The organism is Bacillus sp. AFS055030 (assembly GCF_002574545.1).
Taxonomy (GTDB): Bacteria; Bacillota; Bacilli; order Bacillales; family Bacillaceae_G; genus Gottfriedia.
Window position 1 is genome coordinate 1 of record NZ_NUGT01000035.1, and the last position, 115,343, is coordinate 115,343.

The following is a 115,343-nucleotide window of genomic DNA, read 5'->3' on the forward strand; positions in this document are numbered from 1 at the left end:
TACTTCCTCATAACAGGTTTATAAGGAAGTAAACCAGCTAAAATTTGAAAGTTCCTTACTCACGACCAATTAGCGTAGTTGAGAAGCTCGTTTTTCAACATAATAAATAAAAGGCCGTCATATAGACAGCCTTTTAAGAAAATAAATTCCTACTTAAACAGATTTTTTTCGATCATTTGGCAGCATAAAAGCTACTAAACCTAATAGTGGTAAGAAGCTACATAAATTCATTACAAATTTTAGGCTAGTCGCATCAGCAATTACACCTAATAATACTGCTCCTAGAGCACCCATCCCAAATGCTAAACCAACTATTAATCCACTTACTAAACCAACTTTACCAGGAACGAGTTCTTGAGCGTAAACAACAATAACACTAAAAGAACTTGAACTAATGATTCCTATTAAAAATAATATTGGAATAACAGCCAGCAAAGAGATATGAGGTAATAATAAGGCTAATGGGAATGTACCGACTAGTGAAAATAAAATCATATTCCGTTTTCCGAAACGATCAGCTAGCGTTCCACCTATGAAAGTACCAATTACACCTGAAATCATAAAGATAAATAAATACAATTGTGTGCTTTTAATTGATAAGCCATAACTTTTAATTAAGTAAAACTGATAATAATTACCAATGCCTGCTGAGTACCACGAACGTGCAAATGTAATAAATACTAGGAGTATAATAGCAAATTTGACAGCTGATGTAATGTTGATGTTTTCAACTGAAGATTGACTTTTATTTTTTAATTTAAACGGGTTTTCTTTCAGTTTATTTCGATACCATGTGGATACGTAAATTAAAACACAAATCCCAATGGCAGCTAAGAGCGTAAACCATGCAGCACCTTTTTGTCCTAGTGGTACGAAAATTAATGCTGTAAAGATTGGCGCCAGTGAGTTCCCTGTATTCCCTCCTACTTGGTAGATAGCTTGTGAGAGTCCTCTTTTTGAGCCAGACGCTAAAAACGCTACTTTTGAGCCTTCTGGATGGAAGATGGCAGAACCAATCCCAATTAATAGAACTGACAATAATACAATAAATAAATTAGGTGCAAATGCTAAGCAAAGCATTCCTAATAAACTCGATGCCATTCCAATCGGTAAAAGAAATGGTGAAGGCTTTCGGTCTGAAAAAATCCCAAAAACGGGTTGCATTACAGAGGAAGTCATATTTAGCGCAAAGGCTATGAATCCAATTTCTGTATAAGTTAAATTCATTGTCTTTTCTAAAATTGGAAATATGGCTGGTACAACTGCTTGCATAGAGTCATTTAATAAATGACCTAAACTGATTGCAAATAAAATTTGATACATTGTTGATTGATTAATAACCTTTGTATTAACTGCTGGTTGCATAATATCCTCCTTTCCTATTGACTTATCTATCATAAACTAATCTTCGGAAAATTTACATAATTTTGCCTCATACACTTTTCATTAAACTTTATGCTCATTTATAATAGAAGAAATGATTAAAATAAACTTAACTAAGTAGTACTACTTAGTTAAACGTTAGGGAGTGAATAATGGACAACTATTCAACAGAGTTAATGAGATTTTTTAAAGAACACAAAAATAATGAAAATCGTCACGCTATGGAAGCGTATATGAAAAATAGATTTACCTTTCTAGGAATAAAAGCACCAGAACGAAATGCACTCTTGAGACAGTTTAGATTGAGTAATGGTGAACCACCAAATTTAGAATCAATAATCGATATTTGGAGCTTAGAAGAAAGAGAATTTCAATATATTGCATTAACATGTTTAGATCGTCAGTTAAAAAAAGCAGAGCTAGAACGGATTAAATTATATGAACAACTTGTAGTTGAAAAGTCTTGGTGGGATACCGTTGATACAATTGCTGGACGATTAATTAGTTATCATTTATTAATCTATCCAGAGTTGATTGATGAGTACGCAAATAAATGGATCTCTTCGGATAATATGTGGCTAAATCGAGTAGCGATATTATTTCAGATGAAATTTAAGGACAAAACTGACCAGGAGCGTTTATTTCATTACTGCCGTCTTCTCAAAGAAAGCAAAGAGTTTTTCATTCAAAAAGCAATAGGTTGGGCATTGAGAGAGTATTCCTATATCAATCCAAATGAGGTTGAATTGTTTATTATACAAACTAATTTATCACCTTTAAGCAAAAGGGAGGGATTAAAATATATTGATAAATTAAAGAAATAGATGTCGATTTTCCGGGAAATAACCGATCTAATTTAAGTAAAGACTATTGAAAAATAGGTTAGTTGAGACCTTATTCTTAAAAAGGTATAATAGGTGCATTATTGTTTTCAAACACTTCTCTATTATCAAGAGTGTTATTTAAATTTGAGTTATGTAACCTGTACAAAATAACTAAATGAAAAAAGTTCAAAGGAGATTTAGTGTTTATGAAATCGACTTTTAAAAATATGATTAAATTATGCCTTTGTTTTAGCTTAATTAGTGGCTTCTTTATTCAAAAAAATGTACATGCAGACGAAATAAACTTATTTAGTGATAAAGCAATTTCAATATTGGCCGATAGTGGGGAAGTAATTTATAGTAAGAACGCAAATAAAATTGATTTCCCTGCTAGTACAACTAAAATAATGACCGCAATGGTTATGATGGATCATTTAAAAGAGATTGATAAAATTCAAATGACAAAAAGAAGTATCCAAGAAGAAAAAAGTAATTCCCAAATTCTTTTTTCTGAAGGAGAAGTTTTAGATCGAAATACAGCTTTAAAGACAATGATGATTTTAAGTGCCAATGATTTAGCATATGCTATAGGTGAAAGAGTTGGCGGAAATATGGACCACTTTGTAAAAATGATGAATGAAAAAGCTAAAATGATTGGCGCAAATCAAACAAATTTCATGAATCCGAATGGGCTTCACAATGTAAATCATTATACAACTGCTCATGATTTAGCTTTAATTACAAAAGAAGCTCTAAAATATCCATTAATTATGAAAGCAATGGGTACAAAAGCTGCTCATATTAGTACATCTAAGCAAAAGAATGTATATATTTATAATCGTGGAAAAATGTTTAAAAATCCTTATTTTTATGCGGGGAAAACTGGTTATACTGATGCTGCTAGGAATACTTTAATTGAAATCGATAAAAAAGATGGCCAAATGATTATTAATATTTTATTACGCTCATCAAAACCGCAATATCTACAAGATATTAAGTTATTAGATGCCTATGCATTTTCAAGAATCCATCAAAAAACGCTTATAAAACAACGTGATTGGCAAAAGGAATTAAAAATAAGAAATGATTTAATTCAAACAAAAATACCTAGCGATTTATCCTTTTTGACTGCACTAGGCACGAATACAAATTACGATATTAAATTAAAACGGTTAAATGCAATAGATCAGTCATACAAGGAAAATGGAATATCCAAAAATCAGAAACTTGGACAAGTTGAAATATGGGCCAATAACGAAAAACTTTTCAGTACGGAGCTACTAGCTGCAAAATCATATGATCGACCGACAATACTCTCTCTGAATACTTTTATCATAGCAGGAACGGTAATTTTACTACTGCTGTTTATATTTTTTATTACAAAACCTAAAAGGAAAAGAGAATATATGTAATAAAAAGGCGAAACGTAAAAATACGATTCGCCTTTTTATCATTAAAGTAAGATTAGTTTTAAAATTTGATAGAAAATTGCAGCTACTGTTGCTGAAATTGGAATTGTAATAATCCATGTAATTACCATACGTTGAGCAGTGCCCCAGTTTACATCTTTAACACGTTGAGCAGAACCTACCCCCATAATAGAAGAAGAAATTACATGAGTAGTACTTACTGGTAAATGTAAAGCAGTAAATGTGAAAATAATAGCTGCAGAAGATAAGTCAGCTGCCGCACCATTAATTGGGCGAATTTTCATGATTTTTCCACCAACAGTTTTAATGATTTTCCATCCACCAACTGATGTACCAATAGCCATTGCCATAGCACAACCGATACGTACCCATAAAGGAACATCTGCGCCTGCTGGTTCAATTTTTGCAGCTATTAAAGCGATCATGATAATTCCCATAGCTTTTTGTGCATCATTTGTACCGTGAGTAAATGACTGTAAAGAAGCTGTGAAAATTTGGACTAATCTAAAGCCTTTATTCGTCTTAGAAAGATTAGCACGTCGGAAAATAGTTGCTAAAATTGTCATAACGATAAATCCAATTGTAATAGCAATAACAGGGGAAATTAATAAAGCTTCAATAATTTTAATAAAACCGTCCGCCTCTAAAACGCCAAATCCTTTTGCAGAGACAGCGGCACCTGCTATTGCACCAATGATTGCATGAGAAGAACTACTTGGAATACCAAAATACCAAGTTAATAAGTTCCAAAAGATACCGCCTAATAAAGCTGCAATTACGACAACTAGTCCATCTGAACCTTGAATTGTAATCGGATCAACGATACCATTTGTAATCGTTTTTGCAACACCTGTAAAAGTAATCGCACCAATGAAATTCATTATTGCAGCTAATAAAATAGCTGTACGTGGCTTTAATGCTTTTGTTGAAACTGACGTTGCAATTGCATTAGCAGTATCATGAAATCCATTAATAAAATCAAACAGGAATGCAAAAATCACGATTAAAATCGTAAGTAAATATAAATGCTCCATTTTATGACTCCTTACGCATTTCGCATGATAATTTGCTCAAGTGTGTTTGCTACATCCTGTGCACTATCAGCTACAGATTCTAGATTTTCGTAGATTTCTTTATACTGAATAATTTTAATTGGGTCTTTTTCATTCATAAATAATTGTTTAATTGATGTACGTAATAGCTCATCACATTGAGACTCGTAATCCTTAATTTTAATTGCATGAACACGGATCTCTAATAATTTTTTATTTGAAAGTAATTTAACTGCATGTAAAATTTCTTCAACAGCTTTTTGAAGAATATCAACGAATTTAACCATATATTCATCAGCAGACGTGATTGAATACATTTCAAATCGTGCTGAACAATGTTCGAATCCATCTAATACATCATCCATTTTCATTGCAAGTTGTAAAATATCTTCTCGCTCAATTGGAGTAATAAAAGTTTTGTTTAATTCAACGATCAAAGAGTGAATAAATTTATCACCTTTTGTTTCATATTCTTTCATTTCTTCTTGAAACTTCTTTAAGTCGCTTGCATTTTTTATTTTAAAATCAACGTAATACTTTGATGATACGTGCAAATTCTCTGCAATACCTAAAAGCTTTTCAAAGAATACATCCTTTTTTTGTCCAAAAAACATTATGATTCCTCCAACTAAAACATATAATTTATTATCACCTTCACATTTGTCAGTTAATTTTATAATGTCAGAAACTATGTAAAAAATGTCGAAAAAAGTAAAGGTCACGTTAATAATAATAATTGGTTTTTGAAATTAATCAATTAAAAACGTCTAATTAATTTACAAATTTACAATATCTTTACATTCCTTTAACAAAGTTAATATTTCGATTTCTACATTAGTTAATATAAGGAATAGTATTCACAGAATAATTGACTTTATGTGAGATTTTAATTTAGCATAGGATTATTCGTTTAAACTATTGGACTTAAAAAGGATGTGATGATGATTTTGGAAAGTACATATAAGGCATCTGAAATTAAACATTTAGTATCTATGCAAAAAGAATTTTTTCAGACTGGTTTTACAAAAACTTCAAATTTTCGAATAGAACAATTAAAAAAGTTATATAAATCGATCGTAGAGAACGAGGATGAAATAAAGAGCGCTTTAAAAAAGGATTTAAATAAGTCAGATTTTGAAGCCTATGTAACTGAAATAGGATTTACATTAAAAGAACTATCGGAAGCAATTAAACATCTTAAAAAATGGATGAAGCCTAAAAAAGTTAAAACTCCAATTACGCATATTGGAACAAAAGGATATATTTACAAAGAACCGTATGGAGTAACATTAATTATTTCACCATGGAATTATCCTTTTCAATTAACGATGGCTCCATTAATAGGTGCAATAATTGGCGGGAACACTGCAATTATAAAACCATCAGAATTAACACCAAATACATCAATCATTATTAATAAAATAATTAATGAGAATTTTGATAAACAATATATCGCTGTAGTTGATGGTGGAATTGAAGAAAGTACGATTTTATTACAACAAAAATTTCATTTTATCTTTTTTACAGGCAGTGTTCAAGTTGGAAAAATTGTGATGGAAGCAGCAAGTAAAAATTTAACGCCACTAATTCTTGAATTAGGTGGAAAAAGCCCAACAATTGTACATAACGACTCGAATATTCAATTAGCTGCGAAAAGAATTGCTTGGGGAAAATTTACAAATGCAGGGCAGACTTGTATTGCTCCAGATTATATTTATGTTCATAAATCAGTTAAAAAGGATTTTATTAAAGCATTAAAGAATGAAATAGTTCAGTTTTATAGTAATAAACCTTTACTTAATAATGATTATACAAAGATCATCAGTGATCGCCATTTTAATCGTTTGGTTAGCTTTTTAAATAATGGTGAAATTCTACATGGTGGGGAATTTGATCAATTATCTCATAAAATTGAACCGACTTTAATTTCTGATGTATCTTGGGATTCACCAATTATGTCTGAAGAAATATTTGGTCCAATTTTACCAATCCTTACTTATGAAAATATGGATGAAGTCATAAATGAAATTAATCAACACCCTAAGCCATTAGCACTATACGTCTTTACAGAAAATAAACAAATCGCTCAGAAAGTAATTGAAAGAGTTCCATTTGGTGGAGGATGTGTAAATGATACCCTTTATCACATGGCAAATCCTAATTTACCGTTTGGTGGTGTCGGGGAAAGTGGTTCAGGAAATTATCACGGGGAGTACAGTTTTGCTGCTTTTACACATGATAAAAGTGTCCTTTTACAAACGACTAAAATTGACTTGAAAATTAGATATCATACAACAAAAAACGCTTTACGGTTGATTCGTAAATTGTTAAAATAAAGGTTAAATATGACTATTTTTCTAGCTCCTTGACAAAAAGGGGCTTTTTATATGTTGAAAATAAATTATTCATTTCTACATAATAATAAAATATTACTAAAGATGGGACGGGAAAATGAAAAATATAATAGAAATTGAACAAGTAGAGAAAAACTTTAGTGAAAATAATGTGATTTCTCCCCTTTCATTAGAAATTTATTCAGGAGAGTTCTTAACAATTTTAGGACCAAGTGGTTGTGGGAAAACAACACTCTTAAGAATGATTGCTGGTTTTGAAGAACCATCGTCAGGTGTAATCAAATTAAACGGAGAGGCAATTAATAATTTACCTCCATATAAAAGGGATATGAACTTAGTGTTTCAACATTATGCATTATTCCCTCATATGAATGTTGAAAGAAATATTCAATTTGGATTAAAAATGAAAGGTATTTCGTTAGAAGAGCAAAAGGTCCGTGCTGAGGAAGCAATGAGATTAACTCAATTAACTGAATTTAGAAATCGTAAACCTAGTCAATTATCAGGTGGTCAACAGCAAAGGGTTGCAATCGCACGTGCAATAGTGAACAATCCAAAAGTCTTATTATTGGATGAACCATTAGGAGCACTTGATTTTAAGCTTCGCAAAGATCTACAAAGAGAACTTAAAAATCTTCAGCGTGAATTAGGAATTACTTTTATCTATGTAACACATGATCAAGAAGAAGCGATGAGCATGAGTGATCGAATCGTTGTTATGAATAAAGGGAAAATCGAACAAATCGGATCACCGAAAGAAATTTATCAAAACCCAGCAAGCAAATTTGTAGCTTCATTTATCGGTGAAAATAATTTCTTTGATAAAGGTGTGAAAGAAATTGCGGTTAGACCAGAAAATATTAAAGTTTCACATACTACAAATGAGAATAATCCTTATTCAGGCATAATAAGAGATGTAGAATTTGTAGGGACTTTAAATAAAATCTTTATCGATTTAAATAAACATAAACAAACGATTATTGTCTATCAAATGCCAGACCAAACAAGTTTTAATAGAAATGATCATGTTGAAATTAGTTGGAGGTCGGAAGATGAGGTGATTATGTATTGAAAAATGAAAAGTACATAATTGCACCTACGATTATCTGGCTATTAGTATTTTTTCTAGTGCCTTTATTATTAATTTTTGGTTTTGCATTTATGAAAAATGGAATGTATGGGGAAATTGAAAAAACATTTACTTTAGAAAATATTGTAAAAGTTTTTGACCCACTTTATTTAAAAGTTTTATGGACAACTTTTTGGATTGCTTTAGTAACGACAATAATTACTCTTTTGATTGGATATCCTTATGCATATACAGCTACAGTTGTAAATGAAAAATGGCAGAGAGTTTTACTATTATTAATCACAATCCCTTTTTGGATAAATTTCTTAGTTAGATCGTATGCATTAATTGTTATCCTTCGTTCAAAAGGAATTATTAACTCTTTATTAATCCAATTAGGGATTATAAAAGAACCTTTACAACTACTTTATAATACACCATCAGTCATAATGGGGATGGTCTATACATTATTACCATTTATGGTATTACCGATTTTTGTTGCCATTGAGCAGTTAGATAACCGAAAATTGGATGCTGCAAACGATTTAGGAGCTACGCCATTTCAAACCTTTATATATGTCACTCTTCCATTAACGATGAAAGGGATTTTTGCAGGTAGTATATTAGTTTTTGTAGCTTCATTTGGAATGTTTGTTGTTTCAGATGTAATGGGTGGATCAAAAGTTGCTTTAATCGGAAATGTTATTCAAAATCAATTCTTAGCAGCGAGAAACTGGCCATTTGGTTCTGCACTTTCAATATTCTTAGTCATTACGTCAATTGGTTTAATTGGACTTTATTATTTAGCTACAAAAAATATTGGTGCTGATAAAAGTAGAGGTGAGAAATAAATGAAAAAACCTATACTTATTGGATTTTCAACAATTATTTTGATTTGTTTATATTTACCAATCTTGATTTTAATCCTATTTTCATTTAATAAATCAAAGATTAATGCGCAGTGGACTGGTTTTACGTTTGACTGGTACTTAAATTTATTTCAAAACCCACAAGTTATTGATGCTTTTATGAATAGTTTATTTATTGCCATTGTCACGACAATCCTTTCAACAATTCTTGGTACTATTTGTGCACTTGCTTTACATAAGCATAAGTATAAATTTACTAATTTTATTAGTGGGCTAGTTTACTTACCAATTGTCGTTCCAGATATATTAATGGGACTTTCATTACTAATATTATTTACTAATTTTCATATTGAATTAGGAAGTATTACCATTATTATTGCTCACGTCACATTTTGTATTTCATATGTAATTATTCTCTTAGCAGCTCGACTTTCAGGAATGTCATCTGATTTAGAAGATGCTGCAAGTGATCTAGGTGCTACACCATGGCAGACATTTAGATTTGTAACTTTACCGGCGCTAATGCCTGGAATTATTGCTTCTGCACTATTATGTTTTACATTAAGTATTGATGATTTTGTCATAAGCTTTTTTGTTTCAGGACCTAGTTCAACTACATTGCCAATTTATATTTATGGAATGGTTAAAAAAGGTGTAACTCCTGAAATAAATGCAATTTCGACGATATTAATCGTTACAATTATATTCTTAATGGTAATTTCTGAGGTGTATCGTACAAAAGGTATTAACAATCAAGAAAAATCAGAGAAAAAATCCTATATTGTTTAAAATCGAATTTTGTAGAGTAGAGAATAAAAGGCATACTGGATTAATGTGCCAGATTATAAGGAGGTAGTCTGAACGAATTATGAGTATATTTAGAAAAACTGCAGCAATTTTAATTTCATTAGGCTTAGTAAGTTCGCTATTATCTGCTTGTTCAGTTGGAAAAAAAGAATTAAATATTTATAGCTGGGCAGATAATTTTGACGAGAAAGTTTTAGAGTCATTTGAGAAGAAATATGATGTTAAAATTAATTATCAAGTTTTTGCAAGTAATGAAGAATTGTATGCAAAACTAAAGGCTGGCGGTTCGAATTATGATGTAATCCAACCTTCAGATTATATGGTTAAACTAATGATTCATCAAAATATGTTGGCTAAATTAGATAAAAGTAAAATGCCAAATTTAAATAATATTTCTCCAGAATATACAAATCAAGAGTTTGATCCAAATGGGGACTATTCAGTTGTTTACACTGGTGGATTAACGGGGATTGCTTATAATCCAAAATATGTAAAAGAAAATATTGATAGCTGGAACGATCTATGGAACCCAAAATACAAAGGTCATGTAACGTTACTTGATGACAATAGAGAAGTATTTGGAATGGGATTAATTAAAAATGGTTATTCAAATAGTTCAACAAATGAAGACGAATTGTTAAAAGCTTATAGCAATTTAAAAACATTAACTCCTAACCTATTAGCATTTGACACGGATACAGTAAAACAAAAGTTTATTACTGAAGATGCATGGATTGGTCAAGTATGGTCCGGAGATGCTGCCTATATTCAAAAAGAGCTTAAAGATATTAAATGGGTTGTACCAAAAGAAGGATCTTCAAGATGGGCAGATACTTTGGCCATACCAAAAGATGCTAAACAAAAAGATTTAGCCCAGAAGTTTATTAATTATTTATATGACCCAAAAGTAAGTGCACAAAATTATGAGGCGATTGGCTATGCTGATCCAAATAGTAAATCAGAACCGTATCATTCGGCAGAGTATAAACAAAATCCGTTTATTAATGTAACAAAAGCACAAACGGATGCTACCAACTGGATTAAAGATGTCGGGGACCAAACAGAATTATATGATAAGTATTGGACAGAATTGAAAACTGGTAAATAAATAATTCAAATTAAAAAGGTTATCTTCTAGGAGATAACCTTTTTAGTTTGAGATTAATTTGTTTAATAAGAATCGAAATTGATCTCTTTCACTATGTGAAAGATTTTCGAATAAAGTTTGCCATAATTCTTGTCTGAAATTGAAGATTTCTTCAACCAACCGTTTTCCTTCATCAGTTAATTCAAGCCATGTAACTCTTCGATCTCGGCTATCTCTTTTTCGAGAAATTAAATGATTATCAACCAATTTATTAACAGCAGTTGTAATAGAACCTGAAGATAATCCAATTTGTCTTCCAAGTTCTGAAGCAGTAATTTTTTGATTTTTATAAATTAAATATAAAAGCAAATACTTTGGTGGAGTTAAGGAGTTTTTAACTTCCTCATCAGTTTTTTGCCAGTTTTTTCGAACTCGAATCATTAAACTTGTTAAATCATCTAGAAGAAGTTTGTCGTTATCGGTTAGCAAGGCAGAATCCACCTCCTAAATTATGATTAAAAGTTATTAATAAAGTTGGATTGTACGTATAGGTTACCAATTTTCTAAATTATTTTCAAGAATGCAAGGGATTTAGCTAAGTTTTTTAAATTTGTCAAGTTTTGTCTGTATAGTATCTATAGTGTTTTGTAAATAGTATGATAAAAGACATTGGTAGGGGTGAAGTTCAATGTTTAAGTATTTTAAGTTTAAAATAAATGATACTGTTCAATTTGTGAAGAATGATGGTCATTTCTATCGAGTGATCGGGTACAGGATCGAAAAAAGTATTTATTTAAATGATGAGTACAGTAGCATTATTTACGAACTCTTACGAGAATTTGATGGTCTTCAAGTTGACGCTGAAGAAGATGAATTAATAAGCGTATCGAACTTCGATGATTTCTACGGTTCAATGTTTGAGAAACTTGGCACATTTACAATTAAGTTTGCTAAAAAGCAGGAAGAAGGAAAGAAAACAAGCATCGGTAATGCCACATCTGTAGACGAGCTATTAGATAAATATAATGATTATCGAAGACTAGCAATACTTTTTAAAGATTGTCTTTACGATCTAGCTGCCGAAAATGTTTTAAATGAGCTCACCGATTTTTCAGAATCAAAAAAAGATTACATGCATTAAGCATGTAATCTTTTTTCATTCGTTTTAATTGTAACAGATTCTTTTTGAAATTTACTTTCATAGACCAATTCTGTTACTTTCGCACAGATTGCAACAGAAAGAATGGTATATCCTACTTCATTCCAAGAAAGGTAAGATAGTGAGCAAAGAAGTATTATAGCATCAAAAATAAAATATACTTTACCGATCGATATTTTTGATTTTTTGCTCATTATGATTGTGATTAAATCATCTCCACCAGTTGCACCACCACTTCTTAGAATTAACCCTAAACCAAGTCCAGCGAAAATTCCACCTAAAATAGCGGGTATCCAAAGATGACTTCCAAAATTAAATGTAAAATTAGAAGATGTTTTTTCTATTATAGAATAAAAAACAGAAAACGAAATTGCACCGATAGTCGTATTAATTAATAATTTTCTACCTAAATACAATCCAGCGATTAAGATAATTGGAATATCAAGTAGCAAGGTTGTAATTGAAGGTGATATATTTAGAGCGTTTTTTACTAATAAAGCAATACCAATAAATCCACCTTCAGCTAAATTATTTTGATAATGAAAATGATACAGTGTAGTGGCTAAAATAAATGAACCAACTAAAATCATTAAGGTCTCACCCAAACGATTGTTACTCATTGTTATTTCCTCTTTTCGTAGTTAGTAGTTAAAAGTAGCTTATAAACTAACTACGTACATATAGAGCTCGTAGTTAGTTTTTTGGCTTTCTAACTACATAGCTATATATCATTGAAGAAATAACATAATCGCCTGTCAACCATAGTTTCGCCTACCTTCAGTTTTATTTTAGAGTTCTTTTGGTTCTCTAAATTAAAACTGCTAAGTGTAGGATAAGTCTTTACGTTGCCAAATGCTCCTTCGAGCAATCATGGTTACACGTCCTTTATACCAGTTTTGTTAGAAAAATCTAACAGGTGAAAAATAAGTTCAATGAGAACTTATTCTTAATTTTATCATATGCGAAAATATTTGAAAAAAGAAAAGAATTAACAAAAATCTACAAAAAGTTAAAAGTAAGGAAAGAAAGGAAAATATACAAAATGTGAAATATTTCACAAATTAGACATAGCAATTTCAATCAAAAGGATATATATTATATTTGTAAATAGAATTGTGAAATATTTCACAATTATAAATCGGACATAATGAAGCTTCAATATGGTGATTACTGTCCGACATCAGAGGAGGAGAGCCAAATGGCTGTTCAAGAAAAAATTGTAAATGAAATTAGTAACGCTTCTGAAATGGTAAATGATTTAGTCGTAAAAGGACAAAAAGCATTAAAGGAATTTGAAAGCTTTAATCAACTTCAAATCGATGAAATTGTACATTCGATGGTTCTAGCAGGTTTAGATCAACATATGCCACTAGCAAAAATGGCAGTTGAGGAAACAAATCGTGGAATCTATGAGGATAAAATTATTAAAAATATATTTGCGACTGAATATATATGGAATTCAATTAAAGATAATAAAACAGTTGGGATTATAAGTGAAGATCAGCAAACAGGAATAACTGAAATTGCTGAACCTGTAGGGGTTATTGCAGGGGTCACACCAACAACTAACCCTACATCAACTACTTTATTTAAAGCAATCATTGCAATAAAAACAAGAAATCCAATTATTTTTGCTTTTCATCCTTCCGCACAAAAATGTAGTAGAGAAGCAGCGAGAATTGTTCGTGATGCAGCAGTTAAAGCTGGAGCACCAGAAAACTGTGTTCAATGGATTGAAGTCCCTTCAATAGAAGCAACAAAATGTTTAATGAATCATGAAGGAGTAGCACTTGTTTTAGCAACTGGTGGTGCTGGTATGGTTAAATCGGCTTATAGTACAGGAAAACCTGCTTTAGGGGTTGGACCTGGTAATGTACCATGCTATATTGAGAAATCTGCTGAAATAAAATCTGCAGTGAATGATCTAATTCTTTCAAAAACATTTGATAATGGCATGATTTGTGCTTCTGAACAAGCCGTTATTGTAGATAAAGAAGTTTATAATGAAGTGAAAGCAGAATTAAAAGCAAATAATTGTTATTATGCTACAAAAGAAGATAAAAAGAAATTAGAAAAGCTTGTCATAAATGAAGCTACATGTGCTGTAAATGGTGACATAGTTGGTAAATCTGCATATGAAATTGCTAAGCTTGCTGGCATTATTGTTCCTGAAGATACAAAAATTCTTATTGTTGAATGCACAAGTGTAGGTGCGAAGGAACCTTTAACAAGAGAAAAATTAAGCCCAGTTTTAGCAGCAATTAAAGTAAATGATAAAGAAGAAGGATTTAAACGTTGTGGAGAAATGTTAGAGCTTGGTGGATTAGGACATTCTGCCGTTATTCATAGCAATAATGAAGAAATTCAAAAAGAGTTTGGATTAAGAATGAAAGCATGTCGTGTCATAGCAAATGCTCCTTCAGCACATGGTGGAATTGGAGATTTATATAACGCCTTTATTCCTTCTCTTACATTAGGCTGTGGATCGCATGGTAAAAACTCAGTATCGTCTAATGTAACAACTGTACACTTATTAAATACTAAAAAATTGGGAAGAAGAAATATGAATATGCAATGGGTCAAACTACCACCAAAAATTTATTTTGAAAAATATTCAACACAGTATTTAGAAAAAATGCCTAATATTAAAAAAGCATTTATTGTAACAGACGAAGCAATGGTTAAACTAGGTTATGTTGATGTGATTAAATATTATTTAGAGAAAAGACAAGGAAATGTTCAGATTGAAATCTTTTCAGATGTAGAACCAGATCCTTCAGATGTTACTGTAATAAAGGGTGCAGATAGAATGATATCATTTGAACCGGACACGATTATTGCTTTCGGCGGTGGATCAGCAATGGACGCAGCTAAAGGGATGTGGATGTTCTTTGAATACCCAGAAACTACTTTAGACGGACCTAAACAAAAATTCTTAGATATTCGAAAAAGAGTTTATAAATACCCTAAATTAGGTCGTAAAGCGCAGTTTGTAGCAATACCAACTACTTCTGGTACTGGTTCAGAGGTTACACCTTTTGCTGTAATTACTGATAAAGCAAATAATATCAAATATCCTTTAGCTGATTATGAATTAACCCCTGATGTAGCAATTATTGACGCTCAATTTGTATCAACTGTTCCTAAAAGCATTACAGCAGATACAGGTATGGATGTATTAACACATGCAATTGAAGCTTATGTAAGTGTTTTAGCAAATGATTATACAGATGGATTAGCATTACAAGCTATTAAATTAGTATTTAAATATTTACCTAAAGCATATGAAAATGGGAACGATCTTGAAGCCCGTGAAAAAATGCATAATGCTTCAGCGATCGCAGGTATGGCGTTTGCAAATGCGTTCTTAGGAATTAACCACAGTTTGGCGCATAAAATTGGAGCGGAATTCCATATCCCACATGGCAGAGCAAATGCAATATTAATGCCGCATGTTATAAGATACAATGCAAAGAAACCAACTAAGTTTACAGCATTCCCTAAATATAAACATTTCATTGCTGATGAACGATATGCTGAAATTGCTCGTTTCCTAGGACTACCAGCAACAACAACTCAAGAAGGTGTTGAAAGTTTAATTGCAGCAGTTATTAATTTAGCTAAGGAATTAAATATCAATATGAGTATCGAAGCACAAGGAGTTACTGAAAAAGAATTTTTAGAAAAAGTTTCCTATTTAGCTGATCGTGCATTCGAAGATCAATGTACTACTGCAAACCCAAAACTACCTCTAGTAAAAGAATTAGAAGAAGTTTATCTGAATGCTTTCAAAGGATGTTAATGAATTTACATTTTCCATTAAGAAGCACTTAAACAGGTGCTTCTTTTTTTTGCTAATTATTTTGATATAATAGCCATATCGAAAGTGGTGATTAAAAAATGGAGTTAAAGAAACAAAATTCATGGTTTAAGGTAATAATAGGTGTTGAGCATAAAGATCAAACAGTTGAGTCCTATTTAAAAAATGTATGGCAGTTTCCAAAGAAATTGTTACATGAATTAAGGATGGCAAAAGGTTGTAGAATTAATGGAGAAATTAAACCTTGGAATACATTCCTTTTAAGTGGTGACCAAGTTGAAATTCAATTGTTCAAAGAGGAGGATTATGGTGTAATTCCGCAAGATCAATCGATTGAAATCTGTTTTGAAGACGAACATATACTTATTGCTAATAAACCTATTGGGGTCGACACACATCCTAATGAAAAAGGACAGTTAAATACATTAGCAAATGGGGTAGCATTTCATTTCCAACAAAATGGATTAAAAACAAAAGTACGTCATATACATCGCCTTGATAAAGACACGACCGGCGGAGTCGTATTTGCTAAACATGCATTGAGTAGTGCAATTTTAGATTCAATGTTAAGCCAACGTAAAATCAAACGTACTTATACAGCTATAGTTGAAGGGAACGTTAAATCAGCAAAAGGTACTATAGATGAAGCGATTGGAAGAGATCGACATCATCCTACTAGAAGAAGGGTTTCAAGAAATGGCGATAAAGCAATTACACAATATAAAAAAATAAGATATCTATCAATGATGAATGTAACAATATTAGAATGTCAGTTAGATACTGGTCGTACACATCAAATCCGAGTTCATTTAAGTTTTTTAGGTCATCCATTAATCGGAGACTTATTATATGGTGGGAAACAAAATTTATTGAATCGTCAAGGATTACACGCTAGTAATGTACAATTTGTGCATCCTTTTACGAAAGAAAATTTATCAATTCATATCCCATTTCCATCGGATATAAAACGAATACTTAACGAAAAGTGAGATGAATGAAATGTTATTAGAAGTTATTGCCACTAACGTAAAAGATGCATTAGATGCACAAAGGTTTGGGGCAAATCGAATCGAATTAGTTACTGGGATAAAAGAAGGGGGCTTAACACCAAGTTATGCGACAATTAAACAGGTTGTTCAAAATGTCTCGATTCCAGTACATGTCATGATTCGACCTCATAGTCGGTCTTTTTTATATGACCAGTATGATCAAGAAGTAATCCTAAGTGATATTAGTGTATGTAACGAGCTTGGAGCTGCTGGTATCGTTTTTGGTGCTTTGACAAAAGAGAATACAATTGATGAGGATCTGTTAAAAAAAGTAACGGCTCGAGTAAAAAATATGAACTTAACATTTCATAGAGCAATTGATGAATCAAATGATCTGTTAGCAGCGATTAATACATTAAAAAATTACCCTGAAATTACGCATGTATTAACATCTGGTGGTGTTGCTAGTGCTATTGATGGGAAAGAAATAATAAAAAATATGATTGAACTGACAAGTAAATCGCATATAAAAATTTTAGCAGGAAGCGGATTATCCATTGAAAATATAACAGACTTTATAGAATATACGAATGTAGAAGAAATACATTTTGGTTCCGGTGTCCGAAAAAATAACTCTGCAATTGAAGAAATAGATTCCTCATTAATGGAACGTTTACGAAGAAAGTTAATCCGAGGCTAAAGTCAAATAATGTTAGAATACATCAACGTTTTTTTCACATAATAAAAAAAGTAGTCCGGATAAACGGACTACTTTATATAAAACTTTACTGATTATTTACCGATGAATTGTTGAGTCCAAGCATTTGATCTTGAATCATAACCAACACCAATTTGATTTAAGTTAGGATTTAAGATATTTGCACGGTGACCAGCACTGTTCATCCAAGCAGTAACTACTTCTTCAGGAGTTCTTTGACCTTTAGCAATGTTTTCTGCTGCATAGTTATAAGAGATTCCGAATTGTTTCATCATATCAAATGGTGATCCATAAGTCGGTGAATTGTGATCAAAGTAATTTTTGTCAGTCATATCTTGTGATTTTAAACGTGCTGTTTTAGATAATGTTGCATTTACAGTAAATGGTTTTAAACCAGCTTTTGTACGTTCAGCATTTGTTAAATCAACTACTTTTGATTCGTAAGCTGATAATGATGCTGAATTTGATGGATTTGATGGTGTAGTTGGTGTTTCAGTTGACGGAGTTGTTGGTTTAGCTGGTGTAGTTGGTTCCGCCGGTTTTGTTGTAGGTGTCGCTGGTTTAGCTGGCGTTGTTGGAACTGTTGGTTTTGTAGTTCCAGGGTTAGCCGGCTTAGTCGTTGGAACTTGTCCAGATTGTTGCTTCATAGCATCTTGAAGTTCCTTCATATCAATACCATTAGAAGTAAATAATTTATTTAAATCGATTTTAATAGTACCATTTGTAGTTGATAAGTTTGGTAGTTTAAAATAATGGAATAAAGAATTATTTAAATTAATATGTTGTGTATATGATTTAGTTGTATCCTTAGTAATTGTTTCTGCGTTTACGGCACCTACAGGAGCACCTACTAATAGAGTAGCAGCCACAGTTGATAAAGTAATGATTTTTTTCATGTTCGTTCTCCTCCAATTGTTTGGTTATCGTCTCGCTGTACAAGTAATACTTTAGCATGAAAACGGATGACATAATTATGGGAAAAAATGGCGAGGAGAATTTGAGGATTTTTTTGGTAGTACTGTTTTAATACAGAAATAAAAAAGTCGTTGTTATAACTACTATTTTACTAGAATGTTATTAAAACATTATCTTAAATTTTTTCCTGAAATTTCCACTGAAAAAATTTAAACTTAAGAAATAATCATATTTCCACGTTATAATACAGGAAGAAAAATCCATTTTTGTTGTTATTCAGTTACGATTGTAATCTTTCTGTAATGAACGTATTGAAGGTGCATAATTTGAAATTATTTTTGACTTAGAGCTAAGTAAAAGAGGTTGTATCAAACCACTTAATTAAAAAACGTCAAATTAAAACGCAAGAATGCTGTTAAATCAACATTCTTGCGTTTTGTTTATAAATTTCAAGGCTAAAATCTACCTTTTGGGACTGTCTCTTGATTTTTTTCCTTCATATATATAGAAGCGAAATAACATAACTAGATTTACTTAATTAATACATGCTTTTCTGTTACTGCCTTATTCACTTTATAATAATCTGTAATAACAGGAAGTATATCTTTAAAGTCCGGACATTTGATACTTGTGTTTTGTAAATCAGTTAAAGTATTCATACAATCATATTCGGAATAACAATTAAAATAAGATATTACCTCTTTTTCAACTTTAAGTAAACGTCTAATGAAAGGAATGGAAAGGAGTGGATTAATTATTTTCATTGGAATAATTCCTACGGTAGTTTTGTTTAAGTAATAGGAAAGAAATTCTTTATATATATCTTGTACAAGGTAAGGAGAGGGATCTGTAATTTGATAAGTTTTGTTAACTCCGATTTTTGCATGACTCAAATAGTAAACAGCGTCAATTAAATAGTCGATTGGAATGAAATTGCAATATGCATTATCTTTACCTACTTGTGGTATAGGTAAATAGCGAAGTTTTGTGAAGAAGTTTAAAATGAAATATGGTCCATCAAATTTACTTGTCTCACCAGTTTCTGAATGACCAACTACAATTCCAGGCCTGATGATGGTGATTGGAAGTTGGGTTTTTAGCTTCTCAACTTCAATTTCGGCATAATACTTCGTTTCTTCATAATAGTTTTTAAATGTTTGTCCCATTTCTAATTCATGTTCATAAATTCTTCCTTCACGAGTTCCCGACACATAGCTAGTACTAAAATAGGTGTAACGCTTCAAAAATTTCAACTTAAGTGCGAAATCATTTACGTTTATTGTTCCTTTCACATTTACTTCATATGCAATCTTTTTAGGCACTGCAAGGTCGTATATTGCAGCCAAATGAAATAAGTCTGTTATATTATTAATAAGTTCATTTTGAGTTATTAAATTAAGTCCAAAGTTTTTCTTAGTGATATCACCAGTTAAAAGTTCTATTTTTAAAAGAGTATAATCTGGATATTTTTGATCTAATGTAAATAAAAAATCTCGGCATTGTTTTTCAGTATTAGGAAGAATGAGTAAATAAATTTTTTGAAAAGACATTTCATTATCAAGAATTTTAAGGAGTAAATGTTTTGAAATAAATCCGGGAAATCCAGTAATAAAGTACGTTCTTTCCATCTTAGTCACCTACTTTATGTAAATTAAACTTCTTTGTTTATTTTATTAAAGTGAAATTCATTTAATGTAATATTCTGTTCAATATTATTTTAAGAAATTGCCTAAAAAGTACCGCATGAACCGTTTAAGAGGAAGTGAAATTTTAAATAGTGTCTGAAGAACCCCTTAAAAGGAAGTATAATTCATGATTTAACTTAAAAAGTACCGCATGAACCGTTTAAGAGGAATTAAAATGCAAGGAATAGCATAAAAAGTACCGCATGAACCGTTTAAGAGGAAGTATAATTCATGAAATAGCTTAAAAAGTACCGCATGAACCGTTTAAGAGGAATTAAAATGCAAGGAATAGCATAAAAAGTACCGCATGAACCGATTAAGAGGAAGTATAATTCATGAAATAGCATAAATAGTACCGCATGAACCGTTTAAGAGGAAGTAAAATGCAAGAAATAGTCTAAATAGTACCGCATGAACCCTTTAAGAGGAAGTAAAATGCAAGAAATAGCATAAAAAGTACCGCATGAACCGTTTATGAGGAAGTATAATTCATGAAATAGCATAAAAAGTACCGTATGAACCGTTTAAGAGGAAGTAAAATGCAAGAATTAGATTAAATAGTATCTCAAGAACCCCTTAAAAGGAAGTATAATTCATGATTTAACTTAAAGAGTTTCACATGGCCCCGTATGGAAACTAAAGTTCAAGACTTAGCTCCCTAACTAATTGTGATTCCTTATGAGTTGCAAGAAAAAAGCTTGCCCATTCGGACAAGCCTTAAAATCAATTACAATTATTTTACTTGTTTTTTCAAGTCTTCAGCAACAAACTCTACGTTTGTACCAACTACTACTTGTACGTTTTTATCGTCTAATTTAATAACTCCACGAGCACCTGCTTTTTTAAGAAGTGCTTCATTTACTTTAGAAGCATCTTTTACTTGTAAGCGTAAACGAGTTGTACAGTTATCAATATTTGTTAAGTTTTCTTTTCCACCTAAAGCTTGTAGGTATAATGAATCACCAATTTCAGTTGTTACTTCATCAGTTTCAACTTCTTCGTCTTCACGACCTGGTGTTTTAATGTCAAATTTCTTAATTGCGAAGTAGAACACGATAAAGTAAATTGCACCAAAGATTAAACCAATTAGAAGTAACAGAATCGGTTTTGTTGCAATATTGTAGTTCAGGATGTAGTCCATGAAACCTGCTGAGAAAGTAAACCCATCTTTAATTCCTAAAGCATTTACGATACCCATTGATAAACCAGTTAAGATTGCATGGAATGTATATAGTACTGGAGCAATGAACATGAATGCAAATTCAATTGGTTCCGTAATACCTGTTAAGAAAGATGTTAATGCAAGTCCAATAAACATACCTGAAACAGTTTTACGTCTTTCTGGTTTCGCAGCAGCGATCATAGCAAATGCAGCGGCTGGAAGACCGAACATCATAATAGGGAAGAAACCAGTCATGAATGCACCAGCAGATTTGTCACCAGCGAAGAATCTGTTTAAGTCACCGTGAACTAATTTACCAGCAGCATCAGTAAAGTCACCTAAGTTGAACCAGAAAATTGTATTTAATACGTGATGTAATCCTAGTGGGATTAAAATACGGTTTAAGAAACCGAATACTGCGGCCCCGATTGGACCAATAGCAATAATCCAGTTACCAACTGAGTTAATTGCATCTTGAATTGTTGGCCATACATAACCAAATATACCTGCTAATACAAGCATCGTAGCTGATGTTATAATTGGAACGAATCGTCGTCCACTAAAGAAACCTAGCCATTCAGGTAATTTAATACCACTGAAACGGTTGTAAAGAAGACCAGCTATAACCCCTGTAATAATACCACCAAGAGCAGCCATATTAATATCTTTATTTATCGTAGTTGTTCCTGCAGTTAATACAAAGTAACCGATTGCACCTGCAAGACCGGCGGCTCCATTTCCATCCTTTGAAATACCGATTGCAACACCGATAGCAAAGATTAATGGAAGATTAGAGAAAATTGCATTACCAGCAGCCGCCATAAACGGAATGTCTAGTAAATCTGGTTGTCCAAAGCGCAGTAAAAGTCCTGCTGCTGGAAGCACAGCGATTGGTAGCATTAATGCTTTACCAATGCGTTGTAAAAAACTAAGCATAATGTTTTCCCTCCGAAAATTATTATAATGATTACGCTTTCAATATTAACTTAAAACGCTCAACTTGTCTATACAACTAGTTAAGATAAAAATTTCTATTTTCTTCCAATAAAAATAAAAATAAAAGGGGAAGAATTAAATCTTCCCCTATATTAAGCCATTTTATATAGTTTTATTTAAATCAAACACCCTTTAAATGACTTTGCGCTTGAGCAATTAAACGTTTAGTGATTTCGCCACCAACTGAACCATTTGAACGTGCAGTTGTATCAGATCCTAAATTTACTCCGAATTCATTAGCGATTTCATATTTAAATTGATCAAGTGCTTGCTCTACACCTGGTACTAATAATTTATTTGTTCTAGCCATGATAAATTCTCCCTTTCTGTAAGTAATAGCTTACAATTCTATTTTTTACATTTAGGGATTTCTCATGCTTGGTAAATACAGTCATATTAGGGTGATGTTAACTTTTTAACCAACGCTGAGCCTTCAACGACGAGTACATTTTCTTGATTATATACATTCGTTTGGAGCGTTAATAATTTTTTATCATCTCTTTTACGTATCACACTAACGATTACTTTAATTGTGTCATTAATTTTTACTGGTGCTTTGAAAAATACTTCTTGAGATAGGTAGATGGTGTTTTTACCGGGTAGTTTTGTACCTAATACTGAGGAAATAAAGCTGCAAATCAACATGCCATGTGCAATTCTTTCTTTAAAGATGCTTTCTTTTGCAAAATCATCTAATAAGTGAATTGGATTTACATCTGTTGAAATTGCAGCAAATTGTTCGATTAACTCGGCAGTAATTTTTACTTCAAGAGTAGCTTCATCACCAACTGATATGGAGTCAAAATGAACTTCCTGTACATGTCTTGCACTTTCGAAAACATTCATTTTGTTTCATCCTCTCCTTGATGAAATACCTAGCTAATCAAGAAAATTGTACAATTATTATAGTTTAGCGAATGAGAATTCTTGTAGGTTTTTTAACCAATCTTCTTGAGTTTTTTGGAACTGTTGATACATGTTCGTCCAAGCAGTGTAAGGTGAGTTAGTTAATGGTTGTTTAAAAAATTGTTGGAATAATTGTTGTTGTTGATTTGAAAATGTACTCATAGCTTGAAAAAACGGTTGATATGGGTTTTGATTCATATTCGTCCATAAAGATTGAAATGGAGCAAACTGATCAAATAATTTTTTCCAAGTTTTTTCATAAGTCTCTTGATTAATTGTAGGCTTAATTTCATTTAATAATTTAATCATTTCTTGGAATTGTTCGTATGACTCTTGTTGTTGTACTTGAACTTGATCGTTTAACGTTTTCCATTGTTTTGCTTGTTCTTGAAATAATGACTCTGTCCATTGTTGGATTTGTAATTGATTGTCTAATAAATATTGAAGCATTTTTTGAAAATTCTCAGCTGCAAGTTCAGTTTGTAATTCGATTGTTTTTTCAGTCATTAGTGTTTCCTCCAAAAAAATTTATTATTGAATGCATTGCTGCAATTTCAATCATCTTTAAAACTTTGATCAGAGTTGCTAAATGGAAAGAATGAATTTGTATAGATCGAAAAAAATGTTTGGAGCATCTGATTATATTGAGTAAATGAATTATGGCAAGTTTTTAAATATTCCTCTCCGGCATCTGTGATTGAGTAAATTCGTTTTGCCGGACCTTCATTTCCATATTCCCAACTAGATTTAATATAACTATCTTTTTCAAGTTGCCTTAGAATTCGATAGACATTACTTGAATCAAGCGTAGTAAAACCTAAATCAAATAATACTTGCATTAATTTATACCCATGCATATTCCATTGCTTAAGGCTAAGAAGTAGAAAGGGAACTAAGAAGTTTTTAGGCAATGTAATCGATTCAGAAGTTTCGAGTTTATTTTTTTTACTTGTTTCCTTTTCATTTGTTGTCATAAAGTACTGTTCCCCCCTATATCGTAGTAATGGAATCATTATCCCTTAGGTGTAATTTACACTTAGTTAAATTTATTGTCAATGTATTTTAAATATAATGAATATTAAAAAACAAATTTCGACAGAAGATGTAGAAATATCGCGAAAACATTGGATTGTTTTGTCGTTAACTTGTTTTCTATACTTAAAATAGTGAGGGGGATTAACATGTCAGAGCAAAATTATTCAGATCCATTAAAAATGTGGAAGCAAATGTATGATGTTAATGAAAAATACTTTGGAAAAATGATGAACGAATATGTTCAGAAGGAAGAATTTTCCGAGTGGATGGGTTCTGTAATAGATTTTAATCTATTCTGTAAAAAGATGTTGAATGATCAATCAAAAACGTTCTTAGAGGCTTCAAATATTGCTTCTAAAGAAGATATTGCAAATGTAGCTAGCTTAGTGATTAATTTAGAATCAAAAGTAGATACATTAGAAGATCAATTATTTTTAGATTCCCAACCCGAGTTAGATGTTCAAGCATTGAAAAAAGAGCTAGACATTGTGACAGTTAAACGAGATCTTACAAAATTAAAAGCTGAAACCAAATCAATTCATCAACAAATTAGTGAGTTAAAGTCTTCAATGGAAAGCGTTGAGCAACTAAAGTCTTCAATGGCTAACATTGAACAACTTTTACAACAATTAACGACTAAACAACCAACAAAACAATAACTAGTTAAAAAAGGAGAAATGACAATGGATTTAGTAAATCGTGTAGCGATCGTAACAGGTGGAGCAAAAGGAATCGGAAAAGGTATAGCATTTGCTTTAGCAGAAAAAGGTGCAAAAGTTGTAATCAATTATAATAATAGTGAAGCACACGCAAAAGCAGTTGTAGATGAACTTTTTGAAAATGGTTATGAAGCATTAGCAGTGCAAGCTAACGTTGCTGAATTAGATCAAGCGAAAGCATTAATTGATCGTACAGTTGAGCATTTTGGCCGATTAGACATTATTGTTAATAATGCTGGTATTACTAGAGATCGTAGTTTCAAGAAACTAAGTGCAGAAGATTGGCATGAGGTTATTGATGTGAATTTAAGCAGTGTTTATAACACATGTAATTCTGCTCTACCTCACCTACTTGAATCTGATAACGCTCGTATCATTAATATTTCATCAGTTATTGGTCAATCAGGAGGATTCGGCCAAACAAACTATTCTGCTGCAAAGGCTGGCATGATTGGATTTACTAAATCATTAGCACTTGAATTAGCAAAATCAAACGTTACGGTAAACTCTGTATGTCCTGGATTTATTGAAACTGACATGGTAAACGAAATTCCAGAAAATGTAAAAGAGCAAATTAAATCTAGAATACCAAAAAGAAGATTTGGTACTGTAGAAGAGATTGCTAAAGCTGTTATTTACTTATGTGAAGGTGGAGAGTACATTACTGGTCAACAGATTAATGTAAATGGCGGACTTTACGTTTAAGTCTTACTTATAGATGACATTTTTAAGATCTAAAGGGGGGAAAAGTGTGTTTAATTCACAAATGTTAGAAAAAGCTACACAATCGCTTCCGAGCGGATTAAAAGAATCATACAAAAGATTGAAGAAAACTGCAGATATTCTTATAAAAGAGGGAGAACCTTTAGTAGGTCAATCTCCTAAAGAAGTGATTTGGACTAAAAATAAAAGTAAATTATATCACTATATTCCAACTACAAAAAAAGTAAAAAAGACGCCAATCCTTCTTATTTATGCGCTAATTAATAAACCGTATATTCTTGATTTAACAAAGGGGAACTCTTTTGTTGAGTACCTTGTAAATGAAGGATTTGATGTTTATCTATTAGATTGGGGAACATTTGGTCATGAAGATCGTCATTTAAAATTTGACGATATTATTCACGACTATATTGCAAAAGCGGTAAATAGGGTTCTTCGTTTTTCAGGTGCAAAAGAATTATCCATGTTAGGATATTGCATGGGTGGTACTTTAACTAGTATTTATGCAGCACTATATGAAAATGCACCAATTAAAAACTTAATTTTTGTAACTAGTCCATTCGATTTTTCTGATACAGGATTATATGGTGCGTTTTTAAATGAAAAATACTTTGCACTTGATAAAGCTGTTGATACATTGGGGAATATTCCTCCTGAAATGATCGATTTTGGTAACAAAATGTTAAAACCAGTTACTAATTTTGTTGGACCTTATGTAACATTATTGGATCGTTCTGATAATACAAAATTTATTAAATCGTGGCAGTTAATGCAAAAATGGGTTACAGATGGTATTCCATTCCCAGGTGAAGCATATCGCCAATGGATTAGAGAGTTTTACCAGCAAAATAAATTATTAAGCGGTGACCTAGAAATTAGAGGAAGAAAAGTAGATGTTTCAAACATTAAAGCTAATGTTTTAAATATTTCTGCTACGAAAGACCATATTGCGATGCCTTGCCAAGTTGAAGCATTAAATGAGCATATTTCAAGCGTAGATAAGCAGTATGTTTCGATTCCATCGGGCCATGTATCAATCATGTTTGGACCTGTTTCATTAAAAACGACATATCCAACGATTGGTAAATGGTTGGCTGAAAGATCATAATTTCAGTAAGTTTCTAGAAATCCTTTGCATTAATAATGATCTATATTACGTTTAAAAAAAAATCTCACTTTTAAAAAAGTGGGATTTTTTTTATTCAACTGACAAAAACTACCTTAAATATGATTTTTGAAAGGAGAGTAGACGTTGAAAAGTATAAGTGGAGTCTTGTATTGGCCAACGACATACACTGATTCACATAGTGATCTCGAAAATATAAAGTCACTCGATGAAGATCAAGCGTGTGATTATGTAATAATTGGAGGCGGTGAATCAGGAAGTTTATGTGCTTATTTCTTAAGTCAAACGGGAGCTAAGGTCATATTACTAGATAAGCGTAAAAAACTTGTACAAGGAAGTACTAGTGCAAATACGGGGCTCTTACAATATTCAAATGATAAAACTTTAAATTCGTTTATCAATTCTTATGGAAAAGAAAAAGCTGTCCGTCATTATCAATTATGTGTAGAGGCAATTAAAGGTCTTGAAGAAATGTCAAAAACGTTCGATATTAATCCTGATTTTATAAAAAGAAAAAGTTTATATTTTGCTAGTAATTTAGATGGTAAAAAAATGATTGATCTGGAATATAAAGCATTAATAGAAAATGGTTTTAATGTTGAACGATATACAAAATCACAAATTGAAGAAAAGTTTAATTTTTCAAAAGAAGCTGCACTGTTCACAGGGGATGACGCTGAAGTAAATCCATATAAATGCGCACACGGTTTACTTTTATATGCCAAAAAACGTGGAGTGAAGTTATTTTCGGATACAGAGGTAATTCGGATCATTGGTACAGATGAAGGGGTAAAACTATTTACTAAAAATAAACATACGATTCGAGCAAATAAAGTTATTTTTGCTGGAGGTTATGAATCATTAGAGGTAAAAAGTGAGAAAAATGCAGTATTAACATCAACATTTGCAATTGCAACCCAACCTCTAATTGAGAAAAACAATGCATGGTATGAAAATTGTTTAATTTGGGAAACTGCAAGACCTTATTTATATCTTCGTACTACAGTTGATGGGAGAATAATTGTCGGAGGGCTTGATGAACCTACAATAATACCAGAAAAACGTGAATCTATGTTATTTCATAAAAAAGAAGTGCTTATCAAAAATTTAATAGAATTGTTTCCTATTTATAAAGATGCTAAACCAGAATTTTATTGGACTGGTACATTTGGAGGAACACATTCCGGCTTACCAATGATTAGGCAATATGATGAATATCCTAATTGCTTTTTTTTAATGGCCTATGGTGGAAATGGAACTGTTTATAGTTATATATTAGCTAAAATATTAAAAGATCTAGTTACTGTCGGATCTCATCCAGACGCATCTATTTATATGGATTATTAAAGTTTAATTAGAATGAAGTTCAATTACCAATTTCATGTATAAAAAGAGTAAAGTAGTAAGAAAATTTAATAGGTAATTAAAATTTTAGGAGTGTTATACATGAGTTATCATGAAATGTTTACTGAGTTGGTTTGTGGATATATAGCTCTTTTTATTGTTGTTAAAATTAATGGGAAAACTCAAATTACACAAATAACACCATTTGATTTGATTTCGTCGCTAGTGTTAGGAAATATACTAGGAGATGGAATATATGATAAAGAAGCAAATCTACCAAGAATTCTTTTTAGTATTTTTGTTTGGGGAGCATTAATCTTAGTAACAGAAATCTTGACACAAAAGTCAATATGGGCAAGAAAGTTCTTAGAAGGTGATGCTTCAGTTGTCATAAAGCACGGTGCAATACAATGGAAAGAATTGAAAAGAAATCGTTTGGACACTGACCAATTGATGCAATTACTCAGATCAAAAGATACTTTTTCAGTTAGTGAAGTTGCGTATGCTATTTTAGAAAATGACGGTACGATTAGTGTTTTGAAGAAATCAAATTTTGATACGCCTACTAAACAGGATTTAAAAATTCAAATGGAAAAAGAATTTTTACCGGTTGTCGTAATTAGTGATGGGAAAATAACTCAAAGAGCTCTTAACACGTTGAAAAAAGATGAAAAGTGGGTTCATAAAAAACTTTCTGAGTCAAATTTATCACTTAAACAAGTATGCTTTGCAGAATGGGATTCAAAACAATTACATTTACATACGTATTAATATAAAAATTTGAGGATGAGATAAATGAAATATTATATTTATTACTGTTTTGGTGGTACGCATTCTTCACCTCTGGCTGCTGCATATCATTTGAAGCAATTACCACTTGATCGGCAACCGACAACGGAAGAAGTAAAAAATACGTACTTATTTAATAAACTAAAACCAAAAGATGGTGGAAAACTTTTTTATCATGGTGAAGACGAAAATGGGGACCAAGTATATACTGTAGCAAAAAGATATACTAAAAATGTCCCGACAGCGATCGAAGGTTTAGGAAAAATCTTATTAAATGAAGAGGATAAAATAATCTTATCAAGTACATCGCCAACTGTACCATTAGCTATGACTTTAGGTGGTTTTACATCAAGATTTCTACATCTTGATTTTATTGGGGTACCATTACTTGTTTTAGGGGCTAAGCAAACTTATCTAAATTTGATAAAATTAGTTGAAAATACGAAGAGATATCATCACATTGCAGCTGAAAAGGTGACAGACTTATCGAATAAAAACTTCAACAAAGATTAAAAAATGGACGTTTGACTACGTCCATTTTTTAATACGGCATCTTTAAGACATCCATAGCTTTTTTAGCATCGTTCTCGATTAACTTATTAATATTAAATACGGAATATTGTCCTTGTTTTGATAAATAGTTAAAAATTTTTGTATGTAAATTGTTCACTGATACTAGATGCTTAATAAATAAATTATTTAAATCAAGGGTAGCTGTTTCAGTAAGTGCATGCGCATACATTTTGGTTAATACTTTTGTTGCTGATAATAAATCTTCTGCACTCATTTCACTTGCTAGTTTATTGCTTTGTGCATCTCTTTCTCCAATCTTAATATTGCTCATAAATTTAAGTAAATCCCGTAAATTATTTTCAAACAATGTAATGGAAGTTTTATATAATTCTTTTAATCCTGCATCTGTAATATTTTTTAAATTTGTTTTAAGCTTAAATAAGTAGTGAGTAGTTGTAGCAACAATTTCATGTAATTCTAAGGTTTCATGCCAAGCCAAAGTTCTCATAAATTAAAATCCCTCCTATATGGTACAAGTCTATTCAATAGGAAAGGGTTATATGACGGTTAAAAAATAGGTGGAGGTAAGCAGGGGAAGGAGGAATAGGGACAAGTTTGATTATTTAAGGATTGATTGAAGACACACTAGTTAAAGTTCTATCATTCTTTGTCCCGCTTTAATTATGTATATTGAGAATGTGTTTAATCAGTTGAGTTTATGTGTAAAGAGTGTTTTAGAAATGATTGATTCAATCAAAGAGGAGGATCTAAATTTTCGACCGGTTGAACATAAGAAATCGATCGGAGAATTAGTCCAGCATTTATGTGAACTGATTGGTGCTGATATGGAAATTATGAGCGGTGTAAGTCAAGAAAAGATGGTTAATTATTATAGGGTGGTTAAATGTAACTCACTAGTAGAAATGAGATATCTATTACAAAAAAATTTTGATGAGTTAAAGAAATACTATTTTAATATGAAGGAAAATGATTTAGTTGAGAAAACGACTTCCTATTGGGGACTTCAATATTCAAAATTCGAATGGTTATTAGAGATTTTAGTCCACTTCACACACCACAGAGCGCAGTTACATATGCTACTAGTCCAAAAAAAGGGCGATATCAATATCGCACTTTTTTAAAGAAAAATAAGGGGAGTCAAGAAATGATAAACCATTTTCGATCCCCTAAATCTTTGTGCTTGATCAGTCTCTCGTTTCGTGCTGTGGATGCATAAATTGTTTTGCTGGTTGTTCTCGCTTTTTTGATTCTAATAGGTCAGCGTTTTCAGGACTTGCCCAACCAATATCATTTGTTGGATGAACCCATTCGTCTCCTGCCATAACTGATGGATCAACATCTTCAGACCAATTATTTAATGGAGAGTTAGGAGAGCTATACTTACTGTCTCCAATGACTACACCTTTTGAATTTACAAAAGGTTCTTCCATTTTAATGTCTGTCCCTTTAAAAGATGGAAAGTTTGAAATATGGGGTAAAGTATCATCCAATACTGGTGAATCGATTTTGGTTTTCTTATTTTTTCTCTTCATTATATATCACCTCTGCTTACAAATTATTATTTACTATTTAGTGATTTCAATTCAAAAAGGACAATATCCAAAATTGAATATTGTCCTCTTTTACTCATACTTCAATTGTAAAAAATGAAGGCGATAATGTTTTAGGTGAGAAATAAACTAGCATTGCATAATTACCAGTTCTATATTCTCCAGTTTGTAAGAAATGTTCGATATCAAATGAAAGTGATTCAATCATTGTATGTTTAAAGATTTCTTTTTCGTTTAAATGAAGTGAAATAAATTCTGAACCTAAAAATTCAGGGTTATCAATAATTCGTTTATAAATTTCCTTCGTAAAATCATGGTTTGTTATTTCAGACCACCAAGGTTTACGTGGTTTATATTTATGATTTAAGTAATAATCAAATTTCATAATATCTTTAACGATGGTCTCGTTTTTAATTTGATAATGCGTTAAAAACTCATTTAGACGCTTAAATAAATCTTCAAGCTGATGACCGATTCTTGACCAACCACGTTCTTCCCAATATGCACCAAATAATTGGAAGAAATCAAAAGGACTTTCAAACTCATTTTCAACTAAATATTCAATCGTATTATTTGTTCGATGGTCATTCCAATATTTTTCAAGTACATCTTCAACTTGTTTAATTTTTACAATGTCGTCAAAGGATAGTACATTATTACTTAATATTTCATACGGAGCATAATCCATATACACATAATCATGTTCATTTGCTCTTAATCGTACACCAGTTCCTCTTAGCATTTTTAAGAAACCTAATTGTAGTTCTTCGGGTCTTAACGCAAAAACGTCATTGAATGTTTGACGGAATGAATCGTAATCCTCTTCTGGTAAACCAGCAATTAAATCTAAATGTTGATCTATTTTTTCTCCATCTCGTACAAGTGTGACAGTTCTGCATAGCTTTTCAAAGTTTTGTCTTCGCATAACTAACTCGTTTGTCGCATCATTTGTCGATTGAACGCCTATTTCAAATCGGAATAAGCCTTTAGGTGCATTTTGATTTAAAAATTCGATGACTTCAGGTCTCATAATATCACCAGTAATTTCAAACTGGAATACAGTTCCTTCCACATGTTCGTCAATTAAAAATTGGAACATATCCATTGCATAACTACGACTTATGTTAAAAGTTCTGTCTACGAATTTAAAAACTTTTGCTCCGTTTGCCATAAGATAACGAATATCATCTTTGATCACCTCTCGATTAAAGTATCGTACCCCAACTTCAATAGAAGATAAGCAAAACTGGCAATTAAATGGGCAACCTCGGCTTGTTTCGATATATTGAATTCTTTTACTTAGAAATGGCAAATCTTCTTTAAATCGATAAGGGGAAGGAATTGTTGTCAGATCAATTTTTTCGGTTTGTGGTTTAATGATATTTTTTCCTTCATCTCGATAACCAATGCCATTTATAGAAGTGAAATCATCCCCATTTTCAATCGCTTTAATTAATTTCTTAACAGTGATTTCTCCTTCACCAATCGTAACGATGTCAATTTCCTTTACACGATCTAACCAATAATTGACATCATAGCTTACTTCTGGACCGCCAACAAAAATAATAACTGAAGGATCAATCTTCTTATACATACGTATTACTTCAATCGTTTGTTCGATATTCCAAATATAGCAGCTAAAGCCAAGAATTTTTGGCTTACGTTTATATAAGTCTGTGATGATATTAAGACTTGGGTCTTTAATTGTATATTCAGCAAGCTCTATATCATATTCAGGCTGAGCATAGGCTTTAATGTATCGAATCCCCAAATTAGTATGGATATATTTTGCATTTAATGTAGCTAAAACAATGTTCATTTATATACCTCGTTCTAAATTATTATCGATTTATTTTATCATAAATTAATGAGATTACTAAATTTTGAAAAGCGAAATAGAAAATGAATGAAAATTATAAGATCAAAATAATTTTAGCGGGAAGTATTTTCAAGAAGTTTTGCACTAAAAACCCGTAAAAATACGAAGAATCTTGCCGAATTAATAGTAGATTTTCTTCACGTTTTTAATAAAAAAGACATATGATTTACTAAACACAAAAAAGTTTCCTTAGGGAAAGAAAGGGTCAAGAAAATGAGTAGGAAAGTTTTATTTTTCACGTATTTGTTTAATAAAATAGGAGTATTGTCAAATCAAGATGTAAAAAAAGTATTAAATCATTAATTACTATCAAAAATGGATAAAAGCTGTAGAAAATTGATGATTCTTCATTTACTTAGAACTATTGACAATGAAGACCGACACATGACATAATTTTATTAAATAGTATGAATAGTTTGAATTTTTAACGGTGTCCAAATAGATAGTTTAAATAAGTGGAGGTGTAAATATGAGTTTATTTTTAGAACAATGGAAGAAGCTTGCAAATATTAAATGTGATTTGGCGAAAAGAGATTGGTTTTATGGTACGAGTGGAAACTTGTCTATGAAAATTTCAGACGATCCATTATTATTTCTTGTAACAGCGGATGAGAAGGATAAGAGGGCACGCTGTGATGAAGAATTTATTGTTGTGAATAACCTTGGTGAACCAGTATTTGATACGGTATTAAAGCCATCACTTGAAACATTGATTCATGCAAATATTTACGAAAAAACAGCTGCTACTTGTGTGCTTCATGTACATACTGTAGATAATAATGTTATTTCTGAGTTATTTAGCAATGAAGGGCAAGTAGAACTTGAAAATAATGAGATGATTCATATCTTAACAAGTTCGTATTTTGAAAATAAAATAACAGTTCCAATCATTGAGAATGCTCAAGACATGGAAACGTTTAAACGCGCATACACTCCATTTTTAACAAAGGACTTTGGGGCTGTTCTTGTTAGAAATCATGGAATTACTGTTTGGGGAAGAACCCCTCTAGAAACGAAGAAATGGCTAGAAGGAATTGAATTTCTAATAAGTTATAAAGTAAAACTAATGATGATTAAAGGTCATAAAATAAAAGCAGGCAACTAAATAGTATTAAAAAAAGCTGAAATAGTAGTGGTAAATAAATTCCATTACATTTCAGCTTTTTTATTTTATAATAAAATTATACTATTTTTGAAAAGGAATCATTTTAAGCAGGATTTAATAAAAAGTCGTCTAATTTATTTAAGTAAGAACGATCGATAAAAGAGCTATTACATAAAAAAAAATAAACCTACTAGGTAAATTTGCTTAGTAGGTTTCATATTGTATCTATTTTAAATAATTTAGTTAAAATGAATAATAGAAACGAATTCGATTAAGTATGAAAAGGTTTGTTAAAAAACATCCTGTAGAAGGGAATCAGTCTAATGAATGAATATCAACTCAGCCGTTTATTATTATCTATTTCATTAAAAAGGGAAGAAATGGTATTTTTTGCGGAAACTAAAGGGTTAAACGAACATTTGACCTTAAAAGCCAGTCAAGAATTGGACGAGTTAATTATTTCATACCAAAAAAAATTACTAACTGAATTAAATAAGTCATTTTCATTGAAATAATCTTAAGATTGATTAATAAGTGTAAAATAGTAATATAGAATGAACGATGTAAAAGAAATTGAAGGGGTATTATTATGGAAGAGACAAATAGAAAAGATATAGAGCTTTCTTTAAAGCTATTTATTGTATTATCGCGAGCTCATAGAAAGATCAGTGATTCAGCAAACAAATCAATTGCTAGTTTTAATTTAAATCCAACTGAATTTGCAGTACTAGAGCTCTTGTATCATAAAGGAAATCAACCACTTCAACATATTGGAGAAAAAATATTAATCGCAAGTGGAAGTATTACTTATGTTGTAGATAAACTTGAGAAAAAGGGACTAGTTTATCGAAATCCTTGTAGTGCAGATCGTCGAGTAATTTATGCAGAAATAACGGACAGTGGAAAAAAATTGATGGATGAAATTTTTCCTATTCACGAAGAATTTTTACATGAACAAATAAGTGATCTATCGAATGAAGAAAAAAACTTCCTAATTCACTTATTGAAGAAAATTGGATACCATGGTTCTAACTAAAAAAGCTTGCATTTGATGGAGCTTTTTTTTATTTTTTTACAACCATCTTATAAATTATTTTGGATTAAACTACTAATTTTTTCTTGAAAAAACTAGTATCTCTGCATTTCTATTGTATGATCCTAAGTTGTTAATTTTTAAATTTTCAGAAATTTATTTAGATTTAGGTTTTTTTACAAGAAGATTTTTTATATAATAGCAATATCACAAAAAAATGGAGGGATTAACATGGGTTTTCAAGATTACAAGTATTGTAGACCGAATATTCAGAAGTTTGGGGAACAATTTAAACGTTCACTACAAAATTTTTATGATGCTTCAACGGTCTATGAACAAGAATTAGCAATGAATGAAATCAATGATTTAAGAAATGAATTTTCAACAATGGAAAATTTATGTGCAGTTCGCCATTCAGTTGATACAAACGATAAGTTTTATGAAGATGAGCAAGCTTTTTTTGATGAGAACACTCCAATTGTTCAATCTTATGGGCAACAATATTATAAAGCATTAATCGGTTCACCATTTAGAGAGCAACTTGAAGAGAAATATGGCCATCAATTATTTGCTTTAGCTGAATGTGAAGTGAAAATTTTAAATGAGGAAGTAATACCAGATTTACAGGAAGAAAATAAACTAACGACTGAATATGCTAAGTTAGTAGCTGCTGCTAAACTACCATTCTATGGTGAAGTGAAAACGTTAGCACAAATTTCAGCACATTTCGAGGATAAAGATCGAGAGGTTAGAAAGACAGCATATGATACATATTTTGGATACTTCTCGGAGAATCAGGATAAATTTGATGAGATTTACGATAAATTAGTAAAAATTAGAACTCGTATTGCAAATAAACTTGGATTCTCAAACTTTATTGAACTAGGATATGCTCGTATGATGAGGACAGATTATGATGCAAATGATGTGAAGAAGTTTAGAGAGCAAGTTCTTGAAACAATTGTTCCAATCGCCACAGAATTAAGAGAACGACAAGCTAATCGTATCGGTGTGGAACAACTTTATTATTATGACGATAAATTTGAATTTGTAACTGGTAATGCTACACCTAAAGGTAATCCTGAGTGGATTATTGAGAATGGTAAAAAAATGTATGATGAATTATCGAAAGAAACAAGTGAATTTTTCAATTTTATGTTAAAGGAAAATTTACTAGACTTAGTTGCTAAGGAAGGAAAACAAGGTGGGGGATATTGTACTTATATTCCAAACTATAAGGCTCCTTTTATTTTCTCGAATTTCAATGGTACATCAGGTGACATTGACGTACTTACACATGAAGCTGGTCATGCATTCCAAGTTTATGAAAGTCGCAAATTTGAAACACCAGAGTATAACTGGCCAACTTTTGAGGCGTGTGAGATTCATTCAATGAGTATGGAATTTTTCACATGGCCTTGGCAAGAAGAATTCTTTAAGGAAGATACTCAAAAATATTATTTTACACACTTAAGTAGTGCAATTACATTTATTAGTTATGGTGTAGCAGTAGATGAATTCCAACATGAAATCTACGCAAATCCCGATTTAACACCTGAAGAACGCCACGGGCTGTGGAAGAGAATCGAAGAAAAATATTTACCGCACCGAGCAAATGATGGAAATAGTTATTTAGAAAAGGGTGGTTTATGGCAAAGACAAGGTCATATTTACCAATCACCATTCTATTATATTGACTATACATTAGCTCAAATTTGTGCATTACAATTTTGGAATAAAATGCATGAAGACCGAGACTCAGCGTGGTCCGATTATGTTGGACTTTGCAGGTTAGGAGGAAGTAAATCATTTTTAGGTTTAGTTAAAGAGGCTAAACTCGAATCTCCATTTAATGATGGCTGTATTGAGAAAACACTAGAACCTGTTAGAAAATGGCTTGCAGGCGTTAATGATCAAGATTTATAAGAAAAAACTCCGACTTTTTAAAAGTCGGAGTTTTTTATATGGGTTAGAAAAGATGAAGAAACCTTTCTCTTAAATTTAATTATTAACGACTTTAGCAGTTTCCTCAGATTTAGAATGCTTTTTTGTTCTCTTAGAAAAGAACAGTTCATATACAACTGGAATAAATACTAGTGTTAATAAAGTCGATGAAGTTAAACCACCGATGACTGTAATAGCTAATCCTTTCGAAATAAGTGTACCACTAGACGTTGTTAATGCTAATGGTAGTAAAGCAGCGATTGTAGCAAATGCGGTCATTAATATAGGTCTTAGACGTGTTTTACCTCCCTCGATGATCGCTTGACGAAGAGGTAATCTTTTTTGTTCTATATTTTGACTAATGCGATCGACTAGTACGATTGCATTGGTTGTCACAATCCCAATTAACATTAGCGAACTAATATGAATTTTCAATCTTTTGAAGAAAAAAGATTGAAAATTCATTCTTATTACTTGTTCAATCCTTTTAAAAATAATTAACATAGATTTTCATTTTTTGTGAAATGATAAGATGGCAAGAAATTGATTAATTTTAAGGAGGTATAATAATGACAAAATCAAAAAGAGAAAAGGAACGATTTTGGAATGAAAGAAAGTCGAACCAACAGCCACATGGTAAAGTAAAATCGTTTAAAGAATTGGACAAAGAAACAAAATAGTCATCTCCTTTACTAAAGAATGATTGAAGTAGAATATCACTTATCACATTTTCATTGTAATCATAAAAAAAAGTCCCGTGATCTACACGGGACCTAAGACTGATTTGGTAAAGAATTCTTATATTTTTTATAGAATTGAAATCTATGTAGTTCGAACCTTTTTAAAATACGAATATAAGTAGAATCTATTATTTAAACTATTCTACAGTTGTTACTATTTTATAATTTTTATGATTTACGACTGTTAGCGGTTCCATTTCTAAATCTCTGAAATTTTCCATTATGGATATGTCAACAATGACAGAATTTTTATTAACCTTTTGTACTCTACCTTTCAACCCCTGTTTAAACTCAATGATATTTCCTGCTTCTGCAATTTTCATGAGCGTATCTCCTAACAAAGTTTTGACTTGACACCTTCTATAATGCATGAAAACGGTTTAAAGGTAAAGAGAAAATTCAAATTTTTTTACAATTTTGTCTTTTTTTATAAAAAATTATGTTTAAAAACCTTTTGTAAGGCAAAAATGGTTGTAGCACTTTTTTGGAGGTTAGTTTGTTGAAAGACTGGTTTGAAGAGTTTGAAGTAGAAATTTCAAATGAGATTGAAAATTTGGTTAGTCGTAATACGCTCATTGGTGATCCGATTTTATTTTTTGAAAACATTATTTTAGTACCATTTTTTGAAATGATTTTGGCGCTAGGGGAAGCTCATTCATCATATGAGTTTGCGAGTATTGGAACAGGAGTAGAAGTCATTCCTAAAGCATTCTTAGTTTTAAAAGATGGAAAGAGTGAAGTAATTTTAGTAAATAATAAAAATATGAATTTAGCTGTTACGGAAAAAATTCTAGATGTTACTATTTAGTTTCCATTAAGTTCATTCTTTGTTAATGTTAAGGTTAAAGTTTATTTCTTGTAGCGATCAAAGATAAATCAAAATAATGAAGGGTGATTAGATGGAACAAAATGAATTTATCAATTTGATTGATCAGCTAGTTAAAGGCGTGATTTCTGAAATTTACATTACAAAAGATGATTTTTTAACATTTAGACAAATAATCGTTAATCGAGAGGACTTTAAGCACTTTCGTGGGATTGCTCAGCATGGAGGCCATGTAATATATACTTACTTGGAAGAAGCTAGAAGTTAACTGTTTTGTTAATTTTAAAAGTCAAAATAATATTAATTTAATCGAGTACTCATTAATAGTTTGCGAAAAAAAAAGTTTTTTTTAGCTTTTTTTCTTATTTCGCAAGGTGTTAATGAGTATTTTTTTTGTGAAAATGTTATGACCTCATTTGACAAAAAAATCGTTTTACACTTTATTGCACTCTTCTCCATAATTTGTTAAATTTCATATATTGTTTAAATTAGAGACATATTGTCGAAATGTTTATTTTTTAAATCCAGTATCTATATATTGTGTTTGTTCTAAAAAGGTAATACAATATGTAGGTATATAATATAAGTATTTTCAATATTCTTACATATTAACGAGGGTGATAATATGGTGATAGTTTACAGTTCAATGACTGGCAATGTTAAGCGATTTGTCAATAAAGTTAGAATGCCGTCAATCCAAATAAAAGATGGACTAAAAATTGAAGAACCGTATATTCTCGTAACCTATACTACAGGATTTGGTAACGTACCTGAAAACGTAAGTACTTTTTTGAAGAGTAATTCGAAGTATTTAAAAGCAGTTAGTGCAAGTGGTAATAAAAACTGGGGAGATTCTTTTGCAGCAAGTGCAGATAAAATAGCATCAGACTATCAAGTTCCAGTGTTATCAAAGTTTGAACTGTCAGGGACAAGTCGAGATGTACAATATTTTATTGAGGGAGTGGAAAAGCTTGAGACATATAGAGCTAAATAATGAATTGACGATTAAAAAAGATGGTTTTTTTGATCTCGCAAAAGATAAAGAAGCGCTTCTTTGTTTCTTAAAAGAAGTAGAAGATAAAAAGATTCAATTCTCTTCTTTAAAAGAACGCTTAAACTATATGATTCAAGAAAACTACTATTATAATGTTGAGTTGGATTACTCCTTTGATGAAATAGAAAAATTATATGAGTTAGTATACAATGCCGAATTCACTTTTCAATCCTACATGGCCGCATCAAAATTCTTTAAAGATTACGCATTAAAAACAAATGATGGAAAGTATTATTTAGAAGGATATGAAGATCGCATTGCGATTGTTGCACTATATTTAGGAAGAGGCAATATTGAAAAAGCATTGAAATTAGCAAAAATGATGATTCAACAAAACTATCAGCCAGCTACACCAACTTTCTTAAATGCTGGACGAAGTAGAAGAGGCGAATTGGTGTCATGTTTCTTATTAGAAATGGACGATAGTTTAAATTCAATAGGATTTCAAATTAATACGGCAATGCAACTGTCAAAAATCGGCGGTGGTGTTGCACTAAATCTATCTAAACTTAGAGCCAGAGGAGAGCAAATTAAGGAAATTGATAACGCTGCAAGTGGTGTTGTTCCTGTTATGAAGCTATTAGAAGATTCATTTTCATACGCTAACCAGCTAGGACAACGTAAAGGTGCTGGTGCAACCTATTTAAATATTTTCCACTGGGACGTAGTTGAATTTCTTGATACAAAAAAAATCAATGCCGATGAGAAAAGCAGAATTCAATCACTATCAATCGGTTTAATTGTTCCAAATAAATTCTTTGAACTAGCAGAAAAAAATGAACCATTCTATGTATTCGCACCATATACAGTGTATAAAGAATATGGGATTCATTTAGATGATATTGATATAGATGAAAAATATGAAGAGTTAGTAAATAATGAACGAGTTAAAAAGAAAAAACTAGATTTAAGTGCACGTGATCTTTTAGTAAAAATTGCTGCGATTCAATTAGAATCGGGTTATCCATATTTAATGTATAAAAGTAATGCCAATCAACAGCATGCATTAAAGGATATTGGCGAAATTAAAATGTCTAATTTGTGCACAGAAATTTTTCAACTTCAAGAAACATCAGTCATCAATAATTATGGTGAAGAAGATCAGATTAAACGTGATGTGAATTGTAATTTAGGATCATTAAACATTGTAAATGTAATGGAAAATAAAGCGATCAGAGAATCTGTACATGTTGGAATTGAAGCATTAACAGCTGTAGCAGATATGACGGAAATAGAGAATGCACCTACTGTTAAAAAGGCAAATGAAGAACTTCATTCGGTTGGTCTTGGTGCAATGAATTTGCATGGATTTTTAGCGAAAAATAAAATCTCATATGAAAGTGCTGAGGCTAAAGATTTTGCGAATACATTCTTTATGATGGTAAACTTTTATTCGATCGAAAAAAGTATGCTAATCGCTAAAGAAACTGGTAAAACGTTTAAGGATTTTGAAAAGAGTGAATATGCTAAAGGCACTTATTTTGAAAAGTATACTTCAAAATCTTATGAACCTAAAACAGATAAGGTAAAAGAATTATTTAATGGAATTTATATCCCAAATGAATTTGACTGGGTTACATTAAGTAAGCAAGTACAAGCGTATGGATTATATAACAGCTATCGTTTAGCAATCGCTCCTACTCAATCGATTAGTTATATTCAAAATGCTACTTCATCAGTTATGCCGATTGTAAATGTTATTGAATCTAGAACTTACGCAAATTCAACAACTTATTATCCGATGCCATATTTATCAAAAAATAGTTTCTGGTATTATAAATCAGCTTATGATATTAACCAATTTAAGTTAATTGATTTAATTGCTGAAATTCAGCAGCATGTCGATCAAGGTATCAGTACAATCTTATATGTAAATAGTGATGTCTCAACGCGTGAGCTTGCTAGATACTATATTTATGCTAATAAAAAAGGATTAAAGAGTTTATATTACACACGTACTCGTAAGTTGAGTGTAGAAGAATGTATTAGTTGTTCAGTATAAAATAGGCCAAAATGAATCTAAATTAAACGACTTAATGATCTAAAATGAAATGCTCGAATATAGAATGCTATTTTGCATATTGTTCTATATCATCGAGCTTTCTTTATGATTAGGGGGAAAATAAATGAAAGCTGTTAACTGGAATAAAAAAGAAGATGATTTTAGTTTAGTGTTTTGGAAGCAAAATCTATCTCAGTTTTGGACGGAAGAAGAAATTGTCGTTTCATCTGATAAAAATACTTGGAATACATTATCAAAAGAGGAACAAACTGCATTTAAAAAGGTTTTAGGTGGTCTAACATTATTAGATACTAAGCAAGGCGGAGAAGGAATGCCTTTAATATTAGTTCATCTTAAAAATTTACAAGCTAAAAGTGTACTAGCATTCATGGGTGCAATGGAAGAAGTTCATGCCAAAAGCTATTCACATATTTTTACAACTCTTGCTACAGAAGATGAAATTGAAGATTTATTTAAATGGGTGGACGAGCATCCAATTTTAACTAAGAAATCGGAATTAATTTCTTCTTATTATTTAAATTTATTAAAGCGTGATGTAACTGATGAAGAGTTATTCATGGCAATGGTTGCAAGTGTATTTTTAGAAAGTTACTTATTTTATAGTGGATTCTTCTTTCCGTTATATTTAGCAGGACAAGGTAAAATGACTGCTAGTGGTGAGATTATTAATCTAATTTTACGAGATGAAAGTATTCACGGTGTATTTGTAGGACTATTAGCGCAACAAATTTATGACCAATTTACTGATGAACAAAAAACTCGACTTTACAATGATACCATGTCATTATTAGTTCAATTATATGAAATTGAGTTACAATATACTGAAGAAATTTATTCTTCAATTGGTTTAGTAGATGAAGTTAATAAGTTTATTCGATATAATGCAAACAAAGCGTTAATGAACTTAGGTTTTGAAACATATTTTGATGAAGAAGATATTAATCCTATTGTTTTAAATGGTTTAAAAACGGATACTAAAAATCATGATTTCTTCTCTGTTAAAGGGAATGGGTATGTAAAAGCAGTTACAGTGGAAAAATTAACAGATGAGGATTTTGTCTTTGAATTTTAAATGTAAGGAAGTATGTAAATGAAAGCACTTGTTTTTAGAGAATTTGGTCAATCAGACGTATTAACATACGAAGAGATAGCAACACCTAAAATTTCAAATGATGAAGTATTAGTTGAAATGAAGGCTGTGGGAGTTAACTTTGCAGATATTTATCGTCGTAAAGGAAATTATCATTTAGCAGGTGATCCTCCGTATATTTTAGGGTATGAAGGCTCTGGTATTATTGCAGAAGTCGGTTCAGATGTAACGGACTATAAAGTAGGAGATCGCGTAGCTTTTGCAGATGTTCCTTTTGCGAATGCAGAGTATGTTGCTGCAAAGGAATCTAATATTGTACCAATTCCAGATGAAATTAATTTTGAAATTGCTGCATCTATTATGCTACAAGGGTTAACTGCACATTATTTAATAAATGATAGTTATAAAATAAAAGCAGGTGATGTTGCACTTGTTCATGCAGTCGCAGGTGGTGTTGGTCAATTATTGACTCAAATGATTCGCTTAAAAGGTGGAGAGGTAATCGGATTGACCTCATCACAAGAAAAAAGAGAAAAAGCTTTATCAATCGGTGCGAAAGAGGTATTTTTATATACTGATAATTGGGTTTCAAAAATAAAAGAGTTTACAAAAGAAAAAAATGGTGTAGATGTTGTCTATGAATCAGTCGGATCTACAATAATGGATAGCTTTGAAGCAACAAAAGTTCACGGTACAGTTGTATTTTATGGAATGGCTGGGGGGGATCCAGTTCATATTGATCCAAGAATGTTAATGGATACCTCAAAAACACTAACCGGTGGCGACTTGTGGAATGTACTAATTTCGAAAGAAGAGAGACTACGAAGAAGTAGTGAGTTATTTAATTGGATTGCAACGAAACAATTAATCGTACAACAACCTACTGTGTTTCCTTTAAAAGATGGTAAGCTTGCTCATGACCTATTAGAAAGTAGAAAATCGACTGGAAAAATCATATTATCTGTTTAATAAGAAAGACCAAAACAAAAGTTTTGGTCTTTTTATTAAGCTATCTAATCGGTAGTGTTATTGTAAAAGTAGTACCATTATTACCACTAATTACGGATATGGTACCATTATGATTTTGAATCAATTTTTTTGTTAAAGATAAACCTAGTCCGGTCCCGTCATCTTTCGTTGAGAAGAACGGATCAAAAATATATGGTAAATCTGAAGGTGGAATTCCCGATCCATCGTCTTTTAATGCAATATAAATAAAATCTTTATCAATATAAGTTGCAATGCTAATTGTAAGCTGTCCTTCTTTTTTAGCATCTAGTGCATTATGAAATAAATTTAAAATTACTTGAACAAGTTGGTTTTTATCAAAGAAAATATGTGCTCCTATTAATTCCTCTGATAAGTAATAGTCAATTTTGACATTATTTAAAACGGTCTCGCTAAATAATAGTTGTTTAATGTGATTTGTTAAAAAATCATTTATATTGATTGGCTCTGGCTTATAGTTCGCATTCTTTGTAATCGATAAAAAGTCTGTAATAATTCCATTTGCCCGATCTAATTCTGGAATCAATAAATCATTAAACAATCGCTTATACCTAGATGGAGCTTCTTCTTGCAAGAATTGCAAATAACCTCTAACAGTTGTAAGTGGATTGCGGACTTCATGTGCTATACCTGCAGCGATTCTACCTGACATTGCTAGCTTTTCAGAATCTCTTGCCTCGTTTAAATTATGAAAAATACCAATAACTCTTGATATTTCACCATTTATATCACGGATAATCCGTGTATTGATAATGCCATAGTTAATATTTAAAATTTCCTTATTATAAAATTCTTCGCCCGAATAAAGTGTTTGCAATATATAAATGTCTTTATCGTCTATTTTTAATAACTCTCTAATATGTCGTCCGATAAATTCGTATTTAGTGATTCTAAAATCGATCGAAACTTGTTGATTGTATAGCGTAATTATTCCATCTTTATCGATAAATAATATGTGGTGTGGTAATGCATCATAGATTGATTGCAAAGTCCTTCTACTATTCGATAAAAAGTTAGTGAATTTAGTATGTAATGGAAGTATATCATTATTTGTATTAGATTTACTTGTATTTCTAGTTAAATGATCCGAATTAGATAATTCGAGTGTTTCGTTCGAAAATATAGATCCAGAAGTTATTGTATTTAAAATTATTTCATACGATTTTATCTTTTCTTCAAGTTCGTTAATTTTAGCTTTTAGTTCATGTACTGGCTCGTTTATCATTTACACTATACTCCAATTTCTACTAAAATAAAATTATACTATAGTCATTATAACAAACATATCCGTTTATTTTAATGAAAATTAGAAATAATTAATTAATAATGAAAGAACTAATAGGAGAGATGTATGGAAATAAAGATTGGAGTTACTGGGTGGGGCGATCATGATAGTTTATACCCTGATCGGATTCACTCTTCAAAAAAATTGAGACAATATTGTATGCATTTTCCAATTGTCGAAATTGATTCTTCCTATTATAGTATAATGCCACAATCAAACTATCAAAAATGGGTAAATCAAACGACAGCTGACTTTTCATTTATTGTTAAAGCATATGGCGGAATAACGGGCCATTCAAGGCAAAACTATTCTAAAGAGGAGCAGATTTTACTGTTAACGCCATTTTTGGAATCAATCCAGCCTTTAATTGAAGCGAATAAATTAAAAGGCATATTATTTCAGTTTCCACCTTGGTTTAATTGTAAAAAAGAAAATGTTGAATTATTAAGAATTTTGAAAAGTAAGCTCAAAGGACTTCCTGCAATTTTAGAATTTCGTAATCAGACTTGGTTTTATCCTAGTTTTTATGAGCAAACTTTGAAATTTATGGAGGATGAAGGGTGGATTCATTCGATCTGTGATGAGCCACAAGCTGGGACTGGTAGTATACCGATCGTACTACACCCTACAAATTCAAATTTAACTTTAATCCGTTTTCATGGACGAAATATTTATGGATGGAATCATAATGGACAAGATAACTGGCGTGAGGTACGTTATTTATACCGATATAATGAAGAAGAATTGTATGAATGGGTAGAAAGAATTGAGCAGTTATCAAAAAACACAAAAGAAATTTGTATACTGTTTAATAATAATTCTGGTGGAGATGCAGCGGATAATGCTAAACAATTAATGAAGCTGCTAGGCATTGAATTTGGACCATCCTCTACCGAGCAGCTTGAATTATTTTAGTTTGATTTTCGTAAAAGAACTATGCAGAAAATATTAATTAGTAGGAATGCAACAAATGCTAACATTGGAATGGTTATAAATCCAAACCAATTTAAATAATCTCCAGTACAAGGGACAGGTCCACATTGTGTAGCTGTTTCTTTAAGTGCAGGAACCTTTTGAATTAAAATATGATAAATTGAAATACACATACCTATTAAGGATAAAGGTAGTGCATAAACAACATCTTTTATATTATTTTTATAAAAAGCGATTCCGATAATAAAAACAATCGGGTACATAAAAATTCGCTGATACCAGCATAATGAACATGGTGTCCAATGATTAATTACTGAAAATGATAAACTACCTAGTGTTGCGATAATGCTTACAATCCAGGTGAGAAATAAAATTGATTGCTGTTTCTTCATACCTTACCATCCTTAAATTGAATTTCGATATTGCTATTGTACCTTTGATTGGATGTAAAGTGGTATAAAAACGTCGTTAGGTTGTTAAGTTTTTTAATTAATAAAAGCCTGAGATTATGTTCTCAGGCTTTTAAATAACTTAAGCGATTGCTGCATCTAGTGCGATGACAATCATATCATTAAAAGTAGTTTGTCTTTCTTGTGCAGATGTTTCTACGCCAGTGAAGATATGGTCGCTTACCGTTAAAACAGTAAGTGCGTCTACATTATGTTTTGCTGCGATTGTATATAATGCAGTTGTTTCCATCTCTACAGCAAGAACTCCGTAATTCGCTAATTTTTCGTACATGTCCATACTATCTCGGTAGAAAATATCAGAAGTTAAAATATTTCCTACTTTCACATTTAATCCTTTATTCACAGCACCTTCATACGCTTTCTTTAATAAATCAAAGCTAGCACAAGGAGAATAATCGAAACCAGGAAATGTTTGACGATTCATATTTGAATCTGTACAAGTCGTCATCGCAATAATGACATCACGAATTTTTACATCTTTTTGAAGCCCACCACAAGTGCCAACACGAATCAACGTTTTTACACCATAACTATTAATCAATTCATTTACATAAATCCCAATTGAAGGAATTCCCATTCCAGTACCTTGAACGGAAATTCTTTGACCTTTATAAGTACCAGTAAAACCAAGCATTCCGCGAACTTCATTATAACAAACTACATCTTCTAAAAACGTTTCTGCAATATATTTAGCTCTTAATGGATCACCAGGTAATAAAATTTTATCAGCAATTGCACCTTGTTCGGCACCAATATGTATACTCATTTAATGCTCCTCCTTCAAAACTGTTTGTATATAGCCCATCATTATCAGTATGTTAGTTTCTACATTTAAATAAAAAACATTCTTATTTGTAACACTACTTAAAGGAAAAAGTAAGATGGACGTAGTACATATTAAATATAGAAATAAAATATTCATAGACAATATTAACCAATACAGATAATTTATGGCGAATTTTAATTATTGCACAGGTGATAAAATATTGAAAGAGTTTACAATTAGAATTTTTAGCTTTCTTGAAATAACTAAAAATTATTAATTTTAACTTTTTAAGGGAGAATGATCTATGAAATTTCGTTTTATTGCTGCTCTATGTGTAGCTATCTTAATTATTCTACTAATTAGCAATCGTTTAGTTAATCATAGTATATTATCAAGTAGTAGCCATGTTAGCCAACTGAAAGTTCAAAAAGTAAAGTGGAATCTATCGACTAAAAAAACCTTACAAGAAGTAACGGTATCTTCTAGATCATTGAATGCATTGCAACGAGAAAAAATTAGAATATTTATTACGACAGATCAATTAAATTCCTATAAAGTCATTGAACCTGTCTATAATGGGAATAACCATTTTACATTTAAGTATTCCTTTAAGAAAGATATACCTTATTACGTTAGTATATTTATACATAATCAAACCCTTGATACAAAGATTTTCCAAAAGCAAAAGAACAAAAAAGGAGAAGTATTTCCGACTGCAATTTTAACGAAAAAAACTGATGATTACAGAGTTTCCCTACTTTATACTTCAATTCTTCCAAAAACTAAGAGTAAAATTACATTTAATTTTGATCAATTTAAAAAACGTTCCAAATTTACTGATCAGCAATTTTATATAATGAATGAAGAAGGAACATATTTTAGGCTAATTAGCAATCCTAATAATCAATCAAAAGTAAGCTATGAACTTGATTTACCTGAAGCAGGTATGTATAAAATATTTTATGAATTTAAATTAAATGACGATCGAAAATCATTTAATTTTATTTTAGACGTAAAAGACAAAGACAGCTAAGGAGTAGAAAATGCACAATTTATTAATGAATTCAAAAGTATTAGTTTTTGATTTAGATGGTACTTTGTATGATGGTACCGAGCACTACGATTACTATGCCAAATTACTTGCGAATGAGATAAGTCCAGAAAAGCGTGATTCTTTTTTAAAGGATTATCAAAAAATAAAAGATTATGACCATGCACTAACTATAGGCAAAATTTATGATTCGAAAAATGATTTAATTATATCGTTAGATCCAATTACATTAAATCCAATTCAAGTATTTACTTGGGAAGGGCAGCTGCTTTCTAAAAATGAACTTCCAGAAAATTATCTTGAAAAAATTAATTATGAATTACCATATATCCCAGTAGGTGATGGATGGTGGATTCCTTTAGTAGCAAGTTATCATTACGGTGCAAAAGATGTTTATCACTGTTATGATAAAACAAAGGAGTATATGGCAACAAAAGAGTTTAGTATTCCTTATATAAAAGGTTTAAAAGAAGCATTAGAAAAAGTTAAGGATTCAAAAAAGTTAGTATTGTTAACAAACTCTGATCGAGCAGATGTAACTAGATTACTGAAACTACTTAATTTAAATGATTTATTTCATTTAGAAATTACGGATGGTAAGAAACCATTAGAAACAGAAAAGCATTTTAAAAATATAATAAATCAGTTCAATGTTAAGCCACATGAAATTGTTTCAATTGGTGATAACTTCATTAATGAAATTTCTCCTGCTTTAAAATTGGGGATGCATGGGGTTTACATTACAAATCAAACAACGAGACAAGTAAGTGATTCCTTATTAGTTGTAAAAAAACTAGAGGAAGTATTTGAGTAATTTGGTAAAACTGTAAGCAAAAAATTGCTTACAGTTTTTTGTGATTTTTTATCATGATTAACTAATCTTTTACACATAATTTGAATTGGTATTTCACTTTGATGTATACTCAATTTCCATCTTTATTTTATGTGCTTCATACATACTTTGGAAATTGCTTAGAGAAAATAATGTTAGGAGGAAGTGTGAATGAACAAAAATCGAAGACGATACTCTCTCATATTTTCTATCTTTATTTTTTTGATGTAGGTCAAGGGGATAGCATGGTTATGATTTTACCAAATGGTAAGACGGTACTGATTGATGGAGGAGACGTGGAACATGGTGGAGTGGTTATAAAAAAACTTAGACGACTACATATAAATGAAATCGATCTCTTAGTCAGTACACATCCTGATATTGATCATATTGGTGGGTTATTAAAAGTAATGAATAGTGTTAAAATCACAAAAATCCTCGATAGTGGGAAAAAATATAATTCACATTCTTATTATTTATATAAGAAAGAAGCATATCAAAGGAATATTCCAATAAGTATTGCAAAGTTAAATGAAAAAATTATGCTTGACCCAAATGTCGATATCACGGTTTTAAATAGCGGGAAAAAATCGTATACAAATAATAATAGTTCAATTGTATTGAAGGTAAAATATGATGACATTTCAATTTTATTAACTGGAGATATTGAAAGAAAAGCCGAACAAAGGTTAATTAAAAATGAGGATATCAATGCTCAAGTACTAAAAATTCCGCATCATGGATCATCAACATCAACTTCAGAAGCGTTTTTATTTGCAGTAAATCCTACAGTCGCAATTCTTTCATATGATAAATTTAATTTATTTGGTCATCCTCATCGTTCAGTAATGAAGAGGTTAAATCACCTAGGAATTAAGCAATATACAACGGACCAATTCGGAGATATCGAATTATCAACAAATGGACATAAATTATATATTGAAAAAGAAGAAGTATTGGTAGATCCATGAAGGACAAAAACCTATACTTCTTTTTTTAGTCAAAAGTGATTTAATTTATTATTTTTGAATCAGTAGTATAGACAACTAGGAGTATATATCATAAAATAGTTATGAAGAAATCAAGCTACTTATATAAATGAATGTGAATGATGATTAAGTAAACACTACTTTCTATATTGGGGTATTGACGAAGACTTCTTAGACAAAGGAAAGAGGAGAGTAAATGAAATCAATCATTAATGTTAAAATTTACACAGGTAAAGAAGTAATTGAAAATGGCTATATTCGATACAATGAAAAAATTTCATCTCTTGGTCATATGAATGGTTATGAAAATGAAGGTGAAGAAATAATTGATGGAAAAGGGACAGTTATTATTCCTGGAATGATTGATGTCCATATTCATGGTGCATATGATGTCGATGCAATGGATGCTGATCCAAACTCAATGGTAAGGATGAGTAAAGAAATGATGAAGGAAGGGGTAACAACATTCTTCCCGACTACCATGACACAATCGAAAGAAAATATTAAAAATGCTTTAAAATCTTTAAATGAAGCAAAAAAACTTGGTGCTCATTTTGAATATATTCATTTAGAAGGACCGTTTGTTAATAAAAATAAAGCTGGAGCACAGCCATTAGAATATATTATTAACCCTGACGTTGAACTATTTAAAGAGTGGCAAGAAGCTTCTGGTGGACTAATCAAATTAGTTACTTATGCACCTGAGGTTGAAGGTGCAATAGAGTTAGAAAAAGAGCTAGAGCGTACTAATGTAGTTGGCACAGTAGGTCACTCAGATGCAATTAGATCAGATTTTGAAGGTCGAAATATTTTCCACGCTACACATTTATACAACCAAATGAGACCTATGCATCATCGTGAAGCAGGGACTGTTGGACATGTATTACTTGATGAAAGAGTAATGGTAGAAGTGATACCTGATGGAATTCATATTCATCCTGATATGGTAAAACTTGCTTATCGCCTAAAAGGTGCGAAGAAAATAAGCGTAATTACTGATGCGATGAGAGCAAAAGGGTTAGCTGAGGGCAAGTATGAATTAGGTGGACAACCTGTATTTGTAAAGGATAAAAGTGCAAGATTAGAAGACGGAACACTTGCGGGTAGTATTTTAAAAATGGATGATGCATTCAGAAACATTATGGCTTTTACCGGATGTAGTCCTGAAGAAGCAGTACAAATGACTTCAATAAACCAAGCTAATGAGTTTGGTCTTAAACATAAAGGAGCATTAGAACCAGGTAAAGACGCTGATTTTGTGCAAATGACTCCTGATTTCTTCGTTATTGATACAACTAGACAAGGTAAAAATATGAATGAGGTGACTTTATGAACGTAATCGTAGTAAAAAATGCAGAAGAAATATCAAAAGTAGCATATGAAAAAATGGTAAAGGCATTTGAAGGGAAAGAAGAATTCACTTTAGGATTGGCTACTGGTGGATCTCCATTAGGTATTTATGAACTTTTCCGTATTCATAAACCAGATGTATCACACGTCATTACTGTAAATCTTGATGAATATGTTGGACTTGCAGAAGATGATCAAACAAGCTACCACACATATATGGCAGAACAACTTTTTAATCATTTAAAATTTAAAGAAAACCATTTACCAAATGGAAATACAAAAAATCTAGAAGAAGCTTGTAAAAATTATGAAGAATTACTACAAAAGCATCCTGTAGATTTACAACTTTTAGGAATAGGTGAAAATGGTCATATTGCATTTAATGAACCTGGGACACCATTTGATACACCTACTCATATTGTAGAACTTACTGAATCAACTCGTAACGCAAATAAAATTTATTTTGAGAACGAGGAAGATGTCCCTACACATGCAGTAACGATGGGAATTGGTTCAATTATGAGAGCAAAAGAAATCATTTTAGTAGCTTCAGGCATCAAAAAGGCTGAAGCAGTCAAGGAAATGTTAAATGGAAAATTAGATATTAACTGTCCTGCTACTGCACTCCAAAACCACAACAACGTAACAATTGTTGTTGATGAAGAAGCTTACTCACTTTGTCATAAATAATGTTAAAACTAGATAAAAATTCACCGTTACCGATTTATTTCCAAATACAAGAAATTTTAAAGCTTAAAATTAACTCAGGAGAATGGAAACCTGGTGAGCGAATTCCTTCTGAGCAAACATTGAGTGAGATGTTAAATGTAAGCAGGATGACAATAAGACAAGCATTAAACAATCTTGTAAAGGAATCATTAATAAGCCGGAAACGCGGAATTGGTACGTTTGTATCAGTAAAAGATGGAATTGAAGTTGAGGAATCATTAAAATCATTAAGGAGTTTTTCTGAGGACATTACATCCATAGGATTGACCCCTACTAATAAATTACTTGGCTTTTCGACAATTGAAGCTGATGAATACTTAGCAGAAGTGTTATCAATTGAAAGTGGCTCTGAAATTTTTAAAATTGAAAGATGTCGCTTAGCAAATGAGCATCCCATTGCCATTGAAACAACGTACCTACCAAAAAAATTAGTAAATCGAATTGATGAAAAAGTCCTAAATCATTCCTTATATGAATATTTTGAAGTTACATTAGGTTATTCAATTGAAAAAGCTACAAAATGGATTAAAGCATCTTTAATGACAGAAAAAGATTCATTAATCCTTGAGGTAGCAGAGGATTCTCCTGCACTTGAATTACACCAAGTAACGTTTATTAATGATGGAATCCCACTTGAATATGTAAGCTGTATTTACCGAGCTGATCGTTATCGTTTTACAATTGATATTGATCGTTAAAAGAGTGCTTTTTTAGCACTCTTTTTTCATTTTTTAGATGAAACTGCCATTAGAAAAATATCCAGTAAAATGATTATCGAACTATAACGATTAAGAGGTTCATAAAAAAGAGCAATCTGATTAATCGAAATCACAAGACTCCCATACATTATATTTCAATAAAAAAAGGGTGCTCAATTTAGCACCCTTTCATTTTACTTAATTTGTGAAACAATATTAACTGCTTCAGCTACTGAAGGAACAATATATGAAGCATATTTCTTAACTTCATCGTCAGCATTTTCCATTGCAAAGCTATGAGGAGTTAGTTCAAACATAGAGATATCATTGTAAGCATCACCAATACAAGCAATTTCATCTCGTTTAATACCTAATTTTTCGATTAATATTTGAATTGCTGAACCTTTACTAACATTTACTGGAACGATATCTAAACAATTTTTAGCAGAAATAAATGAAGTTACAAATTCAGGTAATTCTTTTTGTAATTCTTTTTGAAGTTCAAGTAAGTCCTCATCTTCACCTAAAACTACATATTTTTTTGGTGTGATTGATTTACCTAAATCAGTTTTTAGTGTTTTTAATTCAATTGTTTTCATGCTAGAGTTTTTTTCGATTTCTTTCACTAAATCAGTTTTCTCTTCAATATAGTATGTTGAATTGTCCGCTACGTAAATTAAAAATTTATCGTTAGAAATCATTTCATAAACTCTGTCAATTACACTTGGATGAAAGGTAGCATCTAACAATGCTTCGCCATCATTTGAATAAATATAAGTTCCATTCATACTAATACGGTGAAAATTACCTTCTAAGCTTTCCATGATTTTTACGATTTCATAATCTAAGCGTCCGGAAGCAAAACATAATAAGACACCTTGATCTAGAAGTTTTTTTAATGCTTCTACATCATGTTCAAATAGTTGCCCTTGATGAAACATTGTCCCATCTAGATCACTAACAAATAACTTAATCATTATTTTTAACTCCTACTCAATTTATATTATACTTTTTACTTTTCTATTCTATCCTAATATAATAGATAATCAAAAAAAAATGATTAATTTACAAAACTTAAACTGTGTTTTAACTTTTTCAGAAAAATTATGTTATGATATATAAGCGATTTTTTAAACTTGGGGGTGATAAAAATAATGTCAGAGATGTCAGTATGTTACACAATCAAAAAAGTTCTTAATAATAATGTTTTAATAGCGAAAAATCCCGATCATACAGAAGTAGTTTTGTTAGGTAAAGGCATCGGTTTTAATAAAACTAGAGGAGATTTAATTTCCGAAGGTGTAGTAGAAAAAATGTTTATTTTAAAAGATGAACAAAAACAAAAACAATATAAATCACTAATTAACTTTATGGATGAAAAATTAATGGGTACGCTACAGCAGGCGATCTATTTAATTTCTGAAAGAACAGGATGTACATTAAATGAGCAAATTCATATCGGGTTAACAGACCACTTAATATTTGCGATTAAGCGTATTCGAGAAGGTTATAATGTTGATAATCCGTTTTTACAGGAAACGAAAGCAATGTATCCAGAGTATTTTAAAATTGCACAAGAAGTAATTGATTTGATAAATAAAGAAATTGATATAAATTTACCGATTGAAGAAGTAGGGTTTGTAACTCTCCATATCGTTAGTAATTTATCGATGGAAGTTCTATCGGATGTAAATAAGTTCTCTCAGATTATTAAAGATTTAGTAATCTATATAGAAGAATATTTACAAATTGAAATTGATAAAGAAAGTATTCACTATTCAAGATTAGTTCGTCATTTGCGATTTTTAATTGACCGTATTTTTCATGGTAATTCATCTGAAGAGTCACCAGCTTTAGGTATTATCTTAAAAAAAGAATACCCCATCTGCTATGATTTAGCATGGAAAATTTTAAAGTCAATCCAAGCTTCATTAAATAAAAAAGCAAGTGAAGCCGAAGTAATCTACTTAACCTTACACTTAGAACGACTTGTTCAAAGTAAAATTAAAAAATAATTCAATAAGCCTAAACAACAATTTAGCGCTTTTTTTAACATAGTAAAAAAATATTAAAAATTGATAGGTTTTTTGACTTGATATTTTTAAAATCTATAGATATAATGAAAGCGAAATCATATTAAAACATAATTGAATAGAGTACACATTATACGTGTTACTGATTCGATCAGGCATGAGTTGAAAAAATGTGAATTATTATACTTGGGTAGGGGAAACTATATCCAGGATTCAATAATCTCATTTTTTCTGCTCATGCCTTTTTTGTTTGGATAAAAGGAGGAAAACAATGTTTAAGAAGATCTTTGGAGTTTTACAAAAAGTTGGTAAAGCGCTTATGCTTCCTGTTGCAATTTTGCCAGCTGCCGGATTGTTACTTGCATTTGGTAATGCATTTCAAAATCCACAAACATTAAAGTATTTACCGTTTCTTGATGCACAATGGTTCCAACTAGTAGCAAAAGTTATGGAACAATCAGGTGACATCATTTTTGGTAATTTGGCATTATTATTTGCAGTAGGTGTTGCCGTTGGTTTAGCAGGAGGAGAAGGTGTTGCAGGTTTAGCAGCAATCGTCGGATTCCTAATTATGAATAAAACAATGAGTGTGTTCAAAGATGTTGGACATTATGTTGTTTTAGATAAAGCATTAAATATTGCTAAATTTGATGATCCATCATTTGCGTTTGTATTAGGTATACCTACATTACAAACAGGTGTATTTGGTGGTATTATCGTCGGTATTTTAGCTGCATGGGCTTACAATAAATTCTTTGAAATTGATTTACCATCATACTTAGGTTTCTTTGCAGGTAAACGATTTGTACCAATTGCTACTGCAGCGTTTTCAGTATTACTTGGTATTTTAATGTGCTTTATTTGGCCACCAATTCAGCACGGTTTAAACACATTTTCACATAATATGATTGATGCGAACTTAACATTATCGGCATTTATTTTTGGTGTTATTGAGCGTTCATTAATTCCATTTGGTTTACATCATATTTTCTATGCACCTTTCTGGTTTGAGTTTGGTTCATATACTGATAAAACTGGTTTGGTTGTACACGGGGATCAAAAAATCTTCTTCGCTCAATTAAAAGACGGAGTAAAATTAACTGCTGGTACATTCATGGTAGGTAAATTCCCATTCATGATGTTTGGTCTACCTGCTGCTGCATTAGCTATGTATCATGAAGCAAAACCTGAAAATAAAAAAATCGCTGGTGGTATTTTAGCATCAGCAGCGTTAACTTCATTCTTAACAGGTATTACAGAGCCAATTGAATTCTCATTCTTATTTGTTGCTCCAGTACTATTTGGAATACACGCAATCTTCGCTGGTTTATCATTTATGATCATGCAATTATTAAATGTTAAAATTGGTATGACGTTCTCTGGTGGTTTAATCGACTTCTTATTATTCGGTGTTTTACCGAATAGAACTGGCTGGTGGTGGGTAATCATCGTCGGTTTAGTATTAGCAGTGATTTACTACTTCGGTTTTAGATTTGCTATTAGAAAATGGAATTTAAAAACGCCAGGTCGTGAAGATGCAATCGCTGAAGATACTACAAGTAATACGCCAGCTAATGAATTACCATATGAAATTTTACAAGCTTTAGGTGGAAAAAGTAATATTTCTTCATTAGATGCATGTATCACACGATTACGAGTACAAGTTAATTCAAAAGACGAAGTAAATAAAGATCGCTTAAAAGCATTAGGTGCCGCTGGAGTTCTTGAGGTTGGAAATAATATTCAAGCAATCTTTGGACCTAAATCAGATACATTAAAATCACAAATTAAAGACATTATGACTGGAAAAACACCGGTTGTTAGTCAAGAGGCACATAAAGAAACAGCATCAGCAGTAGATACTGCGATTGAAGAGGCGATTATTAATCCAATTGAAGGAGAAATCATCCCAATTACAGAAGTACCAGACCAGGTATTTTCTGGAAAAATGATGGGTGATGGATTTGCGATTATTCCTTCAGAAGGTACAGTTGTATCTCCTGTAGATGGGGAAATTGTAAATGTATTCCCAACAAAACATGCGATTGGTATTTTATCAAATGGTGGAAAAGAAATTTTAATTCATATCGGAATCGATACTGTAAAACTAAACGGTGAAGGCTTTGAAGTACTGGTATCACAAGGTGAGAAAGTAACTAAAGGTCAACAATTAGTTAAAATTGATTTACACTTTATTCGTGAAAATGCACCGTCTACAATTACACCAGTTGTATTTACAAATTTAAGTGAAGGACAACAAGTTGTAATCGAAAAACCAGGTAAGCAATCAAAAGGTGAAGTAGGCATCATTAAGATTAAATAAATCTAATTAAATAGACGAAAAATGTTTGATTTTAAAAGGGGTAGTATAGTTGACACTATGCACCCCTTTTAATAGAATATTTAGAGTAGGCCAAACGTCTATACCAAAAATGTAGATTTAATCACAAAGGAGATAAATTATTATGGAAAAAACTTTTAAAGTAACAGCTGATTCTGGAATCCACGCTCGTCCAGCAACATTATTAGTAAATGTAGCAGGTAAATTTAATTCAGATATCAATCTTGAGTATAATGGTAAAACAGTTAACTTAAAATCAATCATGGGTGTAATGTCTTTAGGAATTCAACAAGGAACTGAGATCAAAATTACTGCTAACGGTGAAGATGCAGATCAAGCACTTGCTGCAATCGAAGATACAATGAAAAAAGAAGGATTAGGCGAATAATGTCTTTACATATTAAAGGTATTGCCGCTTCTAGTGGAATTGCGATTGCAAAAGCATTTCGTTTAGAAAATCCTGAATTAAACATTGTTAAAAAGCAAATTTCAGATATTGATGCTGAAATAGCTAAACTTGACAATGCCATTCAAGTTTCTAACACTGAATTAGAAAAAATTCGTGATCATGCGAATGCTGAACTTGGTGAAGATAAAGCTGCAATCTTTTCTGCGCACATCTTAGTTTTAAATGATCCAGAGCTAGTTAACCCAGTTAAAGATAAAATTAAGTCTGAAAGTGTCAACGCTGATTTTGCTATGAATGAAGTTGCTTCAATGTTCGTTCAAATGTTTGAAAGCATGGATAATGAATATATGAAGGAACGTGCTGCAGATATCCGCGATGTTACGAAACGTGTAATGGCGCATCTTTTAGGTGTTACAATTTCTAACCCTGCAAATATTACTGAGGAAGTTATTATTATTGCAGAAGATTTAACACCATCTGATACAGCACAATTAAATCGTAAATATGCGTTAGGTTTTACTACTGATATTGGTGGTCGTACTTCTCACTCAGCGATTATGGCTCGTTCTCTTGAAATTCCTGCTGTTGTAGGGACAAAAGAAGTGACAGGTAAAATCGAAAATGGCGTAATGGTCATTGTAGATGGATTAGATGGCCATGTAATAGTAGATCCTTCTAATGAAGAATTAGAAGAGTATAAAGCTAAAAAAGAAAAATTCGAGCTTCAAAAAATTGAATGGGCTAAACTGAAAAATGAACCAACTGTAACGAAAGATGGACATCATGTTGAGTTAGTAGCTAATATTGGTACACCAAATGATGTAGAAGGCGTTATCAATAATGGTGGTGAAGGTGTAGGTCTTTACCGTACTGAGTTCCTATATATGGGACGCGATAACTTCCCATCAGAAGAAGAGCAGTTTGAATCATACAAATCAGTTCTTGAAAGTATGGGTGATAAGCCGGTAGTAGTAAGAACACTAGATATCGGTGGAGATAAAGAATTATCTTATTTACACTTACCAAAAGAAATGAATCCATTCTTAGGATACCGAGCGATTCGTTTATGTTTAGATCAAAAGGACATATTCCGTACTCAATTACGTGCATTACTTCGTGCTAGTGTATATGGTAATTTGAAAATTATGTTCCCAATGATTGCAACTTTAGATGAGTTCAGAGCTGCAAAAGCTGTTTTATTAGAAGAAAAAGAACAATTAGTAAAAGAAAATGTTCAAGTTTCAGACAATATTGAAATTGGTATGATGGTAGAGATTCCTGCTTCTGCTGTTCTAGCAGATGTATTTGCTAAGGAAGTTGACTTCTTTAGTATCGGGACAAACGATTTAATCCAATATACAATGGCTGCTGATCGAATGAATGAACAAGTTTCATATTTATATCAACCATATAACCCATCTATTTTAAGATTAGTTAAAATGGTAATCGATGCTGCAAACAAAGAAGGTAAATGGGCTGGAATGTGTGGAGAGATGGCTGGAGATGCATTAGCTATTCCTTTACTTGTAGGATTAGGCTTACACGAATTCTCTATGAGTGCTACTTCTATCCTACCTGCTCGTAGTCAAATGGCTAAACTTTCTAAAGCTGAGATGGAATTATTAGCACAAAAAGCTTTATCTATGTCTACAGCTGAAGAAGTTGTTAATTTAGTAAATAGCATTTAATTTAAAACAACAGGGAAACCTGTTGTTTTATTTTTAAGATTATATTTGATTCTGAATAAAAAACGCCTACTGTTGACAAATTCACTTCTTTAATTTAGTGTATGTTTAAATTATTAAACGAATAAGATTATTTTTGGATAATAAAAGTAGGTGGAAGATTTGAGTAAAGAAGCAGTTGAAGTATTTAGAGAATGTATTCCGTTGTTCCAAGCGTTAAGCGATCCTTACAGACAGGATATCATTTTAATGTTGTCAGAAGGTGAAGCGCTAACTGTTAATGAAATTACAGAAAAAACTTCATTATCTAGACCCGCTATATCGCACCATTTAAAGATATTACGTGATAATCATTTAGTACAAATTGAGCAAAAAGGTACTCATAGATACTATTCATTAGCAATTGATTCTTCTTTAGAATTACTTAAGAAATTAATCATTACTGTTGAACAACATTGTTAATGAAACTTAAATGACATAAAAGGGACTCCGACTTTTGTCAGAATCCCTTTTCATTTTAAGATTAAATCCAAATCGACATTTCTTTTGCAGAAAAACGTGTTGTATGATGTCCAGGTACCTTTTCTTTACCAATGGCAATCAACATCGTTGGAATATAGCGATCATCTGTTAAGAAATTTTCTTTAAATGCTTGTTCATTAAATCCACCGATTGCACAAGTATTCCAACCTTTTGCAGAAGCAGCCATTATTAATTGCATAGCAGCAAGAGATGAATTCAAGATTCCTTGTTCACGATTGCGTTGCTCTGTTGCATACGCATTTTCAACGTTTGCTTTTAATTTGTCTTTTGCTTCTTGGGTCATATAACCAGCTTCAACTGCAGGTCCAAAAACTAAGTCAACATTTTTGGCTGATTGTGTATCGGCCAATACAGCAATTACACAAGAAGCATCTTTGATCTGGCCTTGGTTATATGCAACAGGTAATAATTTACCTTGCGCATTCTCACCATGGAATACAACGAATTTCCAATGTTGTAAATTCCAAGCAGATGGTGCAGTCATTGCAGCATCAAGAAGTTCAGTAATTTCGCTACTACTGATTTCAGTAGATGAATCGAATACTCTAGTAGAGTTTCGTTCTTTAATCATTTCAAAAAATTGTTCATTTTTCATATGAAAATACCTCCAAAAATTAGGTGAATTAGATACATTTTTATGTACTTATTTAATATAGAAAAGTTCCATTATTAGAGTCAACAAATTAGTATTGAAATAAACTAAATATAATTTTGAAATAATATTTAGTTTACTTAGTTAGCTCAATCTTTTTAATTAGTTATTTTTATGGTAATTTTATATGTGGATATTCAATGAGGGGTGTGGAAAAAATGGGAGCAATTAGTTTAAAAGATTTGCAAATTGGATTTATCGGTATTGGTGTTATGGGTAAAAGTATGGCAAAGCATTTAATCAATGCAGGTGCGAAATTACATATTTATAACCGTACAAAAGAAAAAGCAAGTGAGTTAATTGATTTAGGGGCAATTTGGTATGATACACCGAAAGAATTAGCTCCAAATTGTCAGGTAATTTGTACGATGGTCGGCTATCCAAGTGATTTAGAAGAAGTATATTTTGGCGAAAATGGGATCATCCAATCGGCTTCAAAGGGGACTACATTTATCGACTTTACAACTTCAACACCAACTTTAGCCAAAAAAATTGATGAGCATACAAAGTTATTAGGTATGTCATCATTAGATGCACCTGTGTCAGGTGGGGATTTAGGTGCAAGAGAAGCTAGATTAGCGATTATGGTTGGAGGAGAAGAAGAAACTTTTCATAAAATGACCAGCTTATTTGATGTTTTAGGAAAAAATATTGCTTATCATGGAAATGCTGGTAGTGGGCAGCATGTAAAAATGTGTAATCAAATTGCAATAGCTTCTGGTATGTTAGGCGTTTGTGAAGCACTTGCATATGCTTCAAAAGCTGGATTAGACGGTGAAAAAGTATTAGGAAGTATTTCTACTGGTGCAGCAGGTAGTTGGTCATTATCTAATCTAGCACCTCGTGTTTTAAAAGGTGATTTCGAACCAGGATTTTATATTAAACATTTTATAAAAGATATGGGAATCGCAATTGAAGAGGCAGAGAAGATGGAATTAAATCTACCAGGACTTTTACTTGCAAAAAAATGCTATGACGAACTGTCTAAAAATGGATTAGATGAAAAAGGAACGCAAGCACTTTATACTTTATACGATCCGTCTCACCACATTCAATAATATAATGAATAGAGGTTAACAAGTGCAGAATTTTCAACTTGCAAAGTTTTATCAACGATTAAGTGCGTTTTTAATCGATACGTTTATTATTTCAGTAGCGTATGGGATCATTATCGCGATTATTACGATGAATCCTGAGAAGATATTAAGTCGTTTTAATTCTACATCAGGAAACTCAACGGTCGATTTAATCGTTATTTCAATTATAATGATCATATTATTTGTAGTTGTTCCAAAATTTAATAAAGGAATGACATTTGGTCAAAGATTTTTAGCTATTAAAATGATAAAAGATAACTATGAAGAAACGACAATGATCTTATTTTTCATTCGTTTTATTTTTCTCGCAGCTATATCAGTTTTATTTTTAGGTGTACCATTAATTGTTAATGTCTATTTAATGCTATTTAGAAAAGATCATAAAACCATTCAGGACTTGTTATTCAAAACAAGCGTAATACAAGCTAGATAAAAAAAGCAGGGGAAGATTTGTAATTCTTCCCCTGCTTTTTTTAATTTCTAAGACTCGTTACAAACTCTTCTAATCGATCACATGCAATTTCTAATTCTTTCATTGAATAAGCGTAAGATAATCGAATAGATGAATCTCCATATTCAGAAAAAGCTTCTCCAGGAATAACCGCTAGATTATGTTTTTCTACTAGATTTAGTGCAAATTCCATAGAAGGCATGTTGAATTCTTTAATTGATGGGAATAAATAAAATGCACCTTCTGGCTTAATACAAGGTAGCCCCATCATCTCTAATCGATTAATCATATAATTACGTCTTATTTTATATTCCTTAGCCATTTCCATTGGTGAATCAATACAATCAGTTAAAGCTGCAATTGCTGCATATTGAGATATTGATGTAGCGCATGATACATTATACTGATGTACTTTTAAGATTTCTTGTGCTAAGTAAGCAGGTGCATAGATAAATCCAATTCTCCAACCAGTCATAGAGTGAGATTTACTAAGACCGTTTATGACAATTGTTTTTTCTCTCATTCCAGGGTAACTTGCAATTGATGTATGAGTAGAATCATATGTCAGTTCACTATATATTTCGTCTGATAAAATGAACAAATCTTTCTGAGATAAATAGTTAGCTAAATTCTCAAGTTCCTCTTTCGTTAATGTGACGCCTGTTGGGTTATTTGGATAAGGTAAAACAATACAACGTGTTTTTTCAGTAATATGTTCTTCCAATAATTCAGGTGTAATTTTAAAACCACTATTAGATGTATCTACAAAGACTGGAGTTGCCCCACATGTTTGAATAATAGGTGCATAGCCAGGGTAGATTGGTGCAGGTAAAATAACCTCACATTCTTCGTTAAGGATTGTTCTAAATGTAACATCAAGTGCCTGACTAGCCCCTACAGTAACGATTACTTCATTTGTTGGATCATATGATAGCGAATATTTTTGCTTTAAAAAGTTAGAAGCAGCATTTCTAAGTGCTGGCAGTCCTGCATTAGGAGTATAGACTGTATGATTTTGATTAATTGCAGAAATAGCAGCTTCTTTAATAGGCGCTGGAGTTGGAAAATCAGGTTGGCCTAATGTTAATGCAATAACATTATCATATTTTTCAATTTTTTGGGCAAATTTTCTAATACCAGAGATTTGTATTTCTTTTACACTTTCGTTTATAAATCGGTTCATTTTAAATCCCTCAACTTATTATTTTTATATGTAAATTAAAATTTTTTAATCGAACTATCAATTCAATGAAATTTCCTTCATTTTACCATATAATAAAAAAAGAATTTAGTAGTGAAATAATTTGATTGCCTAAAGAAGGTGTGTAAAAACTTGTTACAAGTAATAGGAATCACAAAAAATAAAGTAATTGATCGAAATATTACAATTGCAGACGCAAGATCAAATAAATACTTATGGTATTGGGTAGATATTAATGAACCAACTGAAGATGAGATTCAACTTTTAACAACTGAATTTAATTTTCATCCTTTAGCGATTGAAGATTGTTTGGAGTATGTACAACGACCTAAACTTGATTATTACGAAGGATATCACTTTTTAATTTTGCACGAATTAAATAAATCAGATTTAGAGGAGACGGAACTGGATATATTTGTAAGTGACCATTATGTCATCACATTTCATATTCATAAAAGTCCGGCTATACAATTAGTTTTAGAAAATATGAAATCAGATCGTCGGGCTTCGAAGAGTCCACTTCATTTAACGCATCGAATTATTGATGAGCTTGTAGATAGCTATTTTCCACTTATTTATCGTTTGGAGGATGAGCTATCAGACTTAGAGATTGATCCTTTAAAGAAACAAGTAAATAATGTTGTTGAAAGATTATATGATATTAAATCGGATTTATCGAAATTAAGAAGAACGATTTTACCAACTCGTGATTTATTATATCGAATCCTTAATTCGAATCGATTTAAAGATATATCGGAACATCGAATTTACTTTGAAGACATACACGATCATTTAATGAAACTTTCGGATATGATTGAGACGAATCGAGATGTAGCTTCCGATATTCGTGAAAGCTATTTTTCATTAAGCTCAGAGAAAATGAATAATATTATGAAAACATTAACCATCATCTCATCTTTCTTTTTACCACTAACGTTTATCGTAGGTTTATATGGAATGAATTTTCATTATATGCCAGAATTAACATGGAAATATGGGTACTTATTTATCTTAATTTTTATGGGATTTGTTACGATCTTAATGTACATATTTTTTAAAAGAAAAGGTTGGTTTTAAGTCGTTAAGCACTTAAGTTTGACGACTTTTCTTATATTTTAGAATACTTTGTAATAATGTGACGTTCTATGTAGAAATGTTTTTTTTGAATTTTTTGTATTAATAATTAGAAGTTTAAATAACTATGTTATAATTTGTTGAAAGAAGGGGTGGGGGACACTTTAATGCTGCAATTAAAAGATTTATTAATTCAATTTGCAATCATAATCATTCCGGTCTTTTTATACGAAATGTTCTGGCTTAGTAGATACCACAATACAAGCCCAAAACAAAATAGAATTTTAGTTGGATTGCTAACTTTTTTTAATATTTTTATTTGCTTGCTTTACCCAATTCACATTAGTGAGAGCATGGCTATTACTTTTAGTATTTTATTAATCTATTCATCTATTTTATATGGTGGTAGATTGATCGGAACGATTATTATATTAACGAAGGCAGTTTTTGTTTATTTACTATATGGTTTAGCATCGTTGAAATCCTTTCCATTTGAAGTGATTTCGTGTATTCTACCATTTATTGTTTCACCACATTGGGTTAGTTTTTCTAAACGAAAGAAATTTGCTTTAAGTATTTTAATGCCAATTTTATTTTCCTTCAGCATGGTCTGTTTGCTTTATTATGAAGCAACAGTTAATGGTATAAAAGAGTACCAATCAGATCAAACCATTTTTTCGGCGTGCATATTTTTTACTGTTTTAACCATTACAATGCTGTTTCATGTTTATTTAAGAGAGTTTTTATTTGAAAATGCAGAAATCCGTGTTCAAATGCAAAAATCCGAGAAATTAAATATGGTAAGTGAGCTAGCTGCGAGTGTAGCGCATGAAGTTAGAAATCCATTAACAGTTGTAAGGGGTTTCATTCAGTTGATTGAAAATCAAGAAAGTGGAACGAATAGAGAATATATGAAACTTGTATTAGCTGAACTAGACCGAGCTGAAAATATCATTTCGGACTATTTAAACTTAGCTAGACCGCAAATCGAAGAAAAGAAAATAATCAATATGACTGAACAACTGAATGAAGTTACTACATTAATGTCAAGTTATGCATCACTGCAAGGTGCTTTCTTACAAGTAAATGTAAATGAGGATATGTATACTGTCGGAGATCGAGCTAAGCTTAAACAAGCAATCATTAATGTTCTAAAAAATGGTGTAGAAGCTATAAAGGAAACGAAAGGCTATATTAAAATTGAAGCAAATATTGAGAAGGTAAGAGATAAAGAATCCATACGAATTGTCGTTAAAGATAATGGGGTAGGGATGTCGAAAGCACAATTAGATCGATTAGGACAACCTTTTTATTCTTTAAAAGAAAAAGGAACAGGTCTAGGTCTAATGGTTACTTTTAGTATCATCGAGGCCCATAAGGGAACGATTGAGTACTTAAGTGAAGAAGGTAAAGGCACTGAAGTTCATATTGTATTACCGGCCTATCATCAAGAACAGATGGAAGAAGTAGAATGAAAGAATAAAGAGAAGGGAAAATCCCCTTCTCTTATCTAACTAAAATTCTTTAAATTAAATACTAAATAATAAACAAACTACTTTACTGACTTTGGTTTAAAAAAGAGTGATTTAATTGCATTCTTCCAGTCTCTTTCCTTAGAAGCAGCAACCATCTTTTTTGTTTCCTGTAATTCTCTAATCATCCTCATTAATTGGGCATCTCGGCCAGATTCTTTCGTTTTTATTTCTTCAAACATTTGCTCTAATTTTTCATCTTTTTCTTCGATTACTGTTGCTAACCCTTGAAGCTCTTCACTTTTTTCTTCAACTGAATATAATATTTTTTCTAACTTTTGATCCTTCTCCAAGTTCTGTTTGATTAATGTTTGATTTTGAGTAAGTATTTGTTCATTTTGATAAGCTAGATTCGTAATTTGAGACATAAACTCTTCAAACATAATTTGATTTGTATTTGTCGGTACAAATGTAGTGACATTTTCTTTTGAAACAATAGGTTCAGTTACTACGTTTGATTCATCTGCCTTTGAAAGAACTACTTCATCAGGTAGTTTTTTATTTTCCTCAAGTACTTGTTCAACAGTCATTTCTTCAAAACGGTATGCTTGGACATTTTCAACCTCTTGCTCTTCTTTTAGTACTGATTGGTCCACTACGACATCTTCAAATATTTCTACTTGTGATACAGGCTCTTCAAATTTTTCAGTATGTTGTGAAACAGGTTGCTCCATTTCGAATTCTTCAATTGTTTCTAGTTGAGTAAGTGATTCTTCTAAATGGTTTGTATTTTGTGAAGTTAATTGACTAATCTTAGCTACTTTGATTGATTCTAATTGGGATCCATAAGCTTCTATCTGTGCTTCATCTTGTAAAGGTGAATGATGGGTTAATTCTGAATTAATCGTTTCAATTTTGGAAACAGCAACTTCAGCAATAGCATCTTTCTGTACTTCAAAAAGTTCCAGGTCATTCTTCATGTCTAAACGATTATGTATGTTATGTTCTAGAGGAATATTTGGGGTGTTATTCGTAACGATTTCATTATTTTCTTCTGTCGTTTCAATCTCAATTGAAGATGTTTCGATTGCATGAACTTCAGGTTGGCTTTGATTTGACAGGTAATTTAAAGCATATTCAACTGATTGTAAAACATTTTCATTCTGATGGTACTCTTTAATGATCATTTGAAATAATTCGAAATCGTTTTGATTATAGATTCTTGTATCTTGATTCTTTGTAAAATGATATTCTTTCTTTTCTAGTTCCTTACTAATTTCTCTTACACGAGATTTACCTATTTTTAATTTCTTTGAAATGTCTTTACTTGTAAAAATTACTGACATTTGGGATCCTCCTGAAAATTATGTGTTTTTACAACATTCAATATAAAGTTAAATTTTTCCTACCTAATATACTTAAAATAATTCTACAATGTATAACAAAGTCCATATGATTACTAAAATTAAAATCAATATATGAGGAAAAATAGTGAAAAATAGAAGATATTACTTAAAAGTTAGCATAAATTCGACTCAAAAATTGAGAGTGAATCAATGTTTAATCACTCTCAAACCAAATCTTTAATTTTGTAATCTAAACTTCAAAAAGTAGTCATAAAGTAATCTATTGATCTGAATTAGACTGATTTTTTGTTTTTTCTAATCCTGCTTCTTGAAGTACAGCCTTTTGAGCTTGTCCTTTTTTCCCTAAATAATTGTGCTTAGCACCGAAGTATAAAATAAAAAGGAATGAAATGATGTTAAGTACAGCATCAATTTGTTCATTATTTAGGAACTTAATCCCAAAAGAATTTAGTAACAATTGAAGTGCAAATAAGAATCCAGCAACATAACGAATAATATCTTGTAAGTTATTATTACCGAACAGATTAATCACCCCCTATTAATAAAGTATGCTTGGCATATTAATAGGTGAGGAAAAACTACTAAAATATGATAGGAAAAACAAGAGAAAATATGAATTTTCATCAATAACTTTCAAGCTGAATTTCGGTATAAATTTAAATAAAAAAAGGAAGGATTAAAAACCATTAAAAATAAAGGTTTCCTAATCTTCCTATGATCTATATTAATATTATTTTAGTAAGAATTGATCCAACTTATTTCTCTTGCTTACCTTTATTTTTACGAATTGGTTCACTCGGAAAAGTAAATGTAGAGTTATTTAGAAATGAAGAAGCTCTTAAAAATTGCCCTGGGGTATTTCTTCGGTAGTTAGATCCGTTTTTATAATGACTTTCAGATTTAACATTTTGAATACCTAAGAAATGATGAAGTATTTTTTTTGCATAACTTAAAGACATGGATACTTTTGGGTTACGGTGAGTATTTTCTAATATTCCTAAATGCGGGAGAAGTTTAAAGTCTTCTTTTAACGGTGGTATATGAAAGTAAAAATCTCCACAAGCTATCAACACATCAGATTGTTGTTTACTTGATTTGGGGTTATTTGAAAAATGTAAACCAACTTTCTTAGCAATTCCTTTATCAATAAGCTTTAAGATAGCTTGTCTTTTTAATGAATATAGTTGACTTGGTTCAAGTGCTGTTTTAGCATGTTTATTTACAACAAATATTGCCTGAAAAATTTCTTCATTTGTAAAATTTAGTTTATTCAGGCTAGGTTCTTTCGGTTTCATGCTTCTTGGTTACCTCCAAAAAATAATAGATATGAGTATATTATATCTTTAGTTTAAAATTTTTCAAATCAAATCTAGAGAAGTGGTTATATAATAAAAAGCTAATCGAAATAATATACATTAATGCGACTAGCTTTTTTATTTTTTAGTATGGATAAGGTCCTATATTACCTGGTGTATTTAATCCTGCATTATTAGGTAAAAAAGCACCAGGATTTACAGGAGGGTAAGGTTGTTGATATCCAGGGTATCCACCACCAAACCCACCACCGTACGGAGGAAATGCTGGATATGGTGGGTATGGTCCGTATGGCGGATAATAAGGTGGTCTAAACGCTAGTGCGCCTAACGCGAATCCACCTGCTAATCCCGCTAATCCTCCTATTATTGGCAAAAATGGGAAAAAAGGAACAAAGCGTTGTTCGTTATGATCATAGTAGTAGGATGGAGCATGAGCTTCTCTATAATAATGATCTAAATTAGGGTGATATTGATAATTCATGTATTAACCTCCTCTCTTGTCTTCAATATTAGTGTATGGTTTCATAAAATAATTGAGCAAGTACCCATAAAAATAGGTAACCAACCTAGTGCGTGCAAAAACTATGAGCAATTAACATTCATGATTAATTTATTTTTTAGTTTGGCCATTAATTTCGATTGATACGATTTCTGGAGGAGTAAATAGGCGAATTGGTAGTTTAGTTGTTCCAATTCCGTTTGAAACGACTAAATGACTATTATATTTACTTGATAGTGTGTATACACCTCGGTTGTATTTTTTTGCATATGGAGGCATTATATAGGACTTGTATAAAGGTAAATAAATTTGTCCCCCATGGCTATGGCCAGAAAGTTGAAGATTTATCGGATAGTTTTTCGTTAAATCAGCAATGTCGGGTTCATGTGCTAGAACAACTGTATAACTATTTTTTTGAATGCGTTCTAAAACATTATTATATTGTTTGTTTCCTAACATATAGTCATCGAGACCGATAAATGAAACTTTTTGTTTTTGAACGAAAAAGGTTTTTTCTTCGTTTTTTAATAATATAAAATTGCTTTCGCTTAATAGTGCTTCATATTGTTCAGTAAAATATCCACCATGATCATGGTTACCGTATATTGCAAGTTTTCCTATTTTGGGGTTTAGTTCTTTTAAAAGCTGAATAACTTCATACTTGTATGAAAACTTTCTTATATCACTAACTAAATCCCCAGTAAATAGAATAAAGTCAGGCTTCATATGGTTAATATTATTTACGACTTTTTTAAACCTTATTAAATCTTTTTTATTATTAAAATGAGTATCAGAGATTTGTATTAATTTAATAGTAGTATTTAAATTTAGGCGATTGTCTGAAAATGTTAAGTGCTTAGTTCGAATTGAGGTTGGCTCAACATAGACTGAATAATAGATTGTACAAATTAATAGTAAAAAAAATGATATAAGTTTAATTTTCAATTGTCCCCCGACCTTTTTATAGAAATAAATACTGCATACTATATTAAATAGATTAATTGTTAAAAATATTCTCAAAATAATAAAATGTTGCTAAACTATAGAGTACAAAAGGAGTGAAACGAGTGAAGGATAAGGTTGTGATCATTACTGGTGGCTCTAGTGGTTTGGGGAAAGCAATAGCAATGCGTTTTGCAAAGGAAGGTGCAAAAGTAGTTATTGTCGGAAGAGATTTAGAAAAATTAAATAATGCAAAAGAAGAAATTGAACAAAGTGATGGTCAAGTATTATCAATCGATATGGATGTTCGGAATCCTGAATTAATTAAAAATATGGTAAATGAAGTTGATCAAACATTTGGAACAATAGACTTCTTAGTAAATAATACAGCTAGTAATTTTATTTGTGCTGCAGAGGATTTGTCTGTAAACGGGTGGAACACGGTTATTAATAGCGTTTTAAATGGAACATTTTATTGTAGTTCTGAAGTTGGACGGTATATGATACAACATAAAATTAAAGGAGCGATTACAAATATAATTGCTACATATGCTTGGGATGCGGGTCCTGGCGTTATTCACTCTGCTTCAGCTAAAGCGGGTGTTCTTGCTATGACAAGAACATTAGCTGTTGAGTGGGGAAGGAAATATGGAATTAGAGTGAATGCAATCGCTCCGGGACCGATTGAACGTACAGACGGTGCAGCAAAATTATGGCTTTCTGATGAATTAGAAAACCGCACATTACAAAGTGTACCACTTGGCAGACTAGGTACTCCTGAAGAAATAGCAGGACTTTGTGCATATATATTTTCAAATGAGGCTGGTTATATTAATGGTTCTTGTTTTACAATGGATGGAGGACAGTCCTTACATCAATACCCATTTTAGAAGGAGGTTCAAAATGGATCCTTTAGACGTAATAAGCAACTTAGATAAAGTCGTACCATATTTTCAACCAATATATGGAGCTGATACACAAAAATGTGTAGGAGTAGAGGTTGTTGGTCGACTTAAACTTGAAAACTTACATAGCCTTGAATTCTTCTTTGCAAATGATTTGGTGCCAGATGACTATTTATTAGAGGTTGACAATCATATATTAATTCAAGCTCTCGATGAAGTTGTACAATCTAAATTTGAGGGTGGCATTTTTATTAATCGTCACCCATCAGCGCTACTTTCAGATGACCCAGAAAATCTATTATCGATTTTACAGTCATATGAAGAAAAGGGCATACAACTAAATAAAACCGTCATTATTCTTCAACATCAACTTTTTTATGGTTTTGAGAAAGAATTAAAAAATTTAATTACATATTATCAAACATATGGAATTAAATTCGCAATTAATAGCGTAAATGAGAAGTTAATTAACTTAGAAAAACTTCGATTTTTGTCCCCTGATATCATTAAAATCGATTTTAAAATGGTTCAACAACTTCATACTTCATCATTTCAAGATTTACTAAATTCGGTCATTTATGTGGCAAGAAAAGTAGGGGCATCGATGTACTATGATGGCATAATTGATTCTATTCAATTAAGAAATGCATGGAAGAATGGTGGAAGATTCTATCAAGGCGCATACTTATTTACACCACAACCATCAATAAGTCAGTTAAATCATGAATGTGAGCCATTAAAGAATGATATTTTAAAATATATTCGAGGCGAAAAGAACAAATTAATTGCGCTAAGAGATATAACTAATTTAATCCAATTAAAAGTCGAAACGGCAATTAATAAATTTAAATTAGAAGAAGATTTAAATTCATTTTTAACTAATCTATCAAGTGAATTAAATTCATTTTGTTTTAGGATGTATATTTGTGATGAAGATGGTTTTCAGCAATCAGCTAACTTGTTTAAAGTTAATGGTGAACAGTGGGAACTTCAAGAAAAGTATAAAGGTAGAAACTGGAGCTGGAGGCCATATTTTTTAGAAACAGTTTTGAAAATGCAATCAAATGATCAAGGACAATTATCAGATATGTACAGAGATATTGAAACCGGTGAAAAGATTCGGACATTTTCTTATCCAATGAATAATGGAAGTTATTTATATATTGACTTAAGCTATGAATTTTTATTTAAGCATAATGAATTACTTTTTTAATGACTCGCTTATAAGATTTAATGAGAAAATGACTGTCTCCTAAAAAATGACAGTCATTTTCTTTTTTTTAAATTGTCAATTAAATAAGTAATTAAGTTACTATAGGATCCGACTTTTCCATAAAGGGAAAAGCCTAAGTCTGCTTGTCACGTTCGTTACATTTGGGTCTTGGTCTTAAGGCATCTTCTATCGTTAATAATGTTATTTAAAACATGAAAAGATAAGTACGATCGGTATTCTTTGTCTTCTTAAAAACTCTTCTTCACTTTTAAAATGTAGTTGTTTTGGCGTACCTTCATGTAATTGATCGATACGGAATCCCGTATTCCTTAAAAGATTAAAATATTGTTCAGTTGTGCGATGGTATTTGACGACTACTTTATTCATCCATGGTTCTTTTCTTTCGCCTGTTAAAAAGTAATCGTCTACAATCCAACTTTCTCGTCGGTCGCCTGAACGTTTACTTAAAAAGGAAGCTGTAGTTAGAGGATGTTGCACACTAAATAGAAACTGGCCGTTTTCTTTTAAGCTGTTATATATTTTTTGAAACAAAAGCTCAATGTTTGAAATATAGTGCAGTACAAATCTAGAAGTGACAAGTTCAAATGAATTCGTAGGAAAATCATAATCCTCAATAGAAATATGCTCAACAGTACCTACTGTATCCTTTAAATTAGTCAAGGCTGACTTAACCATTTGCTCAGATCCTTCTATCCCTGTATAGGTTTTAGCTCCAAGTAATAGAAGTTCCTTCCCAAATGTTGCGTCTCCACAACCTAAATCTAATATCTTTTTCCGTTCGACATTCCCAATTAATTCATTGATAATTGGTCCTTCTATGGCATTGTTAGGACTATCTTCTCTATTCTTTCGTTGAATAAATTCTGAAAAAAAATCATCTTGATTGTAAACCGTTGAACCGCGATACTCCATACAAACACTCCTTAATCGTTCAAAAGTTTTTTTAAAAAATTGAAAAGCAGGCACAAATTATCTTACTTTAACATTAATTCAGATCTAGATGAAGAGAGAAATTACCCATATAAAAAAATTCGAACATAGCCTTTTCTAAATCAAAAATCGACGAATTCATATATAAAAGCTTATTTTACTTAAAAGTAGTGTTTTACTCTGTCAAGTAATGTAAAAAAGATAAGAACGATTCGTGTAGTATTGTTCAATATAATAATGATACGATTAGAAAAAGTTTTAGCCCAAGGAGGATTAAGATTGAGAGGACTTATTTCGAAAGTTCTTTTTGCATCGTCCGTCATGTTTTTTGTTTTTCATTTTATAGGAGTTGGGTAATTGGGAACTATTTTATGACAAGCCTTTGAAACGATCTTAAAAACATTGCAGTATAGATTGATAAAAACCCCCTAAATGAATGGAAACAGTTCATTTAGGGGGTTTTATTTTAATATGGATAATGGATTAACATTTTTGTAATTTAGCTTGAATTTGCTCCATCTGAACGCCTCTGATGATCTCATCATCAATGATTAAAGTTGGAGTTGAGTATGAATCTAATTCAAACATCATTCTCTTTTTAGCAGTTTCATCTTTTGAAACGTTATATTCAATATAAGAAACATTCATTTCTTTAAGATAATTTTTCAAAAATTCACAAGGAGGGCATCCATCTTGTGTAAATAATTCAATTTTCATAAAACGTCATCCTTTTTCATTTTTTCTTAACGCATTGTATAAAACTATTATGACATAGAAAAATATAGGATATAAAGAAATTTGTTTTTTAGTTGAAACGACTATTTTTCTTGAATTTATATTGAAATACAAGTATTCTTATTAATGGACACTTACATAGCAGAAATCTATCAGAAGTTTTTGGATAGAAATTGTAAGAAAGTAAAACCTATATTTAGGGAATGACACATGGTAGAAAGGAGTTCTAATATGTCTTTATTATTAGGAATTTTAGAACGCTTAGAAAGTTTAAAACAACAAGCTACGAACGGTGAGGTTGCTCAAAGATATTTTGAAGTTAACGGCGAAAGAAAGTGTAGCGTTAAGTATTCTGAGAAAAATGAAACATTTGAATTAGAAGTTTTTCAACAAGGTGAAAAACCACAAACGTTCCCATTCGACAATATCGATATGGTAGCAATTGAAATATACGAAATTATTTCATAAGAAAAGAAAAAACAAGCTTAGCTTGTTTTTTTTTTAAATATTTTATTACAAAATTGTTAGGTCGTGCTAATCCCAAATCATAATGAATACATTATTATGTATTGTTATGAAAAGGGAGGTCATATACGTGAATAAAGATCAGTATCGATTTTACAATGTGAGTGAAAGAAATATGAGTTTTGATCATGTAGTTGATCGGCTTTATCAATTTGTAAAAAGTGATCCTAATAAAAAATATCGACTTTCCATTGGGACAGATTCTCAGGTGCATAGTAATGGAACTAAGTTTATTACAGCACTTCATTTGCATAGGGTAGGTAATGGAGCTTGGGGATGTTTACATACTTGTTGGCATCACAAGAAAATCCGAAATTTAAAAGAGAAAATATTTCTAGAAACTATGTATAGTCAAGAAATAGCTTTTTTATTATCTCCTTTTCATTTAGAGAAAATTTTTAGTCCGCTTCATGAAAATGCTAATTCAAATAATTTTAGTTTTGAAATCCATCTAGATATTGGTACGGTAGGGCTAACGAAAGAGTTTATTCAAGAAATGACATCTAAAGTAAGTGCAATGGGCATTATTCCTAAGATAAAACCTGATTCTTATACAGCATTTAGTTATGCAAATAAATTTACTAAATAAGAAGTTTAAACTAAATAAACATTGATTAAAATGAGAATTAGGAGGGATGATGGATGTTAAGTGAACAAAATTTTACAGAAGATGAATTGACTTTATTGGTCGACACTGTGATGAAACAAAATTATGCAATCGAACTCATTTCATCACAGATAACTGATATCGAAAATGGATTAATGGATGCAGGCGAGGATCAATACGAACGATTAGTACATTTATATCAAAAATTAAGGGATTTAGGGTTATGATGACACATATAGATGAACGTTTAGATAATTAATTAGTTATCTAAACGTTTTTTTGTTTTTATAAATCGTCATCGTTAAAAAATTGTAAATTAAGTTAAATTGGAAAGGGGTTACAAATCTGATAATATAGGAAATAAGGACGTAATCCTTAATCCGAATAAAATAATGTATAGGATTTTTTCTATACAAATGATAAGCAAAGTTGTATGGGTATTAATTATTAATGTTTTTTATAAATAGATGATTTCTACCATTTTTAAAACTTTTGCTTTTCTATTGGGGGACGATATTTTTGATTAGTATTGATGGTTCACAATTTTTTGAACATAAAGTAGAAGAAGTTATCATTTCAAGTGAAAAAGTAGCTCATGTACAAATTGGTAATAGTTTAGAGCATGCATTATTAGTGCTTACAAAATCTGGATATTCTTCAATCCCAGTATTAAATCCTAAGTTTCAGTTACTTGGTTTAATAAGTACGTCCATGATTTTAGACGGAATACTTGGATTAGAACGAATCGAATTTGAACGATTAAGTAATATGAAAGTAGAAGAGGTAATGTGTACTGCAATCCCATTATTAAAAACGACTGATACGCTCGCTAAAGGACTTGAATCTGTAGTTGATCATCCATTTGTATGTGTAGTTGATGCGAATAATACGTTTGAAGGTATATTAACCCGTAGATCGATTTTAAAACAATTGAATAAAAACGTAAGAAGATATAATAAGCAATAACGGCTAAAAAAAGTAAGTCACTATTTTATTGACTTACTTTTTTACTAATAGTTAATCCAGTTTATATGTATGTAGAAAGACGGGGGGATTATGTGCAAATCGATGATATCCGTTTAATCATTACTTTGTCTGAAGAGAGAAATATGAGGAAGGCAGCAGAGCGGTTATTTGTTTCTCAACCAGCTTTAAGTCAAAGGCTACAAAATTTAGAGAAGCAAGTTGATAGTGAATTGTTTATTCGTTCTCAAAAAGGATTGATTATTACTGCTTCAGGGGAAATCATATTAAATTACGCGAGAAAGATGGAAGAAACCTATCAAGCAATGTTAGAGCAGTTACAAATTTTAAAATCTGATATTTCGGGTACTTTAAAGATTGCCGTTTCATCTGTTGTTGCGCAATACTGGTTACCACCGGTTTTAAAGAAATTTGTTTCAAGCTATCCAGAAGTACAAGTTTCACTATTTACCGGTTGGAGTAGTGAAATCACAAATCGCTTATATGAAAATGAAGTTCATCTAGCAATTGTCCGAGGAAACCAAAATTGGTTTGGGGAAAAGGAATTGCTTTTTTCTGATGAATTATTATTAGTTGATACAAAAAAAAATAGTCTTGATGAATATAAAAAGATACAAAGACCATTTATTCAGTTTAAAAGTAATTCAAATTATTATCAGCTGATCCAGTCTTGGTGGTACGAGCATTTTAATTCATTACCAAAACACGAAATTGTAGTCGATCAAATAGAAACATGTAAACAATTTGTATTGAATGGTTTAGGTTTTGCAATCTTACCTTCCTCTGTCTTACATGATGTAAGTGATGAAAATATAATAAAAACACCTTTAATGACAAAAGAACAATCAGGTTTATTTCGCGATACATACTTACTTTATAATCGAGATGCGATGAAATTGAAACAAGTAGAAGGATTCATCGAGTCAATTCGAAAAAAATAATAAGATTAATCGACAAAATGTTGCTAGTTACTTACTAGATTTGATAGAGTATTCTTATTAAGAATAACAAAGGGGGCAATTCATTATGAAATTAATGGACGCAAATGAAATTATTGCATTTATTGCAAATAGCACGAAAAAAACACCTGTAAAGGTTTATGTAAAAGGTCAATTAGACAAGCTTACTATTTCTGAATCAGTACAATCATTTATTTCTCAAAACTCTGGAGTTTTATTTGGTGAATGGGATGATGTTAAAGTAATCCTTGAAGAGCAAAAAGAATACATAGAAGATTATGTAGTAGAATCAGATCGTCGCAATTCTGCAATTCCACTTTTAGATGCTAAAGGTATTAAAGCTCGCATCGAGCCAGGTGCATTTATTCGTGATCAAGTTACAATTGGTGACAATGCTGTAATTATGATGGGTGCGGTTATTAATATCGGTGCCGTAATTGGTGAAGGTACAATGATCGATATGAACGCAGTACTTGGAGGACGTGCTACAACAGGTAAAAACTGTCACGTTGGTGCTGGTGCTGTTTTAGCTGGTGTAATCGAGCCACCATCAGCAAACCCAGTTATTCTTGAAGACAATGTATTAATTGGTGCTAATGCAGTCGTATTAGAAGGTATTAGAGTAGGTGAAGGCGCAGTAGTAGCTGCAGGTGCAATTGTTACTGAAGACGTTGCCCCTTATACTGTCGTTGCAGGAGTTCCTGCAAGAAAAATCAAAGATATCGATGATAAAACAATTTCAAAAACTGAAATCATTCAGGCTTTAAGACAACTAAATCAATAATAATTAGAAGTAAGCGTAGAATTTATTTTTCTACGCTTACTTTATAGACATCATACTAAAATATGAATTCAGACTGATGACAAGAATTTGACTTTCTAAAGGGTAATGTCTGATAAGGAATAGCGTTACCTATAAAGGTAATGAGCACTTCGAAAGACACGAAAAAACGAAGAAGTCGTGCGTATGGTAGGCAGTCTGAAGCGTAGAAATATATCTACGCTTTTTTTGGAGGAGTAAAGATGGATTCATTTATTAAAATAAGAAGGGATTTACATTTAATCCCCGAACTTGGATTTCAAGAATTCAAAACACAAGCATATTTACTTGATTATTTATCAAGTTTAGATCAAGAAAGAATGATCATTGATACATGGAGAACAGGTATTTTCGTTCGAGTAAAAGGGTTAAAATCTACTAGAACGATTGGTTACCGTACAGACATTGATGGATTACCAATGAAAGAAAACACAGGATTAGCATTTTCATCGATTCATGAAGGAAAAATGCATGCCTGTGGTCATGATGTACATATGAGTATTGCTCTTGGTGTTCTTACTAATCTTGTTAATGAGCCAATAAATGACGACGTCGTATTTATTTTTCAACCTGCTGAAGAAGGTCCGGGTGGAGCGGAACCTTTGCTTAAAAGTGAAGAATTTAAATCATTTAAACCAGATGTAATCTATGGTTTACATATAGCGCCCGAGTATCCTGTAGGTACCATTGCAACGAAACCTGGTATGTTATTTGCTCATACATCAGAGCTTTTTATTGATTTTCATGGCTTAAGCGGTCATGCAGCTTTCCCGCATTTAACGAATGATATGATCGTCGCATCAAGTCATTTTATCACTCAAGTTCAATCGATTGTCTCAAGAAACGTAAATCCATTAGACAGTGCTGTCATTACGATTGGTAAAATAACCGGTGGAACAGTTCAAAACGTTATTGCAGACCATGTTCGAATAGAAGGTACGATGCGAGCGTTAAGTGAAGAAGCGATGCTAAAATTAAAAAATAGAATTGAAAGTCTTGTGAATGGATTTCAAGAGAGTTTTCAGTGTAAAATAGAAGTAGATTTTGGAAGTAATTACTATGGAGTAATAAACGATGAATCGTTGACGAATGAATTTTTCAATTTTGCGAAACAATATGACGGTATAAATGCAGTCCGTTGCGATGTTGCCATGACGGGTGAAGATTTTGGTTATATGACAAAAGAAATTCCAGGCCTAATGTTTTGGATTGGCGTAAATTCGGAATTCGGACTCCATAATCAAAAATTAAACCCAGATGAAAATGTGATTCCATTAATGATCCGATTCATATCCGATTTTCTAAAAGGAAATTGATGAAAATGATTTTCAGTTAATAATAATTATAAATTAATATTGACTTTAAATAAGTAGTTTACTATAATATCACTTGTATGATAAATAGTTACATAAATATTGGAGGTAAAAACTTATGGCAGAACGTTTAGTAGGTAAACAAGCACCACGCTTTGAAATGGAAGCAGTTTTAGCAAATAAAGAATTTGGTAAAGTAAGCTTAGAAGAAAACATGAAAAACGATAAATGGACAGTATTATACTTCTATCCAATGGACTTCACTTTTGTATGTCCAACTGAAATCGTAGCAATCTCTGATCGTTACGACGAGTTTGAAGATCTTGATGCAGAAGTTATTGGTGTTTCAACTGATACAATTCACACTCACTTAGCATGGATCAACACTGATCGTAAAGATAATGGCTTAGGTCAATTAAAATATGCATTAGCTGCAGATACTAACCATGCTATTTCTCGTGACTATGGCGTATTAATTGAAGAAGAAGGTATTGCATTACGTGGATTATTCATCATCAGCCCAGAAGGTGAATTAATGTACCAAGTAGTACACCACAACAACATCGGTCGTGAAGTTGATGAAGTTTTACGTGTACTTCAAGCTTTACAAACTGGTGGACTTTGCCCAGCTAACTGGAAACCAGGTCAAGCAACTCTATAATTACTAGTCAATTAAGAATGAATGTCAAAGGTCTAACTTATGTTAGGCCTTTTTAAACACAATAACGAAAAGTGGAAGGCGTTTGTTCAGACCAGACAAGCATAAGGCAAGGACCGAGAAAAGTTGGTTTTTACTTTTATCGGTCATTGACTTATGACCTCGAGGGTCTAACGCCTGGAACTAGACAAAACGAAAAGTAAAACAAGCTCACCTTAGAGCTAATGAAACAAGTAGGAGGACTATAAAATGAGACTTCGCTCACCAATGCCTGAATTAGATGGTGCAACAACAGTATTAAATGGAGAAATTCAAAAAGAAAACCTAATCGGTGACAAACCAACATTAATTCATTTTTGGTCTATTAGCTGCCATTTATGTAAAGTAGCAATGCCAAACATAAATGCTTTTAGAGATGAATATAAAGATCGATTAAATGTAGTAAGTGTTCATATGCCAAGATCTGAAGATGATTTAGATATTGATAAAATTAAAGAAGTTGCAAAAGAACACGGAATTACACAAACAATATTAGTTGATAACCAACATAAAATTACAGATGCTTTTGAAAATAAATATGTACCGTCATATTACGTGTTTGATAAAACAGGTGTGTTACGCCACTTCCAAGCTGGAGAAGGCGGAATGCCAATGTTAGAAAAGCGTGTTAATCGAGTACTAGACGAAGCGGCGAAAGTAGAATAATTTTTAGTATTCATACAACACTTAAGAGACTTTTTTTAAAGTCTCTTTTTGTATTACTGTCATTTTATCCTGTAACTAGTAGAAAATGTATTTTATAGGTATAATTAAAGAAAACTAATCTTTAGTTTAAGGGATTATTCTGTAGGAGGAAAAAAGTTTGGAGATTCAAACAATCGCAATCTTTATATTATGGTTGTTTTTATATGCCTACATGATTATTGCTTCAATTGATTTTGGTGCAGGTTTTTATGCGTTCTATGCGATTACAACGAAAGAAGAACCGAAATTAATTGGTTTAATAAATCGACATCTTTCATCTATTTGGGAGTTGGCTACATTATTTTTCATTTTTTTCTTTGTAGGTGTAGTTGGTATATTCCCAAGGGTAGCTTATTATTATGGTGTTCCACTATTAGTTCCAGGTAGTGTAGCAATGATTTTTTTAGCAATTAGAGGATCGTTTTATACTTTTCAGCAATACGGAGGAAATAAGAGAAAGTTCTTTTTAATTTTGTATGGTGCAACTAGTTTATTAATACCGGTTACATTATCTACTGTTTTAACAATTTCAGAAGGTGGATTTATTATCGAGAATGGAACAGATATACGATTTTATCCTTTTAAATTAATTACGAATACTTATTCTTTATCCGTTATGTTATTAGCTGTCTGTTCAGTCCTATTTATAAGTGCAATGTTTTTAATCTATTCTGCAAAACTAATTAATGATTCAGAGTCGGAAATTAAATTAAGAAAGTATGTACTTGTATGGTCATTGCCAACTATTATTTCGAGTATCATCGTATTTTTATCAATGAAATTACATAATAATGTTCATTTTAATCGAATGCATAATGTATGGGTATTTTTTCTTATATCTTTGATTTGTTTTTGTGTAGCAATTTATTTTGTGATGAAAAGAAAAAGATATGGATTAGCATTTATATTAGTCTTATTGCAATATTTCTTTGCATTTTTTGGATATGGAATTAGTCATCTTCCATTTATCTTATATCCTTATCTAAGAATTGAAACAAGTTTTGCTAAGAGTAGTTTAGCGACCATACTAATTATTCTATTTGTTGTATTTTTTATCTTATTTACTGTATATTTTATATTTTTAGTTCTTAATAAACCTTTTTTTATGAAAGTGTTTTTAAAAAGTAGCGAAAAGAACGACTTTCAAGATTAATAAAAAGATAAGAACGTATAAAAAGGGCGATTTCAAAAGTATTTTGACTTTTGAAATCGCCCTTTAACTTGTGCTTATGATTAAACTTCCATAATAATAGGGAGAATCATTGGCTTACGTTTTGTTTTTTCGTATAAGAAAGGTGATAAAGTATCAGTAATTTCATTTTTAATCTCTGACCATTGAGAAGTTTTACGTTCCATGATCTTATTTAAATGAGTAGAAATCATTGCTTGTGCTTCATTTATTAAATCGCCACTTTCTCTCATATAAACGAATCCACGTGAAATGATATCTGGTCCTGCTGAAATTTTGAATTCCTTCATATCGATACTTACGACTACGATTACAAGACCTTCCTCAGATAAAATTCTACGGTCTCTTAATACGATATTACCAATATCACCGATACCGCTTCCATCAATATAAACATTACCAGAAGGTACTTTTCCTGCAACCATAGCCTCATCTGCACGAAGAGCTAGAACCTCACCATTATCCATGATAAAGCAGTTTTCCTCAGGAACTCCACAATCCATAGCTAGCTTTGCATGCATGCGCTGCATTCTATATTCACCGTGAATCGGCATGAAATATTTAGGTTTCATCAGTCTAAGCATTAATTTTTGCTCTTCTTGACCACCATGACCACTAGTATGAATGTCATTTAATGAGCCGTGAATTACTTCAGCACCAGCACGGTATAGTAAGTTGATTGTGCGATTTACACTCATTGTATTACCTGGAATTGGTGAAGAAGAAAATACGACAGTATCTCCAGGAATAATTTGAATTTGACGATGTGTACCATTTGCTATACGTGATAAAGCAGCCATTGGCTCACCTTGACTACCTGTACATAAAATGACTAATTGATTAGCCGGAATTCGATTAATTTGAGATGCATCAATAAATGTATCTTTAGGACATTTAATATAACCTAGGTCATGTCCAATCTCAATATTTGCTTCCATACTTCTACCAAAAACAGCAATTTTACGCCCAGTTGCAATAGCAGATTCAACTACTTGCTGAAGGCGATGGATGTTTGAAGCGAATGTTGCAAAGATGATTCGACCGTCTACTTTACGGAAGATTTCATTAATTGTGTCTCCAACTTTTCTTTCAGACATAGTAAAATGTGATACTTCACTATTTGTACTGTCAGAAAGTAAACATAAAACCCCTTCTTTACCAATCTCAGCCATTTTTGTTAAATTAGCTGTTTCTCCAACTGGTGTAAAGTCGAATTTAAAGTCTCCTGTATGAACGACTTGTCCTTGTGGAGTTTTTACAACAATTCCGTAACAATCTGGAATACTGTGAGTAGTGCGGTAAAAAGTAACGCTAGTTTTTCTAAATTTAATGATGTCGTCTTCTTTAATTTCAATTAATTTAGCTTTTCTTAAAAGACCGTGCTCTTCTAATTTATTTTTAATTAGGCCAAGAGCAAGTTTACCACCATAAATTGGAATATTTAATTCTCTTAATAAGTATGGAATACCACCAATGTGGTCTTCATGTCCGTGAGTGATAAATAAACCTTTAATTTTTTCCTCATTTCGAACTAAGTAGGAATAATCAGGTATAACATAGTCTATCCCTAGTAGCTCATCTTCAGGGAACTTGATTCCGGCATCTATTAATATAATTTCATCTTGATATTGTACTGCGTATGTATTTTTACCAATTTCCCCTAAGCCACCTAGTGCGAATACGGCAGCTTGATCATTTTTAAGAAATTTCATAAATTTACGCTAGCTCCAAAATTTTAAAGCTTTCACTTTGTTTTTCAAATTCAAGATGAGCACCGGTTAAAGCTTGAACAAGCTCAATATTATAATTGAAAGGTAATAATTTCGCACGAACTTCTCTTTCACTATCTGCTTCTACATAAACTGTTTTAGTTTTTTCTCTTACAGGTACCTCTAATGGTAATTCCTGATAGTATACTTTAAAAATCATTTAAATCTCTCCTTGTCAAATCACTATCTTCTCAATATTATAAGTGATTTTCTATATATTTTCATTCTTTTTATTGAAGATTACCTAAAATACGGTCATTTTAAAAAAAATATTGAAATTATCGAGATATATTTCTTCTTTTTCAAAAATTGTTTTAGCCGTTTTTTTAATTTTTTTCGAAGTTTACGTAACATTAGTTTTACCTCCTAGACATGAAATTAAACTTATCTGTAAAGAACACGGACTTAGTATATTTATGTTTAGTATTGATCGAAAAAACATTTTCATTCAATATAATCCAAAAAGCAGTTAAAATAGAGGGTATCTTAAAATTAAGGGGAGAAGAATGTGAAGAAGTTATATGCAGCTTTGTTTTTATTAAGTATTATTTGGAGTACATCTTTTTTATTCATTAAACTCCTTTTAAACGATATAACCCCAGAAGCAATTGTATTTTATCGTTGTTTCTTTGGTGCGATCACTTTATTAATTATTATGTTAATAAAAAGGGTAAAGATCGATTATAAAAATTTACCGAAAATGAGTTTGATTATTGTCATCTCATTATTTAATCATGCAATACCGTGGCTTTTCCTGTCTTTAAGTGAGACTCATTTGCAAAGTAATGAAGCGGCAGTATTAAATGCATTTACACCTATTGCAACACTAATTATTGGATATTTTTTCTTTTCTCAAAAAATTTATAAGAAACAATGGATCGGACTCATGCTAGGAATCATTGGCCTGATGATTATGATGAATCTTAATCCATCAACAATTTTCTCCAATAATATAATTTATTCAATGTTAATGTTAGTTGTTACTTTTTGTTATGGGCTTGGTTCACATTTAACTAAGAAGTATTTACAAAATATTGATGTAATGATTATTTCCTTTTTAACCTTAGGTATTTCTGGTGTTTTCGGTTTTTTTTACATGGTCGCTTCAGGAAATGGCACGTTAAAACCATTTGTTAATTTTGAAGTTTTTAGTGGTGTTTTTGGACTAGGTGTAATATGTTCGGGGTTGGCATATTTATTATTTTATTATATGGTTAAAGAGGGAAGTGCAGAATTTGCAACAATGGTTACTTATATAGTACCTGTATTTGCATCTATTTGGGGATTTTTCTTTTTAAACGAACCATTAACGTTCAAATTGATTTCAGGACTGTTAATTGTACTTCTTGGCGTATTTATTACAAATAGTAAACAGAAGTCAAAATTGAATAACTCAAAAGCAAATGCAGCATCTTAGCGAGGAGAGAATAATATGACTAAACCAATCGTTTTTTTTGATATAGATGGAACGATTTTAAATCATGATAAAGTAATTCCGGAAAGTACAAAGAATGCAATTTCGGAACTTCAAAATAAAGATATACATGTTGCGATTGCAACTGGTCGTGCCCCGTTCATGTTTAAAGACATTCGCGAAGAGTTAAATATAAATAGTTTTATAAGTTTAAATGGACAATATGCTGAATTTGAAGGTGAGGCTATTCACAAACATGCCCTACATCCAGAACAACTTCACCAATTCACTCAAAAAGCTAAGGAACTAGATATTCCGCTTATTTATTTAAATAACGAGACAATGAAAGCGTCAATTGATTCACATCCTCACATAAAAGAAGCGATGTCATCGATTAAAATGCAGCACCCTAAGGTTCAACATGATTTTTATCAAAACCGTGAAATTTACCAAGTATTACTGTTTTGTGAAGAGCATTTAGAGCCGAATTTAACAGAAGGATTTAATGATTTTAATTTTATTCGCTGGCATGAGTATTCGTCAGATGTCTTACCAGTTGGTGGTTCTAAAGCGAATGGAATACTTCAAATGGTAAATCATCTTGGATTTGATATGCAAAATGTAATCGCATTTGGTGATGGATTAAATGATTTAGAAATGATCGAAAAAGTTGGAACGGGTATCGCCATGGGTAATGCTGTTGATCCACTTAAAAAAATAGCTAATCATATTACAACAAATGTTGATGAAGATGGCATTTTAAACGGTTTAAAATGGGCCGGACTTCTTTAAGTCTTTAGAAAAAAATTAAAATCAGACACGGATATGCAAGCTTTTGTTAGCAGTCTAAAAAGAGCGATTGGTTTTCCAATCGCTCTTTTTTTAATTCCTCTCTAAAGGTGAAGCTCCTTCTGGAGGAGAAAAAGGATTTGTTTTATTAATACGATCATAAAACATTACGCCATTTAGATGGTCAATTTCATGCTGGAAGCAAATTGCTGGTAAACCTTTCAGACGGAGCTTTACTTCTCCTAATTTTGTGTCAAAGCCAGTGACTGTTATTCGTGCATAACGTGGAACGTATCCAGGAACATCACGATCAACAGATAAGCAACCTTCACCACCTGATAAATAAATTTGCTCAACAGAATGACTGACAATTTTAGGGTTTAACAAAGCATAACTAAATAAATTACCCTGTAAGTCAGTAACATGAACACCAATGGCTCTTTTTAGAATTCCAATTTGTGGTGCAGCTAATCCGATACCTGATCGAAGACCGTATTCAGCAGATATTTCTGGATCTTGACTATTTATTACATACTCTAATAATGAATTAGCTAAATTAATATCCTCAGCTGAAGGGGGTAAGCTTACTTCATTCGAGATTTGTCTTAATCTAGGATCACCTTCTCGAATTATATCTTTCATTGTAATCAAATGATTTTCACTCCTGACTAATTATTTTATAAATATAAGTATGTACTATTCACTAGTATTATTAATTTAGTCTAACAAATCTTTATAAAATTGTCAGTCTAAAGTAATAGTTGAAAAAGGAGCGATAAATTATCGCTCCTTAAAGTTTGTGGTTATACATTAATAATAGAGGCTTACTTGTGTGAATTATAAAACGAAAGCTGCACCAACGATAATTAATAAAATGAATAGAACAACGATTAATGCGAAACCGCCATAACCGCATCCGCATCCATAACCAGGGTATCCACCTTTTCCGTATCCGTAACCGTACATATAATAACCTCCCTTTAAACTGTTTCCGCATATAGCGGATACTACAAATTATGAAAAACTACATAAAGTGTGTGGGTATGTGACCAGTTTATTTTTTAGGACGTATAAAAAGTGTGAAAAGATGCAACATGGAAATAATAATGAAAAAAATTGGGTGAAATTATGTATAAAAAATTCTATTCTTTATTTCTTATAATAAGCATTCTTTTAATCTTTTGTACGGGATGTACTTCTCAAGCAAAACAAAAGAATTTAGTAATAAATCAACTAGGTGAAATTGCAAAAATGGAACAGAAATTTCAAAAAGCTGGAGAACGTATTCAAAAACTGGAAGTAAAGGAATTGGAGTATTATGAAAAAATTTATTTATATAAAATCAGTGAAGTAAATAAAAGACAAGAATCGGCCAAACAAGCAATCAATTTATTAAACGAACGAAAAGAGCGAGTTAAAGAAGAATCAAAATTAATTCACGATATAGACATAAAAATTAAAGAACTTCAAACAATAAATATTGAAACGAAGGATGAACAGTTTCGAAATGAAGTTAATAACTTTATAAAAACATGGAGAGAAAGAACAGAGTTATACGATAAATTGAATATAAAATATAAAGATGCAATGGAAACGGATCTTTCAATTTATAACTTATTATCGCAGAAAAAAGTTGATTTAAAAGATGTAAAGAGTGAGACAAAGGATACAAATCACATTTATAAAGATGTCATTAAATACAATGATCAATTAAATCTTTATACTCAAAAATTAAATATTTTACAAAAAGATATATATGAAAAATATGGTAAATAACAAATTGGAACTAGAATTAGTAAATAAAAATCGTTGTAGTACAGTTTGAAATTTATCATAAAAAAAAACCATTATTAGCTATTTAGGTATAATTTAAAAGAGTTTCTGTTATTGTATAACAGATTGCTGTTTCAAAGGTAGTACAGGGTGAAAAAATTGTGACAATTTTTTTGAAAAATCATGAATAAAATAATACAACAAAATATTTGACGAGTTTATGAACGTGTTATAAACTGTACTAGTGTTCAATGTTGTACTAGTGTAATACACGAATAGTATAAGTACAGATTTTAATTATAAGTTCATGTTACTTGTAATTACTCTTAAGAAAATACACATGATGGATAAAAAAATAAATCCTCCATAATTAAAGAAGGGTGTGGGTTTTAGTGGCAACTACTACGAAGAAAGTAGCTGGAAAGGAAACAACAGAAATGAAGAATACACAAACTGTTTCTGAATTAATGGATCAAATGCTTCAATTTGGTGATTCAGTTGGAACTCTTCAAATTTTAAATGAAGAGGGCGAAATCGTTAATGAAGCAGCGATGCCTGATTTATCAGATGAGCAATTAAAAGAATTAATGAAACGTATGGTATGGACTCGAGTACTTGATCAACGTTCAATTTCATTAAACAGACAAGGTCGTTTAGGTTTCTATGCTCCTACAGCAGGACAAGAAGCTTCTCAATTAGCAAGTCAATTTGCTCTTGAAAAAGAAGACTTTATCTTACCTGGTTACCGTGATGTACCTCAAATGATCTGGCACGGTTTACCATTATATAAAGCATTTTTATGGTCACGTGGACATTTAGTAGGAAGCCAAATTCCTGAAGATGTAAATGCAATCTTCCCACAAATTATTATTGGTGCTCAAATTGTTCAAGCTGCAGGTGTTGCACTTGGTATGAAGTTGAAAGGCCAAAAATCTGTTGCCATTACATATACAGGTGACGGTGGATCTTCTCAAGGTGATTTCTATGAAGGTATGAACTTTGCTGGTGCTTATAATGCTCCTGCGATTTTCGTTGTTCAAAATAACAGATACGCAATCTCAACTCCAGTTTCTAAGCAATCAAAAGCTAGAACAATTGCTCAAAAAGCAATTGCTGTAGGTATTGCTGGTATTCAAGTTGATGGAATGGATCCATTAGCAGTTTATGCAGCTACATCAGAAGCTCGTAAACGTGCAGTTAACGGCGAAGGTCCAACATTAATTGAAACATTAACATTCCGTTATGGACCACATACAATGGCTGGTGATGACCCAACTCGTTACCGTACAAAAGATACAGAAAATGAGTGGGAAGCAAAAGATCCAATCGTTCGTTTCCGCAAGTTCTTAGAGAAAAAAGGTCTTTGGACTGAAGAAGAAGAAAATGCAATTATCGAAGAAGCAAAAGAAGCAATTAAAGATGCGATCAAACTTGCTGACCAAGAGCCAAAACAAAAAGTTACTGATTTAATGGCTAATATGTTCGAAACAATGACAAGTAATATAGAAGAGCAATATGCAATTTACAAAGAGAAGGAGTCGAAGTAAGTCATGGCGCAAATGACAATGATTCAAGCTATCACAGATGCATTACGCGTTGAAATGAAAAACGATCCAACTGTAGTAGTATTCGGGGAAGACGTTGGAGTAAACGGTGGTGTATTCCGTGCAACTGAAGGTTTACAAGCAGAATTCGGTGAAGCGCGTGTATTCGATACACCACTTGCTGAATCAGGTATCGGTGGATTAGCAATCGGTCTTGGAATTCAAGGCTTCCGTCCAGTACCAGAAATCCAATTCTTCGGATTCTTATTCGAAATTATGGACTCAATCGCTGGTCAAGCGGCTCGTATGCGTTACCGTACAAGTGGTCGTTTTACTTCTCCAATTACTTTCCGTTCACCTTTTGGTGGTGGTGTTCATACACCAGAAATGCACGCGGATAGTTTAGAAGGATTAATGGCTCAAACTCCTGGTTTAAAAGTAGTTATTCCATCAACTCCTAAAGATGCTAAAGGTCTTTTAATTTCATCTATTCGTGATAATGATCCTGTTATCTATTTAGAGCACATGAAATTATACCGTTCATTCCGTGAAGATGTACCTGAAGGTGAGTACACAATCGAATTAGGAAAAGCAGACGTTAAACGTGAAGGTAAAGATGTATCTGTATTTGCATACGGTGCAATGGTTCACGCTGCATTAAAAGCTGCTGAAGAGTTAGAAAAAGAAGGCGTATCAGTAGAAGTTGTTGACTTACGTACTGTTCACCCATTAGATATCGAAGCAATCGTTGCGTCTGTTGAAAAAACTGGACGTGCAGTAGTTGTACAAGAAGCACAAAAACAAGCTGGTATTGCTGCAAATGTAGTTGCTGAAATCAATGATCGTTGTATCCTTTCATTAGAAGCACCAGTTGTTCGTATTACTGCAGCTGATACTGTTTACCCATTCTCAGAAGCGGAAACAGTTTGGTTACCTAACCATAAAGATGTAGTAGAAGGTATTCAAAAAGTTTTAAACTTCTAATTTAGTTTATAACAAAAAATAGTGAAAGGTATTTGATGAATTCATCAATACCTTTCTTACATTATAGATAAAATATTATAAAAAATTAACTTAACTTTGTTCGGAGGTAGAAATCTGTGTCAAACTCAGTGGCAAGTCTATTTGAATTTAGATTACCAGATATCGGTGAAGGAATTCACGAAGGTGAAATTGTAAAATGGTTTATTAAAGCAGGCGACGAAGTAAATGAAGATGATATCATTTGTGAAGTTCAAAACGATAAATCAGTAGTAGAAATTCCATCACCTGTAAAAGGGAAAGTATTAGAAGTATTAGTTGCAGAAGGTACAGTTGCAGTTGTTGGTGACGTATTAGTACGTTTAGATGCACCGGGTTATGAAAACATTAGCTTCAAAGGACAACATGCTGAAGAAGCTCCAACTACTACTCCAGTTCCAGAAGCTGCTGAAGCAGTTCAAGCAAAAGTACAAGAATCTTATGAGCAAAGTGAACCAAAAACAGATGCTGCACCATTATCTCCTGTTGCTGCAATTGAACCAAAAGCTCATGTAATTGCAATGCCATCTGTACGTAAATACGCTCGTGAGAAAAACGTGGATTTACGTATTGTACCAGGTTCAGGTAAAAATGGCCGTGTAACAAAACAAGACGTAGATGCATTCTTATTAGGTGGAGGAGTGGCACCAGCTGCTGCAGCACAAACAGAAGTGGCTGTAGAAGTTGTTACAGAAGCGAAAAACGAAGCGCAAGAAGCTCCAAAAGCAACGCCAATTCCAGAAGGTGCATATCCTGAAACTCGTGAAAAAATGAGTGGAATTCGTAAAGCAATCGCTAAAGCGATGGTTAACTCTAAACATACTGCTCCTCACGTAACATTAATGGATGAAGTAGATGTAACAAAACTAGTTGCTAGCCGTAAAAAATATAAAGAAGTTGCAGCTGCACAAGGTATTAAATTAACGTTCTTACCTTATGTTGTTAAAGCATTAACTTCTGCATTACGTAAATTCCCAGCTTTAAATACATCAATCGATGATGCTACAAGCGAGATCATTCATAAACATTACTATAACATTGGTATCGCTGCAGATACTGATAAAGGTTTATTAGTACCAGTTGTTAAAGATGCAGATCGTAAAGCTATTTTCTCAATTTCTGCTGAAATTAATGAATTAGCTACTAAAGCTCGTGATGGTAAATTAGCTCCTGCAGAAATGAAAGGTGCTACATGCACAATCACAAATATCGGTTCAGCTGGTGGACAATGGTTTACTCCAGTAATTAACCACCCTGAAGTTGCTATTTTAGGTATTGGTCGTATTGCTGAAAAACCAGTAGTATTAAACGGAGAAATCGTTGTTGCTCCAGTATTAGCGTTATCATTAAGCTTTGACCACCGTATTATCGATGGTGCAACTGCTCAAAACGCATTAAACCATATTAAACGATTATTAAATGATCCAGAATTATTATTAATGGAGGCGTAAGATAAATGGTAGTAGGAGATTTCGCAATTGAACTAGATACGGTCGTTATCGGTGCCGGTCCTGGTGGTTATGTTGCTGCAATTCGTGCAGCACAACTTGGACAAAAAGTTGCTGTTATTGAAAAAGGTAATCTTGGTGGAGTATGTTTAAACGTAGGTTGTATTCCTTCAAAGGCGTTAATTACAGCTGGTCACCGTTATGAAACAGCTAAGCATTCTGAAGACATCGGGATTACAGCAGAAAATGTAAAAGTTGATTTTACAAAAGTTCAAGCTTGGAAAAGCAGTGTAGTTAACAAATTAACTGGCGGTGTAGCTGGTTTATTAAAAGGAAACAAAGTTGAAGTTATTAAAGGTGAAGCTTACTTTAATGATGCTAACACTCTTCGTGTTATTACTGAAGAATCAGCTCAAACTTATACTTTTAATAATGCAATTATCGCAACAGGTTCAACTCCAATCGAAATCCCTGGTTTCAAATGGAGCAACCGTGTAATTGATTCAACTGGTGCATTAAACTTACCAGAAATTCCAAAAAAATTAGTTGTTATTGGTGGCGGCTATATTGGTATGGAATTAGGTACAGCTTATGCTAACTTTGGTACACACGTAACAATTCTTGAAGCTGGTGACGAAATCTTAAATGGTTTTGAAAAATCAATGAGTTCAATTGTTAAACGTGGATTAAAGAAAAAAGGTAATGTAGATATCGTAACAAAAGCGTTCGGTAAAGGCGTTGAAGAAACTGCAGATGGTGTGACAGTTAAATTCGAAGCTAATGGCGAAATGAAAGAAATCGAAGCTGATTACGTACTAGTAACAGTTGGACGTTTCCCGAACTCTCGTGATATGGGCTTAGAAAATGTCGGCGTTGAAATTAACGAACGTGGTGTTATTACTACTGATAAACAAGCTCGTACAACAATTAAAAATATTTATGCAATTGGTGATGTAATTGCTGGACCTCCATTAGCTCACAAAGCTTCTTATGAAGGTAAAGTAGCTGCTGAGGCAATCAGTGGTATGTCAAGCCAAATCGAATACTTAGCAATTCCTGCTGTAGTATTTACTGATCCAGAATTAGCAACTGTTGGTTATACTAAAAAACAAGCAGATGAAGAAGGATTAGCTGTTAATGTAGCAAAATTCCCATTCGGTGGAAATGGTCGCGCATTATCTCTAAATTCAACTGATGGATTTGTTCAATTAGTTTCACGTAAAGAAGATGGAGTACTAGTTGGTGCTCAAGTTGCAGGTGTAAATGCATCAGATATTATTTCTGAGCTTGGTCTTGCAATTGAAGCTTGCATGAGCGTTGAGGATATTGCTCAAACAATTCATGCTCACCCAACATTAGGTGAAATCTCAATGGAAGCTGCTGAATTAGCGATGGGTCATCCAATCCACGTTTTAAAATAATTTCTTAAAAACCTCCTATTTAATAGGAGGTTTTTTACTGTTCATATTCATTTGAAACACTACATTCAATGCTTAAAGTAGTTTAATTAAACTAGAATCATAAAACCCTTTTCGTAGGGTATTTCACGAAGAATACGACTGCTGTGCAACCTCCTAACAAATAGGAGGTTTTTTGCATGATTAAGGCATGTCTCGCATAACGTTTAAAAAACAAGCTTTCTAGTATTATTTGATGATTGAATGGTGGGAGTCTTTATGCGAAAACAATTAGTTGTATTAGCAATACATCAACTATTTTGGCTAGGTTTTTCATTTGTTTTATACTTGTCGAAAAGGGATCAAATATATTCTAAAGTCATCTTGTTTCTAGTATTCTTTTACCAGCTTTATTTAATTGCCAAATATGTTGGAAACACAAGAAAAGCAAGTATTATGATTACTTGCTTTTATGCTTCGATATTTTTCTTTTGTCAAGCGATCGTAAATTTATTTTAACTTAGCGCTTGTAAAAATACATGATTCGCTTGTTAAATAATTCAAGCTTTGCTTCAATTTTTTGAGCTAAATATCTACAGAGCTCATTTGCTTTTCCTTTATCACCATAAGTTGAGTTTGGTAATAGTGTTATCACGATCTGTTTATCATCTTTAATTGAAATAACAAAATGTTTATAACGAGAATCATTGCTCTGTAAATAAAGTGCATCTTGGTCATCTAATTTTTTATTTGAAATAGTGTAAGGAAAGGAAACCCTTTCATAATTCCAGTCAACTTGTTGACCGATCTTAGTTGAAGATTGGATGTAATCATTTATTAAATTATTTATTAAATCTAAATTTGCTTCTTGGTATTTTGATTTATCCACTAATTGAATGGTAGCTTGTTGAACCATTTTTAAATTTTCCCCCTAAGATGTTTTAATGATAAACATCACTTTTAATCTTTTTTTATCATAACATTATTTCAAATTTTTAGACAAGTATTCGGTATGAATTTAATAGTTTCTTCATATGTATTAACTTACAATACTAAACTGGAGGAGTAGGTGAAATAATGTTTGAGAAATTATATGATGATCATGAAAATGTAAGAGTCCGATTTGTTGGCTTCGTTACGAACGATACAAGATACGATATTGGTATTGTATATACGAACATGTTCTTTGGAAAGCCACTCGTCATCTGTATGCAATCTAGACAATGCATTGTATTAGATCGACAAGATGTATCGTTTCCAAATCAGTTGAAATTTTTATGTAAACTAAAAACAGAGGAAGAGGCAATGGAGCTCGCAGAATATTTAATCGACTGGTTACCATCACCAAGTATAGAAGAGAGCTATGAATAAAAAATAAATGTGTTATACTAATTGAAATGCGTTCACCGAATAAAACCCCTTGAATAATCTAGTATAAGAATATTTAAGTTATACTTATTTACCACTTGCGTAAATAAGTATAACACATTATAATGAAGTTAGTTAATTGATACAACATTATGAAAGGGGTTACAAAGATGGGAACATTCGTATGTAAATGTTGTGAAAAAACAGTAGGTCATTTCGAGGATGAGAAAGTAACAACTCTTTACGTTAAAAACTGTGAAGATTGTGAAGAACCGGCTGATAAAGAAGCTTGCTAATTATAAAAATTAATTTTACAGTCTAAAAGAATTTATAGACATTTATAAATGCCACAAGGGAGCTTTTTCCCTTGTGGTTTTTTATGTATTTCTCCTGAGAACAAGAACGTTTAAAAAAACACATAAAAAAGGGAGACTCAAATTTCGAATCACCCATTTTTCACTTTATGCAATTTGAGTTTGATCTCCAATTCTTGCAGTTATAACTTCGGATGAAGCTTCTCTTGTTGTAACTGGAATTAACTTTGAAGTATCCTTTAAATATTGAGCCATTTCGTTCGGGTCAATTCTCGTATTTAAATTTGTTAAAAAGGCAGAAACCATCGCAAAAGGAAATCTATGCATATTTAAATGGAAAATAATCTCTTGTAATGTACGTATTCCGATACCGTGACCATAATAATAATTACTTCCCATCGATACAGTATTTTCTCCTTGCCATTCTGGCGTCATTGGATTAACTTCAGGATTTTTAATATAAACAACATCACCAGGAGCTGGACGATCTACTTCGGCCGTTAAAATGGCTAATTTTGGATTGTAATTCCAAGCATATAAGTATATTTCATTATCAAATAGTTGATCAAAAATTTCATAGCCGTAAAGATCTAGCAGGGCTTTATAAAAAATCATTATGATTGCAGTTGCACATTCTGTTGCGTAAAATTGACCGTTGCGAAAAATATCATAAATGCCCATAGAAGCTCTTATGCCTGGCCTAAGTCTGAACCCTCCCATTGGTGTGCGAATCCAGAACATAGGATTACAATATGCCTTTCTAAAGACCCTAAATTGCATGCCACTTGTTAATAAATCTTTGGAAGCTTGAAGTACATAAGTTCTAAGTGTCAAATCAAAAGATAATTCACGATCCGATTTATAAATATGAGATTTTTTACTGTTTGTTAAACTAGACAATATTTCTTGATAAAGTTTATTTTTTGAATCTCCGCTATTTTTTAATGAAGCATGAACAATTTTATTATTCACGACTATCAATTAGTCCACATCCTTACATAAAAAACAATTTTTTCGTGCGAAATCAATTTAATTACTTTACCTATCATATGCCTATCTAATTTAGATGTGATTTGGAATACAAAAAAACTAGGATTCATTTCCTAGTTTTTTCATGAAAAATTTTGTTATTTTAATACTTTTAACGTTAATAATTCTTCGTCTTCTGGACCTTGTACAGGTAATCCTGCTTCAATATTCTTTTTAATATAAACTAGATTTTCAAGTGTAATTTCTTCACCAGGTAAGAAGATTGGAATTCCAGGTGGATAAACCATTACAAATTCAGCAATAATTCTACCGACAGAATCCTCAAGTGGAACAGATTCTGTTTCTGAGTAAAATGCATCTCTAGGAGAAACTGCTAAATTTGGAATCGTTGGAATCTCGACGTTTAAATTTGTATTACGCTCTTGAATGTCAAATTCAGTTACTAATACTTCAAGTGCATGAATTAACTGCTGAATGTCTTCTTCGCTATCACCTGGTGTTAAAATGCAAAGCACATTATATAAATCAGACATTTCAACTTCAATATTAAATCGTTCCCTTAACCAAACTTCAACATCATGGCCAGTAATACCCAGTTTTTTTACGCTGATTAATAGTTTAGTAGGATCAAAGTTGAAAGTAGCCTCGTTACCAACTAAATCATAACCAGGACAATATAAGCCATTGATTGAATTAATTTTATTTCGTGCATTATTTGCTAGTCTAATCGTATTCGTTAATAATTCTTCACCAACAGTTGCTAATCTCTTTCTTGCAACATCTAGTGAAGCGAGCAATAAATAGGATGTAGAGGTAGTTGTTAGCATACTAAGTACAGATTGTACTCTGTGGACATTCACAATGCCTTCTCTTACATTTAAAATGGAACTTTGAGTCATAGAGCCACCAAGCTTATGAACGCTCGTAGCAGCCATGTCAGCCCCTGCTTGCATCGCAGAGATCGGTAATTCGTCATGGAAATGAATATGTACTCCGTGTGCTTCGTCAACTAATACGGCTAAACCATGTGAATGTGCCAAGTCAACAATGCTTTTTAAATCTGCTACAAAGCCAAAGTATGTAGGATTAATGACTAATACTGCTTTTGCATCAGGATTAGTTAAAATGGCCTCTTTCACTGCATTTGTCGTAATACCGTGTGAAATACCTAATTCACTATCAATTTCAGGATGAACAAAAATCGGTGTAGCACCTGAGAAGATGATTGCAGATAAAACAGATTTGTGGACATTTCTTGGAACGATAATTTTATCGCCAGGTCCACAAACACTCATTACCATAGTCATGATTGCACCACTAGTGCCTTGAACTGAAAAGAATGTGTGGTCAGCGCCAAAAGCTTTCGCTGCAAGATCTTGTGCTTGTTTTATTTTACCTTTTGGATGATGTAGATCATCTAAAGGAGCAATGTTGATTAAATCGATCGATAATGCATTATCACCAATAAACTCTCTAAATGTTGGATCCATTCCATTTCCTTTTTTATGTCCTGGAATATGGAATTGAATAGGGTTCTTCTTAGCATGTTCTAATAAAGAAGAAAATAACGGCGTTTCAATTTGTTTCATTTAACATACACCCCATTTAATGAATAATAGTGTTTTTCGGAAGTGGTATGTTTGTAAACAATTCAACTGTTTACTCTCATTAAGTTATAAACTGTCTTACCTTCATTTGAAAAACAAAAAGATTATATCATTCTATGAATTTTCTGTATAGAAAAATATTATAAAGGTATGAAATTTTATTCATCCGAATGAAATTATATCAATTTTGAAAATAAGAATGGAATTTAAAAAATGTGTTAAAATGGAATTAATTAGAAAATTGTAGGAGTGAAGTAAATGGATTACCAATACCCAATTTCATACGATTGGACAACAGATGAGACAATTGAGGTAATAAAGTTCTACACAGCAGTAGAAAAAGCGTATGAAAAGGGAATCGATCGTGAAGTGTTAATGGCTGCTTATAAACAGTTTAAGACAATCGTACCTAGTATTGCAGAAGAAAAAAAATTATGTAATGAGTTAGAGGAGATATCAGGCTATTCTGCGTACAGAGTTATGCAAAAAGCTAAAAAGAGTGCTCCTGGTGAAAAAATAAAAATGTAGTTTAAAATAAGTTAAGCGTTTTAGGCAAAATAGAGTAAGAAAAATTCTTAAGTTTAAAATAGAAGCCCATTAAAGGTTTTTTAGCTACCTTCAATGGGCTTTTTTTCTGTATGTATTGTTTAAAAAAATCAATTTCATATTCGTCCTGTCGAAAAATGTGTAAAGAATGGGCATAGACTTTTGTTTTTGACATATGTATAATTAAACAACACTTATATTAATTCAGTTTATACTAATTTTGTATAAAGGAATTAAAGTATTATAAGTTTCTATAATACGTTGGATTAGTTCTTCCTTTGTAAGTGTAATCGCTTCATCTTTTGCAATCGTAATACCACATAGGTATTCTGCTTTTTTTACATCATGAAATCTTTGGATACCTTTATTGAATTCATCTTTAGTCATTTTACCTTTTTGTATCACATCAGGCTTCATATGATCGTATGATACAACGAAATCTTTCGGAATCATTTTGTAAAGTTTATTTTTATTCTTTTCAAAATTAATGGCAATTGATTGTTTATTTGGACTTTCATAAATAATGCCAAAGAAAACAAACAGGTGAGTACCCCAAAGTCCAAATTGAAAATGAGGAAGCATCTTGTATCCACGATTATTTGTAGCAAAAGCAATCCAAGTATCTTTTGGAGGATTTACTGTACGACGAGCATGCTTAGCAATATGGCCAAAAAAGTTTTGATCAGTTTGTACATTTAAAAATGGTAATATTTCTTCTTCAATTTCTTTAAATTTTGGTTGAATTTCATTTTGTATAGCACTCATTCTAGTTTCTAATGTTGAGTCAGTTGTAAATATTTCAAAATCACTTTCTTGAAAAAAACTTTGAATCAATTTCTAAACCCCCTAGTTACATTATCTAATTAGTATACCATGTTTGTCCAAAACAAATGGGTAATATGTTTCTTCATAAAATAGTTACATTATAAGCTTAAATAACATATATTAGTAGCAAGATAAAAATCAGAAAATTTTGTTAATTAACTTTTACAATTTGTTTTGCCAACTTATATTCTATGGAGGGATAATGATGAGACAAGTGATTAATGCGTTAAAAAGAACTGATGCAGAAAAGAGAATTCCTGTACTTAGATTAGAATTAGATTACGAACTAGCTACACTATTCGATGCTATGACGGTCAATGATAATGAAGCAATGATTGAATCTAAGAAGAAATTAGAATTATTAAGATTAGAATTAATTCGTTTAGAAGCTTAGCGAATTTATTTACCGAACCTTTAAATAGGTTCGTTTTTCTGTGTGCTCTTCTTCGCCTTTAGCCCAATGGTCTATCGTATGCCCACCCTCCAAAAAAGTTCCTCATCATAAATAAAAATCATTTCATTAGGTTTTTTTAGGTTAAAATTGGTAAACTGAAAACAGGACCAAAATAATATAGATTTTTAGCACGTAGAGTTTGGAGTGTTTAATTATGAATGTAGACTGGAAAGAAATTGAACAATTCGCGAGGGATTTGCTCCAAGAGGCAGCAAAAAATATTAAAAGCTCTTTATACGACTCCATAACAATCAATACTAAATCAAACGAAAATGATTTAGTAACAAATAAAGACGAAGAAATTGAAAAATTTTTTTATGAAAAAATAAAAAAGAAATTTCCAAATCATTACTTATTAGGTGAAGAGGGTAAAGGTGATGAATTAGATCAAGTAACTGGAGTTGTATGGATTCTTGATCCAATCGATGGAACGATGAATTTTGTTCACCAAAAACGTAATTTTATGATTTCTTTAGGTATTTATGAAAATGGAATCGGTAAAATGGGGTTTATCTTGGATGTTATACATAATGAACTATATTTTGCAAAAAAGGGTGAAGGAGCTTATTTAAATGATCTTGAATTAACACCTTTGAAAAATGTAGTACTAGAAGAGTCTATTGTAGCTGTAAATGCTATTTGGTTAACTAAAAATCGTTATTTAAACCATGAAAAATTAAGTAAACTTGTTAGAAAAGTTAGAGGAAGTAGGTCATATGGTTCTGCCGCGATGGAAATGGTCTATGTGGCAATGGGAAGAGTAGATGCATACATCACCCCAAGATTATCTCCTTGGGATTTTGCTGCGGGTAAAATCATTGTTGAAGAACTAGGTGGAATATGTACTACCCTCAAAAATGAAAGCCTTTCAATTCTTAAAAAAAGCTCAGTGCTAGTAAGTAACGCTTCAATTCATAACGAATTACTAACTGATTATATCGAATTTCTACAAAAATAAAAAAAGAAGGTAAGTTTTGGTAACAACTTACCTTCTTTTTTTATGTGTAGACAGTGTTCAAAAAAAGAAGATTGGTTTATAATTTGCCTTCTCTTTTCATTTTAGCACGTAAAGAAAAACCATAACCAACTAATAATATTGAAATAATTAGTGAAATAACAGCTCCGATACTACTTTGTTCTGCTAGCATTATACCAACTAGAATTAAGAAAATTACAGATAAAGTAGCTACACAGAAAAGTCTAAATTTTATGCTAGACATGGTGAATCCTCCTGTTCATAATTCTTATTTTACTCTTTGTCGAATCAGATGTAAATTTGAAAAAATTAAATATTTACTAAATAATTATTAATAATTTATATTTTTGATTAAACATTTTCTTGATATATTTCCATGTGCATGTGCTATAATGTTTTAGTTAATAATGAAAACAGATGTGTAGACATTTTAGGAGTGAATATATTTTGAAAAAAAGAGAAGATTTACGCAATATAGCAATTATTGCGCACGTTGACCATGGGAAAACAACTTTAGTTGATGAGTTATTAAAACAATCAGGTACATTCCGTTCAAACGAAAACGTTAATGAACGTGCAATGGACTCTAATGATATAGAACGTGAACGTGGAATTACAATTTTAGCTAAAAACACTGCAATCCAATATGAAGGTAAACGTATTAACATCATGGATACTCCAGGGCACGCAGACTTTGGTGGAGAAGTAGAACGTATCATGAAAATGGTAGATGGTGTTCTTTTAGTTGTAGATGCATATGAAGGATGTATGCCACAAACTCGCTTTGTATTGAAAAAAGCTTTAGAACAACATTTAACACCAATCGTAGTAGTAAATAAAATCGACCGTGACTTCGCTCGTCCTGATGAAGTAGTTGACGAAGTAATCGATTTATTTATCGAATTAGGTGCAGATGAAGATCAATTAGAATTCCCAGTAGTATTCGCTTCAGCGATTAACGGAACTTCTAGCTTAGAATCTGATCCATCTAAACAAGAACCTAATATGAATGCTTTATTCGATACAATTATTGAGCATATTCCAGCTCCAATTGATAATAGTGAAGAGCCTTTACAATTCCAAGTAACATTATTAGACTACAATGACTATGTTGGACGTATCGGTATCGGACGTATTTTCCGTGGAACAATGCAAGTTGGTCAATCAGTTGCATTAATGAAACTTGATGGATCGGTTAAACAATTCCGTATTACAAAAATGTTTGGATTCATTGGATTAAAACGTATTGAAATCCAAGAAGCAAAAGCTGGTGACTTAGTAGCAGTATCTGGTATGGAAGATATTAACGTTGGTGAAACAGTATGTCCTGCTGAATACCAAGAAGCACTTCCAATCTTACGTATTGATGAGCCAACTCTTCAAATGACATTCTTAGTTAATAATTCACCTTTTGCAGGTCGTGAAGGTAAATTTGTAACTTCTCGTAAAATTGAGGAGAGATTATTACAAGAACTTCAAACAGACGTAAGTTTACGTGTAGAAAATACAGATTCTCCTGATGTATGGATCGTAAGTGGACGTGGGGAGCTTCACTTATCAATCCTAATTGAAAACATGCGTCGTGAAGGATATGAGCTTCAAGTTTCAAAACCAGAAGTTATCATTCGTGAGATTGACGGTGTAAGATGTGAGCCTGTTGAGCACGTTCAAATTGACGTTCCAGAAGAATACACTGGTTCAATTATGGAATCAATGGGTGCACGTAAAGGTGAAATGAAAGATATGGTAAATAATGGTAACGGTCAAGTTCGTTTAACATTTATGGTGCCAGCTCGTGGATTAATTGGTTATACTACTGAGTTCTTAACATTAACTCGTGGTTATGGAATCATTAACCATTCATTCGATAGCTACCAACCAGCAATTCAAGGTCAAGTTGGTGGACGTCGTCAAGGTGTATTAGTATCAATGGAAACTGGTAAAGCTTCAACATATGGAATTATGGGTCTAGAAGACCGTGGTGTAATTTTCGTTGAGCCAGGAACAGATGTATATGATGGTATGATTGTTGGTGAACATAATCGTGATAATGATTTATCAGTAAACGTTGTTAAAGTTAAACACGCTACTAACATCCGATCAGCAAACAAAGACCAAACAACAACAATGAAAAAACCACGTATTATGACGCTTGAAGAATCATTAGAATACTTGAACGATGATGAGTACTGTGAAGTTACGCCAACATCAATTCGTTTACGTAAAAAACTTCTTGATAAAAATGAGCGTGAGCGTGCAGCGAAAAGAAAAAAATTCGCTGAACAAGACTAATTAAATTTTAAAATAATTATGATATAATAAAACCGACTAGAAAATAGTCGGTTTCATTTTTGTAAAAAAAAGTAGCAAAAAATAATATTTAAGTCGATTTAAAAACTTATAGAAGTATTTAGTTTTATTATTTTATAGGGGGAAATGGATTTGGAAAAAGCTCCAAAGGGTTTTGAGTTTGTCATAACACAGTTAATAAATATAACTCATGATGTTCATCTTTCAATGTGGATCTTATATGGTCTAATTGTTGTATTAAGTATTGTGGTATACCATTTAGGTTTTGCAAAAAAATTGAGCATCCTTAAAAATTTGATCATTTATGTTTTACTTATGATTGGTTGTAGTTTCCTTACTTTCTTAGCTTTAAGGATCCCAATCGTGGAAGCATTACTAGCAAGTGTTTTCGTATTAGGTGTATATAAGATTCGTTTACATCAATCAAAAAAAAATAATGCTACTACATAATAGAGAGTTGGTATTAAGATGAAATCTGTTCAGGACGCTTTATATAATTGGCTAACGATAAAAGTAATATATGAAGGTAGACCTTCAGATGAAGCTGCTAAAGAGACTTATGAGATGTTTGATTCGATATTAAAAGACGATCATCAAGTATCGAATGTAAAAATAGAAAAAATGGAAGATTTTTATTTAATTACATTTACACAAGCAGAAAAAGAGCGTACTACGCGCTTTCCGATTGAAATGATTGATTGCTTTTTAGACCAAGTTAAAGTTAATCCAGAGAAATATTAAAAACCTAGAAATTAATCTAGGTTTTTTTGTTTAGTATTTTAGTTGATCAATTAAAGACCAATTCGCTTCTTTTTCAATATTACCACTCGTCATCGTCCTTTACAGGTTTTAAGAAACGGAAATTTCCAGTGGCAATTCTTTGTTCTGTTTTTATTTTAATTCGATCGTAACATTCAGAGCATGTATATGTATGGATAGGACGATTTCTTAATTTTTTTGCAATAGGTGATTCATCGCTAATCGATTCGCTTTTATCACAAATCATGCATTTAACTCTCATGTGAAATTTCTCTCCTTATATATGGAACTTAAGTTAACATAATTATAACAGGTTTTAGAATATATTTTTAGAAAACAATAGTTTTAGCAGGAAGTTTTCAAGTAAACTTTGAATTATATTAGTATACTCTTTATTTGAAGGAGATGAAATAGTGATGGCAAACAGTATTGAGAAAACATTATCACCAAGCTTATTTGAAGATTGTAATAAGGAAAAGATTGTTTTTTTAAGTACTTTTAACTCCGAAAAGAATTCACCTGTTACAAATGCAATATCTTGGATTGCTGCTTTAGACGAAAAGACGATTCGTTTTGCGGTAGATCAAAGATCAGCAATTATTTCTAATATCGAAGAAGTTGAAGGGGTATCATTAAGCTTATTCTCAAATGAAACAGTCTATAGTATTTCAGGGAATGCAAAAATTTTAACGAAGCAAATGCCTGGGATTCCATTAAAATTAGCGTGTATCGAAGTAGAAGTTAATGAAGTGAAAAATATATTGTTCTACGGGTCTAAAATAACAGTTGAGCCAGAATATGCAAAAACATATGATGAGAGAGCTGCAAAAAAATTAGATGTAGCAGTATTAAGTGGTCTTAGATCACTTGAGCTATAAACAGAAAAAATATTCTAAAGTAGAGAGAATTTCATATAATATATTAACGGTTCGTCCATTCTTCGACTAGTAACCATTTGTAAGACCATTCAATTTAGAATTAAAACTAATTATTCTAATCTGAGTTATTTTTAGTCAGGAGGTTAAGGATTGAGTAAAATATATGTTCTCGACACCAATGTACTACTGCAAGACCCACTAGCAATCTTTTCATTTGAAGATAATGAAGTAGTTGTACCAGCTGTTGTCTTAGAGGAAGTAGATTCAAAGAAGAGATATATGGATGAAGTTGGTCGTAATGCTAGGTATGTATCCAAACTAATTGATAGCTTTCGAGAACTAGGGAAATTACATGAAAGTATTCCTCTTGAAAATGGTGGTTCGTTTAGAATTGAATTAAATCATCGCTCATTTCAACAATTGCAAGAAATCTTTGTTGAAAAAACGAACGATAATCGCATTTTAGCTGTTGCAAAAAACTTATCACTTGAAGAAGAAGCAAAAGAAAGCGGAAAAACAGTCATTTTAGTTAGTAAAGATACATTAGTTCGTGTAAAAGCGGATGCATTGAATTTATTAGCTGAAGATTATTTAAGTGATCGAGTAGTGGAAGTTGATCATATTTATACCGGCTATTTAGAGTATTACATAAATACTGATTTATTAAACAAGTTTTACGAAAAAACCGAACTTCCTGTTTCAGATATAGCAAACCATCCATTTTATCCTAATCAATTTATCGTATTAAAGGATGCTCTTGGTGGTAAAAGCTCAGCTCTTGGAGTTGTTGATAAAACGGGTACAAAAATTAAGAAATTTGTTTTCTCAAATGAACATATTTGGGGCATAAGGCCAAGAAATGCACAACAGTCCATGGCTTTAGAATTACTACTTCGAGACGATATACCATTAGTCACATTAATTGGTAAAGCAGGTACCGGAAAAACTTTATTAGCTTTAGCAGCAGGTTTAATGCAAAGTGAGGACCTTCAAAGCTATAAAAAGTTATTAGTTGCTAGACCGATTGTTCCAGTTGGCAAAGATCTTGGCTACTTACCAGGTGAAAAAGATGAAAAACTCCGTCCTTGGATGCAACCGATTTATGATAATTTAGAATATCTATTTAATACGAAAAAACCTGGAGAACTAGATGCTATATTAGCTGGAATGGGCTCAATTGAAGTAGAAGCTTTGACTTATATAAGAGGTAGAAGTATTCCAGAGCAATTTATTATAATAGATGAAGCACAAAACCTAACTAGACATGAGGTAAAAACAATTTTAACTCGTGTTGGTGATAAGAGTAAAATTGTATTAATGGGAGATCCAGAACAAATTGATCATCCATATTTAGATGAATACAACAATGGATTAACTTATGTAGTTGAAAAATTTAAAGATCAAAAAATAAGTGGGCATGTAAAATTAATAAAAGGTGAACGATCATCAATAGCCCAACTTGCAGCGGATATATTGTAATAATTAAAGTTTATAAAAAGGAACATCTTACAAAAAATCAATCAGTAAGATGTTCCTTAGCATTTAACTAGAAAATAATTTTTTTTATTGATGTAATTGGTGTTTCTTTATTTGTTCCATCAACAAAATATAAGTGTACTGGCCCATCTTCAAGGATTCTCTTACCATTGTATGAAAAGGCTAAATAGCTTTCATATACAGTTTCAAAAGGTAAATTTATAATTTCACCTTCTGTTTCGATTGTAACTTTTGAATCACGATTTTTCGGTTTACTATTGTCTATAAAATAAGAAAATGGCATTGCATAAGATTCCTTAAGCCATTCTTTTTTTTGAGTAGCGAATAAAGGACTATTATCTACCTTTGCACCTTCAACAATTTCACGATCCCAATGCTTTGAAACGCTTTTAGTGTATTGCTCAAGTTCATCAACTTTTTTCAAATCTCCAGCTAATAAACTCTCTAACTTAACCTTTCTCTCATCAAAAATCCAAACACTTGGATCAATCGTTAAAGGAAACTCCACGTTACCAGTTAATTGAAAAACATCGCTCATCCTAAAACAAACTCCTTCTATGTACAAATTCTACCTATAGTGTACGACTATTTTAACTAAAAAGACAAACAATTGAACAAAATTAACACTATTTTTTATGCATTCACATTAAAGCGTTCTTTAATTTATTTGTAATTAGATTTTTAATTAAATCAACTGGCAAACATGAGAAAAGTATAGTTGTAAAAAATTGCTTTTCTAAACTACATATTTGCAAAACTTTTGATTTAAGTTGATTTTTCCTTAAAAGAACTATAATATTAAATAGATAGCTTGTACGGAAGCGGAGGGAGAAAATTGAGGTCTGATGCTGTAACAGATTACAAAGATAAAGCATTTGAATTATTAAAAAAAGATGCTGAAAAAATATTAAAATTAATTAATGTGCAACTTGATCATTTAACGATGCCACAATGCCCTCTATATGAAGAGGTTTTAGATACTCAAATGTTTGGATTATCAAGGGAGATTGATTTTGCTTCTCGTTTAGGATTAATTGAAGCAGAACAAGGTAAAGACCTTCTTTCTGAACTTGAGCGTCAATTATCTGCTTTACATGAAGCGTTTACAGATCAAAAGAATAAATAATGATTAAAAACAAAAGTTCAAACAAAAATGTTTGAGCTTTTTTTTGTGAATTTTTTTATTGTTATCAGTAATAAATCTATTAATCTATGTTACAATATTTTTATTTAAAAAGGGAATTTAGTAAAAATAGTTGAATACATAAAGTATAATTAATCAAAGCAGGGATGATTAAATAATGTTAAAAAAATATTTGAAAAATATTGATTATATGATATTAGTTCCATTATTAGTGTTATGTTTATTTGGATTAATTATGGTATACAGCGCAAGCTCACCATTACCATCTATTCGTTATCAAAGTGAGCATTGGCCAAGTGACTACTTCTTTCATAAGCAATTAATCGCCTTTGAAGTAGGGATGTTTGCATTTGTTTTTTTAATGTTTTTACCTGCTACTTTCTTTAGAAAAAGAATTGCCTTGATATTAAATATAACAGTAAGTTTAGGATTACTTGTTGCAGTTCTACTTTTTGGTGAAGTTCGTAATAATGCAAAAAGCTGGGTATTTGGAATTCAACCAGCCGAGTTAATTAAATTAGGATCAATCATTCTTTTAGCAGGATGGTATTCGAAAAGACAAAAACGAATTACAAAAAACTGGAAAATGCTATTTGCTCCATGGAGTATAGTAGCTATTTATATCATCTTATTGAGACTACAACCTGATACAGGTACGGCTATTTTAATAATAGGTGCTTGTGCTGTCGTTTCATTTTGTAGTGGTTTTATTGTTAAGCGATTAATTCTACTATTTCTTTGTGGGATCGTCTTACTATATCCATTAGTTAGTATTTGTATCAGTTTAGGAATCGGGTTAACCGATGTACAAGTTAATCGATTCTTAGCATTCCGAAATCCTTTTGACTATGCTCAAGGAATTGGATTTCAAATTGTAAATTCACTAATCGCATTTGCTAATGGTGGCTTTACAGGAGTTGGATTAGGAAAAAGTATTCAAAAACTAGGTTACTTACCTGAGCCTCATACTGACTTTATTCTAGCAATAATCGGTGAAGAGACAGGTTTAATAGGCGTAATTGTAGTTATTTTATGTATATTTATTATTGTTTGGCGAGGATTGTTAATAGCTCATCGATCAAATGATTCGTTTGATTCATTATTAGCTACAGGTATTAGTGCAATCATCGTCATTCAATCATTTGTAAATATTGGAGGGGTTACTTCGTTAATTCCACTTACGGGTGTTCCGTTGCCTTTTGTTAGTTATGGGGGAACTTCATTAATCGTTATGCTTTCCATGATTGGTATTTTAATGAATATTTCAATACGAAATAAGATTCATAAAGAAACTTTATAAAATCTTCAAAAACGCATTTTGAAAAAAGTTTATTCTTAATTTATTGATAATTATCTTTCATACATACAGGAGGCTTACTAATGACTTACACGAAACAGATTAAAAAAGTTCTTGTTGCTAACCGAGGCGAAATTGCCATTCGAGTATTTCGAGCTTGTACAGAGTTAGGAATTAGAACAGTTGGTATTTATTCTAAAGAAGATGAAGGGTCATATCACCGTTATAAAGCTGACGAAGCATACATAGTTGGTAAAGGTAAAAAGCCAATTGATGCTTATCTAGATATTGAAGGTATTATTGAAATTGCAAAGAAAAACAATGTAGATGCTATACATCCAGGATATGGATTCTTATCAGAAAATATTAAATTTGCCGAGAGATGTGAAGAAGAGGGCATTATTTTTATTGGGCCACATTCAAGGCACTTAGATATGTTTGGAGATAAGATTAAAGCAAAGCAGCAAGCTCTTCAAGCTAATTTGCCAATCATTCCAGGGAGCGATGGTCCAGTAAATTCACTGGATGATGTAAAGGAATTTGGTGAAACTTATGGATTCCCGATTATTATTAAAGCTGCTCTAGGTGGTGGCGGTCGTGGGATGAGGATTGTCCGTACGAATGCAGGCTTAAAAGACGCATTCGAGCGAGCTAAGTCCGAAGCAAAAGCTGCTTTTGGGAATGATGAAGTTTATGTTGAGAAATATATTGAAAATCCAAAGCATATTGAAGTTCAAATATTAGGGGATCACCAAGGGAATATCATTCATTTGTTTGAACGCGATTGTTCAATTCAACGAAGACATCAAAAATTAGTTGAAGTCGCACCATGTACTTCGATTAGTGAAGATTTAAGAAATAGAATTTGTGATGCAGCTGTTCAATTGATGAAAGAAATAGAATATGTAAATGCTGGTACAGTCGAATTTTTAGTTTCCGGTAATGATTTTTATTTTATTGAGGTAAACCCTCGTGTACAAGTTGAACATACGATTACTGAAATGATTACAGGCATTGATATTGTTCAAACACAAATCTTAATTGCTCAAGGTAATAGTTTACATAGTGATAAAGTAGGTATTCCATTACAAGATGAGATTCCAAGAATTGGTTTTGCGATTCAAGCACGTGTAACAACTGAGGATCCGTTAAATAATTTTATGCCTGATACAGGAAAAATTATGGCATATCGTTCAGGTGGAGGCTTTGGTGTAAGGTTAGACACAGGTAACAGCTTCCAAGGTGCGGTCATTACACCTTACTATGATTCATTATTAGTTAAAGTAACGACTCATGCATTAACATTCGAAGGTGCAATTGCGAAGTTAAATCGAAATTTAAAAGAATTCCGTATTCGTGGTATTAAAACAAATATTCCATTTTTAGAAAATGTTACAACACATCCAGATTTCTTGTCTGGTGAGTATAATACTTCATTTGTAGATTCATCTCCGGAATTATTTGTTTTTGCCAAAAGAAGAGACCGTGGAACAAAATTATTGAACTATATCGGAAATGTAACAGTGAATGGATTTCCAGGTATATCGGTGAAAGAAAAACCAGCTTTTGATGAAATAATTATTCCAAATGTAAAGCATATTAGCAGTGCAGAAAGTGGAACTAAACAATTACTAGATAAATTGGGCGCAGATGAATTTTCGAAGTGGTTAAAAAATCAACCTAATGTTTTATTTACAGACACTACGTTTAGGGATGCACACCAGTCTCTTTTAGCAACGAGAATTCGTTCTAAAGATCTAACTACAGTGGCAGAACAGACGTCAAAATTATTACCTAACTTATTCTCTATGGAAATGTGGGGCGGAGCGACTTTTGATGTAGCGTATCGTTTCTTAAATGAAGATCCATGGGAAAGATTATTAAATTTAAGAGAACTAGTTCCTAATGTATTATTCCAAATGCTTTTACGTGGATCAAATGCAGTTGGATATAAAAATTACCCTGATAATCTTGTTAAAAAGTTTATTGAAGCATCGGCTCAGGCTGGAATCGATGTATTTAGAATATTTGATAGTCTAAATTGGATTAAAGGAATGGAAGTTGCAATTGATGCTGTAAGAGACAGCGGAAAGCTTGCTGAGGCATCGATTTGTTACACAGGAGATATATTAGACCCAACTAGAACAAAATATAATTTGGCGTATTATAAAGAGCTTGCAAAGGATTTAGAATCAGCTGGTGCACATATTTTAGCTATTAAAGATATGGCTGGCTTATTAAAACCTCAAGCTGCCTATACGTTAATTAGTGAATTGAAAGATACTGTAGATTTACCAATCCACTTACATACTCATGATACAAGTGGAAATGGATTATACACATATGTAAAAGCAATAGAAGCGGGTGTAGATGTTGTAGACATCGCAATTGGTAGTATGTCTGGATTAACGTCTCAACCAAGTGCAAACAGTTTATATTATGCGCTAAAAGATTCAAACAACGAGACGAACTTAAATATAAACGGCCTAGAGCAGTTATCAACCTACTGGGAAGGCGTTCGTAAGTATTATAGTAGTTTTGAAAGTGGTATGGTTTCACCACATACAGAAGTTTATCAACATGAAATGCCAGGTGGTCAGTATTCTAACTTAAAACAACAAGCTAAGGGTGTTGGTTTAGGTGACCGATTTGAAGAAGTTAAAGATATGTATGGTAGAGTAAATCAACTATTTGGAGATGTCGTTAAAGTAACACCATCTTCTAAAGTAGTTGGAGATATGGCATTGTTTATGGTTCAAAATAATTTAGACGAAGATTCTGTATATGAAAAAGGAGAAAATATCGATTTTCCTGATTCAGTAATAGAGTTTTTTGAAGGAAAATTAGGACAACCTCATGGTGGATTTCCAAAGAGTTTACAAAGGATCATTTTAAAAGGTAGAAAGCCATTAACAGAAAGAGCTGGAGAGACATTAAAGCCGATCGATTTTAAAGATGTTGAGGAGTATTTATTCAAGACATTAAATCGCCAGGTTACTAATTTTGATATTTTAGCTTATTGCCTATATCCTAAAGTATTTATGGATTATCAAAAAAATGTAGACAGCTATGGTGATTTATCTGTCCTTGATACACCTACTTTCTTCCATGGAATGAAATTAGATGAAGAGATTAAAGTAGATATTGAACGTGGTAAAACACTGATTGTAAAACTTGTCTCGATTGGTCAAGCTCAACCAGATGGAACAAGAGTTATATACTTTGAATTAAATGGTCAACCGCGAGAAATAGTCGTTAAAGATTACTCTGTTAAATCTACTGTCGTTCAAAAAAGAAAAGGTGACACTAGTAACCCAAACCATATTAACGCAACAATGCCAGGTACTGTCTTAAATGTACTTGTTAAAAAGGGAGAAGTAGTTGAAAAAGGTCAAACTTTAGCTATTACTGAAGCGATGAAAATGGAAACTACAGTCCAATCTCCGTTTACTGGTGTTATTAGGGACATTCTAATTACGTCAGGAGAAAGTATTTCTACAGGCGATTTACTAATAGAACTAGAGCAAAGATAAAAAGTAAAGGATGATCGCGTAGTTAGAGTAGTATAAAAACGCAAATGCAACTCAACTACGCGAGCATTTTAAACGCTAAAAAAAGGTATTTCTTCTACAATTAAGTGGAAGAAATACCTTTTTTTAGGAGATATTTTTATTTTGAAGTAACTCGGAATTTGAGCTTTTACTTCTTGTGCAAACTAAACATTGGAAACTAAAAATCGCAAACAAGCACGAAATTAAACTAGCATGTGTTAAAGCAACATAAATGTTTAAGTTTGTAAAAATGATAAACGCTCCACAAATTACTTGAAGTGTAACAAGAATTACAGATACAAACCAACCAAAATAAATGCCACGTTCATTACGATAGTATTTATAAGCATGTACAAATGCAATAATTATCCAAACGAATAATAGAAAAGCCGCAAACCGATGTCCCATCTGAACCCATTCATGAACTTGTGTTGGAATACCATTGTTTGCTTTGCTACATAATGGCCAGCTAGGGCAAGCTAAGCTTGCATTTTCGTGACGAACAAGAGCACCTGTGTAAACTACTAAGTATGAATAAATCCATAAACCGTAAGTATGAAATTTCATTGTTTTTCCGACATAAAAAGAATTTTTTTGGTAATTACGGTCGCGTTCAAAAATTAATAATGTTAACATGACTACAGCAGCAAAACAAATTAAAGAAATACCAAAATGGATTGCTTTTACAGCTGGGACTTGACCCCATACAACTGCAGCAGCACCGATTAATGCTTGAGCAATTAGAAAAATACAAGAAATGATTGCTAAAAACTTTGTTTCTCTTTTATGAGGAATGACAATCCAAGCAAGCACTGCTAGTAATAAAACAAATATCCCGGCAAGGCCTGACGCTGCACGATGAGATAATTCAATGACAGTTTGAATAGTTAAATGATCAGGAATGATTTGACCTTTACACAGAGGCCAGGATTTTCCACATCCGAGTCCAGAATTAGTCTTTGTTACGAGTGCACCACCTAATAAAACAATTAAAAGAATAAATGAGGTTATTAACGATACCCCTTTTAAAACACGTAGCAAGTACATCCACCTACTTTTATAAAATAATAATAATTTTAAAGATTAATTATTAAAAAAATTATTCTGCAAATAATACTTCTATATCATATAAGATTACGACATAAAATTCAAAGGGAACCTTCATATTTAGACATAATATTTGTTTTTTCTTAACTTTGGATGTATTCATTTTAAAAATATAGAAATAATTAATTTTATAATTAAATAGTATTTAGTATTGAAAAGCTAGACTGTTTACGATAAAATTTTTTTGAAACGTACACAATTTGTTCATATATTAATCACAAAAATTTCATTATATTTAGTTTAATAGAAGTATGTCTAAATTAAAAACTCATTATGAACCATTAAAAAATGGGTATGAATAAATGAAGTTTTGTAAAAAAAGAGGAGGATTGACTTGGAACAATTAGCTAATAATGTTTCTAATAACGAAGAAACTAATAATCCTTCTAGTTCACTAAAGAAAGATTTACTTTCTTTAATGAAAATAGGGATCGTAAACTCTAATATACTGACAACTTTTACAGGTATCTGGTTAGCTATCCAAATAAATGGATTAGATATATTAGATTCTTTACCAAAAGCAATTATTACTGTAATTGGTTCATCACTTATTATTGCAGGATCATGTGTAATCAATAACTATATTGATCGTGATATTGATCCATACATGGAGAGAACTAAAAACAGACCAACTGTAACTGGTAATATTAAACCAAGCGTTACAATTTCGATTGGTATTCTTTTATTAATTGTGGGCTTTACATTTATGGCTTTCACAACCTTAATGGCTGTTGTATATGCATTTATTGGTGCATTTACATATATCGTACTATACACTCTTTGGACGAAACGTAATTACACGTTAAACACAGTAGTAGGCAGTATATCTGGTGCAGCACCCCCATTAATTGGATGGGCAGCAATCGATGCGAATTTGCATCCTATTGCTTGGATGCTGTTTTTAATCATGTTTATATGGCAACCACCGCATTTTTTAGCACTTGCGATGAGACGTTCTGAAGAATATAAAAGAGCGGGAATTCCAATGCTACCAGTGGTTTACGGATTTGAAATGACGAAACGTCAAGTGATGATTTGGGTATTATGTTTATTACCATTGCCATTTTACATGCAAGCTCTAGGTTTACCATTTATTATTTTTGCAACAATATTGAATATTGGATGGGTTATTTTAGGATTATATTGTTATAAACAAAAGGATGATAAAAAGTTCTCTAAACTGATGTTTATATACTCCATTAACTATTTAACTCTTCTATATATGTCAATGATTGTGTTTACAATTTCGTTTTAATTAGGGGTATTACGGGGGATTTTTTTATTGTTTGTTTAATCTTATTTTAAATAAGAATGAAACACTTTAAATTGAAAGAGGGGGAAGTATACTTATGAAACATTGGCGATTAGTCTCGCTAATTTCCTTGATAACAGTTATTTTGAGTGCATGTGGAAATGCAAATCAATCTACACTGAATCCTCAAGGTGAAGTAGCAAAAATGCAATACGATCTTATGAAGCTAAGTACGTTGATCATGGTATTCGTTGTTGCTGTTGTAACAGTTCTTTTCCTTTACGTAATCGTGAAATATCGTTACCGTAAAGATCAAGAGAATATTATTCCAAAGCAAGTAGAAGGTAGCCATACTTTAGAGCTTCTTTGGACGATTATTCCTGTTATTTTACTTATCGTATTAGCAGTACCAACAGTGTCACAAACGTTTAAGCTTTCGGATGAGAAGCAAATAGCAAAAGATGAGAAGAAAAAGGATGCAATTGTAATTAATGTAAATGCTCATCTTTTCTGGTGGGAATTCGAGTATCCGAATCAAAAAATTGTGACTTCACAAGACATGATTATCCCAGTTGGTAAAAAAGTTATCTTAAACCTTAAAGGTCAAGATATCAAACACTCATTCTGGGTTCCAGCATTAGCAGGTAAAATTGATACAAACGTTGAAGGTGAAAACAAAATGTGGCTTTCAGCGGATAAAGAAGGTACATATAATGGATTCTGTGCAGAGTTTTGTGGTCCTTCACATTCATTAATGCAATTTAAAGTAAAAGCAGTAAGTGAAGCTGACTATGATACGTGGTTAGCAGATATGAAAAATCAAAAAGGTCAAGCTGTAACAGCTGAAGCTCAAGAAGGTGAAAAAATCTTCAAACAAAGCTGTATTGGTTGTCATGCTGCAGATGCAAATGATACAAGACCACCTGCTGCAAGACTTGCTCCAAACTTAGCTAACTTCGGTGATCGTGATATGGTTGCTGGTATTGCTAAAAATAATGAAGCTAACTTAAAAAAATGGTTAACTAATCCAGAAGCTATGAAGCCAGGTAACCTAATGACAGGTAAATATGGTGATTTATCATCTGATGAGATTGATGCATTAACTGCATACTTAACTAGCTTAAAAATTGCAAAATAATTTAATGGATATGAAGTAAAGGGGGTAATACTGTGAGTTCTGTAGCGAAAAAGAAACCACTATTGTGGGACTACTTAACGACAGTCGACCATAAGAAAATTGCCATCCTGTATTTAATTGCAGGCGGATTCTTTTTCTTAGTTGGTGGAATGGAAGCGTTATTTATTCGTATACAATTAATAAAGCCAGACAACACCTTTTTAGTTGGTGACGCTTACAACCAAGTATTAACAATGCATGGTACAACAATGATTTTCTTAGCGGCGATGCCGTTGATCTTTGCATTCTTTAACGCGGTAGTACCTTTACAAATTGGTGCCCGTGACGTAGCATTCCCGTTTTTAAATTCCTTAGGTTTTTGGTTATTTTTCTTCGGAGGAGTTTTCTTAAACTTAAGTTGGTTCTTAGGTGGTGCACCTGATGCAGGTTGGACATCATATGCAACATTAGCTCTACAAAGTAAATCACATGGTGTAGACTTCTACTTATTAGGTCTACAGGTTTCAGGTATTGGTACATTAGCCGGTGGTATTAACTTCTTAGCAACGATTATTAACATGCGTGCTCCAGGGTTAACTTACATGCGTATGCCACTATTTACATGGACAGTATTTGTAACATCAGCACTTATTTTATTTGCG

The 115,343-nt window shown here is 31.8% G+C and carries 121 protein-coding genes and 2 pseudogenes (1 of these 123 running past the window's edge); 81 read left to right on the forward strand and 42 right to left on the reverse strand.

Annotation, left to right across the window (positions count from 1 at the left end):
• Positions 1-153: 153 nt before the first annotated feature.
• Positions 154-1,365, reverse strand: coding sequence for an MFS transporter (locus CN925_RS14290; protein WP_098846899.1), 1,212 nt, complete (start codon positions 1,363-1,365; stop codon positions 154-156).
• A gap of 170 nt (positions 1,366-1,535) precedes the next feature.
• Between CN925_RS14290 and CN925_RS14295 the strand changes: the two genes are divergently transcribed.
• Positions 1,536-2,207 (forward strand): DNA alkylation repair protein, encoded by a 672-nt coding sequence (locus tag CN925_RS14295; RefSeq protein WP_098846900.1) that lies wholly within the window; start codon positions 1,536-1,538, stop codon positions 2,205-2,207.
• Positions 2,208-2,413: 206 nt separating this feature from the next.
• Positions 2,414-3,619: a D-alanyl-D-alanine carboxypeptidase family protein gene (locus CN925_RS14300; protein ID WP_098846901.1), complete on the forward strand. Its 1,206-nt coding sequence runs from the start codon at positions 2,414-2,416 to the stop codon at positions 3,617-3,619.
• Positions 3,620-3,660: 41 nt separating this feature from the next.
• Here the strand turns inward: CN925_RS14300 and CN925_RS14305 are convergent, their stop codons facing one another.
• Together CN925_RS14305 and CN925_RS14310 are read right to left on the reverse strand one after the other, a co-directional pair.
• On the reverse strand, positions 3,661-4,671 hold the full coding sequence (locus CN925_RS14305; RefSeq protein ID WP_098846902.1) for an inorganic phosphate transporter: 1,011 nt from the start codon (positions 4,669-4,671) through the stop codon (positions 3,661-3,663).
• 11 nt (positions 4,672-4,682) lie between these two features.
• Entirely contained in the window at positions 4,683-5,303 is a 621-nt protein-coding gene (locus CN925_RS14310; protein ID WP_098846903.1) for a DUF47 domain-containing protein, read from the reverse strand.
• A gap of 327 nt (positions 5,304-5,630) precedes the next feature.
• Here CN925_RS14310 and CN925_RS14315 point away from each other — a divergent pair, with 327 nt between their 5' ends.
• The 5 genes from CN925_RS14315 to CN925_RS14335 all read left to right on the forward strand — a co-directional run bounded on the left by CN925_RS14315 (position 5,631) and on the right by CN925_RS14335 (position 10,896).
• The gene (locus CN925_RS14315; RefSeq protein ID WP_483295201.1) at positions 5,631-7,025 is read left to right on the forward strand and encodes an aldehyde dehydrogenase; all 1,395 of its coding nucleotides are present in this window, start codon (positions 5,631-5,633) and stop codon (positions 7,023-7,025) included.
• A 115-nt stretch (positions 7,026-7,140) separates the two neighbouring features.
• Entirely contained in the window at positions 7,141-8,115 is a 975-nt protein-coding gene (locus CN925_RS14320) for an ABC transporter ATP-binding protein (RefSeq protein ID WP_098846905.1), read from the forward strand.
• Positions 8,112-8,963, forward strand: a complete 852-nt coding sequence (locus CN925_RS14325) for an ABC transporter permease (protein WP_353616072.1) — start codon at positions 8,112-8,114, stop codon at positions 8,961-8,963. Before CN925_RS14320 ends, CN925_RS14325 begins: the two co-directional genes overlap by 4 nt.
• Entirely contained in the window at positions 8,964-9,770 is an 807-nt protein-coding gene (locus tag CN925_RS14330; protein WP_098846906.1) for an ABC transporter permease, read from the forward strand.
• Between the two features lie 79 nt (positions 9,771-9,849).
• The gene (locus CN925_RS14335; protein WP_098846907.1) at positions 9,850-10,896 is read left to right on the forward strand and encodes a polyamine ABC transporter substrate-binding protein; all 1,047 of its coding nucleotides are present in this window, start codon (positions 9,850-9,852) and stop codon (positions 10,894-10,896) included.
• 42 nt (positions 10,897-10,938) lie between these two features.
• Here the strand turns inward: CN925_RS14335 and CN925_RS14340 are convergent, their stop codons facing one another.
• A complete protein-coding gene (locus CN925_RS14340; RefSeq protein ID WP_098846908.1) occupies positions 10,939-11,364 on the reverse strand; it encodes a MarR family winged helix-turn-helix transcriptional regulator in 426 nt (141 codons plus the stop codon).
• Positions 11,365-11,563: 199 nt separating this feature from the next.
• On the opposite strand from CN925_RS14340, the pseudogene CN925_RS21785 reads away from it, so the two are divergent.
• Positions 11,564-11,753 (forward strand): annotated as a pseudogene (locus CN925_RS21785) (histidinol dehydrogenase); the annotation flags it as partial.
• 259 nt (positions 11,754-12,012) lie between these two features.
• Here the strand turns inward: CN925_RS21785 and CN925_RS14350 are convergent.
• Entirely contained in the window at positions 12,013-12,654 is a 642-nt protein-coding gene (locus CN925_RS14350) for a YitT family protein (RefSeq protein ID WP_286138364.1), read from the reverse strand.
• Positions 12,655-13,232: 578 nt separating this feature from the next.
• Between CN925_RS14350 and adhE the strand changes: the two genes are divergently transcribed.
• The 3 genes from adhE (at position 13,233) to CN925_RS14365 (ending at position 17,543) form a co-directional block, all read left to right on the forward strand.
• Positions 13,233-15,836 carry a bifunctional acetaldehyde-CoA/alcohol dehydrogenase gene (adhE, locus tag CN925_RS14355; protein WP_098846910.1) on the forward strand — a complete coding sequence of 868 codons (2,604 nt, stop codon included), beginning with the start codon at positions 13,233-13,235 and terminating at the stop codon, positions 15,834-15,836.
• Positions 15,837-15,934: 98 nt separating this feature from the next.
• The gene (locus tag CN925_RS14360; protein ID WP_098846911.1) at positions 15,935-16,843 is read left to right on the forward strand and encodes an RluA family pseudouridine synthase; all 909 of its coding nucleotides are present in this window, start codon (positions 15,935-15,937) and stop codon (positions 16,841-16,843) included.
• 10 nt (positions 16,844-16,853) lie between these two features.
• A complete protein-coding gene (locus CN925_RS14365; protein ID WP_098846912.1) occupies positions 16,854-17,543 on the forward strand; it encodes a copper homeostasis protein CutC in 690 nt (229 codons plus the stop codon).
• A 92-nt stretch (positions 17,544-17,635) separates the two neighbouring features.
• Here the strand turns inward: CN925_RS14365 and CN925_RS14370 are convergent, their stop codons facing one another.
• From CN925_RS14370 to phaQ, 7 genes are all read right to left on the reverse strand, one after another.
• Complete coding sequence (locus CN925_RS14370; RefSeq protein ID WP_286138367.1) at positions 17,636-18,457, reverse strand: CAP domain-containing protein; 822 nt, start codon at positions 18,455-18,457, stop codon at positions 17,636-17,638.
• Between the two features lie 549 nt (positions 18,458-19,006).
• On the reverse strand, positions 19,007-20,104 hold the full coding sequence (locus CN925_RS14375; RefSeq protein ID WP_098846913.1) for an SDR family oxidoreductase: 1,098 nt from the start codon (positions 20,102-20,104) through the stop codon (positions 19,007-19,009).
• Positions 20,105-20,894: 790 nt separating this feature from the next.
• Positions 20,895-22,259, reverse strand: a complete 1,365-nt coding sequence (gene nagE / locus CN925_RS14380; RefSeq protein ID WP_098846914.1) for an N-acetylglucosamine-specific PTS transporter subunit IIBC — start codon at positions 22,257-22,259, stop codon at positions 20,895-20,897.
• A gap of 181 nt (positions 22,260-22,440) precedes the next feature.
• Positions 22,441-22,629 (reverse strand): alpha/beta-type small acid-soluble spore protein, encoded by a 189-nt coding sequence (locus CN925_RS14385; protein ID WP_098846915.1) that lies wholly within the window; start codon positions 22,627-22,629, stop codon positions 22,441-22,443.
• Between the two features lie 86 nt (positions 22,630-22,715).
• Positions 22,716-23,165 carry a MaoC family dehydratase gene (locus CN925_RS14390; protein WP_098846916.1) on the reverse strand — a complete coding sequence of 150 codons (450 nt, stop codon included), beginning with the start codon at positions 23,163-23,165 and terminating at the stop codon, positions 22,716-22,718.
• A gap of 57 nt (positions 23,166-23,222) precedes the next feature.
• Positions 23,223-23,732 (reverse strand): hypothetical protein, encoded by a 510-nt coding sequence (locus CN925_RS14395; protein ID WP_098846917.1) that lies wholly within the window; start codon positions 23,730-23,732, stop codon positions 23,223-23,225.
• Positions 23,733-23,779: 47 nt separating this feature from the next.
• A complete protein-coding gene (phaQ, locus tag CN925_RS14400) occupies positions 23,780-24,199 on the reverse strand; it encodes a poly-beta-hydroxybutyrate-responsive repressor (RefSeq protein WP_098846918.1) in 420 nt (139 codons plus the stop codon).
• Between the two features lie 207 nt (positions 24,200-24,406).
• Between phaQ and CN925_RS14405 the strand changes: the two genes are divergently transcribed.
• The 6 genes from CN925_RS14405 (at position 24,407) to CN925_RS14430 (ending at position 29,474) form a co-directional block, all read left to right on the forward strand.
• Positions 24,407-24,919, forward strand: coding sequence for a polyhydroxyalkanoic acid synthase subunit PhaR (locus CN925_RS14405; RefSeq protein WP_098846919.1), 513 nt, complete (start codon positions 24,407-24,409; stop codon positions 24,917-24,919).
• Positions 24,920-24,943: 24 nt separating this feature from the next.
• On the forward strand, positions 24,944-25,684 hold the full coding sequence (locus tag CN925_RS14410; protein WP_483295202.1) for a 3-oxoacyl-ACP reductase: 741 nt from the start codon (positions 24,944-24,946) through the stop codon (positions 25,682-25,684).
• Between the two features lie 61 nt (positions 25,685-25,745).
• Complete coding sequence (phaC, locus tag CN925_RS14415; protein WP_098847023.1) at positions 25,746-26,810, forward strand: class III poly(R)-hydroxyalkanoic acid synthase subunit PhaC; 1,065 nt, start codon at positions 25,746-25,748, stop codon at positions 26,808-26,810.
• Between the two features lie 144 nt (positions 26,811-26,954).
• Positions 26,955-28,175 carry an NAD(P)/FAD-dependent oxidoreductase gene (locus CN925_RS14420; RefSeq protein ID WP_098846921.1) on the forward strand — a complete coding sequence of 407 codons (1,221 nt, stop codon included), beginning with the start codon at positions 26,955-26,957 and terminating at the stop codon, positions 28,173-28,175.
• Between the two features lie 99 nt (positions 28,176-28,274).
• Positions 28,275-28,943, forward strand: coding sequence for a DUF421 domain-containing protein (locus CN925_RS14425; RefSeq protein ID WP_098846922.1), 669 nt, complete (start codon positions 28,275-28,277; stop codon positions 28,941-28,943).
• A gap of 24 nt (positions 28,944-28,967) precedes the next feature.
• Complete coding sequence (locus CN925_RS14430) at positions 28,968-29,474, forward strand: DUF3189 family protein (RefSeq protein ID WP_098846923.1); 507 nt, start codon at positions 28,968-28,970, stop codon at positions 29,472-29,474.
• A 28-nt stretch (positions 29,475-29,502) separates the two neighbouring features.
• Here the strand turns inward: CN925_RS14430 and CN925_RS14435 are convergent, their stop codons facing one another.
• Positions 29,503-29,982: a spore coat protein gene (locus tag CN925_RS14435; protein WP_098846924.1), complete on the reverse strand. Its 480-nt coding sequence runs from the start codon at positions 29,980-29,982 to the stop codon at positions 29,503-29,505.
• A gap of 232 nt (positions 29,983-30,214) precedes the next feature.
• On the opposite strand from CN925_RS14435, the gene CN925_RS14440 reads away from it, so the two are divergent.
• Entirely contained in the window at positions 30,215-30,616 is a 402-nt protein-coding gene (locus CN925_RS14440; RefSeq protein WP_180232969.1) for a DinB family protein, read from the forward strand.
• Positions 30,617-30,679: 63 nt separating this feature from the next.
• On the opposite strand, the gene CN925_RS14445 is transcribed toward CN925_RS14440, so the two are convergent.
• Positions 30,680-31,027, reverse strand: a complete 348-nt coding sequence (locus CN925_RS14445) for a DUF3905 domain-containing protein (protein WP_098846926.1) — start codon at positions 31,025-31,027, stop codon at positions 30,680-30,682.
• 94 nt (positions 31,028-31,121) lie between these two features.
• Positions 31,122-32,864, reverse strand: coding sequence for a B12-binding domain-containing radical SAM protein (locus tag CN925_RS14450; RefSeq protein WP_098846927.1), 1,743 nt, complete (start codon positions 32,862-32,864; stop codon positions 31,122-31,124).
• Positions 32,865-33,393: 529 nt separating this feature from the next.
• Here CN925_RS14450 and mtnB point away from each other — a divergent pair.
• From mtnB to CN925_RS14470, 4 genes are all read left to right on the forward strand, one after another.
• The gene (mtnB, locus tag CN925_RS14455; RefSeq protein WP_098846928.1) at positions 33,394-34,029 is read left to right on the forward strand and encodes a methylthioribulose 1-phosphate dehydratase; all 636 of its coding nucleotides are present in this window, start codon (positions 33,394-33,396) and stop codon (positions 34,027-34,029) included.
• Positions 34,030-34,352: 323 nt separating this feature from the next.
• Positions 34,353-34,544 (forward strand): aspartyl-phosphate phosphatase Spo0E family protein, encoded by a 192-nt coding sequence (locus tag CN925_RS14460; protein WP_056474119.1) that lies wholly within the window; start codon positions 34,353-34,355, stop codon positions 34,542-34,544.
• Between the two features lie 74 nt (positions 34,545-34,618).
• Positions 34,619-35,065 carry a MarR family winged helix-turn-helix transcriptional regulator gene (locus CN925_RS14465; protein WP_098846929.1) on the forward strand — a complete coding sequence of 149 codons (447 nt, stop codon included), beginning with the start codon at positions 34,619-34,621 and terminating at the stop codon, positions 35,063-35,065.
• 228 nt (positions 35,066-35,293) lie between these two features.
• On the forward strand, positions 35,294-36,988 hold the full coding sequence (locus CN925_RS14470; protein ID WP_098846930.1) for a M3 family oligoendopeptidase: 1,695 nt from the start codon (positions 35,294-35,296) through the stop codon (positions 36,986-36,988).
• 75 nt (positions 36,989-37,063) lie between these two features.
• Here the strand turns inward: CN925_RS14470 and CN925_RS14475 are convergent.
• Positions 37,064-37,429 (reverse strand): annotated as a pseudogene (locus CN925_RS14475) (efflux RND transporter permease subunit); the annotation flags it as partial.
• A gap of 146 nt (positions 37,430-37,575) precedes the next feature.
• Here CN925_RS14475 and CN925_RS21610 point away from each other — a divergent pair.
• Positions 37,576-37,686 (forward strand): DUF6254 family protein, encoded by a 111-nt coding sequence (locus CN925_RS21610; RefSeq protein WP_286138372.1) that lies wholly within the window; start codon positions 37,576-37,578, stop codon positions 37,684-37,686.
• A gap of 197 nt (positions 37,687-37,883) precedes the next feature.
• Here the strand turns inward: CN925_RS21610 and CN925_RS14480 are convergent, their stop codons facing one another.
• Entirely contained in the window at positions 37,884-38,069 is a 186-nt protein-coding gene (locus CN925_RS14480) for a YkvS family protein (protein WP_098846931.1), read from the reverse strand.
• Between the two features lie 176 nt (positions 38,070-38,245).
• On the opposite strand from CN925_RS14480, the gene CN925_RS14485 reads away from it, so the two are divergent.
• The 6 genes from CN925_RS14485 to CN925_RS14510 all read left to right on the forward strand — a co-directional run bounded on the left by CN925_RS14485 (position 38,246) and on the right by CN925_RS14510 (position 43,708).
• The gene (locus CN925_RS14485; protein WP_098846932.1) at positions 38,246-38,554 is read left to right on the forward strand and encodes a spore germination protein GerW family protein; all 309 of its coding nucleotides are present in this window, start codon (positions 38,246-38,248) and stop codon (positions 38,552-38,554) included.
• A gap of 91 nt (positions 38,555-38,645) precedes the next feature.
• Positions 38,646-38,840, forward strand: coding sequence for a hypothetical protein (locus tag CN925_RS14490; protein WP_098846933.1), 195 nt, complete (start codon positions 38,646-38,648; stop codon positions 38,838-38,840).
• 357 nt (positions 38,841-39,197) lie between these two features.
• Positions 39,198-39,566, forward strand: coding sequence for a class Ib ribonucleoside-diphosphate reductase assembly flavoprotein NrdI (gene nrdI / locus CN925_RS14495; RefSeq protein WP_098846934.1), 369 nt, complete (start codon positions 39,198-39,200; stop codon positions 39,564-39,566).
• Entirely contained in the window at positions 39,544-41,628 is a 2,085-nt protein-coding gene (gene nrdE, locus CN925_RS14500) for a class 1b ribonucleoside-diphosphate reductase subunit alpha (protein ID WP_098846935.1), read from the forward strand. Before nrdI ends, nrdE begins: the two co-directional genes overlap by 23 nt.
• Positions 41,629-41,752: 124 nt before the next feature.
• Entirely contained in the window at positions 41,753-42,721 is a 969-nt protein-coding gene (nrdF, locus tag CN925_RS14505) for a class 1b ribonucleoside-diphosphate reductase subunit beta (protein WP_098846936.1), read from the forward strand.
• Positions 42,722-42,739: 18 nt separating this feature from the next.
• Complete coding sequence (locus CN925_RS14510) at positions 42,740-43,708, forward strand: quinone oxidoreductase family protein (RefSeq protein ID WP_098846937.1); 969 nt, start codon at positions 42,740-42,742, stop codon at positions 43,706-43,708.
• A gap of 40 nt (positions 43,709-43,748) precedes the next feature.
• Here CN925_RS14510 and CN925_RS14515 read toward each other — a convergent pair whose 3' ends face one another.
• The gene (locus tag CN925_RS14515; RefSeq protein WP_098846938.1) at positions 43,749-44,972 is read right to left on the reverse strand and encodes a two-component system sensor histidine kinase NtrB; all 1,224 of its coding nucleotides are present in this window, start codon (positions 44,970-44,972) and stop codon (positions 43,749-43,751) included.
• A gap of 126 nt (positions 44,973-45,098) precedes the next feature.
• Between CN925_RS14515 and CN925_RS14520 the strand changes: the two genes are divergently transcribed.
• Positions 45,099-45,947: a DUF72 domain-containing protein gene (locus CN925_RS14520; protein WP_098846939.1), complete on the forward strand. Its 849-nt coding sequence runs from the start codon at positions 45,099-45,101 to the stop codon at positions 45,945-45,947.
• Here the strand turns inward: CN925_RS14520 and CN925_RS14525 are convergent.
• Both CN925_RS14525 and deoD read right to left on the reverse strand, forming a co-directional pair.
• Entirely contained in the window at positions 45,944-46,357 is a 414-nt protein-coding gene (locus CN925_RS14525; protein ID WP_098846940.1) for a disulfide oxidoreductase, read from the reverse strand. The genes CN925_RS14520 and CN925_RS14525 overlap by 4 nt on opposite strands.
• Positions 46,358-46,496: 139 nt before the next feature.
• The gene (deoD, locus tag CN925_RS14530; RefSeq protein ID WP_098846941.1) at positions 46,497-47,201 is read right to left on the reverse strand and encodes a purine-nucleoside phosphorylase; all 705 of its coding nucleotides are present in this window, start codon (positions 47,199-47,201) and stop codon (positions 46,497-46,499) included.
• 304 nt (positions 47,202-47,505) lie between these two features.
• Here deoD and CN925_RS14535 point away from each other — a divergent pair, with 304 nt between their 5' ends.
• The 6 genes from CN925_RS14535 to CN925_RS14560 all read left to right on the forward strand — a co-directional run bounded on the left by CN925_RS14535 (position 47,506) and on the right by CN925_RS14560 (position 52,850).
• Positions 47,506-48,234, forward strand: coding sequence for a hypothetical protein (locus tag CN925_RS14535; protein WP_098846942.1), 729 nt, complete (start codon positions 47,506-47,508; stop codon positions 48,232-48,234).
• Positions 48,235-48,244: 10 nt separating this feature from the next.
• A complete protein-coding gene (locus tag CN925_RS14540; RefSeq protein ID WP_098846943.1) occupies positions 48,245-49,066 on the forward strand; it encodes an HAD family hydrolase in 822 nt (273 codons plus the stop codon).
• A gap of 185 nt (positions 49,067-49,251) precedes the next feature.
• On the forward strand, positions 49,252-50,055 hold the full coding sequence (locus CN925_RS14545) for a ComEC/Rec2 family competence protein (RefSeq protein ID WP_180232970.1): 804 nt from the start codon (positions 49,252-49,254) through the stop codon (positions 50,053-50,055).
• 214 nt (positions 50,056-50,269) lie between these two features.
• A complete protein-coding gene (nagA, locus tag CN925_RS14550; RefSeq protein WP_098846945.1) occupies positions 50,270-51,406 on the forward strand; it encodes an N-acetylglucosamine-6-phosphate deacetylase in 1,137 nt (378 codons plus the stop codon).
• Complete coding sequence (nagB, locus tag CN925_RS14555; RefSeq protein ID WP_142339237.1) at positions 51,403-52,113, forward strand: glucosamine-6-phosphate deaminase; 711 nt, start codon at positions 51,403-51,405, stop codon at positions 52,111-52,113. The genes nagA and nagB overlap by 4 nt, the downstream gene beginning before the upstream one ends.
• A complete protein-coding gene (locus CN925_RS14560) occupies positions 52,113-52,850 on the forward strand; it encodes a GntR family transcriptional regulator (protein ID WP_098846946.1) in 738 nt (245 codons plus the stop codon). Before nagB ends, CN925_RS14560 begins: the two co-directional genes overlap by 1 nt.
• 194 nt (positions 52,851-53,044) lie before the next feature.
• Here CN925_RS14560 and CN925_RS14565 read toward each other — a convergent pair whose 3' ends face one another.
• Positions 53,045-53,827 carry a Cof-type HAD-IIB family hydrolase gene (locus CN925_RS14565; protein WP_098846947.1) on the reverse strand — a complete coding sequence of 261 codons (783 nt, stop codon included), beginning with the start codon at positions 53,825-53,827 and terminating at the stop codon, positions 53,045-53,047.
• 186 nt (positions 53,828-54,013) lie between these two features.
• On the opposite strand from CN925_RS14565, the gene glcT reads away from it, so the two are divergent.
• The 5 genes from glcT to CN925_RS14590 all read left to right on the forward strand — a co-directional run bounded on the left by glcT (position 54,014) and on the right by CN925_RS14590 (position 59,780).
• Positions 54,014-54,865, forward strand: coding sequence for a glucose PTS transporter transcription antiterminator GlcT (gene glcT, locus CN925_RS14570; protein ID WP_098847024.1), 852 nt, complete (start codon positions 54,014-54,016; stop codon positions 54,863-54,865).
• Between the two features lie 289 nt (positions 54,866-55,154).
• Entirely contained in the window at positions 55,155-57,206 is a 2,052-nt protein-coding gene (gene ptsG / locus CN925_RS14575) for a glucose-specific PTS transporter subunit IIBC (protein WP_098846948.1), read from the forward strand.
• Positions 57,207-57,348: 142 nt separating this feature from the next.
• The gene (locus tag CN925_RS14580) at positions 57,349-57,612 is read left to right on the forward strand and encodes a phosphocarrier protein HPr (protein WP_098846949.1); all 264 of its coding nucleotides are present in this window, start codon (positions 57,349-57,351) and stop codon (positions 57,610-57,612) included.
• Positions 57,612-59,321, forward strand: a complete 1,710-nt coding sequence (gene ptsP, locus CN925_RS14585; protein WP_098846950.1) for a phosphoenolpyruvate--protein phosphotransferase — start codon at positions 57,612-57,614, stop codon at positions 59,319-59,321. Before CN925_RS14580 ends, ptsP begins: the two co-directional genes overlap by 1 nt.
• A 159-nt stretch (positions 59,322-59,480) precedes the next feature.
• Positions 59,481-59,780 (forward strand): ArsR/SmtB family transcription factor, encoded by a 300-nt coding sequence (locus CN925_RS14590; protein WP_098846951.1) that lies wholly within the window; start codon positions 59,481-59,483, stop codon positions 59,778-59,780.
• Between the two features lie 61 nt (positions 59,781-59,841).
• Here the strand turns inward: CN925_RS14590 and CN925_RS14595 are convergent, their stop codons facing one another.
• Positions 59,842-60,456: a nitroreductase family protein gene (locus tag CN925_RS14595; RefSeq protein ID WP_098846952.1), complete on the reverse strand. Its 615-nt coding sequence runs from the start codon at positions 60,454-60,456 to the stop codon at positions 59,842-59,844.
• A gap of 224 nt (positions 60,457-60,680) precedes the next feature.
• Here CN925_RS14595 and CN925_RS14600 point away from each other — a divergent pair, with 224 nt between their 5' ends.
• Together CN925_RS14600 and CN925_RS14605 are read left to right on the forward strand one after the other, a co-directional pair.
• Positions 60,681-61,571, forward strand: a complete 891-nt coding sequence (locus tag CN925_RS14600) for an NAD(P)-dependent oxidoreductase (protein WP_098847025.1) — start codon at positions 60,681-60,683, stop codon at positions 61,569-61,571.
• 22 nt (positions 61,572-61,593) lie between these two features.
• Entirely contained in the window at positions 61,594-62,043 is a 450-nt protein-coding gene (locus CN925_RS14605; protein WP_098846953.1) for an RDD family protein, read from the forward strand.
• 40 nt (positions 62,044-62,083) lie between these two features.
• On the opposite strand, the gene CN925_RS14610 is transcribed toward CN925_RS14605, so the two are convergent.
• Positions 62,084-63,244: an aminotransferase A gene (locus tag CN925_RS14610; protein WP_098846954.1), complete on the reverse strand. Its 1,161-nt coding sequence runs from the start codon at positions 63,242-63,244 to the stop codon at positions 62,084-62,086.
• Positions 63,245-63,394: 150 nt separating this feature from the next.
• Between CN925_RS14610 and corA the strand changes: the two genes are divergently transcribed.
• Together corA and CN925_RS14620 are read left to right on the forward strand one after the other, a co-directional pair.
• Complete coding sequence (corA, locus tag CN925_RS14615) at positions 63,395-64,339, forward strand: magnesium/cobalt transporter CorA (protein WP_098846955.1); 945 nt, start codon at positions 63,395-63,397, stop codon at positions 64,337-64,339.
• A gap of 164 nt (positions 64,340-64,503) precedes the next feature.
• Complete coding sequence (locus CN925_RS14620) at positions 64,504-65,811, forward strand: ATP-binding protein (RefSeq protein ID WP_098846956.1); 1,308 nt, start codon at positions 64,504-64,506, stop codon at positions 65,809-65,811.
• A 77-nt stretch (positions 65,812-65,888) separates the two neighbouring features.
• On the opposite strand, the gene CN925_RS14625 is transcribed toward CN925_RS14620, so the two are convergent.
• From CN925_RS14625 to CN925_RS14645, 5 genes are all read right to left on the reverse strand, one after another.
• Positions 65,889-67,154: a DUF3967 domain-containing protein gene (locus CN925_RS14625; protein WP_098846957.1), complete on the reverse strand. Its 1,266-nt coding sequence runs from the start codon at positions 67,152-67,154 to the stop codon at positions 65,889-65,891.
• Between the two features lie 280 nt (positions 67,155-67,434).
• Entirely contained in the window at positions 67,435-67,698 is a 264-nt protein-coding gene (locus CN925_RS14630; RefSeq protein ID WP_098847026.1) for a phage holin, read from the reverse strand.
• 232 nt (positions 67,699-67,930) lie between these two features.
• On the reverse strand, positions 67,931-68,470 hold the full coding sequence (locus tag CN925_RS14635; protein WP_098846958.1) for a YkyB family protein: 540 nt from the start codon (positions 68,468-68,470) through the stop codon (positions 67,931-67,933).
• A gap of 145 nt (positions 68,471-68,615) precedes the next feature.
• Positions 68,616-68,972 (reverse strand): hypothetical protein, encoded by a 357-nt coding sequence (locus tag CN925_RS14640; RefSeq protein ID WP_286138391.1) that lies wholly within the window; start codon positions 68,970-68,972, stop codon positions 68,616-68,618.
• 129 nt (positions 68,973-69,101) lie between these two features.
• The gene (locus tag CN925_RS14645) at positions 69,102-69,935 is read right to left on the reverse strand and encodes a metallophosphoesterase (RefSeq protein WP_180232971.1); all 834 of its coding nucleotides are present in this window, start codon (positions 69,933-69,935) and stop codon (positions 69,102-69,104) included.
• A 122-nt stretch (positions 69,936-70,057) separates the two neighbouring features.
• Between CN925_RS14645 and fadH the strand changes: the two genes are divergently transcribed.
• Both fadH and CN925_RS14655 read left to right on the forward strand, forming a co-directional pair.
• Positions 70,058-70,822, forward strand: coding sequence for a 2,4-dienoyl-CoA reductase (gene fadH / locus CN925_RS14650; RefSeq protein ID WP_098846960.1), 765 nt, complete (start codon positions 70,058-70,060; stop codon positions 70,820-70,822).
• 13 nt (positions 70,823-70,835) lie between these two features.
• Complete coding sequence (locus tag CN925_RS14655; RefSeq protein WP_180232972.1) at positions 70,836-72,050, forward strand: EAL-associated domain-containing protein; 1,215 nt, start codon at positions 70,836-70,838, stop codon at positions 72,048-72,050.
• Between the two features lie 201 nt (positions 72,051-72,251).
• On the opposite strand, the gene CN925_RS14660 is transcribed toward CN925_RS14655, so the two are convergent.
• Both CN925_RS14660 and CN925_RS14665 read right to left on the reverse strand, forming a co-directional pair.
• Positions 72,252-72,983, reverse strand: a complete 732-nt coding sequence (locus CN925_RS14660; protein ID WP_098846962.1) for a class I SAM-dependent methyltransferase — start codon at positions 72,981-72,983, stop codon at positions 72,252-72,254.
• A gap of 501 nt (positions 72,984-73,484) precedes the next feature.
• On the reverse strand, positions 73,485-73,718 hold the full coding sequence (locus CN925_RS14665; protein ID WP_098846963.1) for a glutaredoxin domain-containing protein: 234 nt from the start codon (positions 73,716-73,718) through the stop codon (positions 73,485-73,487).
• 249 nt (positions 73,719-73,967) lie between these two features.
• On the opposite strand from CN925_RS14665, the gene CN925_RS14670 reads away from it, so the two are divergent.
• The 10 genes from CN925_RS14670 to CN925_RS14715 all read left to right on the forward strand — a co-directional run bounded on the left by CN925_RS14670 (position 73,968) and on the right by CN925_RS14715 (position 81,499).
• A complete protein-coding gene (locus CN925_RS14670) occupies positions 73,968-74,204 on the forward strand; it encodes a YkuJ family protein (protein ID WP_056474223.1) in 237 nt (78 codons plus the stop codon).
• Between the two features lie 172 nt (positions 74,205-74,376).
• Positions 74,377-74,850 carry a ribonuclease H-like YkuK family protein gene (locus CN925_RS14675; RefSeq protein ID WP_483295203.1) on the forward strand — a complete coding sequence of 158 codons (474 nt, stop codon included), beginning with the start codon at positions 74,377-74,379 and terminating at the stop codon, positions 74,848-74,850.
• A gap of 53 nt (positions 74,851-74,903) precedes the next feature.
• Entirely contained in the window at positions 74,904-75,095 is a 192-nt protein-coding gene (gene abbA, locus CN925_RS14680) for an antirepressor AbbA (protein ID WP_098846964.1), read from the forward strand.
• Between the two features lie 292 nt (positions 75,096-75,387).
• Positions 75,388-75,834: a cyclic-di-AMP-binding protein CbpB gene (cbpB, locus tag CN925_RS14685; protein ID WP_098846965.1), complete on the forward strand. Its 447-nt coding sequence runs from the start codon at positions 75,388-75,390 to the stop codon at positions 75,832-75,834.
• Positions 75,835-75,899: 65 nt separating this feature from the next.
• Positions 75,900-76,793, forward strand: coding sequence for a transcriptional regulator CcpC (locus tag CN925_RS14690; protein WP_098846966.1), 894 nt, complete (start codon positions 75,900-75,902; stop codon positions 76,791-76,793).
• 85 nt (positions 76,794-76,878) lie between these two features.
• Positions 76,879-77,595, forward strand: a complete 717-nt coding sequence (dapD, locus tag CN925_RS14695; protein WP_098846967.1) for a 2,3,4,5-tetrahydropyridine-2,6-dicarboxylate N-acetyltransferase — start codon at positions 76,879-76,881, stop codon at positions 77,593-77,595.
• A 239-nt stretch (positions 77,596-77,834) separates the two neighbouring features.
• Entirely contained in the window at positions 77,835-78,947 is a 1,113-nt protein-coding gene (locus tag CN925_RS14700) for an N-acetyldiaminopimelate deacetylase (protein WP_098846968.1), read from the forward strand.
• A 115-nt stretch (positions 78,948-79,062) separates the two neighbouring features.
• The gene (locus CN925_RS14705; RefSeq protein ID WP_098846969.1) at positions 79,063-79,605 is read left to right on the forward strand and encodes a peroxiredoxin; all 543 of its coding nucleotides are present in this window, start codon (positions 79,063-79,065) and stop codon (positions 79,603-79,605) included.
• Between the two features lie 246 nt (positions 79,606-79,851).
• On the forward strand, positions 79,852-80,307 hold the full coding sequence (locus tag CN925_RS14710; RefSeq protein ID WP_098846970.1) for a TlpA family protein disulfide reductase: 456 nt from the start codon (positions 79,852-79,854) through the stop codon (positions 80,305-80,307).
• A 157-nt stretch (positions 80,308-80,464) separates the two neighbouring features.
• Entirely contained in the window at positions 80,465-81,499 is a 1,035-nt protein-coding gene (locus CN925_RS14715; RefSeq protein ID WP_098846971.1) for a cytochrome d ubiquinol oxidase subunit II, read from the forward strand.
• An 80-nt stretch (positions 81,500-81,579) separates the two neighbouring features.
• Here the strand turns inward: CN925_RS14715 and rnjA are convergent, their stop codons facing one another.
• Together rnjA and CN925_RS14725 are read right to left on the reverse strand one after the other, a co-directional pair.
• Positions 81,580-83,247: a ribonuclease J1 gene (gene rnjA / locus CN925_RS14720; RefSeq protein WP_069035536.1), complete on the reverse strand. Its 1,668-nt coding sequence runs from the start codon at positions 83,245-83,247 to the stop codon at positions 81,580-81,582.
• A 4-nt stretch (positions 83,248-83,251) separates the two neighbouring features.
• A complete protein-coding gene (locus tag CN925_RS14725) occupies positions 83,252-83,464 on the reverse strand; it encodes a DNA-dependent RNA polymerase subunit epsilon (RefSeq protein ID WP_056468578.1) in 213 nt (70 codons plus the stop codon).
• Positions 83,465-83,812: 348 nt separating this feature from the next.
• On the opposite strand from CN925_RS14725, the gene CN925_RS14730 reads away from it, so the two are divergent.
• Both CN925_RS14730 and CN925_RS14735 read left to right on the forward strand, forming a co-directional pair.
• Positions 83,813-84,721, forward strand: a complete 909-nt coding sequence (locus CN925_RS14730) for a DMT family transporter (RefSeq protein ID WP_098846972.1) — start codon at positions 83,813-83,815, stop codon at positions 84,719-84,721.
• Positions 84,722-84,736: 15 nt separating this feature from the next.
• Positions 84,737-85,510 (forward strand): Cof-type HAD-IIB family hydrolase, encoded by a 774-nt coding sequence (locus CN925_RS14735; protein WP_098846973.1) that lies wholly within the window; start codon positions 84,737-84,739, stop codon positions 85,508-85,510.
• A 90-nt stretch (positions 85,511-85,600) separates the two neighbouring features.
• On the opposite strand, the gene def is transcribed toward CN925_RS14735, so the two are convergent.
• Positions 85,601-86,158: a peptide deformylase gene (def, locus tag CN925_RS14740; RefSeq protein ID WP_098846974.1), complete on the reverse strand. Its 558-nt coding sequence runs from the start codon at positions 86,156-86,158 to the stop codon at positions 85,601-85,603.
• A 186-nt stretch (positions 86,159-86,344) separates the two neighbouring features.
• Entirely contained in the window at positions 86,345-86,473 is a 129-nt protein-coding gene (locus CN925_RS14745) for a YjcZ family sporulation protein (RefSeq protein ID WP_098846975.1), read from the reverse strand.
• 162 nt (positions 86,474-86,635) lie between these two features.
• On the opposite strand from CN925_RS14745, the gene CN925_RS14750 reads away from it, so the two are divergent.
• The 6 genes from CN925_RS14750 (at position 86,636) to CN925_RS14775 (ending at position 93,208) form a co-directional block, all read left to right on the forward strand.
• Positions 86,636-87,283 carry a YkyA family protein gene (locus CN925_RS14750; RefSeq protein ID WP_098846976.1) on the forward strand — a complete coding sequence of 216 codons (648 nt, stop codon included), beginning with the start codon at positions 86,636-86,638 and terminating at the stop codon, positions 87,281-87,283.
• Between the two features lie 464 nt (positions 87,284-87,747).
• Positions 87,748-88,827: a pyruvate dehydrogenase (acetyl-transferring) E1 component subunit alpha gene (pdhA, locus tag CN925_RS14755; protein ID WP_286138387.1), complete on the forward strand. Its 1,080-nt coding sequence runs from the start codon at positions 87,748-87,750 to the stop codon at positions 88,825-88,827.
• A gap of 3 nt (positions 88,828-88,830) precedes the next feature.
• Positions 88,831-89,808, forward strand: a complete 978-nt coding sequence (locus CN925_RS14760; protein WP_098846977.1) for an alpha-ketoacid dehydrogenase subunit beta — start codon at positions 88,831-88,833, stop codon at positions 89,806-89,808.
• 128 nt (positions 89,809-89,936) lie between these two features.
• Complete coding sequence (locus tag CN925_RS14765; RefSeq protein WP_098847029.1) at positions 89,937-91,295, forward strand: dihydrolipoamide acetyltransferase family protein; 1,359 nt, start codon at positions 89,937-89,939, stop codon at positions 91,293-91,295.
• 5 nt (positions 91,296-91,300) lie between these two features.
• The gene (gene lpdA, locus CN925_RS14770; RefSeq protein WP_098846978.1) at positions 91,301-92,713 is read left to right on the forward strand and encodes a dihydrolipoyl dehydrogenase; all 1,413 of its coding nucleotides are present in this window, start codon (positions 91,301-91,303) and stop codon (positions 92,711-92,713) included.
• Between the two features lie 255 nt (positions 92,714-92,968).
• Positions 92,969-93,208 carry a hypothetical protein gene (locus tag CN925_RS14775; protein ID WP_098846979.1) on the forward strand — a complete coding sequence of 80 codons (240 nt, stop codon included), beginning with the start codon at positions 92,969-92,971 and terminating at the stop codon, positions 93,206-93,208.
• Position 93,209: 1 nt separating this feature from the next.
• Here CN925_RS14775 and CN925_RS14780 read toward each other — a convergent pair whose 3' ends face one another.
• The gene (locus CN925_RS14780) at positions 93,210-93,605 is read right to left on the reverse strand and encodes a DUF1885 family protein (RefSeq protein WP_098846980.1); all 396 of its coding nucleotides are present in this window, start codon (positions 93,603-93,605) and stop codon (positions 93,210-93,212) included.
• Positions 93,606-93,766: 161 nt separating this feature from the next.
• On the opposite strand from CN925_RS14780, the gene CN925_RS14785 reads away from it, so the two are divergent.
• Entirely contained in the window at positions 93,767-94,060 is a 294-nt protein-coding gene (locus CN925_RS14785) for a DUF3055 domain-containing protein (RefSeq protein ID WP_098846981.1), read from the forward strand.
• Between the two features lie 167 nt (positions 94,061-94,227).
• Positions 94,228-94,353 carry a GapA-binding peptide SR1P gene (locus CN925_RS14790; RefSeq protein ID WP_098846982.1) on the forward strand — a complete coding sequence of 42 codons (126 nt, stop codon included), beginning with the start codon at positions 94,228-94,230 and terminating at the stop codon, positions 94,351-94,353.
• 165 nt (positions 94,354-94,518) lie between these two features.
• Here the strand turns inward: CN925_RS14790 and CN925_RS14795 are convergent, their stop codons facing one another.
• On the reverse strand, positions 94,519-95,343 hold the full coding sequence (locus tag CN925_RS14795) for a protein-glutamine gamma-glutamyltransferase (RefSeq protein WP_286138388.1): 825 nt from the start codon (positions 95,341-95,343) through the stop codon (positions 94,519-94,521).
• Positions 95,344-95,498: 155 nt separating this feature from the next.
• Complete coding sequence (locus tag CN925_RS14800) at positions 95,499-96,950, reverse strand: aminotransferase class I/II-fold pyridoxal phosphate-dependent enzyme (protein WP_098846984.1); 1,452 nt, start codon at positions 96,948-96,950, stop codon at positions 95,499-95,501.
• A gap of 276 nt (positions 96,951-97,226) precedes the next feature.
• On the opposite strand from CN925_RS14800, the gene CN925_RS14805 reads away from it, so the two are divergent.
• Positions 97,227-97,496, forward strand: coding sequence for a UPF0223 family protein (locus CN925_RS14805; RefSeq protein ID WP_098846985.1), 270 nt, complete (start codon positions 97,227-97,229; stop codon positions 97,494-97,496).
• Between the two features lie 222 nt (positions 97,497-97,718).
• Here the strand turns inward: CN925_RS14805 and CN925_RS14810 are convergent, their stop codons facing one another.
• A complete protein-coding gene (locus CN925_RS14810) occupies positions 97,719-98,348 on the reverse strand; it encodes a YktB family protein (RefSeq protein ID WP_098846986.1) in 630 nt (209 codons plus the stop codon).
• A gap of 196 nt (positions 98,349-98,544) precedes the next feature.
• On the opposite strand from CN925_RS14810, the gene CN925_RS14815 reads away from it, so the two are divergent.
• Positions 98,545-98,733 (forward strand): hypothetical protein, encoded by a 189-nt coding sequence (locus CN925_RS14815; protein WP_056468536.1) that lies wholly within the window; start codon positions 98,545-98,547, stop codon positions 98,731-98,733.
• A gap of 214 nt (positions 98,734-98,947) precedes the next feature.
• The gene (locus tag CN925_RS14820) at positions 98,948-99,751 is read left to right on the forward strand and encodes an inositol monophosphatase family protein (RefSeq protein WP_098846987.1); all 804 of its coding nucleotides are present in this window, start codon (positions 98,948-98,950) and stop codon (positions 99,749-99,751) included.
• A 76-nt stretch (positions 99,752-99,827) separates the two neighbouring features.
• Here the strand turns inward: CN925_RS14820 and CN925_RS14825 are convergent, their stop codons facing one another.
• Positions 99,828-100,013 (reverse strand): DUF5325 family protein, encoded by a 186-nt coding sequence (locus tag CN925_RS14825; protein ID WP_098846988.1) that lies wholly within the window; start codon positions 100,011-100,013, stop codon positions 99,828-99,830.
• A gap of 203 nt (positions 100,014-100,216) precedes the next feature.
• Here CN925_RS14825 and typA point away from each other — a divergent pair, with 203 nt between their 5' ends.
• The 3 genes from typA to CN925_RS14840 all read left to right on the forward strand — a co-directional run bounded on the left by typA (position 100,217) and on the right by CN925_RS14840 (position 102,820).
• A complete protein-coding gene (gene typA / locus CN925_RS14830; RefSeq protein WP_180232974.1) occupies positions 100,217-102,061 on the forward strand; it encodes a translational GTPase TypA in 1,845 nt (614 codons plus the stop codon).
• A gap of 150 nt (positions 102,062-102,211) precedes the next feature.
• Positions 102,212-102,529, forward strand: coding sequence for a YlaH-like family protein (locus CN925_RS14835; RefSeq protein WP_353616073.1), 318 nt, complete (start codon positions 102,212-102,214; stop codon positions 102,527-102,529).
• An 18-nt stretch (positions 102,530-102,547) separates the two neighbouring features.
• On the forward strand, positions 102,548-102,820 hold the full coding sequence (locus CN925_RS14840) for a hypothetical protein (protein WP_098846990.1): 273 nt from the start codon (positions 102,548-102,550) through the stop codon (positions 102,818-102,820).
• 79 nt (positions 102,821-102,899) lie between these two features.
• Here the strand turns inward: CN925_RS14840 and CN925_RS14845 are convergent, their stop codons facing one another.
• Positions 102,900-103,100: a YlaI family protein gene (locus CN925_RS14845; protein WP_098846991.1), complete on the reverse strand. Its 201-nt coding sequence runs from the start codon at positions 103,098-103,100 to the stop codon at positions 102,900-102,902.
• 154 nt (positions 103,101-103,254) lie between these two features.
• Between CN925_RS14845 and CN925_RS14850 the strand changes: the two genes are divergently transcribed.
• Together CN925_RS14850 and CN925_RS14855 are read left to right on the forward strand one after the other, a co-directional pair.
• Positions 103,255-103,716 (forward strand): pyridoxamine 5'-phosphate oxidase family protein, encoded by a 462-nt coding sequence (locus CN925_RS14850; protein ID WP_098847031.1) that lies wholly within the window; start codon positions 103,255-103,257, stop codon positions 103,714-103,716.
• A gap of 150 nt (positions 103,717-103,866) precedes the next feature.
• Complete coding sequence (locus tag CN925_RS14855; protein WP_056468520.1) at positions 103,867-105,195, forward strand: PhoH family protein; 1,329 nt, start codon at positions 103,867-103,869, stop codon at positions 105,193-105,195.
• 67 nt (positions 105,196-105,262) lie between these two features.
• Here the strand turns inward: CN925_RS14855 and CN925_RS14860 are convergent, their stop codons facing one another.
• Positions 105,263-105,751, reverse strand: coding sequence for a hypothetical protein (locus CN925_RS14860; protein ID WP_098846992.1), 489 nt, complete (start codon positions 105,749-105,751; stop codon positions 105,263-105,265).
• Positions 105,752-106,048: 297 nt separating this feature from the next.
• On the opposite strand from CN925_RS14860, the gene CN925_RS14865 reads away from it, so the two are divergent.
• The 3 genes from CN925_RS14865 to pyc all read left to right on the forward strand — a co-directional run bounded on the left by CN925_RS14865 (position 106,049) and on the right by pyc (position 111,187).
• The gene (locus CN925_RS14865; RefSeq protein WP_098846993.1) at positions 106,049-106,339 is read left to right on the forward strand and encodes an Fpa/YlaN family protein; all 291 of its coding nucleotides are present in this window, start codon (positions 106,049-106,051) and stop codon (positions 106,337-106,339) included.
• Between the two features lie 175 nt (positions 106,340-106,514).
• A complete protein-coding gene (locus tag CN925_RS14870) occupies positions 106,515-107,657 on the forward strand; it encodes an FtsW/RodA/SpoVE family cell cycle protein (RefSeq protein ID WP_098846994.1) in 1,143 nt (380 codons plus the stop codon).
• An 80-nt stretch (positions 107,658-107,737) separates the two neighbouring features.
• Entirely contained in the window at positions 107,738-111,187 is a 3,450-nt protein-coding gene (gene pyc, locus CN925_RS14875) for a pyruvate carboxylase (protein WP_098846995.1), read from the forward strand.
• Between the two features lie 123 nt (positions 111,188-111,310).
• Here the strand turns inward: pyc and CN925_RS14880 are convergent, their stop codons facing one another.
• Positions 111,311-112,246: a COX15/CtaA family protein gene (locus CN925_RS14880; RefSeq protein WP_098846996.1), complete on the reverse strand. Its 936-nt coding sequence runs from the start codon at positions 112,244-112,246 to the stop codon at positions 111,311-111,313.
• 400 nt (positions 112,247-112,646) lie between these two features.
• Between CN925_RS14880 and cyoE the strand changes: the two genes are divergently transcribed.
• The 3 genes from cyoE to ctaD form a co-directional block, all read left to right on the forward strand.
• Positions 112,647-113,567, forward strand: coding sequence for a heme o synthase (cyoE, locus tag CN925_RS14885; RefSeq protein ID WP_098846997.1), 921 nt, complete (start codon positions 112,647-112,649; stop codon positions 113,565-113,567).
• 94 nt (positions 113,568-113,661) lie between these two features.
• Positions 113,662-114,702: a cytochrome c oxidase subunit II gene (coxB, locus tag CN925_RS14890; RefSeq protein WP_098846998.1), complete on the forward strand. Its 1,041-nt coding sequence runs from the start codon at positions 113,662-113,664 to the stop codon at positions 114,700-114,702.
• A gap of 32 nt (positions 114,703-114,734) precedes the next feature.
• Positions 114,735-115,343, forward strand: the 5' end (the start) of a protein-coding gene (gene ctaD / locus CN925_RS14895) for a cytochrome c oxidase subunit I (protein ID WP_098846999.1). The gene runs 1,248 nt beyond the window's last position; 609 of the gene's 1,857 nt are visible here — the first part of the coding sequence; its start codon is at positions 114,735-114,737; the stop codon falls past the right edge of the window.

Coding starts and splice junctions, on each gene's coding strand:
- CN925_RS14290 (WP_098846899.1), bottom strand. CDS start 1,365: ATGCAACCAGCAGTTAATACAAAGGTTATTAATCAATCAACAATGTAT.
- CN925_RS14295 (WP_098846900.1), top strand. CDS start 1,536: ATGGACAACTATTCAACAGAGTTAATGAGATTTTTTAAAGAACACAAA.
- CN925_RS14300 (WP_098846901.1), top strand. CDS start 2,414: ATGAAATCGACTTTTAAAAATATGATTAAATTATGCCTTTGTTTTAGC.
- CN925_RS14305 (WP_098846902.1), bottom strand. CDS start 4,671: ATGGAGCATTTATATTTACTTACGATTTTAATCGTGATTTTTGCATTC.
- CN925_RS14310 (WP_098846903.1), bottom strand. CDS start 5,303: ATGTTTTTTGGACAAAAAAAGGATGTATTCTTTGAAAAGCTTTTAGGT.
- CN925_RS14315 (WP_483295201.1), top strand. CDS start 5,631: ATGATTTTGGAAAGTACATATAAGGCATCTGAAATTAAACATTTAGTA.
- CN925_RS14320 (WP_098846905.1), top strand. CDS start 7,141: ATGAAAAATATAATAGAAATTGAACAAGTAGAGAAAAACTTTAGTGAA.
- CN925_RS14330 (WP_098846906.1), top strand. CDS start 8,964: ATGAAAAAACCTATACTTATTGGATTTTCAACAATTATTTTGATTTGT.
- CN925_RS14335 (WP_098846907.1), top strand. CDS start 9,850: ATGAGTATATTTAGAAAAACTGCAGCAATTTTAATTTCATTAGGCTTA.
- CN925_RS14350 (WP_286138364.1), bottom strand. CDS start 12,654: ATGAGTAACAATCGTTTGGGTGAGACCTTAATGATTTTAGTTGGTTCA.
- adhE (WP_098846910.1), top strand. CDS start 13,233: ATGGCTGTTCAAGAAAAAATTGTAAATGAAATTAGTAACGCTTCTGAA.
- CN925_RS14360 (WP_098846911.1), top strand. CDS start 15,935: ATGGAGTTAAAGAAACAAAATTCATGGTTTAAGGTAATAATAGGTGTT.
- CN925_RS14365 (WP_098846912.1), top strand. CDS start 16,854: ATGTTATTAGAAGTTATTGCCACTAACGTAAAAGATGCATTAGATGCA.
- CN925_RS14370 (WP_286138367.1), bottom strand. CDS start 18,457: ATGAAAAAAATCATTACTTTATCAACTGTGGCTGCTACTCTATTAGTA.
- CN925_RS14375 (WP_098846913.1), bottom strand. CDS start 20,104: ATGGAAAGAACGTACTTTATTACTGGATTTCCCGGATTTATTTCAAAA.
- nagE (WP_098846914.1), bottom strand. CDS start 22,259: ATGCTTAGTTTTTTACAACGCATTGGTAAAGCATTAATGCTACCAATC.
- CN925_RS14385 (WP_098846915.1), bottom strand. CDS start 22,629: ATGGCTAGAACAAATAAATTATTAGTACCAGGTGTAGAGCAAGCACTT.
- CN925_RS14390 (WP_098846916.1), bottom strand. CDS start 23,165: ATGAATGTTTTCGAAAGTGCAAGACATGTACAGGAAGTTCATTTTGAC.
- CN925_RS14395 (WP_098846917.1), bottom strand. CDS start 23,732: ATGACTGAAAAAACAATCGAATTACAAACTGAACTTGCAGCTGAGAAT.
- phaQ (WP_098846918.1), bottom strand. CDS start 24,199: ATGACAACAAATGAAAAGGAAACAAGTAAAAAAAATAAACTCGAAACT.
- CN925_RS14405 (WP_098846919.1), top strand. CDS start 24,407: ATGTCAGAGCAAAATTATTCAGATCCATTAAAAATGTGGAAGCAAATG.
- CN925_RS14410 (WP_483295202.1), top strand. CDS start 24,944: ATGGATTTAGTAAATCGTGTAGCGATCGTAACAGGTGGAGCAAAAGGA.
- phaC (WP_098847023.1), top strand. CDS start 25,746: ATGTTAGAAAAAGCTACACAATCGCTTCCGAGCGGATTAAAAGAATCA.
- CN925_RS14425 (WP_098846922.1), top strand. CDS start 28,275: ATGAGTTATCATGAAATGTTTACTGAGTTGGTTTGTGGATATATAGCT.
- CN925_RS14430 (WP_098846923.1), top strand. CDS start 28,968: ATGAAATATTATATTTATTACTGTTTTGGTGGTACGCATTCTTCACCT.
- CN925_RS14435 (WP_098846924.1), bottom strand. CDS start 29,982: ATGAGAACTTTGGCTTGGCATGAAACCTTAGAATTACATGAAATTGTT.
- CN925_RS14440 (WP_180232969.1), top strand. CDS start 30,215: ATGATTGATTCAATCAAAGAGGAGGATCTAAATTTTCGACCGGTTGAA.
- CN925_RS14445 (WP_098846926.1), bottom strand. CDS start 31,027: ATGAAGAGAAAAAATAAGAAAACCAAAATCGATTCACCAGTATTGGAT.
- CN925_RS14450 (WP_098846927.1), bottom strand. CDS start 32,864: ATGAACATTGTTTTAGCTACATTAAATGCAAAATATATCCATACTAAT.
- mtnB (WP_098846928.1), top strand. CDS start 33,394: ATGAGTTTATTTTTAGAACAATGGAAGAAGCTTGCAAATATTAAATGT.
- CN925_RS14460 (WP_056474119.1), top strand. CDS start 34,353: ATGAATGAATATCAACTCAGCCGTTTATTATTATCTATTTCATTAAAA.
- CN925_RS14465 (WP_098846929.1), top strand. CDS start 34,619: ATGGAAGAGACAAATAGAAAAGATATAGAGCTTTCTTTAAAGCTATTT.
- CN925_RS14470 (WP_098846930.1), top strand. CDS start 35,294: ATGGGTTTTCAAGATTACAAGTATTGTAGACCGAATATTCAGAAGTTT.
- CN925_RS21610 (WP_286138372.1), top strand. CDS start 37,576: ATGACAAAATCAAAAAGAGAAAAGGAACGATTTTGGAATGAAAGAAAG.
- CN925_RS14480 (WP_098846931.1), bottom strand. CDS start 38,069: ATGAAAATTGCAGAAGCAGGAAATATCATTGAGTTTAAACAGGGGTTG.
- CN925_RS14490 (WP_098846933.1), top strand. CDS start 38,646: ATGGAACAAAATGAATTTATCAATTTGATTGATCAGCTAGTTAAAGGC.
- nrdI (WP_098846934.1), top strand. CDS start 39,198: ATGGTGATAGTTTACAGTTCAATGACTGGCAATGTTAAGCGATTTGTC.
- nrdF (WP_098846936.1), top strand. CDS start 41,753: ATGAAAGCTGTTAACTGGAATAAAAAAGAAGATGATTTTAGTTTAGTG.
- CN925_RS14510 (WP_098846937.1), top strand. CDS start 42,740: ATGAAAGCACTTGTTTTTAGAGAATTTGGTCAATCAGACGTATTAACA.
- CN925_RS14515 (WP_098846938.1), bottom strand. CDS start 44,972: ATGATAAACGAGCCAGTACATGAACTAAAAGCTAAAATTAACGAACTT.
- CN925_RS14520 (WP_098846939.1), top strand. CDS start 45,099: ATGGAAATAAAGATTGGAGTTACTGGGTGGGGCGATCATGATAGTTTA.
- CN925_RS14525 (WP_098846940.1), bottom strand. CDS start 46,357: ATGAAGAAACAGCAATCAATTTTATTTCTCACCTGGATTGTAAGCATT.
- deoD (WP_098846941.1), bottom strand. CDS start 47,201: ATGAGTATACATATTGGTGCCGAACAAGGTGCAATTGCTGATAAAATT.
- CN925_RS14535 (WP_098846942.1), top strand. CDS start 47,506: ATGAAATTTCGTTTTATTGCTGCTCTATGTGTAGCTATCTTAATTATT.
- CN925_RS14540 (WP_098846943.1), top strand. CDS start 48,245: ATGCACAATTTATTAATGAATTCAAAAGTATTAGTTTTTGATTTAGAT.
- nagA (WP_098846945.1), top strand. CDS start 50,270: ATGAAATCAATCATTAATGTTAAAATTTACACAGGTAAAGAAGTAATT.
- nagB (WP_142339237.1), top strand. CDS start 51,403: ATGAACGTAATCGTAGTAAAAAATGCAGAAGAAATATCAAAAGTAGCA.
- CN925_RS14560 (WP_098846946.1), top strand. CDS start 52,113: ATGTTAAAACTAGATAAAAATTCACCGTTACCGATTTATTTCCAAATA.
- CN925_RS14565 (WP_098846947.1), bottom strand. CDS start 53,827: ATGATTAAGTTATTTGTTAGTGATCTAGATGGGACAATGTTTCATCAA.
- glcT (WP_098847024.1), top strand. CDS start 54,014: ATGTCAGTATGTTACACAATCAAAAAAGTTCTTAATAATAATGTTTTA.
- ptsG (WP_098846948.1), top strand. CDS start 55,155: ATGTTTAAGAAGATCTTTGGAGTTTTACAAAAAGTTGGTAAAGCGCTT.
- CN925_RS14580 (WP_098846949.1), top strand. CDS start 57,349: ATGGAAAAAACTTTTAAAGTAACAGCTGATTCTGGAATCCACGCTCGT.
- ptsP (WP_098846950.1), top strand. CDS start 57,612: ATGTCTTTACATATTAAAGGTATTGCCGCTTCTAGTGGAATTGCGATT.
- CN925_RS14595 (WP_098846952.1), bottom strand. CDS start 60,456: ATGAAAAATGAACAATTTTTTGAAATGATTAAAGAACGAAACTCTACT.
- CN925_RS14610 (WP_098846954.1), bottom strand. CDS start 63,244: ATGAACCGATTTATAAACGAAAGTGTAAAAGAAATACAAATCTCTGGT.
- CN925_RS14620 (WP_098846956.1), top strand. CDS start 64,504: ATGCTGCAATTAAAAGATTTATTAATTCAATTTGCAATCATAATCATT.
- CN925_RS14625 (WP_098846957.1), bottom strand. CDS start 67,154: ATGTCAGTAATTTTTACAAGTAAAGACATTTCAAAGAAATTAAAAATA.
- CN925_RS14635 (WP_098846958.1), bottom strand. CDS start 68,470: ATGAAACCGAAAGAACCTAGCCTGAATAAACTAAATTTTACAAATGAA.
- CN925_RS14640 (WP_286138391.1), bottom strand. CDS start 68,972: ATGAATTATCAATATCACCCTAATTTAGATCATTATTATAGAGAAGCT.
- CN925_RS14655 (WP_180232972.1), top strand. CDS start 70,836: ATGGATCCTTTAGACGTAATAAGCAACTTAGATAAAGTCGTACCATAT.
- CN925_RS14660 (WP_098846962.1), bottom strand. CDS start 72,983: ATGGAGTATCGCGGTTCAACGGTTTACAATCAAGATGATTTTTTTTCA.
- CN925_RS14665 (WP_098846963.1), bottom strand. CDS start 73,718: ATGAAAATTGAATTATTTACACAAGATGGATGCCCTCCTTGTGAATTT.
- CN925_RS14670 (WP_056474223.1), top strand. CDS start 73,968: ATGTCTTTATTATTAGGAATTTTAGAACGCTTAGAAAGTTTAAAACAA.
- CN925_RS14675 (WP_483295203.1), top strand. CDS start 74,377: ATGAGTTTTGATCATGTAGTTGATCGGCTTTATCAATTTGTAAAAAGT.
- abbA (WP_098846964.1), top strand. CDS start 74,904: ATGTTAAGTGAACAAAATTTTACAGAAGATGAATTGACTTTATTGGTC.
- CN925_RS14690 (WP_098846966.1), top strand. CDS start 75,900: ATGTATGTAGAAAGACGGGGGGATTATGTGCAAATCGATGATATCCGT.
- dapD (WP_098846967.1), top strand. CDS start 76,879: ATGAAATTAATGGACGCAAATGAAATTATTGCATTTATTGCAAATAGC.
- CN925_RS14700 (WP_098846968.1), top strand. CDS start 77,835: ATGGATTCATTTATTAAAATAAGAAGGGATTTACATTTAATCCCCGAA.
- CN925_RS14705 (WP_098846969.1), top strand. CDS start 79,063: ATGGCAGAACGTTTAGTAGGTAAACAAGCACCACGCTTTGAAATGGAA.
- CN925_RS14710 (WP_098846970.1), top strand. CDS start 79,852: ATGAGACTTCGCTCACCAATGCCTGAATTAGATGGTGCAACAACAGTA.
- rnjA (WP_069035536.1), bottom strand. CDS start 83,247: ATGAAATTTCTTAAAAATGATCAAGCTGCCGTATTCGCACTAGGTGGC.
- CN925_RS14725 (WP_056468578.1), bottom strand. CDS start 83,464: ATGATTTTTAAAGTATACTATCAGGAATTACCATTAGAGGTACCTGTA.
- CN925_RS14735 (WP_098846973.1), top strand. CDS start 84,737: ATGACTAAACCAATCGTTTTTTTTGATATAGATGGAACGATTTTAAAT.
- CN925_RS14745 (WP_098846975.1), bottom strand. CDS start 86,473: ATGTACGGTTACGGATACGGAAAAGGTGGATACCCTGGTTATGGATGC.
- CN925_RS14750 (WP_098846976.1), top strand. CDS start 86,636: ATGTATAAAAAATTCTATTCTTTATTTCTTATAATAAGCATTCTTTTA.
- pdhA (WP_286138387.1), top strand. CDS start 87,748: ATGGATCAAATGCTTCAATTTGGTGATTCAGTTGGAACTCTTCAAATT.
- CN925_RS14760 (WP_098846977.1), top strand. CDS start 88,831: ATGGCGCAAATGACAATGATTCAAGCTATCACAGATGCATTACGCGTT.
- lpdA (WP_098846978.1), top strand. CDS start 91,301: ATGGTAGTAGGAGATTTCGCAATTGAACTAGATACGGTCGTTATCGGT.
- CN925_RS14775 (WP_098846979.1), top strand. CDS start 92,969: ATGCGAAAACAATTAGTTGTATTAGCAATACATCAACTATTTTGGCTA.
- CN925_RS14780 (WP_098846980.1), bottom strand. CDS start 93,605: ATGGTTCAACAAGCTACCATTCAATTAGTGGATAAATCAAAATACCAA.
- CN925_RS14785 (WP_098846981.1), top strand. CDS start 93,767: ATGTTTGAGAAATTATATGATGATCATGAAAATGTAAGAGTCCGATTT.
- CN925_RS14790 (WP_098846982.1), top strand. CDS start 94,228: ATGGGAACATTCGTATGTAAATGTTGTGAAAAAACAGTAGGTCATTTC.
- CN925_RS14800 (WP_098846984.1), bottom strand. CDS start 96,950: ATGAAACAAATTGAAACGCCGTTATTTTCTTCTTTATTAGAACATGCT.
- CN925_RS14805 (WP_098846985.1), top strand. CDS start 97,227: ATGGATTACCAATACCCAATTTCATACGATTGGACAACAGATGAGACA.
- CN925_RS14815 (WP_056468536.1), top strand. CDS start 98,545: ATGAGACAAGTGATTAATGCGTTAAAAAGAACTGATGCAGAAAAGAGA.
- CN925_RS14820 (WP_098846987.1), top strand. CDS start 98,948: ATGAATGTAGACTGGAAAGAAATTGAACAATTCGCGAGGGATTTGCTC.
- CN925_RS14825 (WP_098846988.1), bottom strand. CDS start 100,013: ATGTCTAGCATAAAATTTAGACTTTTCTGTGTAGCTACTTTATCTGTA.
- CN925_RS14840 (WP_098846990.1), top strand. CDS start 102,548: ATGAAATCTGTTCAGGACGCTTTATATAATTGGCTAACGATAAAAGTA.
- CN925_RS14845 (WP_098846991.1), bottom strand. CDS start 103,100: ATGAGAGTTAAATGCATGATTTGTGATAAAAGCGAATCGATTAGCGAT.
- CN925_RS14850 (WP_098847031.1), top strand. CDS start 103,255: ATGGCAAACAGTATTGAGAAAACATTATCACCAAGCTTATTTGAAGAT.
- CN925_RS14860 (WP_098846992.1), bottom strand. CDS start 105,751: ATGAGCGATGTTTTTCAATTAACTGGTAACGTGGAGTTTCCTTTAACG.
- CN925_RS14870 (WP_098846994.1), top strand. CDS start 106,515: ATGTTAAAAAAATATTTGAAAAATATTGATTATATGATATTAGTTCCA.
- pyc (WP_098846995.1), top strand. CDS start 107,738: ATGACTTACACGAAACAGATTAAAAAAGTTCTTGTTGCTAACCGAGGC.
- coxB (WP_098846998.1), top strand. CDS start 113,662: ATGAAACATTGGCGATTAGTCTCGCTAATTTCCTTGATAACAGTTATT.